Source organism: Glycomyces sp. YM15 (genome assembly GCF_016918015.1).
Classification (GTDB): Bacteria; Actinomycetota; Actinomycetes; order Mycobacteriales; family Micromonosporaceae; genus Glycomyces.
The window spans coordinates 1-90,515 of the sequence record NZ_JAERMK010000013.1; the positions used below are offsets into that span (position 1 = coordinate 1).

At 69.4% G+C, this 90,515-nt stretch carries 88 protein-coding genes and 2 pseudogenes; 23 read left to right on the top strand and 67 right to left on the bottom strand.

All coding sequences use genetic code 11. From position 1 onward, the window contains the following. A pseudogene (locus JHY01_RS15130) lies at positions 1 to 707 on the top strand (hypothetical protein); the annotation flags it as partial. A 431-nt stretch (positions 708 to 1,138) separates the two neighbouring features. Here the strand turns inward: JHY01_RS15130 and JHY01_RS15135 are convergent. Genes JHY01_RS15135 through JHY01_RS15150 form a run of 4 tightly spaced genes read right to left on the bottom strand, consistent with a single transcriptional unit; the run spans position 1,139 to position 5,408 of the window. Next, positions 1,139 to 2,056: a carbohydrate ABC transporter permease gene (locus JHY01_RS15135; protein WP_205326499.1), complete on the bottom strand. Its 918-nt coding sequence runs from the start codon at positions 2,054 to 2,056 to the stop codon at positions 1,139 to 1,141. A gap of 8 nt (positions 2,057 to 2,064) precedes the next feature. Continuing rightward, positions 2,065 to 2,988: a carbohydrate ABC transporter permease gene (locus tag JHY01_RS15140; protein ID WP_205326500.1), complete on the bottom strand. Its 924-nt coding sequence runs from the start codon at positions 2,986 to 2,988 to the stop codon at positions 2,065 to 2,067. Positions 2,989 to 3,018: 30 nt separating this feature from the next. Next, positions 3,019 to 4,425, bottom strand: coding sequence for an N-acetylglucosamine/diacetylchitobiose ABC transporter substrate-binding protein (gene ngcE, locus JHY01_RS15145; protein ID WP_205326501.1), 1,407 nt, complete (start codon positions 4,423 to 4,425; stop codon positions 3,019 to 3,021). Between the two features lie 53 nt (positions 4,426 to 4,478). Continuing rightward, positions 4,479 to 5,408 carry a MurR/RpiR family transcriptional regulator gene (locus JHY01_RS15150; protein ID WP_205326502.1) on the bottom strand — a complete coding sequence of 310 codons (930 nt, stop codon included), beginning with the start codon at positions 5,406 to 5,408 and terminating at the stop codon, positions 4,479 to 4,481. A 136-nt stretch (positions 5,409 to 5,544) separates the two neighbouring features. Between JHY01_RS15150 and JHY01_RS15155 the strand changes: the two genes are divergently transcribed. Continuing rightward, positions 5,545 to 6,498 (top strand): N-acetylglucosamine kinase, encoded by a 954-nt coding sequence (locus JHY01_RS15155; RefSeq protein WP_205326503.1) that lies wholly within the window; start codon positions 5,545 to 5,547, stop codon positions 6,496 to 6,498. A 213-nt stretch (positions 6,499 to 6,711) separates the two neighbouring features. Here JHY01_RS15155 and murQ read toward each other — a convergent pair whose 3' ends face one another. After that, positions 6,712 to 7,641 (bottom strand): N-acetylmuramic acid 6-phosphate etherase, encoded by a 930-nt coding sequence (gene murQ / locus JHY01_RS15160; RefSeq protein ID WP_307814460.1) that lies wholly within the window; start codon positions 7,639 to 7,641, stop codon positions 6,712 to 6,714. A gap of 102 nt (positions 7,642 to 7,743) precedes the next feature. On the opposite strand from murQ, the gene JHY01_RS15165 reads away from it, so the two are divergent. Continuing rightward, positions 7,744 to 8,625, top strand: coding sequence for a MurR/RpiR family transcriptional regulator (locus JHY01_RS15165; protein WP_205326505.1), 882 nt, complete (start codon positions 7,744 to 7,746; stop codon positions 8,623 to 8,625). Positions 8,626 to 8,632: 7 nt separating this feature from the next. Here the strand turns inward: JHY01_RS15165 and JHY01_RS15170 are convergent, their stop codons facing one another. The 27 genes from JHY01_RS15170 to JHY01_RS15300 all read right to left on the bottom strand — a co-directional run bounded on the left by JHY01_RS15170 (position 8,633) and on the right by JHY01_RS15300 (position 26,320). Further along, positions 8,633 to 9,049 carry a type II toxin-antitoxin system VapC family toxin gene (locus JHY01_RS15170; protein WP_205326506.1) on the bottom strand — a complete coding sequence of 139 codons (417 nt, stop codon included), beginning with the start codon at positions 9,047 to 9,049 and terminating at the stop codon, positions 8,633 to 8,635. Beyond that, positions 9,042 to 9,275 carry an AbrB/MazE/SpoVT family DNA-binding domain-containing protein gene (locus JHY01_RS15175; protein WP_205326507.1) on the bottom strand — a complete coding sequence of 78 codons (234 nt, stop codon included), beginning with the start codon at positions 9,273 to 9,275 and terminating at the stop codon, positions 9,042 to 9,044. Before JHY01_RS15175 ends, JHY01_RS15170 begins: the two co-directional genes overlap by 8 nt. A 148-nt stretch (positions 9,276 to 9,423) precedes the next feature. Next, on the bottom strand, positions 9,424 to 10,188 hold the full coding sequence (locus tag JHY01_RS15180; RefSeq protein WP_205326508.1) for a lysozyme: 765 nt from the start codon (positions 10,186 to 10,188) through the stop codon (positions 9,424 to 9,426). Between the two features lie 135 nt (positions 10,189 to 10,323). Further along, a complete protein-coding gene (locus JHY01_RS15185; RefSeq protein ID WP_205326509.1) occupies positions 10,324 to 12,141 on the bottom strand; it encodes a glycoside hydrolase family 3 protein in 1,818 nt (605 codons plus the stop codon). 143 nt (positions 12,142 to 12,284) lie between these two features. Then, entirely contained in the window at positions 12,285 to 12,680 is a 396-nt protein-coding gene (gene rplR / locus JHY01_RS15190) for a 50S ribosomal protein L18 (RefSeq protein WP_205326510.1), read from the bottom strand. Next, complete coding sequence (rplF, locus tag JHY01_RS15195) at positions 12,680 to 13,219, bottom strand: 50S ribosomal protein L6 (RefSeq protein WP_205326511.1); 540 nt, start codon at positions 13,217 to 13,219, stop codon at positions 12,680 to 12,682. Before rplF ends, rplR begins: the two co-directional genes overlap by 1 nt. A 15-nt stretch (positions 13,220 to 13,234) precedes the next feature. Beyond that, entirely contained in the window at positions 13,235 to 13,642 is a 408-nt protein-coding gene (gene rpsH, locus JHY01_RS15200; protein ID WP_205326512.1) for a 30S ribosomal protein S8, read from the bottom strand. Positions 13,643 to 13,815: 173 nt separating this feature from the next. After that, on the bottom strand, positions 13,816 to 14,001 hold the full coding sequence (locus JHY01_RS15205; RefSeq protein ID WP_030155111.1) for a type Z 30S ribosomal protein S14: 186 nt from the start codon (positions 13,999 to 14,001) through the stop codon (positions 13,816 to 13,818). Continuing rightward, positions 13,994 to 14,569 carry a 50S ribosomal protein L5 gene (gene rplE, locus JHY01_RS15210; protein WP_205326513.1) on the bottom strand — a complete coding sequence of 192 codons (576 nt, stop codon included), beginning with the start codon at positions 14,567 to 14,569 and terminating at the stop codon, positions 13,994 to 13,996. The genes JHY01_RS15205 and rplE overlap by 8 nt, the downstream gene beginning before the upstream one ends. Beyond that, the gene (rplX, locus tag JHY01_RS15215; protein ID WP_205326514.1) at positions 14,569 to 14,883 is read right to left on the bottom strand and encodes a 50S ribosomal protein L24; all 315 of its coding nucleotides are present in this window, start codon (positions 14,881 to 14,883) and stop codon (positions 14,569 to 14,571) included. Before rplX ends, rplE begins: the two co-directional genes overlap by 1 nt. A gap of 3 nt (positions 14,884 to 14,886) precedes the next feature. After that, positions 14,887 to 15,252: a 50S ribosomal protein L14 gene (gene rplN / locus JHY01_RS15220; RefSeq protein WP_091039823.1), complete on the bottom strand. Its 366-nt coding sequence runs from the start codon at positions 15,250 to 15,252 to the stop codon at positions 14,887 to 14,889. A 12-nt stretch (positions 15,253 to 15,264) separates the two neighbouring features. Next, on the bottom strand, positions 15,265 to 15,534 hold the full coding sequence (gene rpsQ / locus JHY01_RS15225; protein WP_205326515.1) for a 30S ribosomal protein S17: 270 nt from the start codon (positions 15,532 to 15,534) through the stop codon (positions 15,265 to 15,267). Beyond that, positions 15,531 to 15,764 carry a 50S ribosomal protein L29 gene (gene rpmC, locus JHY01_RS15230; protein ID WP_205326516.1) on the bottom strand — a complete coding sequence of 78 codons (234 nt, stop codon included), beginning with the start codon at positions 15,762 to 15,764 and terminating at the stop codon, positions 15,531 to 15,533. The genes rpsQ and rpmC overlap by 4 nt, the downstream gene beginning before the upstream one ends. Positions 15,765 to 15,766: 2 nt before the next feature. After that, positions 15,767 to 16,192, bottom strand: a complete 426-nt coding sequence (rplP, locus tag JHY01_RS15235; RefSeq protein WP_136528409.1) for a 50S ribosomal protein L16 — start codon at positions 16,190 to 16,192, stop codon at positions 15,767 to 15,769. 5 nt (positions 16,193 to 16,197) lie between these two features. Then, positions 16,198 to 17,004, bottom strand: a complete 807-nt coding sequence (gene rpsC, locus JHY01_RS15240) for a 30S ribosomal protein S3 (RefSeq protein ID WP_205326517.1) — start codon at positions 17,002 to 17,004, stop codon at positions 16,198 to 16,200. Continuing rightward, positions 17,004 to 17,468, bottom strand: coding sequence for a 50S ribosomal protein L22 (gene rplV / locus JHY01_RS15245; protein WP_205326518.1), 465 nt, complete (start codon positions 17,466 to 17,468; stop codon positions 17,004 to 17,006). Before rplV ends, rpsC begins: the two co-directional genes overlap by 1 nt. Positions 17,469 to 17,506: 38 nt before the next feature. Beyond that, the gene (gene rpsS, locus JHY01_RS15250) at positions 17,507 to 17,788 is read right to left on the bottom strand and encodes a 30S ribosomal protein S19 (protein WP_205326519.1); all 282 of its coding nucleotides are present in this window, start codon (positions 17,786 to 17,788) and stop codon (positions 17,507 to 17,509) included. 3 nt (positions 17,789 to 17,791) lie between these two features. Next, the gene (gene rplB / locus JHY01_RS15255) at positions 17,792 to 18,634 is read right to left on the bottom strand and encodes a 50S ribosomal protein L2 (RefSeq protein WP_205326520.1); all 843 of its coding nucleotides are present in this window, start codon (positions 18,632 to 18,634) and stop codon (positions 17,792 to 17,794) included. 12 nt (positions 18,635 to 18,646) lie between these two features. After that, positions 18,647 to 18,961: a 50S ribosomal protein L23 gene (gene rplW, locus JHY01_RS15260; RefSeq protein WP_205326521.1), complete on the bottom strand. Its 315-nt coding sequence runs from the start codon at positions 18,959 to 18,961 to the stop codon at positions 18,647 to 18,649. Beyond that, on the bottom strand, positions 18,958 to 19,608 hold the full coding sequence (rplD, locus tag JHY01_RS15265; RefSeq protein WP_205326522.1) for a 50S ribosomal protein L4: 651 nt from the start codon (positions 19,606 to 19,608) through the stop codon (positions 18,958 to 18,960). The genes rplW and rplD overlap by 4 nt, the downstream gene beginning before the upstream one ends. A 2-nt stretch (positions 19,609 to 19,610) precedes the next feature. Then, positions 19,611 to 20,258, bottom strand: a complete 648-nt coding sequence (gene rplC / locus JHY01_RS15270) for a 50S ribosomal protein L3 (protein ID WP_205326523.1) — start codon at positions 20,256 to 20,258, stop codon at positions 19,611 to 19,613. Positions 20,259 to 20,265: 7 nt separating this feature from the next. Beyond that, complete coding sequence (rpsJ, locus tag JHY01_RS15275) at positions 20,266 to 20,574, bottom strand: 30S ribosomal protein S10 (RefSeq protein WP_026922761.1); 309 nt, start codon at positions 20,572 to 20,574, stop codon at positions 20,266 to 20,268. 432 nt (positions 20,575 to 21,006) lie between these two features. Continuing rightward, positions 21,007 to 22,200, bottom strand: a complete 1,194-nt coding sequence (gene tuf / locus JHY01_RS15280; protein ID WP_205326524.1) for an elongation factor Tu — start codon at positions 22,198 to 22,200, stop codon at positions 21,007 to 21,009. Between the two features lie 128 nt (positions 22,201 to 22,328). After that, positions 22,329 to 24,434: an elongation factor G gene (fusA, locus tag JHY01_RS15285; RefSeq protein WP_307814461.1), complete on the bottom strand. Its 2,106-nt coding sequence runs from the start codon at positions 24,432 to 24,434 to the stop codon at positions 22,329 to 22,331. A 21-nt stretch (positions 24,435 to 24,455) separates the two neighbouring features. Then, on the bottom strand, positions 24,456 to 24,926 hold the full coding sequence (gene rpsG / locus JHY01_RS15290) for a 30S ribosomal protein S7 (protein WP_205326525.1): 471 nt from the start codon (positions 24,924 to 24,926) through the stop codon (positions 24,456 to 24,458). Between the two features lie 3 nt (positions 24,927 to 24,929). Further along, the gene (gene rpsL / locus JHY01_RS15295) at positions 24,930 to 25,301 is read right to left on the bottom strand and encodes a 30S ribosomal protein S12 (RefSeq protein WP_136528419.1); all 372 of its coding nucleotides are present in this window, start codon (positions 25,299 to 25,301) and stop codon (positions 24,930 to 24,932) included. Between the two features lie 656 nt (positions 25,302 to 25,957). After that, positions 25,958 to 26,320 carry a hypothetical protein gene (locus tag JHY01_RS15300; RefSeq protein WP_205326526.1) on the bottom strand — a complete coding sequence of 121 codons (363 nt, stop codon included), beginning with the start codon at positions 26,318 to 26,320 and terminating at the stop codon, positions 25,958 to 25,960. 104 nt (positions 26,321 to 26,424) lie between these two features. Here JHY01_RS15300 and JHY01_RS15305 point away from each other — a divergent pair, with 104 nt between their 5' ends. After that, positions 26,425 to 26,562, top strand: coding sequence for a hypothetical protein (locus JHY01_RS15305; protein WP_205326527.1), 138 nt, complete (start codon positions 26,425 to 26,427; stop codon positions 26,560 to 26,562). Positions 26,563 to 26,793: 231 nt separating this feature from the next. Here JHY01_RS15305 and JHY01_RS15310 read toward each other — a convergent pair whose 3' ends face one another. The 11 genes from JHY01_RS15310 to JHY01_RS15360 form a co-directional block, all read right to left on the bottom strand. Further along, the gene (locus tag JHY01_RS15310) at positions 26,794 to 30,684 is read right to left on the bottom strand and encodes a DNA-directed RNA polymerase subunit beta' (RefSeq protein ID WP_205326528.1); all 3,891 of its coding nucleotides are present in this window, start codon (positions 30,682 to 30,684) and stop codon (positions 26,794 to 26,796) included. 95 nt (positions 30,685 to 30,779) lie between these two features. Further along, the gene (locus JHY01_RS15315) at positions 30,780 to 34,211 is read right to left on the bottom strand and encodes a DNA-directed RNA polymerase subunit beta (protein ID WP_205326529.1); all 3,432 of its coding nucleotides are present in this window, start codon (positions 34,209 to 34,211) and stop codon (positions 30,780 to 30,782) included. 911 nt (positions 34,212 to 35,122) lie between these two features. Further along, positions 35,123 to 35,422 carry a hypothetical protein gene (locus JHY01_RS15320; protein ID WP_205326530.1) on the bottom strand — a complete coding sequence of 100 codons (300 nt, stop codon included), beginning with the start codon at positions 35,420 to 35,422 and terminating at the stop codon, positions 35,123 to 35,125. 176 nt (positions 35,423 to 35,598) lie between these two features. After that, positions 35,599 to 36,882: a hypothetical protein gene (locus JHY01_RS15325; RefSeq protein ID WP_205326531.1), complete on the bottom strand. Its 1,284-nt coding sequence runs from the start codon at positions 36,880 to 36,882 to the stop codon at positions 35,599 to 35,601. Positions 36,883 to 37,079: 197 nt separating this feature from the next. Beyond that, positions 37,080 to 37,457 carry a 50S ribosomal protein L7/L12 gene (gene rplL, locus JHY01_RS15330; RefSeq protein ID WP_205326532.1) on the bottom strand — a complete coding sequence of 126 codons (378 nt, stop codon included), beginning with the start codon at positions 37,455 to 37,457 and terminating at the stop codon, positions 37,080 to 37,082. A 36-nt stretch (positions 37,458 to 37,493) separates the two neighbouring features. After that, entirely contained in the window at positions 37,494 to 38,030 is a 537-nt protein-coding gene (gene rplJ / locus JHY01_RS15335) for a 50S ribosomal protein L10 (RefSeq protein WP_205326533.1), read from the bottom strand. A 276-nt stretch (positions 38,031 to 38,306) separates the two neighbouring features. After that, positions 38,307 to 39,002 (bottom strand): 50S ribosomal protein L1, encoded by a 696-nt coding sequence (rplA, locus tag JHY01_RS15340; protein ID WP_205326534.1) that lies wholly within the window; start codon positions 39,000 to 39,002, stop codon positions 38,307 to 38,309. A 106-nt stretch (positions 39,003 to 39,108) separates the two neighbouring features. Continuing rightward, positions 39,109 to 39,537, bottom strand: a complete 429-nt coding sequence (gene rplK / locus JHY01_RS15345) for a 50S ribosomal protein L11 (protein WP_136528430.1) — start codon at positions 39,535 to 39,537, stop codon at positions 39,109 to 39,111. Between the two features lie 181 nt (positions 39,538 to 39,718). Next, positions 39,719 to 40,447 carry a transcription termination/antitermination protein NusG gene (gene nusG, locus JHY01_RS15350; protein ID WP_307814462.1) on the bottom strand — a complete coding sequence of 243 codons (729 nt, stop codon included), beginning with the start codon at positions 40,445 to 40,447 and terminating at the stop codon, positions 39,719 to 39,721. Positions 40,448 to 40,717: 270 nt separating this feature from the next. Then, positions 40,718 to 40,999, bottom strand: coding sequence for a preprotein translocase subunit SecE (gene secE / locus JHY01_RS27395; RefSeq protein WP_205326536.1), 282 nt, complete (start codon positions 40,997 to 40,999; stop codon positions 40,718 to 40,720). 72 nt (positions 41,000 to 41,071) lie between these two features. Further along, positions 41,072 to 41,590, bottom strand: a complete 519-nt coding sequence (locus JHY01_RS15360; RefSeq protein ID WP_205326537.1) for a GbsR/MarR family transcriptional regulator — start codon at positions 41,588 to 41,590, stop codon at positions 41,072 to 41,074. 92 nt (positions 41,591 to 41,682) lie between these two features. Here JHY01_RS15360 and JHY01_RS15365 point away from each other — a divergent pair, with 92 nt between their 5' ends. From JHY01_RS15365 to JHY01_RS15395, 7 genes are all read left to right on the top strand, one after another. Continuing rightward, positions 41,683 to 42,609, top strand: coding sequence for an ABC transporter ATP-binding protein (locus JHY01_RS15365; RefSeq protein WP_205326538.1), 927 nt, complete (start codon positions 41,683 to 41,685; stop codon positions 42,607 to 42,609). Next, positions 42,606 to 44,240, top strand: coding sequence for an ABC transporter permease (locus JHY01_RS15370; protein WP_205326539.1), 1,635 nt, complete (start codon positions 42,606 to 42,608; stop codon positions 44,238 to 44,240). Before JHY01_RS15365 ends, JHY01_RS15370 begins: the two co-directional genes overlap by 4 nt. Positions 44,241 to 44,424: 184 nt before the next feature. After that, positions 44,425 to 47,514, top strand: a complete 3,090-nt coding sequence (locus tag JHY01_RS15375; RefSeq protein ID WP_205326540.1) for an ATP-dependent DNA helicase — start codon at positions 44,425 to 44,427, stop codon at positions 47,512 to 47,514. Then, positions 47,507 to 50,614 carry a UvrD-helicase domain-containing protein gene (locus tag JHY01_RS15380; protein ID WP_205326541.1) on the top strand — a complete coding sequence of 1,036 codons (3,108 nt, stop codon included), beginning with the start codon at positions 47,507 to 47,509 and terminating at the stop codon, positions 50,612 to 50,614. Before JHY01_RS15375 ends, JHY01_RS15380 begins: the two co-directional genes overlap by 8 nt. Before the next feature lie 149 nt (positions 50,615 to 50,763). Beyond that, entirely contained in the window at positions 50,764 to 51,243 is a 480-nt protein-coding gene (locus JHY01_RS15385) for a DUF4878 domain-containing protein (protein ID WP_205326542.1), read from the top strand. A 130-nt stretch (positions 51,244 to 51,373) separates the two neighbouring features. Then, the gene (locus JHY01_RS15390) at positions 51,374 to 51,571 is read left to right on the top strand and encodes a ribbon-helix-helix protein, CopG family (protein WP_205326543.1); all 198 of its coding nucleotides are present in this window, start codon (positions 51,374 to 51,376) and stop codon (positions 51,569 to 51,571) included. Beyond that, positions 51,568 to 51,954, top strand: a complete 387-nt coding sequence (locus JHY01_RS15395; RefSeq protein ID WP_205326544.1) for a type II toxin-antitoxin system death-on-curing family toxin — start codon at positions 51,568 to 51,570, stop codon at positions 51,952 to 51,954. Before JHY01_RS15390 ends, JHY01_RS15395 begins: the two co-directional genes overlap by 4 nt. 44 nt (positions 51,955 to 51,998) lie before the next feature. On the opposite strand, the gene JHY01_RS15400 is transcribed toward JHY01_RS15395, so the two are convergent. Both JHY01_RS15400 and ileS read right to left on the bottom strand, forming a co-directional pair. After that, the gene (locus tag JHY01_RS15400) at positions 51,999 to 52,697 is read right to left on the bottom strand and encodes a hypothetical protein (protein ID WP_205326545.1); all 699 of its coding nucleotides are present in this window, start codon (positions 52,695 to 52,697) and stop codon (positions 51,999 to 52,001) included. Between the two features lie 405 nt (positions 52,698 to 53,102). After that, positions 53,103 to 56,246 carry an isoleucine--tRNA ligase gene (gene ileS, locus JHY01_RS15405; protein ID WP_205326546.1) on the bottom strand — a complete coding sequence of 1,048 codons (3,144 nt, stop codon included), beginning with the start codon at positions 56,244 to 56,246 and terminating at the stop codon, positions 53,103 to 53,105. Positions 56,247 to 56,752: 506 nt separating this feature from the next. On the opposite strand from ileS, the gene JHY01_RS15410 reads away from it, so the two are divergent. Continuing rightward, complete coding sequence (locus JHY01_RS15410) at positions 56,753 to 58,879, top strand: anthranilate synthase component I (protein WP_205326547.1); 2,127 nt, start codon at positions 56,753 to 56,755, stop codon at positions 58,877 to 58,879. 86 nt (positions 58,880 to 58,965) lie between these two features. Here the strand turns inward: JHY01_RS15410 and JHY01_RS15415 are convergent, their stop codons facing one another. Beyond that, entirely contained in the window at positions 58,966 to 59,400 is a 435-nt protein-coding gene (locus JHY01_RS15415) for a hypothetical protein (RefSeq protein ID WP_205326548.1), read from the bottom strand. A 281-nt stretch (positions 59,401 to 59,681) separates the two neighbouring features. On the opposite strand from JHY01_RS15415, the gene JHY01_RS15420 reads away from it, so the two are divergent. After that, positions 59,682 to 60,254: a dihydrofolate reductase family protein gene (locus JHY01_RS15420; RefSeq protein ID WP_205326549.1), complete on the top strand. Its 573-nt coding sequence runs from the start codon at positions 59,682 to 59,684 to the stop codon at positions 60,252 to 60,254. 177 nt (positions 60,255 to 60,431) lie between these two features. Here JHY01_RS15420 and JHY01_RS15425 read toward each other — a convergent pair whose 3' ends face one another. Continuing rightward, entirely contained in the window at positions 60,432 to 60,998 is a 567-nt protein-coding gene (locus tag JHY01_RS15425) for a PepSY domain-containing protein (RefSeq protein ID WP_205326550.1), read from the bottom strand. 196 nt (positions 60,999 to 61,194) lie between these two features. On the opposite strand from JHY01_RS15425, the pseudogene JHY01_RS15430 reads away from it, so the two are divergent. From JHY01_RS15430 to JHY01_RS15445, 4 genes and pseudogenes are all read left to right on the top strand, one after another. Further along, positions 61,195 to 61,716, top strand: a pseudogene (locus JHY01_RS15430) (response regulator transcription factor); the annotation flags it as partial. Positions 61,717 to 61,759: 43 nt separating this feature from the next. Next, positions 61,760 to 63,274, top strand: coding sequence for a HAMP domain-containing sensor histidine kinase (locus JHY01_RS15435; RefSeq protein ID WP_240192850.1), 1,515 nt, complete (start codon positions 61,760 to 61,762; stop codon positions 63,272 to 63,274). A gap of 176 nt (positions 63,275 to 63,450) precedes the next feature. Continuing rightward, positions 63,451 to 64,380, top strand: a complete 930-nt coding sequence (locus JHY01_RS15440; protein ID WP_205326552.1) for a 2-hydroxyacid dehydrogenase — start codon at positions 63,451 to 63,453, stop codon at positions 64,378 to 64,380. 48 nt (positions 64,381 to 64,428) lie between these two features. Next, the gene (locus tag JHY01_RS15445) at positions 64,429 to 65,145 is read left to right on the top strand and encodes a spermidine synthase (protein WP_240192835.1); all 717 of its coding nucleotides are present in this window, start codon (positions 64,429 to 64,431) and stop codon (positions 65,143 to 65,145) included. Positions 65,146 to 65,151: 6 nt separating this feature from the next. Here the strand turns inward: JHY01_RS15445 and JHY01_RS15450 are convergent, their stop codons facing one another. The 12 genes from JHY01_RS15450 to uraD all read right to left on the bottom strand — a co-directional run bounded on the left by JHY01_RS15450 (position 65,152) and on the right by uraD (position 76,298). Next, a complete protein-coding gene (locus JHY01_RS15450) occupies positions 65,152 to 65,511 on the bottom strand; it encodes a tRNA-binding protein (RefSeq protein ID WP_205326554.1) in 360 nt (119 codons plus the stop codon). A gap of 15 nt (positions 65,512 to 65,526) precedes the next feature. After that, positions 65,527 to 66,570, bottom strand: a complete 1,044-nt coding sequence (gene alc / locus JHY01_RS15455) for an allantoicase (protein WP_205326555.1) — start codon at positions 66,568 to 66,570, stop codon at positions 65,527 to 65,529. After that, positions 66,567 to 67,916 carry an allantoinase AllB gene (gene allB, locus JHY01_RS15460; RefSeq protein WP_205326556.1) on the bottom strand — a complete coding sequence of 450 codons (1,350 nt, stop codon included), beginning with the start codon at positions 67,914 to 67,916 and terminating at the stop codon, positions 66,567 to 66,569. Before allB ends, alc begins: the two co-directional genes overlap by 4 nt. A gap of 123 nt (positions 67,917 to 68,039) precedes the next feature. Then, positions 68,040 to 68,432 carry a gamma-glutamylcyclotransferase gene (locus JHY01_RS15465; RefSeq protein WP_205326557.1) on the bottom strand — a complete coding sequence of 131 codons (393 nt, stop codon included), beginning with the start codon at positions 68,430 to 68,432 and terminating at the stop codon, positions 68,040 to 68,042. Between the two features lie 98 nt (positions 68,433 to 68,530). Next, positions 68,531 to 69,550 carry an XdhC family protein gene (locus JHY01_RS15470; RefSeq protein ID WP_205326558.1) on the bottom strand — a complete coding sequence of 340 codons (1,020 nt, stop codon included), beginning with the start codon at positions 69,548 to 69,550 and terminating at the stop codon, positions 68,531 to 68,533. Beyond that, positions 69,547 to 71,901, bottom strand: coding sequence for a molybdopterin cofactor-binding domain-containing protein (locus JHY01_RS15475; protein WP_205326559.1), 2,355 nt, complete (start codon positions 71,899 to 71,901; stop codon positions 69,547 to 69,549). The genes JHY01_RS15470 and JHY01_RS15475 overlap by 4 nt, the downstream gene beginning before the upstream one ends. Next, on the bottom strand, positions 71,894 to 73,255 hold the full coding sequence (locus JHY01_RS15480) for an 8-oxoguanine deaminase (RefSeq protein ID WP_205326560.1): 1,362 nt from the start codon (positions 73,253 to 73,255) through the stop codon (positions 71,894 to 71,896). Before JHY01_RS15480 ends, JHY01_RS15475 begins: the two co-directional genes overlap by 8 nt. Next, on the bottom strand, positions 73,252 to 73,749 hold the full coding sequence (locus tag JHY01_RS15485; protein WP_205326561.1) for a (2Fe-2S)-binding protein: 498 nt from the start codon (positions 73,747 to 73,749) through the stop codon (positions 73,252 to 73,254). The genes JHY01_RS15480 and JHY01_RS15485 overlap by 4 nt, the downstream gene beginning before the upstream one ends. After that, positions 73,746 to 74,621 carry a xanthine dehydrogenase family protein subunit M gene (locus JHY01_RS15490; protein ID WP_205326562.1) on the bottom strand — a complete coding sequence of 292 codons (876 nt, stop codon included), beginning with the start codon at positions 74,619 to 74,621 and terminating at the stop codon, positions 73,746 to 73,748. The genes JHY01_RS15485 and JHY01_RS15490 overlap by 4 nt, the downstream gene beginning before the upstream one ends. After that, positions 74,618 to 75,475: a factor-independent urate hydroxylase gene (gene pucL, locus JHY01_RS15495; protein WP_205326563.1), complete on the bottom strand. Its 858-nt coding sequence runs from the start codon at positions 75,473 to 75,475 to the stop codon at positions 74,618 to 74,620. Before pucL ends, JHY01_RS15490 begins: the two co-directional genes overlap by 4 nt. Positions 75,476 to 75,477: 2 nt before the next feature. Beyond that, on the bottom strand, positions 75,478 to 75,807 hold the full coding sequence (gene uraH, locus JHY01_RS15500) for a hydroxyisourate hydrolase (protein ID WP_205326564.1): 330 nt from the start codon (positions 75,805 to 75,807) through the stop codon (positions 75,478 to 75,480). Then, on the bottom strand, positions 75,804 to 76,298 hold the full coding sequence (gene uraD / locus JHY01_RS15505) for a 2-oxo-4-hydroxy-4-carboxy-5-ureidoimidazoline decarboxylase (protein ID WP_205326565.1): 495 nt from the start codon (positions 76,296 to 76,298) through the stop codon (positions 75,804 to 75,806). Before uraD ends, uraH begins: the two co-directional genes overlap by 4 nt. Positions 76,299 to 76,541: 243 nt before the next feature. Between uraD and JHY01_RS15510 the strand changes: the two genes are divergently transcribed. Both JHY01_RS15510 and JHY01_RS15515 read left to right on the top strand, forming a co-directional pair. Beyond that, a complete protein-coding gene (locus JHY01_RS15510) occupies positions 76,542 to 78,059 on the top strand; it encodes a PucR family transcriptional regulator (protein WP_205326566.1) in 1,518 nt (505 codons plus the stop codon). Between the two features lie 38 nt (positions 78,060 to 78,097). Next, entirely contained in the window at positions 78,098 to 78,706 is a 609-nt protein-coding gene (locus JHY01_RS15515) for an NTP transferase domain-containing protein (protein WP_205326567.1), read from the top strand. A 53-nt stretch (positions 78,707 to 78,759) separates the two neighbouring features. On the opposite strand, the gene ndk is transcribed toward JHY01_RS15515, so the two are convergent. Further along, entirely contained in the window at positions 78,760 to 79,209 is a 450-nt protein-coding gene (gene ndk, locus JHY01_RS15520; protein WP_205326568.1) for a nucleoside-diphosphate kinase, read from the bottom strand. Between the two features lie 85 nt (positions 79,210 to 79,294). Here ndk and JHY01_RS15525 point away from each other — a divergent pair, with 85 nt between their 5' ends. After that, entirely contained in the window at positions 79,295 to 80,896 is a 1,602-nt protein-coding gene (locus JHY01_RS15525) for a glyoxalase/bleomycin resistance/dioxygenase family protein (RefSeq protein WP_205326569.1), read from the top strand. A 41-nt stretch (positions 80,897 to 80,937) separates the two neighbouring features. Then, entirely contained in the window at positions 80,938 to 81,957 is a 1,020-nt protein-coding gene (locus tag JHY01_RS15530) for an SCO2521 family protein (RefSeq protein WP_205326570.1), read from the top strand. Positions 81,958 to 82,561: 604 nt separating this feature from the next. On the opposite strand, the gene JHY01_RS15535 is transcribed toward JHY01_RS15530, so the two are convergent. The 4 genes from JHY01_RS15535 to JHY01_RS15550 all read right to left on the bottom strand — a co-directional run bounded on the left by JHY01_RS15535 (position 82,562) and on the right by JHY01_RS15550 (position 87,446). Next, entirely contained in the window at positions 82,562 to 83,044 is a 483-nt protein-coding gene (locus JHY01_RS15535) for a hypothetical protein (RefSeq protein ID WP_205326571.1), read from the bottom strand. Positions 83,045 to 83,621: 577 nt separating this feature from the next. Continuing rightward, positions 83,622 to 84,617 (bottom strand): SCO2522 family protein, encoded by a 996-nt coding sequence (locus JHY01_RS15540; RefSeq protein WP_205326572.1) that lies wholly within the window; start codon positions 84,615 to 84,617, stop codon positions 83,622 to 83,624. 16 nt (positions 84,618 to 84,633) lie between these two features. Beyond that, positions 84,634 to 85,578 (bottom strand): SCO2523 family variant P-loop protein, encoded by a 945-nt coding sequence (locus JHY01_RS15545; protein WP_205326573.1) that lies wholly within the window; start codon positions 85,576 to 85,578, stop codon positions 84,634 to 84,636. Positions 85,579 to 85,580: 2 nt separating this feature from the next. Further along, positions 85,581 to 87,446: an SCO2524 family protein gene (locus JHY01_RS15550; RefSeq protein ID WP_205326574.1), complete on the bottom strand. Its 1,866-nt coding sequence runs from the start codon at positions 87,444 to 87,446 to the stop codon at positions 85,581 to 85,583. 206 nt (positions 87,447 to 87,652) lie between these two features. On the opposite strand from JHY01_RS15550, the gene JHY01_RS15555 reads away from it, so the two are divergent. Then, entirely contained in the window at positions 87,653 to 87,853 is a 201-nt protein-coding gene (locus tag JHY01_RS15555) for a hypothetical protein (RefSeq protein ID WP_205326575.1), read from the top strand. A 30-nt stretch (positions 87,854 to 87,883) separates the two neighbouring features. Further along, positions 87,884 to 88,132, top strand: a complete 249-nt coding sequence (locus JHY01_RS15560; RefSeq protein WP_205326576.1) for a hypothetical protein — start codon at positions 87,884 to 87,886, stop codon at positions 88,130 to 88,132. On the opposite strand, the gene JHY01_RS15565 is transcribed toward JHY01_RS15560, so the two are convergent. From JHY01_RS15565 to JHY01_RS15575, 3 genes are read right to left on the bottom strand one after another with little or no spacing between them, the layout of a single operon-like run. After that, positions 88,129 to 88,653: a GNAT family N-acetyltransferase gene (locus JHY01_RS15565; RefSeq protein ID WP_205326577.1), complete on the bottom strand. Its 525-nt coding sequence runs from the start codon at positions 88,651 to 88,653 to the stop codon at positions 88,129 to 88,131. The genes JHY01_RS15560 and JHY01_RS15565 overlap by 4 nt on opposite strands. Beyond that, the gene (locus JHY01_RS15570; protein WP_205326578.1) at positions 88,650 to 89,063 is read right to left on the bottom strand and encodes a DUF4233 domain-containing protein; all 414 of its coding nucleotides are present in this window, start codon (positions 89,061 to 89,063) and stop codon (positions 88,650 to 88,652) included. The genes JHY01_RS15565 and JHY01_RS15570 overlap by 4 nt, the downstream gene beginning before the upstream one ends. Then, on the bottom strand, positions 89,056 to 90,393 hold the full coding sequence (locus JHY01_RS15575) for a folylpolyglutamate synthase/dihydrofolate synthase family protein (protein ID WP_240192836.1): 1,338 nt from the start codon (positions 90,391 to 90,393) through the stop codon (positions 89,056 to 89,058). The genes JHY01_RS15570 and JHY01_RS15575 overlap by 8 nt, the downstream gene beginning before the upstream one ends. Positions 90,394 to 90,515 lie beyond the last annotated feature (122 nt).

A 90,515-nucleotide genomic window follows, 5' to 3' on the forward strand; every position in this document is an offset into this window, starting at 1 on the left:
GCCCCACGGTCGCGGAGAACCTGATCCTGCTGTGCCGGTTCCACCACGGCCGCATCCACACCCCGGGCTGGTCGGTGGAGAAGACCGGCCCCGGTCAGGCGATCATCACCCACCACGACGGCCACGACGGCCTCCAAGGCAGCCAAGGCCAGGGCGGCACCGCCGGTGGCTCGGCCGGGTGCGGGTGCGCTGATTGGCGCACCGATGCCGACATGGACGCCGAGCATGCAGGCTCGGACTGGGACGTGTTCCCCACCGGGCTCTACCGCACCGAATGGTCCGAGACCTTGAAACCCGACCTCGACGGCATCGCCGAGATGATCGACCGCGACCGGGCGATCAAAGCCATGCGAGCGGCGAAAGCGCGATGCCGAGCGACATTCGGCATACGCGAAGCCTCAAGCGCCGAAGCAGCAGCCGAGGCGCCCCCACCACCGACACCAGGAGGGGCGGGGTCGGCGACCGACGACTACGGCGACCCGCCGTTCTTACCCTGCCCCAGCAGGCGACTGCTGGGGGAAGCGCCGCACACACCACGCAGCGCCACCCGAACCCCAACAGGGGCCGGGCCCCTCAGCATGCCCACACCAGGAAACCCACCCCACCCCAGCCACACACCCCACCATCACCGCCGGACTGAACCCCGACCCGACCAGGCCAGAGAACCGGAGACGAACCCAAACCCGCCCCCACCTTGTTGTCGCTGACCGCCTGAACCCCGAGCCCGATCCGGCCGGGAAGCCGGAGGCAGACCCGGCCCCTCCCTCACCTCTTCATCGCTGCATGTCTGAGCCTCAGCTCGAATGGACCGAGAGGCCGGAGACGAACCCGGCCCCGCCCCACCTTGTTGTCGCTGACCGCACGTACCAATGCCCGGTCGCCCCCGGAGAGTCGCTACCGGCCCCGCCGCTCCCCCGGCTCCTCGTCGCCTGCTTGCCTGGAGCACCTGATCGTCGTCTCCAGAATGGGCACGCATTTGAACGGCTCCATGATCTCTGGCATCATCGCCATCGCTCTCGGAGCGGGGCTCTACACGTGGTGCTGGTGGGCGGACGCAAGCACCGGTAGCCCTCTCGCACTGCGACGCAACCCGCGTCACGCCCGCAGCGCCCGACCCGGGTGCCGGCACTGTCCCGGGCTATTTGATGGCGCCCGCGGTCAGGCCTGCCTGGATCTGGCGTTGGAAGAGGATGTAGGCGATGAAGATCGGGATCATGGCGAGCACGGTGCCGGCGAAGAGCGCGCCCGAATCGCCCTCATAGCCTTGGCGCAGGGCGAGATTCGCGAGGCCCTGCGAGATCATCGCGTCTTCGGGGTTGCGGCCGAGGAGGACCAGCGGGAGCAGGAACTGGTTCCACTGGCCGATGATGTTGAAGATCGTGATGGCGATCAGCCCGGGCTTGGCCATAGGCAGCATGACCTGGAAGAACAGCCGGTAGTGCCCCGCGCCGTCCACGACCGCGGCCTCGGCGACTCCCGTTGGGAGCGTTCGGAAGAACGCGGTCAGGAAGAAGACCGTGAACGGCAGCGAATAGGCGATGTAGACGATCACGAGGCCCGTGTAGGTGTTGAGCAGGGACACGTTCTGCAAGGTCTTGAACAGCGGGAACAGAGCCAGGAACACCGGGAACATCATCCCGGCGGCGAACCCGAAGTAGATGACGCGGTTGCCGGGGAACTCGTAGCGGGCCAGCACGTACGCGGCCATCGCCCCCAGCAGCATCGTGCCGGTGACGCTGAAGACCATCACCTGCACGGTGTTGAGGAAGTAGCCGCCGATGTTGCCGTTCGTCCAGGCGTTCACGTAGTTCGCCCAATGGGGCGCCTCGGGCAGGCCGAGCGGGTCCGAGGCGATCTCCCGCGTGGTCTTGAAGGAGGACATGACGATCCAGGCCACCGGGATGATGACCATGAGCGCCCAGAGCCACAGGAAGCCCTGCGAGAAGAAGTTGAGCGCGTTGCCTTCGGGTCGCGGAGTGCGGTCCGGGGTCCGTACGGGCGGTGTCGCTTCGGCCGCGCCTTCAGAGGTACTGCCGGGGGCGGTGTCGGTTGCCATGTCGCTCCTCAGAACTCGATCCGCTCGCGGCGGCCGAACCGCAGCGACACGACCGCCAAGGACAGGGCGGCGAAGAACAGGACCACGCCGAGCGCCGACGCGAACGCCTGCTCGCCGTGATTGAACGCGTACTTCCAGATGACGCCGCCGACCACTTCGCTCGCCGCGTCGGGCCCGCCGCGTTCGGGCGTCATCATGTAGATGAGCACGAACACGTCGAGCGCCACGATCGAGAGGTAGATCCACGCGGTCTGCACCGAGTCCCACAGCAGCGGCAGCGTGATCTTGAAGAACATCGGCACCCGCCCGGCGCCGTCGATGACCGCCGCCTCGTACAGGTCGCGCGGGATCGACGCCATCGCCGAGGAGAAGAACACCAGGTAGAACCCGACGGCACTCCACACGAGGACGGCGATGACCGCCGCCAGCACCAGGCGCTTGTCGGCCAGGAAGCCGTTGACGGGGGCCGGAAGCCCCACCGCGGTGAGCGCCCCGGTGATGAGCCCGCCGAAGTTCTCGGGCGCGTACACCTGCTTCCACAGGATCCCGATGATCGCCACCGAGAGCACCTGCGGGAAGAAGTACACGACCTTGTGGAACCGGGCCCCGCGCACACCCTCGATGCGGCCCCTGCGCACCCGCCCGCCGAGGTTGAGCATGAACGCGAAGAACAGGCCCAGCGCGATCGTCACGACCGGCAGCACCACCAGGATGATCCCGGTGTGCCGCAGGGCGGGCAGGACGAGCCGCTCGTCCTTGAAGAGGTTCACGTAGTTGTCGAACCCGATGTACTCGAAGGAGTTCGACGAGCCCGACCAGTCGGTCAGGGAGATCTGGAAGGCCTGGGCGAACGGCAGGATCACCAGCCAGGCGTACAGCCCCACCGGCAATGCCAGGAAGCTCAGGATGAACGGGTACCTGCCGTGCTTCACAGCCCAGGCCCTCCTCTCTGCTCGTCGCGCCTACTCGTCGTGGGTGAACTTCTCGATGGTGTCGTCAGCGGCCGTCTCGTCGGCGACCGTCTGCATCCGCGCGATGAACTCCTCGGGCGTCGTCTCGGCGTTGATGAGCTGGCCGAGCGCGGGGCGCACCTCCTCGTTCATCTTCGTGTACCAGTAGCGGAACTGCGGCTGGAACATGTCGTCCGGATTGGACACCAGGGCGTCGGTCATCTTCGCGGCCTCGTTGTCGAGCGCGACGCCCTTGACCACGGTGGTCGCCTGCACGGTGTCGCCGAAGATCTGCGAGCCCTCCTGGGAGAGCATGATCCGCAGGTACTCGTACGCACCCGCGAGGTTCGTCGCGTTCTTCGGCACCACGAACGGCTCGTCGCCGCCGGCGCTGATGAGGCCGGGCTGGACGCTGCCCTCGAGCGGCGGCACGCCCATCGGGGCGTACTCGAAGCCCTCTGGGGCGATGGCCTTCTGCTCGTTGGGGAGCCACGACCCGCACGGCAGGAACGCGGCCTCGTTGTTGTTGAAGGCCGTCTGCGACTGGATGTGGTCGATGCCCGCGCTGCCGTCGAGCAGGTAGCCCGCGGCGCCGAGGCCGTGCATCGCCTCGGCCGCCAGCGCCACCGACTCGTGGCCCCAGGCGCCGTCTTTGAGGTTGTCGATGTCCTTGAGGACCTGGACGCCGCCGTGGCGGCCCGCGAGCATGAGGAACATGTCGTAGAGGTACACGGGGTGCTGCCCGGCGTAGGTCCACGGGGCGACCCCGGCGGCCTGGATCTTCGGGCAGAGGGCGAGCATTTCGTCCCATGTGGTCGGCGGGGTCCAGCCCTTGTCGCGGAAGAGCTTGGCGTCGTACCAGATCGTCCACGCGTTGAACACGTAGTTGAGGGCGTAGACCTTGCCGTTGAAGGTGCCGGCATTGAGCACGCCCTCGCGGAGGGTGTCGAGCACGGTCACGTTCGGGTCGTCGTAGGAGGGGGCCTCGAGCAGCGGGGTGAGTTCGGCGAGTTCGCCGTCGCTGACGAGGGCGTCCATCGGGATCTGCTGGGCCCCGGAGTTGTCGAGGACGTCGGCGGGCTTGCCTTCGGCGAACCGCGGCTGCTGGGTCTCGGCGATCGCCTGCGTCGCGGTGTGCTCGATCTTCGCGTCGGGGAACGCGCGGTTGTAGATCGCCTGGTGGGCGACGGCGTACTCGTTGCCGAAGCCGCCGTCGAAGATGACGACGTCCAAGGGCGCCTTCGGGTCGACGCCGAAGGGGTTCTCGGCGTCCTCCCCCACGGTGACCTCTTGGTCGTCGCCGTCGCTGCCGCTGGTGGCGCAGGCTGCCAGCGAGGAGGCCGCGAGTCCGGCAGCGGTGGCGCCGAACAGATTGCGGCGGTTGAACATCGGGTGCTTGTCGGCTGAAGTGTTCCTCATGGTCGCTCCTTCAAGGGGTAGAGGTTGGGCATGACCGCTGTGGACGGCGAGGGTCAGCTCGATCCGTTCCGTTGGCGCGTCGGCCGGTGGCCGACCACGGCTCGGGCCCGGGACTCCAGGGCCTCGAGAGCTGCGGGGAAGCGCCGCTGCGCGACTGCGATGTGCACGAGGTCGGCGACGAGCAGGGCCGAATGCCGGGAGGCGAGCAGGTCGGCGCGGTGGCCGGTGCGGGTGGTGGCCGAGACCAGGCAGATGTCGGCGATCTCGGCGAGGGCCGAGTCGGCGTGGCCGGTGAGGGCGACGGTGAGGGCGCCGCGGCTGTCGGCCTCGGAGAGCATCTCGATGACCTCGGCGGTGGAGCCGGAGAGGGAGACGGCGAAGGCGATGTCGCCCTCGCCGAGGAGGGCGGCGCTGGCGAGCGCGTCGTGGACTTCGGTCCAGACCCATGCGGCGACGCCGGTGCGGTAGAAGCCCATCTGGAGTTCGCGGGCGACGGTGGCGCTGGTGCCGACGCCGTAGACGTCGACGCGGCGGGCGTCGCAGACGCGGGCGGCGACGCGTTCGACGGCGTCGAGGTCGAGGGTGTCGACGGTGTCGCGGAGCATCGCGGCGTCGATGGTGATGAGCTGCTTGAGGACCCGGTCGAGGGGGTCGGAGGGGGCGATCTCCTGTCCTATGTTGACGTCCCAGCCGGTCTCGAGTCGGGCGGACGCACGTCCCGTTTCGGTTGCGATTGCAACCCTGAGGGCTGCGTAACCGTCATATCCGAGATGACGGCAGAATCTAGTGATGGTTCCTGGGGAGGTACCGGAGAGCTCGGCGAGGTCCATGATCGTGGCCCGCGCGGCGGCTTCGGGGTCGGCGAGTACTTGGTCGGCCACTTTCGACATGGCTTCGGAGAGTTCGCTGGCGCCGTGGCGGATCCGTTCGAGGACTCCGGCCGCTGCTGGTGCGTTGGGCGCATCTGGGCTAGTTCGGTCCATTGGCATCCCCTTCGGGAGGTGGATGCAAGAAAAACTATTACCTATGCCACACTCGTGTCAAGTTCATGAGAATTATTTTTACTGGTTTGCACCGAAGGCGGATACTGCTGGTATCGCAAGGAGCGGGGACCCCAACATGCACGCAAGACTCGCCGTCGGCCTCGACGCCGGCGGGACCAGCAGCCGCGCCGTCCTCATAGACGAGAACGGTGCGGTGCTCGGCACCGGCGCGTCAGGACCGGCCAACCCGGTCGGCGGCGACCGGGAGATCGCGCTGTCCAACATGGCCCTCGCATTCCAGCGGGCCCTCGGCGGCATCGACCCGGCGGAGGTCGGCTCGGTCTGCGTCGGCACGGCCGGAGCGCTCTCCCTCACCGAGGAGGTGCGCGAGCTCTCCGCAGATCTCAAGCGGCGCTTCGCGACCGAATGCGACGTCCGGGTCGTCTCCGACGCGGTGATCGCATTCGCGGCCGGATCGTCCGCATCGGACGGCACGGTCGTCGTCTCGGGCACCGGCGCGGTGGCGTTCGCGATCCGCGACCGGGCCCCGGCCCTGCGTTCGGACGGCTACGGCTGGCTCTTCGGCGACGCCGGATCGGGCTTCTGGCTCGGGCGCGAGGCCGTGCGCGCCGCGCTGCGGCACATCGACGGGAACGGTCCGGGCGGGCGGCTCGTCGAGGCCATCATCGCCGCCATCGCGCCCGACAAGCGGCGCTCGGGCGCGCTGGTGGCCAAATGCATGGCGGACCCGCCGGTGCGGCTCTCGCGGTTCTCCGCGCTCGTGTGCGAGGCGGCGGACGGCGGTGACCCGGTGGCCGAGTCGATCGTCGCGCGCGCCGTCGGGCATCTCGCCGAATCGGTGTCGTACGTGGTCGACCGCGAGCTGCCGATCGTGATGGCGGGAAGCCTCCTCACCCGCCCGACCCCGATCGCGGCGCTGCTCCAGGAGCGGTTCCGCCTCGTGTACCCGAAGGCCGGCATCAGCAAGGCGACGGACCCGGCGATCGGGGCCGCCTGGATGGCCGCCAGCGCCTTCGTCACCGACCAGGAAGCCCGAGTCCGCCTCCACCGACAACTCGCCTGGCGTTAGCCCGCACAGCGCGCGTGGCGACGCGTGCGAGCCGTAATGCGGCGCAGCTCGCGGGATGCAGGACGGCGCGTGCGAGCCGCAATGGAGCGCGGCTCGCGCGATGCAGGCCGACGCAGCGCAGCTCGCGCGCGGCAGGCCGAACCCGTCGCACCCCGATGCCGGCATCGATCCGGGGCGGCGGCGAATCGCCGCCCGGACAGACCGCTCCTGCCCTCAAGCCACCCTCAGCGCCCTCGACAGACGGCCCTCGGCCGCTTCCAGTCTCGCTTTCGCCGCAGGGGCGTCAATGCCGAGCTCGAGCATGACGACCGCGGTCTTCACGTGCTCTCCCGACGCGGCCAGGGCCGCCTCTGCGGCTTCCGCGTCGGCGCCGGTGATCTCGCGGATCATCCGCACGGCCCGCGCCGCCAGCTTCGAGTTCGCGACCCGCATGTCCACCATGTAGTTCCGGTAGACCTTTCCCAAGCGCACCATCGTGATCGTCGAGATCATGTTGAGCACGAACTTCTGCGCCGTGCCCGACTTCAACCGCGTCGACCCGGCCACGACCTCCGGCCCGACCTCGACCTCGATGCGGTGCTCGGCCACAGCGGACAGGAGTGTGTCGGCGTTGCACGACAACCCCACCGTGAGCGCCCCGCGCCGCCGGGCCTCCTCGATCGCCGCGACCACGAACGGCGTGCGGCCGCTCGCGGCCAGGCCCACCACCGCGTCGGCGGGGCCGATGTCCTCGGCGGCCATGGCCGCGGCCCCGGCGGCCGCGTCGTCTTCGGTGCCCTCCACGGCGCCGCCTTCGGCGGCCTTCCCGCCCGCGAGGACCGCCTTCACCAGCTCGGGGTCGGTCGAGAACGTGGGCGGGCACTCGGCCGCGTCCATGATCGCCATCCGCCCGGCGGTCCCGGCGCCGACGTACCGCAGCCGCCCGCCCTTCGCGAGCCGTTCGGCCACGGCGTCGATCGCGGCGGCGACCTGCGGGAGCACCGCGGCGACGGCGGTCGGGACGCTCGCGTCGGCCTCGTTCATGGTGCGCGCCAAGTCAATCGTCGAGAGCCCCTCGATCCCGGCGTAGCGGGGGTCCGCCTGCTCGGTTGCCAGGGCGGCCAGCTGGGTGCGCGCCCGCAGGCGCTCGGTCGTCTCACTCACAGTTGCGAGCCTAGCGTAATGAAGTGAATTTTCATTCCACCGTATGGACATGAAGAATCCCGCCGTACCGTGCACTCCCGCCCGCAGGTGTACGGTGTCGTCATGCCTGCCAGCCGCACCGACACGCCCAACCTCCTGGTGCTCATCAAATCCGTCCTGCCCTCGCTCTCGAAGGCCGAGACCAAGGTCGCCCAGGAGATCATCCGCGAGCCCGAGGCCGCCTCGACCCGGACGATCACCGAACTCGCGCGCGCCGCGGGCACCTCCGAGGCCACCGTCGTGCGATTCTGCCGCTCGCTCGGCCTCGCCGGGCACCGTGAGCTTCGCATGCGCGCCGCGCAGGCCGTCATCGGCACCGGCGAAGGCCCGGACCGCGAGATCGCGGGCGGCGACATCCCGACGGGCGCCGACATGTCGCGCATCATCGCCACCGTCTCGTACGCCGACGTCGGCGCGATCACCGACACCGCGAACGCCCTCGACACGGCCGCGTGCGAAGCCGCCGTCGCGGCCCTCGCGGGCGCGGGCCGCATCGACGTCTTCGGCGTCGAGGCCTCGGGGATCGTGGCGTCTGACCTCGTCAAGAAGCTTCACCGCATCGGCTGCACCGCGTTCTCGTGGCCGGACGTGCACTCCGCGCTCGTCGCGACCGCGCTCGCGAGTCCGAAGGACGTCGCGGTCGCGATCTCCCACTCCGGGGCGACCACGGAGACCGTGGAGTTCCTCGAGTCGGCCCGCGACCGCGAAGCGATGACGATCGCCATCACCAACCACGCCCGCTCGCCTATCGCGACAGCGGCGGACCTCGTCTTGACTACGGCTGCAAGGGAAACGACGTTCCGATCAGGAGCGACGGTCAGCCGCATCGCCCAGCTCATGGTCGTCGACTGCCTGTTCGTGGGCGTAGCGGCCAAGCAGCGCAAGCGAACCGCCAAAGCCCTCGCCGCGACGGCGGCGGCGGTGTCAGGCCGCCAACGCGCCTGAGCCGAGCTCAGTCCGGGCCGATGACCTCGAGTTTCGGGAAATAGGTTCTGAACCTGGCGGTGTCCCGCGTGAGCAGCCGATACCCAGAGACCATCGCGTGCGCGCCGATATAGAAATCGGGCGATGGGGCGCGCTTCGTGCCGCCCCGCGTCCTGTACATCGCAAAGGCCTTGCCCGCCAAGAACGCCGCTTCATAGGGCAGAGCCTCGCGCAGTACCTCCCGCGCGGGCAGCAGCGCTTCGAGCGGCTCGACCGCATCGAAGCGCACCGACACTTCCGCGTAGATGATCGGATTGATGCAGAGCAGCCCCATCTCGAAGGCTCGGGCGAGTGCCTGCTCTGACCAATCGGCCCACTTCTGGTCGTCGCCGAAGAGGTCGAGCCAGATATTGCTGTCTACCAGAGTCCAGACGGGCTCATTCACCGCGAAGCATCTCCATGAGCTCGTCGGTGGTCTTGTCCATATTCGCAGTGCCCTTGCCGCGAAGGCCCCTCACGAACCGCTGTCCGCGGGTCTCTTCCTGTGGGACAGGGCGGAGCACGACCTGGCCGTCCTCCTCGACGAACTCGAACTCGTCTCCCGGGCGCCAGCCCTGCTTGGCGCGAATCTCGGCCGGCACGGTGACCTGGCCCTTGGTATTCATCAGCATAAGAGTCACCTCCTCAGGCTACGTAATACCAGGTGGTAGTAATACCACTCTAATCGCTGCGGCGTGTCGACCGCTCGTATTCCCGGCCGGTTTCATCGGCATGGCGAAGGCGGGGGCCTTGTGGGCCCCCGCCTTTCGGTGGTGCGGGTTACGTGTTGTTGGCGAGGGCCAGGAGGCGGTCCCTCGCGCCGTTGAAGTGGTCGCGGTCGACGTTGCCGGAGATGCCGGAGACCGATCCGGTGGCGGTGTACTGCCAGAACGTCCAGGTGGTGCTGCTCCAGCCCGCCGGGAGCGTCGGCGATGAGGCGCCCCAGTGCGCGATCCAGAGCGGGCTCTTCGAGGCCATGCCGGTCCACGAGCCGGTGCAGGAGTTCCACCACGAAGCGGTCGTGTAGATGACCACGTCGCGGCCGGTGCGCGCCTTGTACCGGTTGTAGAAGTCGGTGATCCAGGTGCGCATCTGCGTGGTGGTCAGGCCGTAGCAGGCCGCGCCCGATGGCGGGGCCTCGAGGTCGACCGCGCCGGGCAGGGTGAGGTTGTCGGCCGACCAGGCGCCGCCGTTGCCGGCGAAGTAGTCCGCCTGCGCGGTGCCGCTCGAGGAGTTCGGGCGGGCGAAGTGGTACGCGCCGCGGATGACGCCGGCCGCGTGGGCCGCCGGGTAGTTCGTGTTGAACCGGGGGTCCTTGTAGGTGGTGCCCTCGGTGGCCTTGATGTAGGCCCACTGGACGCCGGAGTTCCTGACGGAGGTCCAGTTGATCGTGCCCTGGTAGTTGGAGACGTCGATACCGGCGACGCGGGTCTGCGCCTGGGCCGGGCTCGCGACGGCGAGTCCGGCGGCGGTGAGGACGGTGGCCGCGAGGAGGACGATGGCGGCTCGGAGTCTGCGACGGGAAAGGGTGGGGGGAAGCTTCACTTTTACTCCCTGCTTGTGAGGAGATCAGTGGATTGGGGGGAGTGCACGGTTTTGCACCCGGAACCCAGTATGAAGATAAGCTCCACCGAGAGTCAAGCTTGTGAAAATAACTTTCCGCCACGGGCGAATGAACGGCTACGTGTAGTGCAGGCCGTGGCCGAAGGCGAACGCGATCTCGCCGTCCGCGTTCGGCACGTCCACCGGCAGCGCGCCGCCCGGATCGACCTCACCGGTGATGACCTTCGCCAGGGACGCAAGTGAAACGGCCGTGTATGAATAGGACGCCAGGCTCGCGTTGACCGCGCCGAGGCGCGCGGCGTCGTAGGGTGTGCCCACGGCGGCGGTCACGACCCGCGCACCGGCCTTCACCAGCTCGGCGACCAGGTTCGCCTGCGCGCCGCCGGCCGCGGCGTTGTACGTGGCGACGACGACGAGGTCGCGGCCGGCGGCGGCGGTCACGGCGGCCTTGATCCGGTCGGCGTCCGGTGCGTCGCCGGTGACGAGCGCTTCCGCTTGCAGCCCTTGGCCGTTCAGAGCGTCGGTCAGGCGGGCGACGGTGTTCTCGCCCCAGCCGGCCACCAGGACACCGCCCGAGGCGCCCGTAGCGCTGTCGGCCGTGAGCGGGAGCGTGCCGTCGTTGACGAGCAGCGTGATCGAGCGGTCGGCGATGTCGGCGGCGACCCCGCGGTGCTCGTCGGAACCGACCACGGCGATGCCGGCGGCGTCGGTCCGGGGTGCCTCGATGATGCCGCGGGCGGCCTTGAGCGCCAGCAGCCGCCGCACCGAGTCGTCGATGCGCTCCTCGGTGAGCTCCCCCAGCTCGACCGCGTGGAGCACCGCTTCGTAGGCGAGCGGGAAGTTCGGCGGCATGAGCAGCAGGTCGGCCCCGGCCTGCAACGCCATCACCGGCACCCGATCGTCGCCGTACTCGGTGCGGACCCCTTCCATCTCCAGGGAATCGGTGACGATCACGCCGTCGAACCCGAGTCGCTCGCGCAGCAGCCCGGTGAGGATCGGGGCCGAGAGCGTGGCGGGTTTCAACGAGTCGTCGAGGGCCGGGAACTGGAGGTGGCCCGACATGACCATGTCGGTCCCGGCCGCGATGGCGGCCGTGAACGGCGGGGCGTCGATCCGCTCCCACTCCTCGGCGGTGTGGGTGATGACCGGCAGGCCCACGTGGCTGTCGGTGCCGGTGTCGCCGTGGCCCGGGAAGTGCTTGGCGGACACGGCCACGCCCCCGGCCTGGTAGCCGCTCACCTGAGCGGTCGTGAACCGGGCGACGAGCTCGGGATCGGAGCTGAAGGACCGCACACCGATCACGGGATTCGCCGGATCGACGTTCACGTCGGCGTCGGGCGCGAAGTTCTGGTTGACGCCCATGGCCCGCAGCTCCACGGCCGCCGCTTCGGCCGCGCGGCGCGCGGCCTCGGCGTCCCGGGTCGCGCCCAGCGGCATCGCCCCCGGGAACTGCGTGACGGGCTCGCCGATGCGGACGACCGTGCCGTACTCCTGGTCGGCGGCGATGAGCAGCGGGATCTCGGAGGCCTCCTGGAGGCCGTTGGAGAGCGCCACGATCTGGTCAGGATCGGACAGGCCGTTGGCCCAGTCGAAGTAGATGATGCCACCGGGTTTGAAATCGGCCACGAACGCTGCGCCGTTGTCCGATCCGAGGCGCTCGCGGTTCGAGTCGACCGCGTCGGCCTGGTCGGTATCGGCCGTCTCGCCGTGCACGTACACCATGAACAACTGGCCGACCTTGTCCGCCAGAGACATCGACGCCAGCTGCGTCTCGACCCAGTCGGGAGTCGCCTCCGCGGGCTCGTCCGCCTGCGGCTCCTCCTCGCCGCGCCGCGCCGCGGCCTCGGCGATCACGGCGCCACCGCCGACGACCGCGAAGGCCCCGGCGACACTCGAGGTGAGGATGGTCTTGCGGGAGAGCTTCGGCGAACGCACCCGCCCATCCTGACCCAGCCCGGCGAATCCCGCAAACCCGACCCTCGGCGACACTGACGCGAATCACATCAAATCGGCCAGCGTACGGCGAAAGCCGGGGAGGAGCGGGTGCTCCTCCCCGGCTTCGAAACCGTTCCGAAGTCCTAGAACTTCAGGCCGTTCTCACGGGCGGCGTCGGCCAGGGCCGCGACGCGACCGTGGTACTTGACACCACCGCGGTCGAACACGACCGCTTCGATGCCGGCTTCCTTGGCGCGCTCGGCGACCAGCTTGCCGACTTCCTTGGCCTTGGCGGTCTTGTCGCCCTCGAACGCGCGCAGACCGGGTTCCACCGTCGACGCGGCGGCCAGCGTGTGGCCGGTGACGTCGTCGATGACCTGGGCCACGATGTGCTTCGAGGAACGGAAGACCGCGAGGCGCGGCTGGGCGGCCGTACCGGTGATCTTCTTGCGGCCACGGAAGTGGCGCCGGTTCTTGCCGATCCGGCGACGCTCGGAGACCGAGCCGGACGGGCGGCGGTTTTCGAGTTTGCTCGCCATTACTTGCCTGCCTTCCCGGCCTTGCGGCGGATGCGCTCGTCGACGTACTTGACGCCCTTGCCCTTGTAGGGCTCCGGCGGACGCAGTCGGCGGATGTTCGACGCGACCTGACCGACGAGCTGCTTGTCGATGCCCTCGACGTGCAGCAGGGTCGGCTTCTCGACCTTGAACGAGATGCCTTCCGGAGCGTCGACCTGGATGGTGTGGGAGAAGCCGAGGCTCATCTCCACGCCCTTGCCCTTGGCGACGGCCCGGTAACCGGTGCCGTTGATCTCGAGGGACTTCTTGTAGCCCTCCGAGACGCCGACGACCATGTTGTTGACGAGGCTGCGAGCCAGGCCGTGCAGGGCACGGGACTTGCGCTCGTCGTTGGGGCGGGTGACCGCGAAGGTCCCGTCCTCGTTCTTCTCGATGCCGATCGGCTCGGGCAGCTCAGTGCTGAGCTGGCCCTTGGGGCCCTTCACGGTCACCGTCGCGCCATCGATCTTGAGCTCGACGCCGGAGGGCACCGGAATCGGCTGCTTCCCAATGCGGGACATGCTTATACCCTCCTGCTACCAGACGTAGGCGATGACTTCGCCGCCAACGCCGCGCTTGCGAGCCTGACGGTCCGTCAGCAGGCCCTGGGACGTGGACACGATGGCCACACCCAGGCCGCCGAGGACGCGCGGCAGCTCAGTGGACTTGGCGTAGACCCGCAGGCCCGGCTTGGAGACGCGGCGCAGGCCCGCAAGGGACCGTTCGCGGCGCTCGCCGAACTTGAGGTCGATGACCAGGTTCTTGCCGACTTTGCCCTCTTCAGGGTCCACGACGCGCCACTCGGCGATGTAGCCCTCCTGCTTGAGGACCTCCGCGATGGAGGCCTTCATCTTGGAGTGCGGCATCGTGAGCTGGTCGTGGTACGCCTGGTTGGCGTTCCGCAGACGGGTCAGCATGTCTGCGATCGGGTCGGTCATTGTCATTAGCGTTGTTTACCTTTCTCACCCCGGTTCCCCGCCTTATGGAAACTGGCGGGGCCTGTGGCGATCGGAGCTAGTGGCCTTGGGGTCGCCCAAGAGGCCTGTTGTCCGGGCCTGCCGGGCTGCCAAGAAGCCTTGGAGTCCCCCGGGAGACCTGGTTGTCCAGGTCTCCTGGATTACCAAGAGGCCTTGTGGACGCCCGGGAGTTCACCCGCGTGGGCCATGTCGCGCACGCAGACGCGGCACAGGCCGAACTTGCGGTAGACGGCCTTCGGCCGGCCGCACTTCTGGCAGCGGGTGTAGGCGCGCACGGCGAACTTCGGCTTCCGCTTGGCCTTCGCGATGAGGGCTTTCTTAGCCATTGTCGTTCTCCTTGAACGGGAAGCCGAGCAGCTTCAGGAACGCCCGGCCTTCGTCGTCGGTCTTCGCGGTGGTCACCAGCGTGATGTCCATGCCGCGAACCCGGTCGATCTTGTCCTGGTCGATCTCGGGGAACACGCTCTGCTCGGTCAGACCGAAGGTGTAGTTCCCGTTGCCGTCGAACTGCTGGTCCGAGAGTCCGCGGAAGTCGCGGATGCGCGGCAGCGCGATCGCCAGGAGGCGGTCGAGGAACTCCCACATGCGGTCGCCGCGGAGGGTCACCTTCGCGCCGATCGCCTGGCCCTCGCGCAGCTTGAACTGCGCGATCGACTTCTTGGCCCGACGGACGAGAGGCTTCTGACCGGTGATGGTGGTCAGGTCCTCGAGCGCCCCGTTGATGAGCTTCGAGTCGCGAGCGGCCTCGCCGACACCCATGTTGACCACGATCTTCGTCAGACCGGGGATCTGGTGGATGTTGACGTACTTGAACTGCTCCTGCAGCGCGGGCCTGATCTCGGAGCGGTAGGTCTCCTTCAGGCGCGGCTGGATCTTCTCTGCAACGTCAGTCATTACAGGTCCTTACCCGTCCGCTTCGAAACACGGACCTTGCGGCCGTCGTCGCCGAACCGGTAGCCCACGCGAGTGGGCTGGTTGTCGGCGTCCAGGACCTGCACGTTCGAGATGTGGATCGCGGCCTCTTGCACCACGATGCCACCGGTCTTCGAACCTCGCGAGGTCTGTCCGGCCTTGGTGTGCTTGGTGATGCGGTTGACGCCCTCGACGAGCACGCGCTCGCGGTCGGGGTACGCCTCCAGCACCAGTCCCTCGGCACCCTTGTCCTTGCCTGCGATGACGCGGACTCGGTCGCCCTTCTTGATCTTCATCTCTTACAGCACCTCCGGTGCGAGGGAGATGATCTTCATGAACTGCTTGTCGCGCAGTTCGCGGGCGACCGGCCCGAAGATACGGGTCCCTCGCGGTTCGCCGTCCTTGACGAGGACGGCGGCGTTCTCGTCGAACTTGATGTACGTGCCGTCGGGACGGCGCGTCTCCTTGACCGTGCGAACGATGACGGCCTTGACGACGTCACCCTTCTTCACCCCGGCACCCGGGGTGGCGTCCTTCACGGAAGCAACGATCGTGTCGCCGATACCGGCGTAGCGTCGGCCGGAGCCGCCGAGGACACGGATGCACAGGATCTCCCGCGCACCGGTGTTGTCGGCGACCTTGAGCCGCGACTCTTGCTGAATCACGTCCCGATCCCCCTACTTCGCCTTCTCGAGGATCTCGACGATGCGCCAACGCTTGGTCTTCGACAGCGGACGGGTCTCCATGATGGAGACGCGGTCGCCGATGCCGGCCTCGTTGTTCTCGTCGTGAGCCTTGTACTTCTTGTTGGACCGAATGACCTTGCCGTACAGCGGGTGCTTCTTGCGGTCTTCGACCTCGACGACAGCGGTCTTGTCCATCTTGTCGCCGACCACGAAGCCCTCAAGGACCTTGCGCCGACCGCGAGTCTGAGTTTCCTCGCTCACTTCTCAACCTCCTCCGGCGCGGCGCTGAGGCCCAACCGGCGCTCGTTCATCACGGTGTAGATCCGCGCGATCTCCTTGCGGACCAGACCGAGCTCGTGGTTGTTCTCCAGCTGGCCCGTAGCGTTACGGACCCGCAGGTTGAACAGCTCTTCCTTCTTCTCCACGAGCTTCGCCTGGAGTTCCTTGTCGTTGAGCTCGCGCAGCTCACCGGTGTCGATACCAGTAGCCATTGCTACTCACCTGCCCCTTCACGAGAGACGATGCGGCACTTCATCGGCAGCTTGTGGATCGCCCGCTGGAGCGCCTCGTGGGCGATCTCCTCGGTCGGGTACGAGAGCTCGAACATGACGCGGCCGGGCTTGACGTTGGCCACCCAGAATTCGGGCGAACCCTTACCGGAACCCTGACGGGTCTCGGCGGGCTTCTTCGTGATCGCACGGTCCGGGAAGATCGTGATCCAGACCTTGCCGCCACGCTTGATGTGGCGGGTCATGGCGATACGAGCGGACTCGATCTGGCGGTTGGTCACATAGCTGTGCTCCAGCGCCTGGATGCCGTACTCGCCGAAGGAGACCTTCGTGCCGCGAGTGGCCTTGCCCTTGCGCTTCGGAGCGTGAGGCTTCCGGTAACCGCGCGGCGGTTTCCGTGGCATGAGCATGTCGCTTAGCCCTCCTGCTTCTCAGACTCGGCGGGCGCGGCGGCAGCGGCCTCCGCAGGCTGAGCGGCGCCACGGCCACCACGGCCGCGTCCGCCACGGGCTGCGCCGGCTCCGCCGCGGCCACCACGGCCGCCGCGGTCGGGACCGGAGTCACGACGACGCTGCACCTGCTCGGCCTGCTCCTTGAGCGTGGCCTCACCCTTGTAGATCCACACCTTCACGCCGATGCGGCCGAAGGTGGTGGCGGCCTCGAACAGGCCGTAATCGATGTTCGCGCGCAGCGTGTGCAGCGGGACCTGGCCCTCGCGGTACTGCTCGGAACGGCTCATCTCGGCGCCGCCGAGGCGGCCCGAGCACTGCACCTTGATGCCCTTCACGGTCGGGTTGCGCATGGCCGACTGAATGGCCTTGCGCATCGCGCGACGGAAGTTGACACGGCTGGACAGCTGCTCCGCGACGCCCTGGGCGACGAGCTGCGCATCGATGTCGGGGTTCTTGACCTCGATGATGTTCAGCTGGACCTGCTTGCCGGTCAGCTTCTCCAGGTTGCCGCGCAGACGATCGGCCTCGGCGCCCTTGCGGCCGATGACGATGCCCGGGCGGGCGGTGTGGATGTCGACGCGGACCCGCTCGCGGGTGCGCTCGATGTCGACCTTGCTGATGCCGGCGCGCTCGAGACCCTTGGTCATGAGCTGGCGGATCTTGACGTCTTCCCCGACGTAGTCGGCGTACTCCTTGTCGGCGTACCAACGCGAGGTCCAGTCGGCGCTGATGCCGAGGCGGTACCCGTGCGGGTGGATTTTCTGACCCATTAGGCGGTCTCCTCCTTCTCAGCGTTCTCGGACTTCACGTCAGCCTCGACCGGCTTCGGAGCGGCGGCCTTGGGCCGGCGAACCGAGGGAGCGGCGGACTGCTTGGCCTGGACCGACTCGACCACCACGGTGATGTGGCTGGTGCGCTTGTTGATCCGGTAGGCACGGCCGTGGGCGCGCGGACGGTACCGGCGCATGGTCGGGCCCTCGTCGACCTTGATCTCGGACACCAGAAGCGATTCCGGGTCGAGACCGAGGTTGTTCTCGGCGTTCGCCTGAGCCGACGCGATGACCTTGTACACGATCTCGGCCGCGCTGAAAGGCGCGAACTCGAGAGTCGTCAAGGCCTCGTCCACGGGCAGACCACGCACGAGGTCGACGACGCGGCGCGCCTTGCGAGGTGCTACGCGGACGTACCGCGCCACCGCGCGCGCCTTCGGAGCCTCCTGCTCCACTGTTGCCATCGTTTTAAATCCTTCGTTCGTTTCTCATAGCCCGTGGCCTAGCGGCGACGGCTCTTCCGGTCGTCCTTCTCGTGCCCGCGGAACGTGCGGGTGGGAGCGAACTCGCCGAGCTTGTGCCCGACCATGTTCTCCGTGACGTAGACCGGAACGTGCTTGCGGCCGTCGTGGACGCCGAAGGTCAACCCGATGAAGTCGGGAGTGATCGTCGAGCGGCGCGACCAGGTCTTGATGACGTTCTTGCTCTTGGTCTCGATCGCAGCGTCCACCTTCTTCTGCAGGTGGTCGTCGACGAACGGCCCTTTCTTGAGGCTGCGAGCCATGGACTACTTCCCCCGCTTCCGGTTGACGTTGCGACGACGGACGATGAGCCGGTCGTTCGGGTGGTTGCGCTTGCGGGTGCGGCCCTCGGGCTTGCCCTGCGGGTTCACCGGGTGGCGACCACCGGACGTACGGCCCTCGCCACCACCGTGCGGGTGGTCGACCGGGTTCATGACGACACCGCGGACGGTCGGGCGCCAGCCCTTCCAGCGCATGCGGCCGGCCTTGCCCCAGTTGATGTTGCCCTGCTCGGCGTTGCCGACTTCACCGACGGTGCCGCGGCAGGTGACCTGGACCAGGCGGATCTCACCGGAGGGCATGCGCAGGTGCGCGTACTTGCCTTCACGGGCGAGCAGCTGGATCGAGGCGCCCGCGGAGCGGCCCAGAGCGGCGCCGCCGCCGGGCTTGAGCTCCACCGCGTGGATCGTGGTACCGACCGGAATGTGACGCAGCTCCAGCGAGTTGCCGGGCTTGATGTCGGCCTCCGGGCCGTTCTCGACCACGTCACCCTGCTTGATCCCCTTGGGGGCCAGGATGTAGCGCTTCTCGCCGTCCGCGTAGTGCAGGAGGGCGATGTTCGCGGTGCGGTTGGGGTCGTACTCGATGTGCGCGACCTTCGCCGGCACGCCGTCCTTGTCGTGGCGACGGAAGTCGATCACGCGGTAACGGCGCTTGTGGCCGCCGCCGCGGTGACGGGTCGAGATCTTGCCCGAGTTGTTGCGCCCGCCGGTCTTGGTGATCGGACGGAGCAGCGACTTCTCGGGGGTCGAACGGGTGATCTCGGCGAAGTCGGAGACGCTGGAGCCACGACGCCCGGGCGTCGTCGGCTTGTACTTGCGAATAGCCATTTCTTCTAGCTCCTACGAGATCTGTCCGCCGAAGATCTCACCCAGGCGACCGGGGTCGCCTTCCACGGTGACGATCGCGTGCTTGACACTCTTGCGCTGTCCCCAGCCGGTACGGGTGCGCTTGCGCTTGCCCGAGCGGTTCAGGGTGTTGACGCTCTTGACGTCCACGTCGAAGATCTGCTTGATGGCGATCTTGATGTGGCTCTTGTTGGCGCGCGGGTCGACCTCGAAGGTGTACTTGCCCTCGCCGAGGAGGGTGTAGGTCTTCTCCGAGATGACCGGCTTGATGATGATGTCGCGCGGGTCGGCGACGGTCACTTCGCTCACGCCGCGACCTCCTGCTCAGTCCGGTCAGCGATGAACGCCTCGATGGCGGCCTCGCTGAACACGATGTCCTCGTTGTTGAGCACGTCGTAGGTGTTGACCTGGCCCCAGTCGAGCAGGTGCACCTCGGGCAGGTTCCGCAGGCTCAGGGCCGCGGTCTGCTCGTCGCGCGTGAGGACCACCAGGACCTTGGAGGACTCGGTGATCGCGGCCAGAGCGGCCTGCGCGGTCTTCGTCTTGGGCGATTCGCCCTCGACGAAGGCGTCGATGACGTGCACGTTCTCGCCGCGGACCCGGTCGGTGAGGGCACCCGCGAGAGCGGCGGCCTTCATCTTCTTGGGGGTCCGCTCGGCGAACGACCGCGGCTGGGGGCCGTGGACGACGCCGCCGCCGTTGAACTGCGGCGCGCGGATCGAGCCCTGGCGGGCGCGGCCGGTGCCCTTCTGGCGGTACGGCTTCTTGCCGCCGCCGCGGACTTCGCCACGGGTCTTGGTCTTGGCCGAACCCGTGCGGGCGGCGGCCAGCTGCGCCGTGACGACCTGGTGCATGAGCGGGATGTTCGGCTCGACGTCGAAGATCGACGCCGGGAGCTCGATGGTCTTCCCGGTCTCAGCGCCAGAGGCGTTCTTGACGTTGATTTCGAGGCTCATGGTTATGCCACCTGCTTGACTGCCGTGCGGACGAGCACCAGGCCGTTCTTCGGCCCGGGGACGGCGCCCACGATGAGCAGCAGACCGCGCTCGGCGTCGACCGCCTGGATGCGCAGGTTCTGCGTGGTGTGTCGGGAGTGACCCATCCGGCCGGCCATGCGCATGCCCTTGAAGACGCGGCCCGGGGTGGCGCAGCCACCGATCGAACCGGGGGCGCGGTGGACCTTGTGCGCACCGTGGCTGGCGGGGAGACCGCCGAAGCCGTGGCGCTTCATGACGCCGGCGAAGCCCTTGCCCTTGGTGGTGCCGGTGACGTCCACGAGCTGACCGGATTCGAAGATGGTGGCTTCGACGGTCTGGCCGAGGTCGTAGTCGGCGGCGTCCGAGGTGCGCAGTTCGACGAGGTGGCGACGCGGAGCGACACCGGCCTTCTCGAAGTGGCCCTGGAGCGGCTTGGTCACGTTCTTGAGTTTGATGTCGCCGAAGCCCAGCTGGACGGCTGCGTAGCCGTCGACGTCGGGCTTGCGAACCTGGGTGACCACGTTCGGGCCGGCCTGCACCACAGTGACCGGAACGGCGCGGCCGTTCTCGTCCCAAACCTGGGTCATGCCGAGCTTGGTGCCCAGGATTCCCTTGATCTGCCTGTCCATTGGTCCCCTACAGCTTGATCTCGATGTCGACGCCGGCCGGGAGGTCAAGGCGCATCAACGAGTCGACCGTCTTCGGGGTCGGGTCGAGAATGTCGATGAGGCGCTTGTGCGTGCGCATCTCGAAGTGCTCGCGCGAGTCCTTGTACTTGTGCGGCGACCGGATCACGCAGAAGCGGTTGATCTCAGTCGGCAGCGGCACCGGCCCGGAGATGGCAGCACCGGTTCGGGTGACCGTCTCCACGATCTTGCGGGCCGAGGAGTCCACGACCTCGTGGTCGTAGGCTTTCAGCCTGATGCGGATCTTCTGTCCCGCCATGATTCCTAACCTAACGTAAATTGGCTGTTCAGACCGCTCCACGCGGTCGGGCGTGTCGCGAGTTTGAGACTTGCTCGGGGCACAGTGGTCCCCCTTGCCGGTCTCTTTGGCTCGCCCGCCTGCCCGTCATGAAACGGTCCCTCTCAGCACGGTTAAGTGCCTACTCGGGCCCGCGGGCCGGGCGTGAGCACCGGAGTCCTTCGCAGTGCACAGCACTGGGGACGCCGGAGCGTACGCAACCTGAATATTATGCCTGCTCCCCCATTCGCCCAGCAAGCTGGGGTCGGGCAACAGTGGGACAGGTTACGCGTGTGCGGTTGGTCAGCGCCTCGAGCGCCGGATCGGAGGAGGCCCTCGGTCACGGTGCGCTCTATATGAGACGCAAGTAAACCGGGGTGACCCAACGGATGTGGGTCACCCCGGTGTGCGGTCTTACTTGAGGACCTTGGTGACGCGGCCGGAGCCGACCGTGCGGCCACCCTCGCGGATCGCGAAGAGCAGGCCCTCGTCCATGGCGATGGGCTGGATGAGCTCCACCTTCATGTCGGTGTTGTCACCCGGCATGACCATCTCGGTGCCCTCGGGGAGGGTCACGACGCCGGTCACGTCGGTGGTCCGGAAGTAGAACTGCGGACGGTAGTTGTTGAAGAACGGCGTGTGACGGCCGCCTTCGTCCTTCGAAAGGATGTAGACCGCGGCCTCGAAGTCGGTGTGCGGCGTGGTGGTCTTCGGCTTGACGACGACCATGCCGCGCTCGACCTCTTCGCGCTTGGTGCCGCGGAGCAGGAGGCCCACGTTCTCACCGGCGCGCGCGTCGTCGAGGGTCTTGCGGAACATCTCGATGGCGGTGACCTTGGTCTGGATCGCGCCCTCGCGGATGCCGACGATCTCGACTTCCTCGTTGGGGAGGAGCACACCGCGCTCCACACGACCGGTCACGACGGTGCCGCGGCCGGTGATGGTGAAGACGTCCTCGATCGGCATGAGGAACGGCAGGTCGGTCGCGCGCTCCGGCTCCGGGACCGAGTCGTCGACGGCCTGCATGAGCTCGGCCACGGCGTCGACCCACTTCTGCTCGCCCTCGAGGGCGCCCAGCGCGGAGACCTGCACGACAGGAGCGTCGTCGCCCGGGAAGCCCTGGTCGGACAGCAGCTCACGGACCTCCATCTCGACGAGCTCGAGGATTTCCTCGTCGTCGACCATGTCGGACTTGTTGAGCGCCACGACGACGTAAGGAACGCCGACCTGGCGGGCGAGCAGGACGTGCTCGCGGGTCTGCGGCATGGGGCCGTCAGCGGCGGACACGACCAGGATCGCGCCGTCCATCTGGGCGGCACCGGTGATCATGTTCTTGATGTAGTCGGCGTGGCCGGGGCAGTCGACGTGCGCGTAGTGACGCGACTCGGTCTGGTACTCGACGTGCGAGATCGAGATCGTGATACCGCGCTGGCGCTCCTCGGGAGCGTTGTCGATCTCGTCGAACGGCGTGTACGGGTTCAGGTCCGGGTACTTGTCGTGCAGGACCTTGGTGATCGCCGCGGTGAGCGTGGTCTTGCCGTGGTCGACGTGACCCAGCGTGCCGATGTTGACGTGCGGCTTGGTCCGCTCGAACTTTGCCTTTGCCACTTCGTCCTCCTGTGGACTGGTTAAATCTGGTTTGACTTATCTGACCTATTGCGTCGCTTTGGAACTCAGCGCCTCTGCTGGCAACAGGTGGTCAGCGCCGGGCGCCCAGGCTTGGGCGCCCGAAACGCTTACTCGCCTGTCGCCTTGGCGATGATCTCCTTGGCGACGTTCGCCGGGACTTCGGCGTAGGTGTCGAACTGCATCGAGTAGTTCGCACGCCCGGCCGTCTTCGACCGCAGGTCGCCGACGTAACCGAACATCTCCGACAGCGGAACGACGGCTTTGACCGTACGGTCGTTGCCGCGCTCGCCCATCTCCTGGACCATGCCGCGACGGGAGTTGATGTCGCCGATGACGTCGCCCATGTTGTCCTCGGGGCAGATGACCTCCACGGACATCATCGGCTCGAGGATCACGGGGCGCGCCCGCTTGGCGGCTTCCTTGAGCGCCATGCGACCGGCGATCTTGAACGCCATTTCCGAGGAGTCGACCTCGTGGTACTGACCGTCGATCAGTTCCATCTTGACGCCGACCAGCGGGTAGCCCGCCAGGACGCCGTCCTCGAGCGCGGACTCCGCGCCGGCCTTGACCGACGGGATGTACTCGCGCGGGATGCGGCCACCGGTGATCTTGTCGTCGAAGGCGAAGATCTCGTCCTCGTTCGACTTCATCTCCAGCGGTTCGAGGTTGACGAGCACGCGCGCGAACTGACCGGAACCACCGGTCTGCTTCTTGTGCAGGTACTCGACCTTCTCGATCCGCTGGGTGACCGTCTCGCGGTAGGCCACCTGCGGCTTGCCGATGTTGGCCTCGACGTTGAACTCCCGCTTCATGCGGTCGACCAGGATGTCGAGGTGCAGCTCGCCCATGCCCGAGATGATCGTCTGGCCGGAGTCCTCGTCGGTCTTGACCCGGAAGGTCGGGTCCTCTTCGGCGAGGCGCTGGATGGCGGTGGCCAGCTTGTCCTGGTCGGCCTTCGACTTGGGCTCGATGGCCACGTCGATGACCGGCTCGGGGAAGATCATCGACTCCAGGATCACCTGGTTGCTCGAGTCGCTGAGCGTGTCACCGGTGGTGGTGGCCTTGAGGCCCTGCACCGCGATGATGTCGCCGGCCTGCGCCTCCGAGCGCTCTTCGCGCTTGTTGGCGTGCATCTGGTAGATCTTGCCGACGCGCTCCTTGCGGCCCTTGGTCGAGTTGATGACCTGGGTGCCGGTGGTGACCGTGCCCGAGTAGATCCGGACGTAGGTCAGGCGGCCGAGGTGCTTGTCGGTCTGGATCTTGAAGGCCAGACCGGCGAAGGGCTCCTCGACGTCCGCGTGACGCTCGGCGGGGGTCTCGTTGTCGGTGAGGGTCCCCTGGATCGCCGGGATGTCGAGCGGGCTCGGCAGGTAGTCCACGACCGCGTCGAGCAGGGGCTGAACGCCCTTGTTCTTGAACGCGGTGCCGCAGAGCACCGGGTTGATCTGGTTGGCGATCGTGGCCTTGCGGATCGCGGCCTTGATCTCGGCGGTCGTGATCTCCTCGCCGGAGAGGAACTTCTCCGCGAACTCGTCCTCGACGTCCGAGAGGGTCTCCAGGAGCTTCTCGCGGTACTCCTCGGCCTGGTCGGCCAGGTCCGCGGGGATCTCCTCGACCGTGTACTCCTCGCCCAGACCGGTCTCGCCGCGCCACACCTTGGCGTGCATCTCGACCAGGTCGACGACGCCGATGAAGTCGGCCTCGTTCCCGATCGGGAGCTGGATCACCGCGGTGTTGGAGTTGAGGCGGTCCTGCATCATCTCGACGCAGCGGAAGAAGTTCGCACCGGTGCGGTCCAGCTTGTTGACGAAGCACATACGCGGAACGTCGTACTTGTTCGCCTGGCGCCAGACGTTCTCGGTCTGCGGCTCGACGCCCGCGACACCGTCGTAGACGGCGATGGCGGAGTCGAGGACGCGGAGCGAGCGCTCCACCTCGACGGTGAAGTCGACGTGGCCGGGCGTGTCGATGATCTGGATGATGTGGTCGTCCCACTCGCACTTGGTAGCGGCGGAGGTGATGGTGATACCACGCTCCTGCTCCTGCTCCATCCAGTCCATGGTCGCGGCGCCGTCGTGGACCTCACCGATCTTGTGCGACACGCCCGTGTAGTACAGGATGCGCTCGGTGGTGGTCGTCTTGCCGGCGTCGATGTGGGCCATGATGCCGATGTTGCGGAGCTTGGCGAGCGCCGCGTTAGCTTTGTTAGCCACGATCTCTCAGTCTCTCTGCGACTACCAGCGGTAGTGCGCGAATGCCTTGTTGGAATCGGCCATCTTGTGCGTGTCCTCGCGCTTCTTGACCGCTGCGCCGAGGCCGTTCGAAGCGTCCAGGATCTCGTTCGTGAGACGCTCGACCATGCTCTTCTCGCGGCGGTCGCGGGCGTAGCCGACGAGCCAGCGCAGGCCCAGGGTCGTGGCGCGCTGCGGGCGCACGTCGACCGGGACCTGGTAGGTGGCGCCACCGACGCGGCGGGAGCGGACCTCGAGGGTCGGCTTCACGTTGTCGAGCGCGCGCTTGAGGATGACCACGGGGTCCGAGTCCGCCTTCTTGCGGCAGTTCTCGAGGGCTTCGTAGACGATGCGCTCGGCGAGGCGGCGCTTGCCGTCCTTGAGGACCTTGTTGATGAGCTGGGTGACGAGCACCGAGTTGTAGACCGGGTCGGCGGTAAGCGGCCGGCGCGGCGCGGGACCTTTACGCGGCATGGCTTACTTCTCCTTCTTCGCGCCGTAGCGGCTGCGGGCCTGCTTGCGGTCGCGGACACCCTGGGTGTCGAGCGCGCCGCGGATGATCTTGTAGCGGACACCGGGGAGGTCGCGGACACGACCGCCGCGGACCAGCACGATGGAGTGCTCCTGGAGGTTGTGGCCGACACCCGGAATGTAGGCGGTGACCTCGGTGCCGTTCATGAGGCGCACACGGGCGACCTTGCGCATGGCCGAGTTCGGCTTCTTGGGCGTGGTGGTGTACACACGCGTGCACACGCCGCGAGCCTGCGGGCTGCCCTTCAGCGCGGGCGTCTTGGTTTTGCTGGTCTTGACCTTGCGGCCGTTGCGGACCAGCTGCTGGATGGTTGGCACTGAGGCGAACCCCTCTCAACAGTCGACGGTTGCGTATTCCTGACAATGCGACGTCACCTGTTCACCCGCGCGCTCGAACCTTGGCCGTATAACGGCCCAGCTCAACGGCGTGGGTTCCCGTCCCCCGCGTTCGGGCGTGTCGCGTCTCTCCGGACCCTAACCGGCAACAGCGGCAGACCAAGGTCGACCATCGTGCAGGTTCAGACGCGTTCGCGAACGAATCCGATAGGACCGGCGAGAAAGCCGAGTTCACGAAGCCCCCAGTGCGAAGGATGCGTGCCGGTGACGCCAGCCGACGGGATCAGATCCCGCCATCTTGCAGGCACGCAACCTGGCCTGGCTCTCACGGGGACCGAGCTGCCGGAGTCGACAGGGCCACCATGCCGCTCAAAGCGGTGTCCAGGCGCAAGGGAGAAGCCTACCTAGCCTAACGAACAAGGTCAAAGCCGTTTTCGACCCGCAAGGCATCCGTGTTCAGTGTCACGGAGCTTGGGGCGAGTTCCAGTGCTCGGTTCGGCGAACCTCGCCGCGCTCTGGGGTTGACCTGTTCGTTCGGTGCGGTAGACACACCGTGGCCTATATTAGCTCGCGATGCGGGACGGATCCGCGCGGGATGCCCCTTGGGAGGCGCTGTTCACCAGCAGTTCCCCGAGTCGTCAGAGCGAAACCGCGACGCCGCCGCCGTAGCTCGCATCGCCGGCCGCGCGGGCGAGCGCGATCACCCAGACGAGCAGGGCCGCCACGATCACCGCGGCGGCGATCCCGATGGCGGTCCAGGAGAGCCGCCGGATCACCGGCAGCCGCGAGGCGCCGAGCAGGAACCCTTCGGAGGCACGGATATCGGCCTCGGCCTGGCGCGCGAGCAACAAGGCGATGAGTGCCGGAATCGCACCGCCCACAAAGGGCGACAAGGCGACCCCGACGCTCGCGAGCAGCCGCGCCGCCACGACTTTGGTGGACTCCACCGGCTCCGGATCATCCGGATGCCGGACCCCGAGAACCCGCTGCACCTCAACCACCCGCCCATCCTATTGCGGTTGACCCGCCTCGACCGGCGGGGGAACATCACCGCACGGCGAACCGCCCATGCGAAGCGGAACTCGGCGAGCACTGCCGAGCCGCGGTGGAGGAGTGGTGCGCCTCCGAGGACGCTGCTCTCTGGGATTCGATCAGCGGCGACGGCATCGAAGACGAGCCCGAATGGGCCGCCCGGCTTCCCGCACCGGACGACGAAAGCGGCGGCGCTTCGCGCCGCCGCTGAGAAGATGTCATGGGTGCCAATCCGCCGCCAGACGACATGGGGCTCGCCTGCGACTTCTCCGCCTCCATACGACCAGGTCGCGCGCCCGTCAGGAGCCCAGGTCAGTTCGAATACACCAGGAGCCGCTTGCTTGCCTTCGCAAGACGCCGGTGGGGGGGGGGGGGGGGGGGGGCCCCGCCCCCCCCCCCCACCGGTTTCTTCATGCCGTCGGGAATCGGCAGGTTGTTGCTTCTAGAAGGAACCCAGGTCGTAGGAGTCCTCGAGGCTGACCGCCGGGCCGCCGCCGTAGGCGAAGGCCGAAGCGGTCGTGTCCTCGTAGCCGCCGAGGGAGTAGACCGCGGCCTTGGCTTCCTCGGTGGGCTCGACCGACACGTTGCGGTACTTGGCGATGCCGGTACCGGCCGGGATCAGCTTGCCCAGGATCACGTTCTCCTTCAGGCCGACCAGCGAGTCGGACTTGCCGGAGATCGCGGCCTCGGTGAGCACGCGGGTGGTCTCCTGGAACGAGGCCGCGGACAGCCACGACTCCGTCGCCAGCGAGGCCTTGGTGATGCCCATGAGCTGCGGGCGGCCGGAGGCCGGCTCGCCGCCGTCGGCCAGCACCTTGCGGTTCTGCTCCTCGAACTCCAGGCGATCGACCAGGGAGCCCGGCAGGAACTCCAGGGTGCCCGAGTCGATGATCGTGACGCGCTTGAGCATCTGGCGCACGATGATCTCGATGTGCTTGTCGTGGATCATCACGCCCTGCGAGCGGTACACGTCCTGGACCTGCTCCACCAGGTGGCGCTGGACCTTCCGCGGACCGAGCACGCGCAGCAGCTCGTGCGGGTCGATGGTGCCCTCGACGAGCTTCTCGCCGACCTCGACGTGCTCGCCGTCGCCGAAGCGCAGGCGCAGACGGCGCGGCACCTTCTCGACCACGATCTCCTCGGAACCGTCGTCCGGGGTGATGATGATCTTCCGGCTCTTCTCGGCGTCCTCGATGCGCACGGTGCCGCTCGCCTCCGCGATCGGCGCCTTGCCCTTCGGGACACGCGCTTCGAAGACCTCCTGCACACGGGGCAGACCCTGCGTGATGTCCTGCGAGGTCGCCGCGCCACCGGTGTGGAAGGTACGCATCGTCAGCTGCGTGCCCGGCTCACCGATCGACTGGGCCGCGATGATGCCCACGGCCTCGCCCAGGTCCACCTTCTCGCCCGTCGGCATCGACCGGCCGTAGCAGGCCGCGCAGACGCCCTGGCGGGACTCGCAGGTGAGCACCGAGCGGATCTTCACGTCCTTGACGCCCGCCGCGACCAGGGCGGCGATGTGGTCCGAGTTCAGCGGCGTGTTCCGCTCGAGGACGACCTTGCCGTCGACTTCGACGTCGTCCGCGAGGTTGCGCGCGTCGATCGAGGAGTCGACCAGGTCGGACTCGACGAGGCGCCCGTCGATCTCGACCGAGACCTGGAACTCCAGGCCGCGGTCGGTGCCGCAGTCGTCCTCGCGGATGATGACGTCCTGCGAGACGTCCACCAGACGACGGGTCAGGTAACCCGAGTCGGCGGTACGCAGCGCGGTGTCGGCCAGGCCCTTGCGGGAACCGTGGGTGGAGATGAAGTACTCCAGCACCGTCAGGCCCTCGCGCAGCGAGGACTTGATCGGACGCGGGATGATCTCGCCCTTCGGGTTCGCCACCAGGCCGCGCATGCCCGCGATCTGGCGCAGCTGCAGCATGTTGCCTCGCGCGCCCGAGTTGATCATCTGCCACAGCGGGTTCTCCGGCTGCAGCGTCTGGTTCAGGTCCTCCAGCACCTCGGCCGTGGCCTTGGTCCAGATCTCCGTCAGCTCGCCGCGGCGCTCCTCGGCGGTCATGAGACCGCGCACGTACTGCTTGTCGATCTTGGCGGAGTCCGCTTCGTACTTCTCGAGGATCTCGGCCTTGTGCGCCGGCTCCACGACGTCCTCGATGCCGATGGTCACACCGGACCAGCCGGCCCACTTGAAGCCCGCGGACTTCAAAGCGTCCAGGCAGGCGCCCAGCTGCACCTTCGAGTAGTGCTCGGACAGGTCGTGGATGATCTCCGAGAGCTGGCCCTTGCGGACCTCGTAGTTCACGTACTCGAAGTCCGGCGGCAGGCACTCGTTGAAGAACACGCGGCCCAGCGTCGTCTCGACCAGCAGCGGCTCGCCCGGGGTCCAGCCCTCGGGGGCCGTCCACGGCTCCGCACCGGGACCGTTGTTGATGGTCTCGATGCCGTCCAGGCGGATCCGGATGGGCGCCTGGAGGTCCAGTTCGCCGCGGTCCTTCGCCATCTGCGCTTCGCCCTCGTCGGCGAACGCCCGGCCCTCGCCGACGCGGCCTTCGGAACGGTGCGTCAGGTAGTACAGGCCGATGATCTGGTCCTGCGTGGGCAGGGCCACCGGCTTGCCGTCGGAGGGCTTGAGGATGTTGTTCGACGCCAGCATCAGGATGCGGGCCTCGGCCTGGGCCTCGGCGCTCAGCGGGACGTGCACGGCCATCTGGTCGCCGTCGAAGTCGGCGTTGAAGGCGGTGCAGACCAGCGGGTGCAGCTGGATGGCCTTGCCCTCGACCAGCTGCGGCTCGAACGCCTGGATGCCGAGGCGGTGCAGCGTGGGCGCGCGGTTGAGCAGGACCGGGTGCTCGGAGATGACCTCTTCGAGCACGTCCCACACGACCGGACGCGCGCGCTCGACCATGCGCTTGGCCGACTTGATGTTCTGCGCGTGATTCAGGTCCACCAGGCGCTTCATCACGAACGGCTTGAACAGCTCCAGCGCCATCTGCTTCGGCAGACCGCACTGGTGCAGCTTCAGGCGCGGGCCGACCACGATGACCGAACGGCCCGAGTAGTCGACGCGCTTGCCGAGCAGGTTCTGGCGGAACCGGCCCTGCTTGCCCTTGAGCATGTCGGACAGCGACTTGAGCGGACGGTTGCCGGGGCCCGTCACCGGGCGGCCGCGGCGGCCGTTGTCGAACAGCGCGTCCACCGACTCCTGCAGCATCCGCTTCTCGTTCGCCACGATGATCTCGGGCGCACCGAGGTCCATCAGGCGCTTCAGGCGGTTGTTGCGGTTGATGACGCGGCGGTACAGGTCGTTCAGGTCCGAGGTCGCGAAGCGGCCGCCGTCGAGCTGCACCATCGGGCGCAGCTCCGGCGGGATCACCGGCACGCAGTCGAGGACCATGCCCAGCGGCGAGTTGCCGGTGGCCTGGAACGCGGCCACGACCTTCAGGCGCTTGAGCGCACGGAGCTTCTTCTGGCCCTTGCCGGTCGCGATCGTCTCGCGCAGGCTGACCGCCTCGGCGTCCAGGTCCAGGTTCTCCAGCAGGTTCTTGATGGACTCCGCGCCCATGCCGCCGGTGAAGTACTCGCCGAAGCGCTGCTGCAGCTCCCGGTAGAGCATCTCGTCACCGATGAGCTGACGCACCTCGAGCTTGCGGAACGTGTCCATGACCTCGTCGAGACGGTCGATCTCACGCTGCGCCTTGTCGCGGATCTGGCGCATCTCGCGCTCGCCGCCGTCCTTGACCTTGCGGCGGACGTCGGCGCGGGCGCCTTCGGCCTCCAGCTCGGCCAGGTCGCCCTCGAGCTTCGAGGCGCGCTCCTCGATCGCGGCGTCGCGCTGCTGCTCCAGGTGGCGCTTCTCGGCGACGATCTCGTTCTCCAGGGTCGGGACGTCCCGCTGGCGGGCCTCGTCGTCGACCGCGGTGATCACGTACGCCGCGAAGTAGATGACCTTCTCCAGGTCCTTCGGCGCCAGGTCCAGCAGGTAGCCCAAGCGCGAGGGAACACCCTTGAAGTACCAGATGTGGGTCACGGGAGCGGCGAGCTCGATGTGGCCCATGCGCTCACGGCGGACCTTCGAACGGGTCACCTCGACGCCGCAGCGCTCACAGATGATGCCCTTGAAGCGGATCCGCTTGTACTTGCCGCAGTAGCACTCCCAGTCCCGGGTCGGACCGAAGATCTTCTCGCAGAAAAGACCGTCCTTCTCAGGCTTCAGAGTGCGGTAGTTGATGGTCTCGGGCTTCTTCACCTCGCCGTGCGACCACTGCCGAATGTCCTCGGCGGTGGCGAGGCCGATCTTCAACTTGTCGAAGAAGTTGACGTCGAGCACTGAACTCTTCCCCTTGATGGTTCTTAAGGATTGGATGAGACGTTGGCGGGAGCGGGCGGCTCTTGCAGATCGGTGCCACCCGCTCTCACTCGACGTCAGGCGCTCTCGAAGTCCACGCTCGAGGGCTCTTCGTGGGACAGGTCGATCCCCAGCTCCTCGGCCGCGCGGAAGACCTCGTCGTCGCTCTCCGTCATCTGGATGGCCTGCCCGTCGGCGGACAGCACCTCCACGTTGAGGCAGAGCGACTGGAGCTCCTTGAGCAGCACCTTGAACGATTCCGGAATGCCCGGCTCGGGCACATTCTCGCCCTTGACGATGGCCTCGTAGACCTTCACGCGGCCCACCACGTCGTCGGACTTGATCGTCAGCAGCTCCTGCAGCGCGTAGGCGGCGCCGTAGGCCTGCATGGCCCAGCACTCCATCTCACCGAAGCGCTGGCCGCCGAACTGGGCCTTACCGCCGAGCGGCTGCTGGGTGATCATCGAGTACGGACCGGTCGAGCGCGCGTGGATCTTGTCGTCGACCATGTGGTTCAGCTTCAAGATGTACATGTAGCCGACCGAGATCGGGTCCGGGAACGGCTCGCCGGAGCGGCCGTCGAACAGCTGCGCCTTGCCCGTCGGGGCGACCATGCGCTGGCCGTCGCGGTTGGGGAGCGTGCTCGCCAGGACGCCCGTGACCTCCTCGGGGTGCGCACCGTCGAACACGGGCGTGCCCACCTTGGAGTTCGCCGGGGCCTCGTCGGCGCCGATGGCCTTGAGGGCCTGCTGCCAGGCCTCGTCGAAGCCCTCCAGCTTCCAGCCGGTCTTGGCAGCCCACCCGAGGTGGACCTCCAGTACCTGGCCGATGTTCATACGGCCCGGCACACCCAGCGGGTTGAGCAGGATGTCGACCGGCGTGCCGTCCGGCAGGAACGGCATGTCCTCCTGCGGCACCACCTTGGAGATGACGCCCTTGTTGCCGTGGCGGCCGGCGAGCTTGTCGCCGACGCCGATCTTGCGCTTCTGGGCGATGTAGACCCGGACCATCTCGTTGACGCCCGGGGACAGCTCGTCGCCGTCCTCGCGCGAGAAGGTGCGGACGCCGATGACCGTGCCGGCCTCGCCGTGCGGGACCTTCAGCGACGTGTCGCGGACCTCGCGGGCCTTCTCACCGAAGATCGCGCGCAGCAGCCGCTCCTCCGGGGTCAGCTCGGTCTCGCCCTTGGGCGTGACCTTGCCGACGAGGATGTCGCCGTCCTCGACCTCGGCACCGATGCGGATGATGCCGCGGTCGTCGAGGTCGGAGAGCATCTCCTCGCCGACGTTCGGGATGTCGCGGGTGATCTCCTCCGGACCCAGCTTGGTGTCGCGGGCGTCGACCTCGTGCTCGTCGATGTGGATCGAGGTGAGCACGTCCTCTTCGACCAGGCGCGAGGAGAGCACGATGGCGTCCTCGAAGTTCTGGCCCTCCCAGGTGGTGAACGCGACGAGCAGGTTCTTGCCCAGCGCCATCTCGCCCTTGTCCGTGGACGGACCGTCGGCGATCGGCTGGCCGGCCTCGACACGCTGGCCCTCGGTGACGAGGGGCACCTGGTTGATGCACGAGCCCGCGTTCGAACGGCGGAACTTGTGCAGCAGATAGGTGCGGCGCATGCCGTTGTCCTGCGCGATGGTGATGTAGTCGGCGCTGGAGTCCTCGACGAGGCCGTCGGCCTCGGCGACGACCACGTCGCCGGCGTCGACCGCGGCGCGGTACTCCATGCCGGTGCCCACCAGCGGCGAGTCCGTCTTGATGAGCGGCACGGCCTGGCGCTGCATGTTCGCGCCCATGAGGGCGCGGTTCGCGTCGTCGTGCTCGAGGAACGGCACCAGCGCGGTGGCGACCGAGGTCATCTGGCGCGGCGAGACGTCCATGAAGTCGATCTCGTCGGCGGTCAGGAGCTCGGCCTCGCCGCCGCGGCCGCGGGCGAGGACCTGCGCGTCGATGAACGAGCCGTCCTCGTTCAGCAGCTGGTTCGCCTGGGCGATGGTGAAGCGGTCCTCTTCATCGGCCGTCAGGTACTGGATGTCGTCGGTGACCTTGCCGTCGACGACCTTCCGGTACGGCGTCTCGATGAAGCCGAACGGGTTGACGCGCGCGAAGGTCGACATCGCGCCGATGAGGCCGATGTTCGGGCCTTCGGGCGTCTCGATCGGGCACATGCGGCCGTAGTGCGACGGGTGCACGTCGCGCACGTCCATGGCGGCGCGGTCTCGCGAGAGACCGCCCGGGCCGAGCGCCGAGAGGCGGCGGCGGTGGGTCAGACCCGTGATCGGGTTGACCTGGTCCATGAACTGCGACAGCTGCGAGGTGCCGAAGAACTCCTTGATCGCGGCCACCACGGGGCGGATGTTGATCAGGGTCTGCGGCGTGATCGCCTCGACGTCCTGGGTCGTCATGCGCTCGCGCACGACGCGCTCCATGCGGGAGAGGCCCACCCGGATCTGGTTCTGGATGAGCTCGCCGACGGTGCGCAGGCGGCGGTTGCCGAAGTGGTCGATGTCGTCGGGGCCGTAACCCGGCTCGGCCGAGTGCAGGCGCAGCATGAACTCGATCGTCGCGGCCAGGTCGTCCTCGGTGAGCACGCCCGTGGAGATCGGCGAGTCGAGGCCGAACTTCTTGTTGACCTTGTAGCGGCCGACCTTCGCGAGGTCGTAGCGCTTCTTGTTGAAGAACAGGTTCTCCAGCAGCGACTGCGCGTTGTCCTTCGTCGGCGGCTCGCCCGGACGGAGCTTGCGGTAGATGTCGAGCAGCGCCTCGTCCTGCGAGTTGATGGTGTCCTTTTCCAAGGTCGTCATCATGAGCTCGGACCAGCCGAAGCGCTCGCGGATGCGGTCGTTGTCCCAGCCGATCGCCTTCAGCAGCACGGTGACGGCCTGGCGGCGCTTGCGGTCCACGCGCACGCCGACGGTCTCGCGCTTGTCGATGTCGAACTCGAGCCAGGCGCCGCGGCCGGGAATGACCTTGGCGCTGGTGAGGTCGCGGTCGGAGGTCTTGTCGGGCTGCTTGTCGAAGTACACGCCGGGCGAACGGACGAGCTGCGAGACGACCACGCGCTCGGTGCCGTTGATGATGAAGGTGCCCTTGGGGGTCATCATGGGGAAGTCGCCCATGAAGACCGTCTGGCTCTTGATCTCGCCGGTGGTGTGGTTGATGAACTCCGCCGTGACGAACAGCGGGGCGCAGTAGGTGAGGTCCTTCTCGCGGCACTCCTCGATGGGGGCCTTGACCTCGTCGAAGCGAGGGTTGGAGAAGGACAGGCTCATGGTGCCCGAGAAGTCCTCGATCGGGCTGATCTCCTCGAGGATCTCGTCGAGGCCGCTCACCGCTTCCTCGCCCACGCGGGCGCGGTAGGCCTCGTTGCCGACGAGCCAGTCGAACGAGTCGGTCTGGAGCGCCAGAAGGTTCGGGACTTCGAGTTTCTCTTCGATCCTGCCGAACGAGATACGGCGAGGTGCGTGCTTGCTCTTGCTGGAGCTGGTCTTGCCAGTGCGGGAAGCTGCCAAGATTCGTCCTTCCGAGGACCTGATTGTTACGACGGCCGGCGCATGCCGCAGTCACCGCACCGATGCGGGATAGACGGGGACAGCCGGAGACGGGCATCAAATCGAGCCGGAGCAGCCGTAAGTCGGCGTCCATCGTCGGTCGATTGCCTGGAATCCCCACCGTCCACCGACCCTCACCGCGTCAAGAAGGCGTGAAGGAGGCAGCGCAAATTAATAGCTTAATGTACGCTCCGGCAAGTGTCAACTTCCCCACCGGGTAGTGGGGTAAGGGGTGACGACAATCTCTCCCGCTGCCGAAGTTCCTTCCGTACATCGCTCCGAGTACCGGTTCGCACGCTCCCCGGGACCGTCCTGCCTTTCGAGCCGCCCCGCGGCGGCCCCGCTGCGCTTCGTCCGCGGTGCCGGGACGGCCCGGTGGGGGCGGACGTTGCGCGCGCCACGCAGTGGCGCTTGAGGAACTAGTTTGCAGGATCAAGTCACAGTTCGTCAAGTCAGGCGTCTAATTCGCCCGGATGCGCCCGTTCGGCCCCAGCGCCTGAACCGGCGCTCGCGGCGGGCGCGGCGGGCGCTCGGCGAGCGGGTGAAGCCCAGCACAGCGAGGGCGCGGACGGCTGCCGGGGGCCGGGCGCGAGGGCGATGGACGGCCGTTGCAAAGGGACGCACAAGCTCTCGAGCCCGGGCGTGTCGCGCGACAGCGGCGCGCGGTCGGGTGGCGGCGGATTCGACGTGCCGGGGGGCGAACCGCTGCGGAGCGGTCGCCGCGGCCCGGTTCGGTGCGGGCGCGGGACGCCTCTGCGTCGCCTGCCGCCGGTGTCGGAGCGCTCGCGCGTTCCGGCGCCCGGCCGCAATGCGGCGTCCCGGCCGCACACCTCGGCGGAGGGCCCGCGAACAGGCCGACCGCCTCGCCTTGTTCAACGAGCGGGCGCCGCGAAGGTGACGCGGTCTCGGCTGCGGGCTCGTGCCCAGCCTTCGATGGCGCCTTGGGCGTGCTCGATGGCCGCGCGCAGGTCGTCCCTGGAGGCGTACGGCTCCTCGTCCATGGAGAGGAACCGATCGAGCTGGACCTGATGGTGGGCGGCCTCGCGGCAGCCGGTGCTCTCGGCGCAGTCGCGGCGCCCGACGGCCATGCCGATCCCGTAGGCCTCCCGGCGCCTCGATGCCGTCCGGCGCTCGGGCACGCTGCCGGGCTCGACCACGAGGCCGTCCTCCACTGCGATGATCGGCGGCGACCGCCGCCGCCGTGGAGGGGAAGAGGACCGGGAGTCGCCCGAGGGTTTTCGGTGCCGCGTATCGGCATTGCGTCGCGCGGCGAGGATACGAGGGCGGCCCGGGTCGCGCCCCATCTGCGCAACCCGGGCCTTTTCTTCCCCGATGGAGAGGTGGCTTGTTATTCGATGAGCTCCTGCGCCTTGGAGATGGCGTTCCTCATCTCTTCCTGCCAGGCGTACACGTCTTCCTCGATGGCGGTGTAGGCCTTGATGTGCGCTTCGTCGTAGGCCTTCTCGGAGGCGTCGGCGTAGCCGACCTCCTCGCCGCACTCGGAGAAGTCGACGGCCGTCTGGATCTCGAAGGCCTTCCACTCCTCATACGAGTCGCCGGCGGTCTCGGGGATCGGCGGGAGCTCCGTGTCGGAGTCGCCGCCCATCATCATCTCCCGCTCGTCCTCGCTGGCGTTCTGGTAGTAGAGGGAACCGAAGAACTCCCAGATGGGCATGCTGTTGTACTCGGTGAACTCCCAGCCCTCGTATCCGCGGCCGGCGATGCAGTCGATGAACTCCAGCTGCAGGTCCGACATCGCGGCGGCGTAGTCGGCCTCGATGTCCTCCCACATGCTCTCCTCGGTGTCCCCGTAAGCCGGGTTGCGCGGGCGGTACTCCCAGTACGTGTAGGTCTCGGACCCGCCGTCTTCGCTCTCCCAGCTCTCCTCGACCATCTTGGGCTCGCCGTAGAGCGCCTCGATCATCTCGAGCTGGCAGCCGCCCGGTTTGGGCTCCTCCCAGCTCTCCTCTTCCTCGACGATGATCTCGCCCTCGTCTTCGGCGGCATCTTCATCGAGCTCGGCGAGCTCCTCCTCGGTGAGCTCCTCATCGGAGAATTCCTCCTCGGCCTCCATGGAGCCGACGTAGTCCTCGCGTGAGCCCCAGCTGTACTCGGCGTACGCCTCGCCCTGATAGGCGACGTACCAGTCGTACTGCTCCTCAGGGGTGAGCGCGTCCCAGTCGGAGGAGTCGGGCTCCTCCCAGTCGCCCTCCTCCTCTTCCCACTTCTCCTCTTGAGCGGTGTAGTAGTCCTCGCTCGCGGGGTCCTCGTAGCCTTCTTCGGAGTTCGCCCACTGGCCGAATCCCCATTCCTTCGCCTCTTCGGCGGGAAGGAGGAATTCCTCGTGGGCGTAGCCGTAGGTGAGGGAGTCCTGTTCCGGCTCTTCGTACGTCTGCATGGCCCACGGTTCGTGGACCGTGTGGCCCTGCTCCTCCAGGCAGTTCTGGACGATGCGGAACTCGGCCGCCATGAGCTCGCTCTCGACGCGGCGGCTCTCGTTGAGCATCTCGATGAGGCGTTGCTCATCGGACTTCGCCTCCTCGCCGCCGCCGATGCCGAGCATTCCGCAGCCGGCGGTCAACGCGAGCACTGTCGCCCCGCCGAGCCCGGCCGCCCATCTCCTTGCGGACATCGTCCATCTCCTTGAGTACGTGGGTGTGTCTACACGCAAGACGTGGCGATGATCCGGTTTCGTTGCGCCCGGGCGGAACTCTTTCTCAGATTTCTTGCGGGACATAGAAGACCGGGTCCGCGCCGCCTTACGGCGGTGCGGACCCGGTCCACGTACAAGGGCTGGGAGGCCCCTTCTTCAAATCACGGAAGTCGCGATTACTTCAGGGTGACGGTGGCGCCGGCGCCCTCGAGGGCCTCCTTGGCCTTCTCCGCGTCTTCCTTCTTCGCGCCTTCAACGACAGCCTTGGGGGCGCTCTCGACGAGCTCCTTGGCTTCCTTGAGGCCGAGGCCGGTCAGGCCGCGAACTTCCTTGATGACCTTGATCTTCGACTCGCCGGCAGACTCGAGAACGACGTCGAACGTGTCCTTCTCGACAGCGGCTTCGGCGGCCGGGCCGGCAGCGGCGGCAACGGCGACCGGAGCGGCGGCGGTGACGTCGAACTCTTCCTCGAACGCCTTGACGAACTCGGAGACCTCGAGGAGGGTCATCTCCTTGAACGCGTCGAGCAGTTCCGCGGTGGAAAGCTTAGCCATGGTGTGTCCTTTCTTTAAAGTCTCGGGCTAGTGGGGTTACTCCCCACTGGCCGCCTTCTTGTCCTGCAGCGCCGCACCGAGCCGGGCCACCTGCGAGGCAGGGGCGGCGAGCACGGAGGCGGTCTTCTGCGCGGTGGCTTTCAGCGCGCCGGCGAGCTTGGCCAGGAGCACTTCGCGCGACTCGAGGTCGGCGAGCTTGGTGATCTCATCGACGGTGAGGGGCTTGCCCTCCATGTAACCGCCCTTGATCACCAGGGCTTCGTGCGACTTGGCGAATGCTCGCAGGCTCTTCGCGGCCTCCACCGGGTCGCCTTCGATGAAGGTGATCGCGGTGGGTCCGACGAACAGCTCGTCCAGTCCGGTGACACCGGCCTGGTTGGCAGCGCGCTTGGCAAGGGTGTTCTTGGCGACGCGGTAGTGCGTCCCCTCGCCGAGGGAACGCCGCAGCTCGCGGAGTTCTGCAACAGTGAGACCGCGGTACTCGGTGAGCACCGTGGCGTTCGCGTTGGAGAAGTCCTGGGCGAGTTCGGCGATGGCGGTCTGCTTACCCGCCGGGTATTCCCGTTCAGCCATAATTCCCTCCTTTCTCGGCTGATCAATCCTCAACCGTCGCGGAGGCGACAAAAAAGGCGCCCCGCGGGACGCCTCATCACTGGGACCTGAGGCCAACTGGGTTGGCCCACACCATGGTCGCTTCGAGTAGTCGCCCTACGTCGGTTCCGGGTGGTTTACAACCGCACGAGGCGGTAACCGAACGGTCTTTGGGTTGTGGACTCTAAATTAGCACGGGGTGTGAACGTGGCCCCAGCGCAGGAGCCTGCACTGGGGCCACGTCACACCTTGCGGCGCTTACTTGATCTTGACCGCCTGCGGGTCGACCGGGATGCCCGGGCCCATGGTGGTGGAGATCGTCGCCTTCTTGAGGTACACGCCCTTGGAGCTGGCGGGCTTCAGGCGCTGCACCTCTTCGAGGGCGGCGCTGTAGTTCTCGGCGAGCTGCTCAGCGGTGAAGCTGGTCTTGCCGATCGGCAGGTGCAGGTTCGCGTGCTTGTCGACGCGGAACGAGATCTTGCCGGCCTTGATCTCCGAGACGGCCTTGGCGACGTCGGGAGTGACGGTGCCGGTCTTCGGGTTCGGCATGAGACCGCGCGGGCCCAGGATGCGCGCGATCCGGCCGATCTTGGCCATCTGGTCGGGCGTGGCGACGGCGGCGTCGAAGTCGAGCCAGCCTTCGGAGATCCGCTTGACGAGCTCGTCGGAGCCGACTTCGTCGGCACCGGCGGCGACGGCGGCCTCGGCCTTGTCGCCCTCGGCGAAGACGATGACGCGGACGGTCTTGCCCGTGCCGTGGGGCAGGGAGACGGTGCCGCGGACGAGCTGGTCGGCCTGACGCGGGTCGACGCCGAGTCGAAGGGACACTTCAACGGTGGCGTCGAACTTGGTCGGCGAGGTCTCCTTCGCGAGCCCGGTCGCCTCGGCGGGCGCGTAGAGCTGCGTGCGGTCGACCTTCTTGGCGAGGTCGGTGTACTTCTTGCTGCGCTTCATGTTCCATCCTTCGGATGTCGTGGTGAGGGCGGGCGCGCGCCCTTCCACTGGGTTGGTCTGGGTGACGCCGAGCTGGTCGGCGGCCTGACGTGCCTACTCGACGGTGCTATTCGACCGTGATGCCCATGGAGCGGGCGGTGCCCGCGACGATGAGCGACGCGGCGTCGAGGTCGTTGGCGTTGAGGTCGGGGAGCTTCTTCTCCGCGATCTCGCGCACCTGGGCCTGGGTCACCTTGCCGACCTTGACGCGGTGGGGCTCGCCGGAGCCCTTCGCGACACCGGCGGCCTTGAGCAGGAGCTTCGCGGCCGGCGGGGTCTTGAGGACGAACGTGAACGAACGGTCCTCGTACACCGTGATCTCAGCGGGGAGGACTTCGCCGCGCTGGGATTCGGTGGCCGCGTTGTAGGCCTTGCAGAACTCCATGATGTTGACGCCGTGCTGGCCGAGGGCGGGACCCACCGGCGGGGCCGGGGTGGCCTGGCCACCCGCGAGCTCCAGCTTGAACGTCACAACGGCCTTCTTGTTGGGAGCCATCGTGTCCTTCTCTTGATCCTGGGCTAACTTACGGCTCGCAAGCTTCGCCGTGGTTGGCTTTGCGGGGATCGACTTCCCCGCCTTCCATGCGCGCGCACGCCAGCGGCCTGCGCGCAACTCATCCAGGGTACTCGCCCAGGTGGCGGGCACTCTGAAGGAGGTATGTGACCTGTAGCTCGTGCTACAGCTTCGAGACCTGGTTGAAGTTGAGCTCGACCGGGGTCTCGCGGCCGAAGATCGAGACGAGCACCTTGAGCTTCTGCTGCTCGGCGTTGATCTCGGCGATGGTGGCCGGCATGGAGGCGAAGGCGCCGTCCACGACGGTGACGGACTCGCCCTCGGTGAAGTCGACCTTGATGTCGACGTCGCCGCCGCCGGTCTCCGCCTGGGCCTCGTCCTTGGGCTTCTGCTCCGGCGGGAGCAGCCACTGGATGACCTCGTCGAGCGGGAGCGGGCTGGGCCGGTCGGTGCGGTCGACGACGCCGACGAAGCCGGTCACGCCGGGCGTGTTGCGCACGACCGAGTAGGACTCGGGGGTCATCTCCATGCGGACGAGCACATAGCTGGGGAAGACCTTGGCCTCCACCTTCGAGCGCTTGCCGTTCTTGATCTCCACCTCGGTGTGGGTGGGGACCTCGATCTGGTAGATGAAGTCCTCCATGTCGAAGGACTGGATCCGGTTCTCCAGGTTGGAGCGCACCCGGTTCTCGAAGCCGGCGTACGAGTGCAGCACGTACCACTCGCCGGGCGCGAAGCGCAGTTTGGCGCGCAGCGCCTCCGCCGGGTCGACCTCGGGCTCGCCGGTCGCGGCGTCCTCGTCGATCTCCGGCTCCGCGTCGACGTCCGCAGCCTGCGCCGCGGCAGCCTGCGCCGCGACCTCGTTCTTCAGGGCCTCGTCGAACTCAGACACGCTCAACTCTCATTCCGGCTCGACCTCGCAACGGCGAGGTACTGCGACTGAACATTCTCTACGACGGTGCTCTCTTGACCGGCCCGGTTCTCGACCGGATGCTCGGATATGGCGATCCCCGCCTGTGAAGTCGCGCGCCGGCGGAACCGGCGCGCGTCATACCACTAGGGTAGCCGCTCCGGAGGGCGGCGCATCTCAGGCACCGGCGAACCGGCGCAGGTCACGCATTCCGCCCGCCGCGGCGAAGGCCGGGACGGACGGGCGGGGGTCCTAGGATCCGGCGCCGAAGGCCCGGCGGACGAGGTCGCCGAAGAGCAGGTCGAGGCCGCCGATGTAGGCCATCACGATGCCGACGAAGACCATCACCACGATCGAGTAGGTGATGAGCTGGCGGCGGGTCGGGTAGACGACCTTGCGCAGCTGCTCGACGACCTCTTTGAGGAAGCGGCCGAGGCGCTTCACGGGGTTGCGGGAAACGGTCTTCTCGCCTTGCTTGCGCGTGGGACGACCCTTGTCAGCGGTCGCATCGGAGCGGCTCGTGTCGTCGGCCACGTCGGCTTCCTCCAGGGTTCGTCTGATCGGGGCGGTCAGGCTAGCAGCATACCGGAGCCGTATAACACGTCACTATCGCGGCGGGGCGCTTCGGCGGCGCTCCACGTAGGCGGCGCACAGCTCTTCGCGGCGGGTGTGCCACTTCGCGCGCATCGCGGCCATCTCGGTCTTGGTGAACTCCATGAACGCGGCGGTCTGCACGAGTCGGTCGCGGCCCGGGCCCTCGGGCAGCGTCTCGATGCCGGCGATGGCGGTGTCCAGGTAGCGGTCGATGATCGGGGTGCGGTCGAGCATGATCGATCCCCAGATGTCCTCGTCGAAGAGCCGGTAGACGTCGGCGCGGGTCGAGGCGCGGCGGCCCTTGATGAGGAGTCCGGCGGTGGTCAGCTCGCGGACGGCGCCGGAGACCGCGGCGAGGCTGATGCCGAGGCCCTCGGCCACCTCGGCGGCGGTGTAGGTGTCGGCGTCGTCGACCAGGATGTAGGAGAACACCCGCGCCGACATGCGCTGGAGTCCGCTGTCGTTCAGGATCGCCGCGAACTGCTCCACATACTCCAGCAGGGCCTTACGCTCTGCGGTGTGCTCTTCCATCATTCCCCTTCGACGCCCGCGGACGGTTCTTGATGATATCTTGACACGTCAGAAGTTTCATGAATTCATGAAATCTATGATAACTTGAGCGCATGAACGCAGTGATCCGCACTGAAGGACTGGTCAAGCGCTTCGGCCACGTGACCGCCCTCGACCGTCTCGACCTCGAAGTGACCCGAGGTGAGACGCACGGCTTCCTCGGCCCGAACGGCGCCGGGAAGTCCACCGCCATCCGCGTCCTGCTCGGAATGCTCCGTTCCGACGAGGGCCGCGCCGAACTCTTCGGCGGCGACCCCTGGAAGGACGCCGCGACGCTCCACAAGCGCCTCGCCTACGTCCCCGGCGACGTCGCCCTCTGGCCCGGCCTCACCGGCGGCGAGACCATCGACCTCCTCGGCCGCCTCCGCGGCGGCATCGACAAGCGCAAGCGCGACGAACTCCTCGAGCGCTTCGACCTCGACCCGCGCAAGAAGGGCCGCTCCTACTCCAAGGGCAACCGGCAGAAGGTCGCGCTCGTCGCCGCGTTCGCCGCCGACGTCGACCTGCTCCTGCTCGACGAGCCCACCTCCGGTCTCGACCCGCTCATGGGAGCGGTCTTCAACGAATGCGTCAAGGAGGCCTCGGCCGCCGGCCGCACCGTGCTGCTCTCCAGCCACATCATGAGCGAGGTCGAGGCGCTGTGCGAGCGGGTGAGCATCATCCGCAAGGGCGTCATCGTCGAGACCGGCACGCTCGCCGAGATGCGGCACTTCTCGCGCTCGCGCTTGCGCGCCACCCTGAAGAACCCCGTGCGCGGCCTCGAGGACAACGAGGGCGTCCACGATCTCAAGACCGACGGGCTCGACATCGAGTGCAGCGTCGACACCGGCGCGCTCGACGACGTGCTCGCGCAGCTCGCCGTCGCCGGCGTCGCCGCGCTCACCTGCGAGCCGCCGTCGCTCGAGGAGATCTTCCTGCGCTTCTACGGCGACGAGCTCGCCGCCTCGGGCGTGCCGAACGGGGAAGGCGCCGAGTCATGACCACCGCGGTCGCCGAACGCGACGACCTGAGCACCCTCGCCGGCACCGGCAAGCTGCTTCGGTTCTACCTGCGCCGCACCCGGATCTTCCTCATCGCCTGGCTCGGCGGCCTGGCCGGTTTCAGCTGGCTGATGTCCGTGTCGCTGCCCGAGCTCTACCCGGACGCCCAGTCCCGCATCGAGGCCGCGGTCCTGCTCGACTCGCCCGCGATGCGGTTCATGACCGGGCCCGTCGAGTACATCGACGTGTACGGGGACTCGGTCGGCGCGATGTTCGCCCACCAGATGCTCATGTGGTCGCTCGCGGTCACCGGCGTCATGTTCATCCTGCTCGTCACCAGGCTCACGCGCGCCGACGAGGAGACCTCCCGCTCGGAGGTCGTCCGCTCGCAACCCATCGGCCGCCGCGCCGACCTGGCCGCGGCCCTGTGGCTGTCCCTCATCGCGGCCGCCGTGCTCGGCGCACTCGTCACGCTGACGGTGACCGGCATCGAGGGCACGGAGCTCGGCCAGGCGGTCCTGTACGGCCTGACGTTCACCGCCACCGGCATCACGTTCGCCGCGATCACCGCCGTGTGCGCCCAGATCGGCAGCTACGGCTCGACGTCGAACGGCCTCGCGTTCGCGGTCCTCGGCTTCTCGTTCCTCATGGCCGGCGCCGGGTACGCGCAGGAGAGCGGCCTCGCCTGGATCTCGCCCATCGGCTGGCCGGAACTGACCTTCGTCTACACGCCGGAGCAGCGCTGGTGGCCGCTCGGTGTCGCCGTCGGAGTGTCGGCGGCCCTGGTCTGGCTCGCGTTCGCGCTGGTCGCCAAGCGCGACTTCGGAGCGGGCATGCTGCCGGCCCGGCCGGGCCGCGCGACCGCCAAGCCCGGACTGCGCTCGGCGACGGCCCTGACGTTCCGGATCACCAAGGGCATGCTGTGGACCGCGGTCATCAGCATGCTGCTGCTCGGCCTCACCTACGGCTCGGTCCTCGGCAGCGCCGACGAGTTCCTGGAGGGCATGTCGGAGACCCAGCGCGAGGTCCTCACCCGCGGCAGCTCCGCGCCCGCCGAGGACTCCTTCGCCGTCACCGTGACCCAGATCCAGGGCTTCTTCGCGCTGATCTTCGCGCTCCTGGTGATCGGCCGCGCCCGCAAGGAGGAGACCGGCGGCAGGGGCGAGCTGCTCGCCGCCTCGCCGGTCGCCCGCTCGGGCTGGCCCGGTTCGTACTACGCGGCGGCCATGGTCAACGGGACCGTCGGCACCCTGCTCGGCGGCCTGGGGCTGGCACTGGTGGGCGCGAGCTCACTCGGCTGGGACGCGTTCGGGAAGCTCGTGCTCGCGCAGGTGAACTACCTGCCCGCCGTGTGGGTCGTGATCGCGGCCGCGTTCGCGCTGCTCGGCTGGGTGCCGAGGTTCGGGGCGCTGCGCTGGCTGCTGTGGCTGTACGTGTTCATCGTCGGCTACTTCGGCTCGCTCCTCGACATGCCCGAGTGGGTCGGGAAGATCTCGCCGTTCGAGCACGTCGCCGAGTACCCGCTGGAGGACGTGGACTGGGTCGCGTTCGCGGTCCTCACCGTGGTCGCAGCCGTGATCGCGATGCTCGGATTCACCGGGATCCGGCGCCGGGACCTCCAGTTCAGTTAAAGGGCACAGCAGTTGGCGAGCACTGCGACCGACCCGCAACGACCGTCACACCAAGGAAACCGGGCGCCGCCGGTCCGACACCCCGGACCGGCGGCGCCGTTTCGCGCGTGGCGCGCGGCGCGTTCCGGCGCTCGCGACAATGCGTTGTCGTACCCGTGTGGTTCGCTGTGCTTCCATGGGCACCGTGTCCGAACTCAGGTATGAGCTCACCGACCCGCCCGTTGCAGGGGCCGCGTTCGATCTCGACCCAATGCAGCGGGCGGTGGTCGAGCACGCCTCCGGGCCGCTGCTGGTGCGCGGCGGGCCCGGCACCGGCAAGACCGAGGCGCTGCTGCGAGCGGTCGCCGCGAAAGTCGAGGCCGGGGTCGACCCGGCCTCGATCCTCGTGTTCGGCCTGCGCCGCCAGGACACCGCGCATCTGCGCTCGCGGCTGAACGAGGCGACGGCGGGCCGCTCGGCCGCAGAGGTCGGCGTCTTCACGTTCCCGGCGTTCGCGTTCGCGCTGCTGCGGGCCTCCGCGGTCGCGGCGGGCCGCGACGAGCCGCGTCTGCTCACCGGCCCGGAGGCCGACGCGCTCATCCGGTCCATGCTCGAGGGCGAGGACTTCGCCTGGCCGCCGGGCTTCGACGAGGCCGTTCGCACGTACGCGTTCGCGCAGCAGCTGCGCGACCTCGTGCTCCGCTGCGGCGAGCGGGGCCTCTCGGCGCCCGAGCTGACCCGGCTCGGGCGCGAGCACGACCGTCCCGAGTGGATCGCCGCCGCGCGGTTCTACGATCGGTACGTCACCACCCTCGCGCTCCAGTCGATGTCGAGCGCCCTGTACGACTCGGCCGAGATCGTGCGCGCCGCCGCGGCCGCACTCCGCCGCGATCCGACGCTGTACCCAAGGCCCGCTTGGGTGTTCGTGGACGACCTGCAGGACGCCACGCCCGCGCACCTGCGGCTGCTCGAACTCCTCGCCGGGGACGGCGCGAACCTGGTCGCCGCCGGCACGCCCGACGCGGCCGTGTTCGGATTCCAGGGCGGCGACCCGGAGTCGGTGCGGGACTTCCCGTTCCGCTTCACGCACCGGGACGGCACCGAGGCGGCCACCGTGCAGCTCGACGACACGCACGACGTCGCGCTCGCACCCCTCGCCGCGACCACCGCCCTGTCGCGGCGGCTGCGCGGCCACGACCGGGACCGGCGGCGCGGCACCGCGTCGGAGCAGCAGGGCCGCGTGGACGTCGTCCACCTGCCGTCGCCGACCCGCGAGGCCGTGTACATCGCCGACGTCGCGCGCCGCGCGCACCTCCTCGACCGGGTTCCCTACGGGGACATGGCCGTCGTCGTCAAATCCGCCGGAGCGATCCCGCACCTGCGCCGGGCCATGCAGCACGCGGGCGTGCCGACGCGCCAGGCCGCCGACGACGTGCCGCTCCCCGCGCACCCCACAGTGCGGAACCTTCTGCACCTCGTCCTCGTCGGACGCGGGCGCGAACGCCTCGACGAGTCGAACGCGGCCGGGCTGCTGCACTCCGCATTCGGCGGCGCGGACCCGTTCGAGGAACGCCGTCTGCGCCAGGAGCTGCGGCGGCTCGCCGTCGCCGCCGACAACTTCTCCCCCGGCGCCGACCTCCTCGTCGAGACCCTGCGCGACCCCGAACGGACCGCGGCGCTGCCCGACGAGGACTGGGCCGAACCCGCCCGCCGGCTCGGGGCCCTGTTCGCGGCCGCCCGTGAAGGCACCGGCCTCAGCGGCACCCTCTGGGCGGTGTGGGAGGCCTCCTCGATGAGCGAGCGGCTGCGGCGGCGCGCGCTCTCCGGGGACCGGCGAGCCCAGCGCGCCGACGCCGAACTCGACGCCGTGATCGCCCTGTTCGACCTCGCCGCCGACTACGAGCGCAAGCAGCCCGGCGCGGGCGTCGAAGTCTTCTGCGAACACGTGCTCCACCAGCAGCTCCCCGGCGACTTCCTGTCCGCGCGCGCGGAACTGGGCGACGCGGTGACCCTCACGACCGCGCACGCCGCGCACGGGCGCCGCTGGGAGTTCGTGGTCGTCGCGAACGCGCAGGAAGGCGCATGGCCGAACCTGCGGCCCCGGGGGTCCCTTCTCGGCGCCGAAGCGCTCGTCGACGTCATCGACGGCCGCGCCGACGTCGACCAGGTCGCGCAGCTGCTCGACGAGGAGCGGCGGCTGTTCTACAACGCGTGCACCCGCGCCCGCACCCGCCTGCTCGTCACCGCGGTCGACTCCGAAGAGGCGCAACCGAGCCGGTTCAGCGCCGAACTCGGTGTCGAACCGGTCAACGCGCCGCGCCGCGGACGGCCCCTGAGCCTCGCGGCCCTCACCGCCCGCCTGCGCGAAGCCGTCGTCGACTCCGGCCACGCCGAACGTGACGCCGCCGCGGCCGCCCTCCGGCGCCTCGCCGAATCCGGCGTGCCCGGCGCCGACCCCGCGAAATGGTGGGGCCTGGCGGCGGTCTCCGACGAACGCGCGCTCGCCCTGGCCGGGGAGTCCATCCGCATCTCACCGTCCCAAGTCGAGAAGACCCAGCAGTGCGGGCTGCGATGGGTCCTCGAATCCCACGGCGGCGACTCCGGCGACCTCCTCCCCCGCCACCTCGGCACCCTCCTCCACGCCGCCGCCGAAGCCGTCACCGTCGACCCCGCCGCAGACCCGAGGACCGTGATGGAACAGGTCGTGGGCGAGCACTTCGACCGGCTCCCCTTCGAAGCGCCCTGGCACGCCGAACAGCAGCGCCAGCGCGTCTCCGGCGCCGTCGAACGCTTCGCGAGATGGCTCAGCGCCAACCGGAGGGAACTCGTCGGCGCCGAACGGTCCTTCCGGATCAGACTCGAGATCGGGCCCCCCGGCGTCGAAGTCGTCATGTCCGGCCAGATCGACCGGCTCGAACGCGACGCCGACGGCCGCCTCTACGTCGTCGACCTCAAGACCGGCAAGAGCGCCGTCACCAAGACCGAGGCGCAGACCAACCCGCAGCTCGGGATCTACCAGCTCGCGATCGCCGAAGGCGCGTTCGAGGAAGGCGCCGAACCCGGCGGGGCCGAACTCGTGTACCCGAACGCGAAGGGCGCCACCGCCGCCTCTCGCCAGCAGGGCCCGCTCGGCGAACACGAGAACCCCGACTGGGCGCGGGAGCTCGCCGGAGACACCGCCGTGCGCATGGCAGGCGCCGTGTTCGAGGCCCGCAACACCAGCAAATGCGAGACCTGCTCCGTGAAACGGTGCTGCCCGATCGCCGACGAGGGACGACAGGTGACCGATGAGTGAGCGCGACGCGAACCGATACACCGCCGTGGGCCTCGCCAACCGGCTCGGCACCCCCACCCCGACCCCCGAACAGGCCCTCGTCATCGAAGCCGGGCCCGACCCGATGCTCGTCGTCGCCGGCGCCGGATCGGGCAAGACCACCACCATGGCCGACCGCGTCGTCTGGCTCATCGCCAACCGCGTCGCCCGGCCCGAGCACATCCTCGGCCTCACCTTCACCCGCAAAGCCGCCGCCGAACTCGCCGCCCGCGTCCGCGAGAAACTGCGGCGCCTCACCGAATCCCTCCCCGAACTCGCCGACCTCCACGGCGAACCCACCGTCTCCACCTACAACGCGTACGCCGGCGGCCTCGTCGCCGAGCACGGCCTGCGCATCGGCATCGAACCGGGCACCCGCGTCATCACCGACACCGGCCGCTGGCAGATCGCGCGAGACCTGGTGTGCGCCTGGGACGGCCCCATGAGCGAATTCGACGTGGGCGTCGACAAGGTCACCGAACAGGTCCTCCAACTCGCCGGGCAGCTCGCCGAACACCTCCGTGACGGCGACGACCTGCGCCGGTTCGACCGCGATCTGGAGGAGACGCTCGCCGAACGCCAGGGCAGCCGTTCGAACGACCAGTTCCGGGCGCTCCTGTCCTTGCGGCGCAAGCGGGAGCAGCTGCTGCCGCTCGTCGAGTCCTGGGACCGGCGCAAGCGCGAACTCGGCGTCATGGACTTCGCCGACCAGCTCTCGCTGGCCGCGCAGCTCGTCGCGGGCGCGCCCGAGATCATCAAGACCGAACGAGAACGCTGGCGCGTCGTCCTCCTCGACGAATACCAGGACACCTCCTACTCCCAGGTCGCACTGCTCCGCGACCTCTTCGGCGGCGGGCATCCCGTGACGGCCGTCGGCGACCCGAACCAGTCGATCTACTCCTGGCGCGGCGCCTCCGCCGGGACGCTCCTGCGCTTCCCCACCGACTTCCCCACGCCCGCAGGGGGTGCCGCAAAGCGCGTGGAGCTGACGAAGTCGTGGCGCAACCGAGCCGAGATCCTCGCCGTCGCCAATCGAGTCTCCGAACCGCTCCGCGCAGACGGCCTCCAACCCCTCGAAGCCGGCGTCGACGGCCCCGGCCTCGTCCGCGCCGCCATGCACCTCACCGTCAGCGACGAAGCCGACTGGCTCGCCGCGAACCTCGCCGTCATCTGCGACTCGATCGACCAGCGACGCCACGCCGAACACGGCGACGCGGCCGAACCCGTCGAAGCCGCCGTCCTCGTCCGCAAGAGGCGCCAGATCCCCGCCCTCCACCGGGCGTTGACGGCCGCCGGACTCCCCGTCCAGGTCGTCGGCTCCCTCGGGCTCCTCTTCCACCCCGAAGTGGCCGAAGCGGTCGCGATGCTCCGAGCCGCCGCCGACCCCACCGACGGGCCCTCGCTCATGCGGCTCCTCGCCGGGAACCGCTGGCGCATCGGGCCGCGCGACATCGCCGCCCTCTGGGCCCGCGCGCGCGAACTCGCCCCCGACACGCGCGGCTTCGAACCGGACGCCGGGCGGGAGGCCGAGGCGTCCCTGGCCGATGCGCTGGCCGATCCGGGCCCGGCCGAGCGCTACTCGGCCTTGGGGTATCTGCGGTTCGCGCAGCTGCACGAGGAGCTGGCCTGGATTCGCGGGCGGCTCGGGCAGAGCCTGCCTGACGTGGTGGGCGATGTGATCGCGTATTCGGGTCTCGACGTCGAGGTGATGCTGCACCACGGGGACCTGTCGAACCTGGACGAGTTCATCGATGTGGCGGCCGCGTACGAGAACGACACGAGCGGGGCCAGTATCCCCGGGTTCCTGTCCTATCTGGAGACCGCCGCGGAGCGGGAGCGGGGCCTGACGGTGGAGGGCGCCTCCCCCGCGGGCGGCGTGGTGCAGCTTCTCACGGTGCACGCCGCGAAGGGCCTGGAGTGGGACGTGGTGGCGGTGCCGGGGCTGTGCGAGGGCATTCTGCCGGGCAAGGTGAAGGGCGACCAGACGTGGGTGAGCGACGCGGCGCGGCTGCCGTACCCGCTGCGCGGGGATGCCGGGAACCTGCCGGTCCTGTACCTCGACGACGCGACCGTTCCCTCCGAAGTCAAAGGGGCCGTTGAGGACTTCAAACGCGACGACGAGGAGGCGCGGCTCGAGGAGGAGCGGCGGCTCGCGTACGTGGCGCTGACCCGCGCGCGGCAGGCGCTGCTGGCGAGCGGGTACTGGTGGGAGGCGGAGCGGCGGCAGCTGCGGGGGCCCGCTCCGTACCTGGAGGAGGCGGTGGCGGCGGGCGCGGAGGCGACCGTGTGGGCTGATCCGGGCCCGTCGAATCCGCTCGAAGACGACGCCCGCACGGTCGAGTGGCCGAGCAAGGCGCCCTTGGGTTCCCGGCAGGAGAGGTTCGCGGAGGCGGCCGAGCTGGTGCTGGCCGCACCGGACAGCACTGGATCGGATGGCTCCGCTGAGGGCCCGTTGGCGCGGACCTGGCGTACGGAGGCGGAGCTGCTGCTCGCCGAGCGGGCGGCGCTCGAATCGGGTGTGGTGCGGCTGCCCCGCCCGAAGCGGCTGTCGACGTCGCAGCTCATGGCGATGCGCGCCGACGAGGAGCGGTTCGCGGCGGAGCGACGCCGCCCGATGCCGGTCCCGCCGCGCCCGGCGACGCAGCGCGGCACCGAGTTCCACGCCTGGGTGGAGGAGTTCTTCGGCGGCGGCACGCTCTTCGACCCGGCGGACCTGCCGGGCGCGGCCGACCCGGTGGGCCCGGATGCGGACCTGGACCGGCTCAAGGAGTCCTTCCGCAATTCGACCTGGTCGAAGCGGCGCATCGCGGCCCAGGAGGTGCCCTTCGTCATCGACTACGAGGGCACGATCGTCCGCGGTCGCATCGACGCGGTGTTCTTCGGCGAAGAAGACGGCGGCTACGACATCGTCGACTGGAAGACCGGCCGCCCGCCGCGGGGCGACGACGCGGTCCACGCCGCGCTCCAGTTGAAGGTCTACCGGAAGGCCTGGGCGCGCCTCAAGGACATCGACGAGTCGGCGATCCGGACCGCGTTCCACTACATCGGTTCCGACCACACCTGGTGGCCCGACCTGGATTAGCGTGACCGCCCTGCGCCGTTCGCGGCGACGTCGCCGCCGGTTTGCAGGGGGTCCCTAACATGGACGCTGATCCCGGGGCCGGGCCCATACCGGCCTTCGGCCCCACCACCCACGGGGCTGCAAGGGATTTCCTCATCTGATTGGAACCCATGAACACTGTGATGACGCCCCGCCGTGCCCGCCGTGCCACCGCCCTCGTCGGGGGCACGTTCGCCGCGGTCTTCGCCCTCGCCGCCTGCAGCGCCGGCAACGACACGCCCGACGGCGCGGTCGAGAACTTCCTCGACAACGGCGTCGAAGACGTCTTCAACGCCGTCTCCGAAGGGGACTTCGACGGCGCGGCCGACGCCGCCGACGAGTACTTCTGCGCAGAAGACGTGGCCGGCATCAAGGGCATGAGCGCCATGTTCGAGGGCATGAGCGCCGAGGAGATCGAAGAGGCCATGGCCGCGGGCGGCGAGGACCTCGCGCTGCCCGAGGACTGGTCCTACGAGATCGGCGAGGTCACCGAGGAGGGCGACACCGCCACCGTCGAGGTCACCATGACCGAGGACGGCGAGGACACCGAGGAGACCTTCGACCTCGTCAAGGAAGCCGAAGCCTGGAAGATCTGCGGCTTCATGTCGTAGTCCGACACCAGCACCGAACGGGGCCTGGCGAGCAATGCTCGCCGGGCCCCGCCTTCCGTGCGTCAAGGTCACGCCCACGAACAAGGACAACCTCGTGATACCGCGTGGTATCACGAGGTATCATTACCGAATGGCCATGACTTTGCGACTCTCAGAAGAAGACGACCGGCTGCTCACCGAGCGAGCCGCGAAGGAACGTCGATCCAAGCATGACCTCGTCACGGAAGCGGTCCACGTGTTCCTGACCGAACGCCAGCGCCGCTTCGACGAGCTGCTCGCCCGCACGCTCGAGGAAGACCGCGAGCTGCTGGACCGGCTCGCCAAGTGATCGACTACCTCAACCTCGACGATCTGGAGAAGATCGCCATCGCGGTGACGGGGCACAAGCCTCCGCCGGTGCGGGACTGGGGCCTGCTGGAGTCGGCCCTGGCCCGCCCCCAGGCGTGCGTGTTCGGGGTAGAGGCGTACCCGTCTCTGCACGAGAAGGTCGCCGCGCTGCTTCACTCCCTGGTTCGCAACAACGCACTGGTCGACGGCAACAAGCGATTGGGCTACGTTGCAGCCAAGCAGATGTACGGCTTGAACGGGTACCACCTCAAACCGCCGTCGCCGGAAGCGGGCGACGGGTTCATTCGGGCGGTCGCGCAAGGGGATCGAGAGGTCGCGGAAATAGCGAACACCCTCGTGAAGTGGACGACGCCGATCCATTGAGCGTTGCCGGAACGATTTCGGCCTGGACGCCCAGCGGCGTCCGGTCAGTTCGAGGTGAAGACCGCTTCTTCGTGATCCCACGATGGGCTGAGCTGCAATACGATGTCGTTCGGGTCCTCTACACCGAACCCGGAGTCCCAGGTAACCGAGCGGCCGGGTTGCAGACTCGTATACGGCGGCCCTTCCAGCCCTTGCTCAGAGTCGAACACTTCGCTCGCCTCACTCTGCCCGCTCTGTGCGGAGTTGGTGAAGAACGTCAAGTCGAGCGCCTGATCGCCGTCATTGACAACCGTGATCGAGAAGCGCACATAGCTCGGAGACTCCTCGAATGCCGCAGTGCCACTCGGACTGAACTCGACAGGCGGGGCGACGGTGACCGATATGCCGTCGTCATAGGTGACGGTGTCGCCGAATGCACCGGTGGCGGGTGCATCATCTGGCGGAGCCGGTTCTTCAGCAGTCGATTCCGGTTCGGTCGTCTCCTGTTCGGTCGTTTCCGGTTCGGTTGTCTCCGGTTCGGGCGTCGCTTCGTCAGTCGACTCTTCGGGAGGAGTAGGCGAGTGAGTGGGCTCTTTGAAGAGCGTCGGCGAATCGGTGGTCTCCTGCGGTGTCGGTGAGACAGCGGGTGCAGAGGTCTTGTCATTGACGCCGGCATCATCGCTGTCTTGAAGACACCCGGCCGCTCCGGCCAAAGCGCAAGCGAGGATTCCGGCGAGCATGGCCAGCTTCTTCTCGTTCCGCATGGTGTGCCCCCGAAAGGATTCCGAGACCCGGAGTGTGCAAAGCGCCGCGAAAGCGTCGTATCGGCAAGATCTTGGGCGTCCGGTTTCGGCTTGTCGGTCAAGCACTCGATAGGGAACGCCTCTCCCCGTTGAGATGGGTGGAACTCGGCCAATCGCGTCGATGACGCACGGTTGTCCGCACTCGGCAGATCGCCGCCACTCGTTGGTCTCGCGATGAATATGACCTGGCCACCCAGGCTATCGATACTCCGACCTTCGCGGGTCGGCTTGGCTGAACTCCGAATGCGGGCCGTCCTGATCCAGATCGGGCTCGGAGCGCAACGAAAAGTCAAAGGGCGACATCTGGGATGCGCAGCGGCAAAGGGGCCCGACGACCTTCGGTCGCCGGGCCCGCCTTTCCTCGTCTCAGACCTTGCTGACGGCGGCCTTCACGGTCACGTCTCCGGCTTCACCGCTGGTGGCGGTGTCGGGGAGGTCGGCGAAGGTCAGGTCCAGGGCCAAAGTCTCGGCTCGGACGAAGGCGCGGTGGGTCTCCACCGCGGCTTTGACCTCGTCGGAGGCGTCGAGGACGACCGAGACGCGGTCGCTGACGTTCAAGTCGGCGTCCTTGCGTGCCTGCTGGATCACCCGGACGACGTCGCGGGCGAGGCCCTCGGCGGCGAGCTCGGGGGTGACCTCGGTGTCGAGCACGATGACGCCCGCGTCGTTCGGCAGGGCCTCGGTGTGCTCGGCGTCCACGGCCACCATGGTCAGCTCGTACTCGCCGTCCTCCAGGACCACGCCGCCCGCGGTGACCGTGCCGTCTTCGACGGTCCAGTCCCCGGCCTTGACGGCCTTGATGACCCGCTGCACGTCCTTGCCGAGGCGGGGCCCGAGCACGCGCGGGACCAGCTTCAGGTCGGCCTTCGAGTAGGCGCTCACGTCGGAGTCGAACTCGACGGCCTTGACGTTCAACTCGTCCTTGAGCAGGTCCGCGAACGGCGCGAGCCGCTCGGCGTGTCCGGTCGCCACGGTGAGCTTCGCCAGTGGCAGGCGCACGCGGAGCTTGCGGGCCTTGCGCATGAACAGGCCGACCGAGGCGATCTCGCGCACCGCGTCCATCGCTTCGACCAGGGCGTGGTCGGCGGGGAGGTCGTCGGCGTCGGGCCAGTCGGCCAGGTGCACCGAGCGGCCGCCGGTGAGGCCGCGCCAGATGTCCTCGGCGACGAGCGGCAGCAGCGGCGCTGCCACCTCGCACGCGGTCTTCAACGCCGTTGCGAGCGTGGCGAACCCGTCCTCGTCGCCTTCCCAGAACCGGTCGCGCGAGCGGCGAACGTACCAGTTGGTGAGGCTCTCGAGGTAGGAGCGGAACGCGGCGGTCGCGCGCACCAGGTCGTAGGCGTCCATCGCCTCGGTGATGGTCTCGACGAGTTCGCGGGTCTTCGCCAGCAGGTACTTGTCGAGGCGGTGCTCGCTCGCCAGCGCGGTCTGCCGGGCCTGCTCAGGGGAGGCCTCGTAGCCGGCGGCCCCGGCGTAGAGCGTGTAGAAGTACCACACGTTCCACAGTGGCAGGACGATCTGGCGCACCGCGTCGCGGAAGCCGTTCTCGGTGACCGGCATGTCGCCGCCGCGCAGGACCGGGGAGGACACGAGGAACCAGCGGACCGCGTCGGACCCGTAGGCCTCGAAGGACTCCCGGACGTCCGGGTAGTTCTTGAGCGACTTGGACATCTTCTGCCCGTCGGCGCCCAGGAGGGTGCCGTGGACGACGGCGGTGCGGAACGCGGGGCGGTCGAAGAGGGCCGTGGCGAGGACGTGCAGCAGGTAGAACCAGCCGCGGGTCTGCGCCGTGTACTCGACGATGAAGTCGCCCGGGTAGTGGTGCTCGAACCACTCGGCGTTCTCGAAGGGGTAGTGGACCTGCGCGAACGGCATGGAGCCGGATTCGAACCAGCAGTCGAGCACTTCGGGGACGCGGCGCATCACGGACTTCCCGGTGGGGTCGTCCGGGTTGGGCCGCACCAGGTTGTCGATGCCGGGCCGGTGCAGGTCCGTGACGGGCACGCCGAAGTCGCGTTCGAGGTCGGCGAGGGAGCCGTAGACGTCGACGCGCGGATACTCCGGGTCGTCGCTGACCCACACGGGGATGGGCGAGCCCCAGAAGCGGTTGCGGCTGATGTTCCAGTCGCGGGCGTTGGCGAGCCACCGGCCGAACTGCCCGTCCTTGATGTGCCCGGGGGTCCAGTCGATCTCCTGGTTGAGTTCGACCATGCGGTCGCGGAAGCGGGTGACGGCGACGAACCACGCCGACAGGGCGCGTTGGATCAGCGGGGAGCCGCAGCGCCAGCAGTGCGGGTAGTTGTGGTTGTAGGTGTCGTGCCGCAGGAGCGACTGGGTCTCCTTGAGGTCCTTGATGATGAGCTTGTTGGCCTCGAAGACGTGGACGCCCGCGTACGGGGGCACCTCGTCGGTGAACTTGCCGGCGCTGTCGACGGGCACGACCGGTTCGATGCCGGCCGCGTCGGTGACGAGCTTGTCCTCTTCACCGAAGGCGGGGGCGATGTGGACGATGCCGGTGCCGTCCTCGGTGGTGACGTAGTCGGCGGTGAGCACCTGGTGGGCGTTCTCGCGGCCGGCGAAGAAGTCGAACGGCGGGTTGTAGTGCAGGCCTGCGAGGTCGGCGCCTTTGTAGCGGCCGACGACTTCGGCTTCGTCGCCGAGTTCGCGGGCGTACGCGGCCATTCGCGCCTCGGCGAGCAGGTAGCGGGAGCCTTCGGCTTCGATGACGACGTAGTCGACGCTCGGGTGGACGGCGGCGGCGAGGTTCGACGGGAGCGTCCACGGCGTGGTGGTCCACACCAGGAGCTTCGCGCCTTTGAGCGGGCCTTCGGTGGTGATGTCGAGTCCGACGGTGACCGCCGGGTCCTGGCGGTCCTTGTAGGTGTCGTCCATCTTCGTCTCGGTGGCGGCGAGCGGCGTCTCGCAGCGCCAGCAGTACCAGAGCACGCGGTAGCCCTCGTAGACCAGGCCCTTGTCGTAGAGGGTCTTGAAGGCCCACATGACGCTCTCCATGTAGGTGAGGTCGAGGGTCTTGTAGTCGTTCTCGAAGTCGACCCAGCGGGCCTGGCGGGTGACGTAGTCGTGCCATTCGCCGGTGAACTGGAGGACCGAGGCCTTCGCGGCGGCGTTGAATCGGTCGATGCCGTACGCCTCGATGTCGGCCTTCGATTTGAGGCCGAGCTCCTTCTCGGTGGTGACCTCGGCGGGCATGCCGTGGGTGTCCCAGCCGAAGCGGCGTTCGACGCGCCTGCCGCGCATGGTCTGGTAGCGCGGGACGATGTCCTTGACGTAGCCGGTGAGGAGGTGCCCGTAGTGGGGCAGGCCGTTGGCGAAGGGGGGGCCGTCGTAGAAGACGAACTCGTTCGCGCCGTTCTCGCCTGCCGGGCGGGCTTCGATGGAGGCGGCGAAGGTGTCGTCCTTGGCCCAGAAGTCGAGCACACGGCGCTCGACCTCCGGGAGGTTCGGGCTCGCGGGTACGCCCCGTGCGGGGTCGTCGAGTGGATAGGCCATAGGACCGGTGTCTCCTCACACACACCTTGCGGACGTTCGGTGTGCGAGGACGAGTCCCGGCTTTGTTAGGGCCTGACCCGCGGTACCACCTCGCTTGGCGCACAGGGTGCGCCCGCTTGATTCGGCGGCGGTGACGGGCCGCGCCCGTCCGGTTCTACTGCGGTCCCGCACGGCTGCGACTGCTCCGCCGCGAATGGGGCCGGTTCTTCCGGAAGCTCGCCGGTGATGGCCGGGTCGACGCTGTTGTCCGCAAGTGTAGCGCTGCGCCGGGGGCGGTTCGCGAGCGATTGAGGGCGCGTCCTCGCAGCGCACCGGCGGCGGTCCCACTCATTGGGCATGTAGTATTCGGCCTGTGAGAATCCACGCACGCAACTGGTGGTGGCGTCGCTGAGGCGGCGTCCCTGCTTTTGCGTGCAAGAAGCAAGCGACCGTCTCGAAGGCGGTCGCTTCGTCGTATCCGGGGTCGGCCGCCTCGAGTCGGGACCTGAGACCCATTGAGAGGGCCGATGACCAAATTCCTTACACCCGCCGGCGTGACCGTGGAGCGCCACGTCAGTGAGCTCGACGACCCGGATCTGACGCCGATCGTCGCGCAGGTGGAGACGCGCCGCGGCGGGGTGCTCTCGAGCGGCATGGAGTATCCGGGCCGCTATTCGCGCTACCACCTCGCGTATGTCGACCCGTCGCTCGAGGTCGTGGCGCGCGGCCGGAAGGTGACGGTGCGGCAGTTGAACGCCCGCGGGTTCCTGCTCGTGGACGTCCTCGCCGATGCGCTGGAGGCGTCCGGGGTCGGGGAGGTGACGCGGGGCGACCGCGAGGTGCACGTCCAGGTGCCGACACCGACCGAGCGCGTCCCCGAGGAGCTGCGCTCGAAGCTGCCGACGGCGTTCTCGGCGCTGCGGGTGATCCTCGAGGCGCTCAAGTGCGACGACCCGTACCTGGGCCTGTGGGGCGCGTTCGGGTACGACCTGGCCTACCAGTTCGAGCCGATCCCGTTCGCGAAGGACCGGCCCGCCGACGCCCGCGACCTGGTGCTGCACTTGGCGGACGAGATCTACGTGGTCGACCGCAAGCGCGAGACCGCGCAGGTGCGCCGCTACGACTTCTCGTTCGGCGGGCGATCGACGACGGGCCTGGCGCGCGAGACCGAGTCGCTGGACTACGTGCGGGCCGCATCGGTTCCGGACGGGCCGGTGCCGGGCGTGTACGCCGACACGGTGCGCCGTGCGCGGCAGGAGTTCAAGGCCGGCAACCTGTTCGAGGTCGTGCCGGGGCACGAGATGTACGCCGCGTGCGATTCGCCGACGCTGTTCTATGAGCGGCTGCGCACCGCCAACCCGGCGCCGTACGAGTTCCTGTTCAACCTCGGCGACCGCGAATACCTGGTGGGCGCGTCGCCGGAGATGTTCGTGCGGGTCACGGGCGACCGGGTGGAGACCTGCCCGATCTCGGGGACGATCGCGCGCGGGGACGACCCGATGCACGACGCGTCGCAGATCGCCGAACTCATCGGCTCCTCGAAGGAGGAGTCGGAGCTGACGATGTGCACCGACGTGGACCGCAACGACAAGGCCCGCGTGTGCGTGCCCGGTTCGGTGAAGGTGCTGGGCCGCAGGCAGATCGAGATGTACTCGCGGCTGATCCACACCGTCGACCACATCGAGGGCCGGCTGCGGCCGGAGATGGACGCGCTGGACGCGTTCCTGACCCACATGTGGGCGGTGACGGTGACCGGCGCACCGAAGACCTGGGCGATGCGGTTCATCGAGGAGCAGGAGACGACGCCGCGGCGCTGGTACGGCGGCGCGGTGGGCTTCGTCGGTTTCGACGGTTCGATGAACACCGGCCTGACGCTGCGGACGGCGCAGATCCGCGACGGCGTCGCGTGCGTGCGCGCGGGCGCGACGCTCCTGTACGACTCCGATCCGGACGCCGAGGAGGCCGAGACCCACCTGAAGGCCCGGGCGCTGCTGGAGACCGCGGCGGGCGGGATCGGCGCGGCGGCAGCGGTCCCTGAACCGATCGAGGTCGCGGGCGGGCCCGCGGGGGTCGGCCGCAAGGTGCTGCTGGTGGACCACGAGGACTCGTTCGTGAACACCCTCGGCGACTACTTCCGCCAGCACGGCTGCGAGGTGACGACGCTGCGATTCGGGTTCGACGCGGCGAGGACGCTCCACGAGCTTGCCCCTGACCTGGTCGTGCTCTCGCCCGGCCCGGGACGGCCGCAGGACTTCGGCACGGCCGGGCTGCTCGACGAGCTCGAGCGGCAGGGCCTGCCCGTGTTCGGGGTGTGCCTGGGGCTGCAGGCGATGGTCGAGCACGCGGGCGGTTCGCTGTCGCTGCTGGACGAGCCGAGCCACGGCAAGCCCGGAAACGTGAAGGTGGCCGGCGGCGGCCTGTTCGACGGGCTGCCCGCCGAAGTGACCGCGGCGCGCTACCACTCGCTGTACGCCACGCCCGACCAGGTGCAGGGCGATTTCACGCCGACCGCGGCGATCGACGAGGTCGTCATGGCGATCGAGGCGCCCGGGAAACGCTGGTTCGCGGTGCAGTTCCACCCCGAGTCGATCCTGACCTCGGCCGGCGCGCACGGGCACCGGATCATCGGGAACGTGCTGCGGCTGACCGCTTGAGCGTCCCGTTCTGACACGGCAAGGGCCGGGAGGCGCGGTGGCGCTTCCCGGCCCTTGCGTTGCGGGCATTAGGGTTTCGGGCGCTATCAGGTGTACTCCCAGTCCTGGACGCAGGACCAGGCGCTGTAGCCCCAGCCGCCGTTCCAGTAGACCTCCATCCAGTAGTCGCTGGTGAGGCCGCAGGCGCGGTACTCGCCGCCGGAGCCGCGCTCGCAGGAGACGGGGACCCAGGCGCCGGCCGGGATGACATCGAGGATCGACGAGCCGACCTCGGCGAGGCGGCGGTGGTTGACGCGTTCGGTGAAGCGCGCCCTGCAGGTCCGCTGCTCTAGGGCGGAGGCCGGGACGGTCGTGCTCTCGATCCGCGATTTCACGGGCGTCGGCACGTCGACGGGCGCGGGCGGAGCCGCGGCGGCCGAGGACGCGGCGGTGAACGACAGCGCGAGCGCGGCCGCAATGACGCCGATGGCAGTGAAGAACCTCTTCATTACCAGGATCACCCCTTTGGCGAACTTGATCATGATTACGCCTTATGGCGTGGTATCAACATAATTACGAAGAAGCGCGCATTCTTGCACAAAACGGGTAATGTCGGGAAACCGACAGAGCTGATGGGGGCCGACGGCCCCGCGCGATGGCAGGTCGCGCCCGATCGGCGCTTCTCGTTCCGGCCGTTGCCGGTCCGTGAGCTGCGGCGATCGAATCCGTTGGGGTTCAGGCACTTCCGGTACTTTGCGGGTCGGCCGGCGCGGGTCGCGGGGTTCGTCGCCGGGATGTCGGTGGCCCGTGATTGGCTGGCGGGATGGCGAAAACCGTGTACAACACAGCGACCAGCATCGACGGCTATCTCGCGGACCCCGAGAACTCGCTCGAGTGGCTCTTCACCGTGCCCGGAGGCGATCCGGAGCAGTCCGAGGAGTCGGAGACCCCGCTCGACGAGTTCGGCGAGTTCCTCGCCGGGGTCGGGGCGATCTGCATGGGCTCCACGACGTATGAGTGGATCCTCGAGTACGAGCACCTGCTCGACAACCCGGACAAGTGGGAGTACGAGGCGCCTTCCTGGGTGTTCACGAGCCGGAACCTCCCGGCGGTGCCCGGGAAGGACATCCGCTTCGCGTCCGGTGACGTCGCGGCGGTTCACGCCGAAATGGTCGAGGTCGCGGGCGACAAGGACCGGTGGATCGTCGGCGGTGGCGACCTCGTCGGCCAGTTCTTCGACGCCGGGCTCCTCGACGAGATCCGCGTTTCGCTCGCGCCGGTCTTCCTCGGCGACGGCGCACCGCTCCTGCCGCGCCGCATCCTCTCCCACCACCTCGAACTGACCGAGGCCAAGAGCGTCGGCCAGTTCGCCTGCCTCACTTATCGAGTGAAGTAGCGCGTGCACCGCCCGGCCCGTTCGGGCCGGGCGGGTTCCGGCGGTTAGCCGCGCCCGTTCGGTTGAGGCGCGGTCGGGGTGTCGGATGGGTGTCGGGTCACTGCTCACCGGGCACCGCAGGACACCGGCACCGGGATTGACAACCCGACCCACCGCCCTGACCGAACGACCATGCGGTTAGTCGTTGTCCATGTCGTCCCGGTCCTCGGCGTCATCGTCGGTGTCGTCGTTGTCATCGGCGTCGTCCATGCCGTCGTCGTCATCGCTCGCGTCGTCGGGGACCACCTCGGTGACCGTGCCGTCGAAGGCGTCGACCGCGACGTCCCATTCGGCGCCGTCGGCGTCCGTCACCTCGACCACCCAGACCGGGGCGTCGACGGTGCCTTCGAGATCGACGTCGTAGACCTCGCCCGGGACCTCCGCGAGCGCGGCCTCGACGGCCGCGTCCTCGCCGATGGCCTCGTCCGGGAGCACGAAGTCGTCGTCATCAGTGCCGTCGCGGTCATCCGCGTCGTCACGGTCGTAGCGGTCGTCCGTGTCGTCCGCCGCCTGCTCGGCGGCGCGGTCCTCCCTGTCGTCGAGACCGTCGGCGGCGAAGGCGACGGCGGTGCCGCCGCCGAGGAGCAGGACGCCCGCGGCGCCTGCGATGACGAGGGTGCGCTGGCGGCCGCGGAATCGACGGCGCTGCGCGGCCTCGGGCTGGTCGGGGGCGGGTGCCTGCTGGGTGTCGGTCGGAGCGTTCATGTCCGGTCCTCTCGGTGCCGTGCGGATGTGATGTCGCAACGGTGCGCCGCCGAACCTGAAGCCAAGCTGAAGTCACCTGAAGCCGACTTCAGGAATGCGGCGGGAGGAGCGGCGGTGATGCGGCCGACTCCGGCTGGATCCGGGGTCTTGCCCGGCAGCGGCCGAGTTCGCGTGTCCGCGAATGACTTCAGGTTGGCTGCCCTCCATGAACGGCTACCAGGTCTGCGCGGCCCTGCGCCGGGAGGGCATCGCCACGCCCATCCTCATGCTCACCGCCAAAGACGGCGAATACGACGAGGCCGAAGGCCTCGACACCGGCGCCGACGACTACTTGACCAAACCGTTTTCCTTCGTGGTCCTCCAAGCGCGTCTCCGCGCGATGATGCGCCGCGGCCGGTCCGCGGCCGCACCCACCGTGTGGCGTTTCGGCGACCTCACCGTCGACCCCGCCACCCGCGCCTGCCGCCGCGGCGGCGAGCGGGTCGAGCTCACGTCCAAGGAATTCTCGGTCCTGGAGTACCTGGCCAGCCGCGCCGGGGAGGTCGTCTCCAAGACGGAGATCCTCCATCACGTGTGGGACTTCGCCTATGACGGGGACGTCAACATCGTGGAGGTCTACATCTCCAACCTGCGCCGAAAGATCGACGCCCCGTACCGACGCGCCTCGATCGCGACCGTCCGCTGCGCGGGCTACCGCCTGGCGGCCGACGGTGGCTAGGGTGCGGGGAGACAAGGCGCAGCAGGCCGAGATCCGGCGGGCCATGAAGAAGGCGGAAGGCAGGAAGCCGTTCTGGCGGCCCGAATCCGTGCGGGCGCGCGCCACTGTGGGCGCAACGCTCGTGGTCGCGGTGGCGCTGGTCGCCGCCGGGCTCCTGGTCGTGACCCTGTTGCGCGACAACCTCTACGGCCGCGCCGAACTCACCGCTGAGGTCAATGCGCGGTCCGTCGCCGGTCAACTCGCCTCGGGCGCGTCGCCCGCGGCGATCGAACTGCCGGATGACGACAAGCTCGTGCAGATCGTGGACGCCAGCGGGACCGTCGTCGCCGCCAGCGACGACCTCGAAGGCACCGGTGCCGTGGGCGGTTTCGCCCCCGCGCCCGATCCGGTGGTTGAAGAAGCCGAAGCCGAGGTCGAGACCGATGACGACAGCGACGAGGACGACGATCGGGACGACGACGCCGACGAGGACGACACCGAGACGCCCCCGGGCGGCGACGCGACCGGCAGCGGCGCGGTCGGGTCGCAGATCGCTTACGAGACGGTGACGATCCCCGGCGAGGAGGCGTCCTACCGGTTCGCGGCGCTCTCGGCCACGGCCCCGGACGGCGGCGAGTACACCGTCTACTCGGGTGCTTCCCTTGCCACGCAGGAGGAGGCCGTCGCGAGCGTCGGCACCGCGATGGTGTGGGCGCTGGCGCCGCTGCTGCTCGTGGTCGCCGTGGTGACCTGGCTGGTGGTGCGGCGCGCACTCCGGCCGGTGCGGGCGATCCAGAAGGAACTCATCGAGATCACCGGCGGCGACCTGAGCCGGCGCGTGCCGGTGCCGGCGAGCCGCGACGAGATCCACAGCCTCGCCAGGACCACGAACATGACCCTCGCGGCGCTCGACGCGGCCGTCGCGCAGCAGCGCCGGTTCGTCGCCGACGCCTCCCCCGAGCTGCGCAGCCCGCTCGCGATCCTGCGAACGCAATTGGAGATCGCCCGCGAGCACCCGGAACTGCTCGACCTGGACGCGACGCTCGGCGACGTGACGCGGCTGCAGGACCTCGCCGCCGACCTACTGCTGCTCGCGCGACTCGACGCCGGAGAGCGGCCGCCGCATGTGGAGGTGCCGTTCACCGAGCTGGTGCGAGAGGAGACGGCCCGCCGGGCCGCCACCGACCGGGTGCCGGTGCGGCTCGACGTCGAGGAGGACCTGACGGTGTGGGGTGTGCGCGGGCACCTGGCCCGGGCCGTCGGGAACCTGCTCGCGAACGCGCAGCGGCACGCCGCGGGTGCGGTCTCGGTCCGGCTGGCGGCCGAGGACGAGGACTGGCTGCGGTTGGACGTCGCCGACGACGGCAACGGCGTCCCACAGGGCCAGCGGCGGCGGATCTTCGACCGGTTCGTGCGGCTCGACGAGTCCCGCAGCCGCGACGAGGGCGGCGCGGGCCTGGGGCTGGCGATCGTGCAGGACGTGGCGCTCGAGCACCACGGGATGGTCTACGTGCTCGACGCTCCCGAAGGTGGCGCGCTGTTCCGTCTGGCGTTGCGCCGCAACGAAAGGGGGTGGTGATCAAGAGCGGCGTCCAAGGGATCGAGCGGCCTTTCGCAGGCAGCGGTCGCGACGACCGTACCGGTGCCGCAGAGTGCCGCAGAGTGCCGCGGCGTCGAACGGCCCGTCGGTGTGACCGGTCCTCGCCGTCCTGTCGGCCCCGCCGCACCGCGGGCGGCGGTCCCTACGATGGCCGCATGAAAGCATGGATCCCCCACGAGGCCGGGCTCGACCGGCTCGGCCCGGTCCCCAGCGGCGTCGTCGTCGAGGTGTACGACGGCGGCGACTACCCGTCCGACCCGAGCGATGTCGAGTTCCTGGTGCCTCCGGCCGCGCCCAAGTCCACCCTTCCCGGGATGTCGTACGAGGCACCGCCGGTGCTGCAGGACATGCCGAACCTCAAAGTGCTGCAGCTGCTCAGCGCGGGCGTCGAGCAGTGGGTGCCGCTCGTTCCCGACGGTGTGCTGCTCTGCAACAACCGCGGCGCGCACACCGAGGTGACCGCCGAATGGGTGATGGCCGCGGCCCTCGCCTCGGTGCGGCGCTTCGACGTGTTCGCCCGCAACCAGGTCGAGGGCAAATGGGAACTCGCCTGGGGCACGACCCTGTCCGGGAAGACCGCGGTGATCATCGGCGCCGGTTCCATCGGCGCCGCCGTGGCGCGCCGGTTCGAGGCCTCGGGCATGGAGGTCACGATGGTCGCGCGGACCGCGCGGCCCGGCGTCGGGACGCTCGCGGACCTGCCCGGGCTGCTGCCCGAAGCCGATGTCGTGGTGGTCATGGTGCCGCTGACCCCCGAGACCGAGGGCCTGGTGGACGCGGCGTTCCTGGCGCGCATGCGCGACGGCGCGCTGCTGGTGAACGCCGCCCGCGGCAAGATCGTCGACACCGCCGCGCTGACCGCCGAGGTCGCTTCGGGGCGGCTGCGCTGCGCCCTCGACGTGACCGAGCCCGAGCCGCTCCCGGCCGACCACGAGCTGTGGCGCCTCGACGGCGCGATCGTGACCCCGCACGTGGGCGGTGCGGTCCTCGGCTTCATCGAACGGGTCTACCCGCGGGTGGGCGCGCAGATCCGGCGCTTCGCCGCCGGTGAACCGCTCCAGAACCTGGTCGCGGACGGCTATTAGCGGTGCGGGCGCCGCAGCCTGGGCCTTTGATGGTTCGATGGTGGGGTGATGACGCGATTCGAGGAACTGGGCTGGCGTGATTCGCCGATGGGCGAGATCAGTCTGCGACGGCGGTACGACCCTGAGGTGCGAGCCGAGGTCTACGAGGTCAAGCTCGACGAGGACTTCCTCATGTCGAGCCTGTTCACCGTGGCCGAGCGGGAACTCTCGCACCTCGGGCTCGCCCGCGTCGAGGGCGCCGGCGACCTCGAGGTGATCGTCGGCGGCCTCGGCTTGGGCTACACGGCCCTCGCGGCCCTCGAAGACGAGCGGGTACGCGACCTGACGGTGATCGAGTACTCGGAAGCGGTCATCGACTGGCACGAGCGCGACCTCCTGCCCGACACGGTCGGACTCGCGGCCAACGAACGCGTGCACCTGGTGTGCGCGGACTTCTTCGCCGCCGCCATGAGCGCCGAGGGCTTCGACGCCGAACGGGCCGGCCGGACCTTCGATGCGATCCTGCTCGACATCGACCACTCCCCCAGCCGGGTCCTGCACTCTCCGCACGCCGAGTTCTACACGCCGGCGGGTCTTCGCGCGATGGCCGCGCACCTGAAGCCCGCGGGCGTGTTCGCGATCTGGTCCGACGACCCGCCCTCCCCTGAGTTCATGACCGTCCTCATGGAGGTCTTCACCGGCGTCCAGGCCAAGCGGGTCTGGTTCGACAATCCCTACACCGGCGGCCGGTCCTCGAATACCGTCTACACCGCGATCCGGGGCTAAGGGCGCTCAGGCGATCCGCGCGCCGAGCGGGACGTCCGCGTCGGGGGCCAGCAGCACCACTTCGTCCGTGCCCTCGACGGGGACGCCGAGCACCAGCACCTCCGATTTGAAGCCCGCGATGCGGCGCGGCGGAAAGTTCGTCACCGCGACGACCATGCGCCCCACCAGTTCCTCGGCGCTGTAACGGGCGGTGATCTGGGCGCTCGACTGCTTGACGCCCAGGTCGCCGAAATCGATCCACAGCTTGTACGCGGGGACGCGGGCCTTCGCGTTCACCTCGGTCTTGACGACGCGACCGGCGCGGATCTCGGTACGGAAGAAGTCTTCGGCGGAGCTGGTCTCAGGGGTCTCGGTGAGTTCGGTCATCGCCGCAGGATAGCGCTAGGGGTTGTCGAACCGCCGCCGCATTTCCGCCAGCGCCTCGTCGGTGAGGCGGCCGTAGAGCCGCAGCCGGGCCATGCCGCCGTCGGGGAAGATGTTGAGCCGCACCGAGGTTGCGGGCCTGTCGTGGTCGAGGACGAAGCGGTGCGGGGTGTCGGGTCGGAGGGGTGTGCGCGGTAGGAGTTCGAACGCGGTGTCGCCGTCGTGCGCTTCGATGGCGGCCTGGCCGGGGGCGTTGTGCTTGAGGTGGGTCGTGTCGAGTTCGGCGATGCGGATGACGCCGCGTCCGGCGAGGCGCACGTCGAGCCATTCGTGGCCGGGTTCGCGGCGGCGGGCGGTCTCCCAGCCGTCGGCCTGGTTTGCGGGCAGGCCGGGCATGATCGCGCCGACGGGGTTGGAGTAGAAGGCGTTCGAGGCGCCGGTGACCGCTGCGCCGTTGGCGAGTGCGGCGAGGTCGAGCGGCAGGTCGGCGAAGCCGGCCGGGTCGGGTACGGGGGTGCCGTGGACGCGGAGGCGGGCGATGCCGCCGTCGGGGTGCATGTTGAGGCGGACGTGGGTGCAGCGGTGCCGGTCGTTGACGGTGTATTCGTTCACGCTGTCGCCCTTGGCCTCTGATATGGGGACGAGTGGGCGCCAGTCGGCGCCGAGGAGTTCGGTGAGGGCCGGGTGGGCGTCGAGGCGGCAGGCGTCGACGGAGATGTGGGGCGGGTAGTTGCCGGTGAAGTGGGCGGTGTCGACGGCGATGCCGTGGATGATGCCGGGGACGCCGAGTCGGATGATCGCCCAGTCGTGGCCGGGTTCGCGGCGGCGGCGGGTCTCCCAGCCGTCGTAGATTTGTCCTTTGTGGCCGAAGGTGCCGGCTTGGTGGAGGACGGGGTAGGGCCGGATGAGGCTTTCCTTCTCGGCGAAGGATTCGTCGTTGGCGGCGAGGACGGCGCCGCCGAGGGCGCGGGCGGCGAGGTCGGGGAGGGTCCGCCAGTCGTCGGGGGTCGAGGCGGCGTCGCCGGGGCGGGGTTCGGGGAGTCGGGCGTGCTCGTCGGTCATCGGGGGCTCCTTCGCAGTTGGCGGCCGCGAGGTGCGGCGTCGGTGTCGATGCGGTCGCCGCGCAGCCAGGTCGAGACGACCTTGCCCGTGAGCGTCTGGCGGTCGTACGGGGTGACGGGGTGGCGGTGGAGGAGGTTCTCGGCGTGGACGGTCCATTCGCGGTCGGGGTCGAAGGCGACGAGGTCGGCGTCGGCGCCCGCGGCGATGCGGCCTTTGCGGTGGAGGCCGACGAGGTCGGCGGGGCCGGTGCTCATCCAGCGGGCAATGTCGTTCAGGGTCCGGCCGCGGCGGCGGGCTTCGGTCCATGTCACCGGGAGTCCGAGCTGGATCGAGGCGATGCCGCCCCAGGCGGTGGCGAAGTCGGCGGTCTTCAGGTCGGGCGGGCTGGGTGAGTGGTCGGAGACGACGATGTCGATCCGGCCGTCGATGAGCCCGGTCCAGAGTGCGTCGCGGTTGGCTTCGCCGCGGAGGGGTGGGCAGCATTTGTAGGCGGTGGCGCCGTCGGGGATGCGTTCGGCGGCGAAGGTGAGGTAGTGCGGGCAGGTCTCGGCGGTGATCTGGACGCCGTCGAGCCGCGCGTTGTGGATCTCGCCGAGGGCTTCGGCGGCGGCGAGGTGGAGGAGGTGGACGCGGGCGCCGGTGGTCTTGGCGGCGGCGATGACCTCGCGGATGGCGCTGGTCTCGGCTTCGGCGGGTCGGGTCGCGAGGAAGGTCGCGAAGTCGGGGGCGCTGTCGTGGTCGTGCAGGTGGGCGGGGTCTTCGGCGTGGACGATGAGGAGGCCGTCGAGCGCGGCGACGGTGGCGCAGGCGCGGTGCAGGCCGGCGTTGTCGAGGGGCGGGAACTCGTCCACTCCCGAGGGGGCCGTGAAGCATTTGAAGCCGAACACGCCCGCGTCGTGGAGGTCTTCGAGGTCGGCGTCGTTGTCGGGGACGGCGCCGCCCCAGAAGCCGGTGTCGACCCAGGTCTTGCCTTGGGCTGCGGCGCGTTTGGCGGCGAGGGCGGCGGTGTCGACGGTGGGCGGGAGGCTGTTGAGGGGCATGTCGACGATGGTGGTGACGCCGCCTGCGGCGGCGGCGCGGGTGGCGGTGGCGAAGCCTTCCCAGTGGGTGCGGCCGGGTTCGTTGACGTGGACGTGGGTGTCGACGAGGCCGGGGAGGAGGGCGAGGTCGCGGAGGTCTTCGGTGCGGCGGGCGGGGAGAGGTTCGTCGTAGTCGCCTATGCGGGCGATGCGTTCGCCGGTGATGGCGACGGCTGCGGGTCGCATCCCGTCGGGGAGGACGGTGCGGCGCGAGCGGAGCACCAGGTCGTAGATGACGGGAGCGGAATTGTCGTAGGGGACGGTCATCATGTGACTCCAGGTGCTCGCTCGATTACGACGAAGGATCGGAGGTGCGGCGGGCGGCGGGCCTCGGTGGAGGTGTCGCGGCCGGATGGTCCGGTTTCACGGAGCGGAGGCGATGCTGACGGTTCACGGTGCCCCGGTGGTCGCGGCGCGGTAGGCGCGCCAGGAGCCGTGGGCGGTGATGTCGGTGAGCTCGGGCAGGTCGGCGCAGTCGTCGCGCAGGCGCATGCCGAGGGCTTCGGTGCCGTCGGCCATGCCGACGACGCCGAGTTCGAGGTCGGCCGGTTCGGCCGGCAGGAGGGAGGTGCGCAGGACGGCGAGGTCGATGTCGTAGAGCTCGCCTTCGATGGCCGCGCCTCGGCCTTCGGGCGCGAGTTGGAGCGCCGGGTGGTCGTCGCCGACGGAGTGCAGCCGGTAGATCGGCAGCGTGGTGGCGGGTCCGACGAAGGGCGCGCCGCCGATGAGGTGGTGGAGGTTGCCGCCTTTCATGCCGCCTCCGTTGAGGAACATGTGGACCATCGGTGGCTCCTTCGGTGCTCGGTTTCGGTGTCGATCGGGTCGCGCCGGCGGCCTTGGCGTCGGCTGCGGCCGGGTGCTGCGGTGCATGCCATCGCGGGTCAGTGGTGGATCGGGCCCTGCGCCTCGGTGAGGAACCCCGCGCGGGCGTCGTTCCTGACCGCGACGATCTCGGCGACGATCGACAGGGCGGTCTCTTCCGCGGTGCGGCCGTTGAGGTCGAGCCCGATCGGCGAGCGGAGGCGGGCGAGCGCTGCTTCGCCGAGCCCGGCTTCGCGGAGCCGTTCGAGGCGGTCGCGGTGCGTGGCGCGGGAGCCGATGGCGCCGATGTACCCGGCCTCGGAGACGAGGGCGCGTTCGAGCAGCGGCAGGTCGAACTTCGCGTCGTGGGTGAGGACGACGACGGCCGTGGTCGCGTCGATCTCCGCCTCGTCGAAGTGGCGGTGCGGCCAGTCCACGATGATCTCGTCGGCGTCCGGGAAGCGGATCTCGGTGGCGAACACCGGTCTCGCATCGCACACGGTGACCCTGAAACCGAGGGACTTGGCGATCCGCACGATCGGCGCGCCGAAGTCGACGGCGCCGTAGACGTAGAGCTCGGGGGGCGGCTCGTAGGCCTCGACCGCGAACCGGTCGACGCGGCCCGACGCGGCCGGCAGGTCGATCGCGCCGAGCTCGAGGCGGCCCGCGAACCCGTTGGCGCTGATGGCGACCGCCGCACCGAGGTCGGGTCCCTCCACGGCGCGCACGAGCGAGACCGGTTCGCCCGCGAGCACCGCGTCGAGCGCGGCGCCGATGGCGGGGTCGTCCGGTTCGACCCGGACGACGAGCACGTCCATCGAGCCCTCGCAGGTGATGCCCAGGTAGAACCGCTCCTCCTCGGTGGAGCCGAACGAGTCGACCGCCGCCGCGCCCGTTTCGAGGACCTCCTGGCAGCGCCCGTACACGGCGGCCTCGACGCAGCCGCCCGAGACGCCGCCCACGGCCGTGCCGTCGCCGTCGACGGCGAGCGCGGTGCCCAGCGGGCGCGGCGAGGAGCCCTCGGTGCCGACGACCGATGCGAGCGCGAAGGGTCTCCCCGCGTCCATCCAGGCGCGGAGTGTCGCGGCGATGTCCCTCATGGCTGCCTCCCGAGGTGAGCGGTCAGGTGTTCGGGCCTGACCGGGATCTGTGTGAGTGCGAGGCCGGTCGCGTCGCGGATCGCGGCGACGATCGCGGGCGTCGAGGAGAGCGTGGGCGGTTCGCCCGCGCCGCGGAGTCCGTAGGGCGATTCGGGGTCGGCGTTCTCGACGATGCGCAGGCGCATCGGGGGCATGTCGAGGATGGTGGGGATGAGGTAGTCGGTGAAGGAGGCGTTCCTGACGCGCCCTTGCTCGGTGATCATCTCCTCCATGACGGCGAGGCCGAGTCCTTGGGCGGAACCGCCGTGGATCTGGCCTTCGAGGGCGACCGGGTTCATGATCTTGCCGACGTCCTGCACGCAGGTCAGGTCGACGACTTTGACGAGGCCGAGTTCGATGTCGACGTCGACGGTGGCGCGGTGGACGCAGAGGGCGAGCTGGACGTGCGATTCGCCTTGGCCGGTGACGGGGTCCATGGGTTTGGTGGCGCGGTGGCGGAACACGCGGGTCGCCTCGACCGGGCCGTCGGCGAGGTCGTGGTCCTGCAGCAGTTCCCGCACGGCTTCGCAGGCGGCTTTGACGGCGCCGCCGGTCATGTAGGACTGGCGGGAGGCCGAGGAGGATCCGGCGGAGCCGGCCTTCGTGTCGTTGGGGAGCAGTTCGACCCGGTCGACGTCGAGCTCGGTGCGGACGATCTGGGTCTGCAGGCTCCAGTGGCCTTGGCCGACTTCGGCGGCGGCGGTGTGGACGAACGCGACGGTCTGCCCGTCGACCAGTTCGAGGCGGACGCCGGCGGTCGAGTAGTCGTCGAAGCCTTCGGAGTAGCAGACGTTCTTGAGTCCGACCCCGTAGCCGACGCCGCGGCGGACGCCTTCGCCGTGGGTGGTGTTGCCGGTGCCGCCGGGCAGGTCGACGATGTCGCGTCCGGCGGGCACGGCCGGTACCGGGAGGTCCTTGAAGCGGCCGAGCATGTCCGCGAGCGGCGAGAACGGCTTCCCGTTGTCCGCCCGGTCGGGGTCGTAGGCGTCGACGACCTGGCCGGTGATGAGTTTGGAGCCCTGGGCGACCGCGTTGCGGCGCCGGAACTCCACGGGCGAGAGGCCGAGCGCTTCAGCGAGCGCGTCCATTTGGGACTCGTAGGCGAAGCAGGTCTGGACGCCGCCGAAGCCGCGCATGGCCCCGCACGGCGGGTTGTTGGTGCGCGCGCCCCACGCGTCGACGCTGACATGCTCGACCTCGTAGGGGCCCACCGCGAGTGAGGCGGCGTTGCCGACGACGGCCTCGGTGGTGGAGGCGTACGCGCCGCCGTCGAGGACGATGCGGGCCTTCACGTACAGGAGCTTCCCGTCGGCGTCGGCCGCGTGCTCGTACCGCATCCGCGCCGGGTGGCGGTGCACGTGGCCCCAGAACGATTCGGCCCGGTCGTACATCATCTTCACCGGCCGCCCGGTCGCGAGCGCGAGCATCGCCATGTGGACCTGCACGGACAGGTCCTCGCGGGCCCCGAAGGCTCCGCCGATCCCGGCGATCGCCATGTGGATGCGGTCGGGTTCCAGGCCGAGGCAGGGGGCGATCTGCTCCAGATCGGAGTGCACCCACTGGGTCGCGACGTGCAGTTCGACGCCGCCGTCGGCCGTGGGCACGGCCGCGCCGGACTCGGGGCCGAGTGGCGCCTGGTCCTGCATGCCGACCACGTATTCGCGTGCGACCACCGCCGCCGGGACCTGCGATTCGGGGTCGCCGAGGCGCACGGGCTGGTACCGGAAGAAGTCTCCCGCCTCGACGGCTTCTTCAGGGTCGCAACGGGGTTCGAGCAGTTCGTAGTCGACCTCGATGCGCTCGGCCGCGCGGCGGGCGAGGTCGAGGGTCGCGGCGGCGACGATCGCGACCGGCTCGCCCTCGTAGTTGACCTCGCCCAGGGAGAGCACCGGCTGGTCGTCCTCGATGAGTCCGTAATGGAGCTTCCCGGGGACGTCGGCAGCGGTCAGGACCGCCTCGACGCCCGGGATCGCCCGCGCGGCGGCCGTGTCGATCGAGCGGAGACGGGCGCGGGGGTGGGGGCTGCGCAGGGTGTGGCCCCACAGCATCCCGGGGAAGCTGAGGTCGGAGGCGTAGTCGAAGGCGCCGTTGACTTTCGCTTCGGCCTCGGGGCGGGCGGGGCTGGACCCGACGCCGCCGGTTCGAGGGGTCGGGGTTCCGACCCCGCCGGCTGCCCTTGTCGGCGGGGTCGGAGACTTCGGGGCCGCGATGGGCGCGGCGAAGGGCTCGCTCGACGGGGGTGCGATCGGGCCGGGCGCGCCTGCGGTGATCGCGGCGCGGCCGTTCGGTTCGTGCCGTGCGGGTTCAGGCATCTCGGGCCTCCCTGAGGTTCGCGCTGGCGGTGGCGAGGTCGCGGGCCACGGCGGCGGTGTCGGCGGTGCGCAGTTCGCCGTGTTCGACGATCGGGTTCCCGGCGACGGTGAGGAGCCGCAGCGGCGCGGGCGGTCCGAGGACGAGGGCGGCGACGGGGTCGGCGATGCCGGCGTGGCCGAGGCCGGTGAGGTCCCACAGGGCGATGTCGGCCTGCTTGCCGGTCTCGAGCGAGCCGATCTCCGCGTCGCGTCCGAGGACCCGGGCACCGCCGATGGTGCCGAGGCGCAGGGCGGTGCGGGCGTCCATGGCGTGCGGGCCGTGCAGTTGCCTCGCGGTGTAGAGGGCTTGGCGCAGTTCCTCGCCGAGGTGCCCGGCCTCCTGGCTGGCGGCGCCGTCGACGCCGAGGCCGACGGGGATGCCGGCGTCGAGCATCCCGGGGACGTCGGCGAGGCCGGTGCCCAGGCGGGCGTTCGAGGAGGGGCAGTGGGCGACGCCGGTGCGGGCCGCGCCGAGGCGGCGCCGGCCGCTCGCGTCGAGGTGGACGGCGTGGGCGAGCCAAACGTCGTCGGCGATCCAGCCGACCTTGTCCATGTACTCGACGGGGTCGCAGCCGTGGACCTCCCGACAGAACTCGGCTTCGTCGAGGGTCTCGCACAGGTGGGTGTGGAGGCGGACGCGCTTGTCGCGGGCGAGCGCGGCGGATTCGCGGAGGAGCTCGGTGGAGACCGAGAACGGCGAGCAGGGGGCGACACTGACGCGGAGCATGGAGCCGGGGGCGGGGTCGTGGTGGCGGTCGATGGCGTCGGCGGTGGCGGTGAGCGCCGCGTCGATGTCCTCGACGAGGTGGTCGGGCGGGAGGCCGCCGTCGCTGACGCCGCGGTCCATCGAGCCGCGCGCGAGGTGCAGGCGGAGGCCGATCGTCGCGGCGGCGGCGATCTGGACGTCGACGAGGTCGGCGGCGTGGCCGTTCGGGTAGACGTAGTGGTGGTCGGCGGCGGTGGTGCATCCGGAGAGCGCGAGCCAGGCGAGCCCGGCGGTGTTGGCGGCGGCGACGTGCGCGGGGCCGATGCGCGCCCACACCGGGTAGAGGTCGACGAGCCATTCGAAGAGGGTGTGGTCGGTCGCGTATCCCCTGGTCGCCCACTGGTAGAGGTGATGGTGGGTGTTCACGAGGCCCGGGGCGGCGAGGCAACCCGTGCCGTCGATGATCCGTGCGCCGTCGATGCGGGGGGCGGGGCCTTCGCCGACGGCGGTGATGACGCCGTGCTCGAAGGCGACGTGGCCGCGGCGGTGCTCGGTCCCGGCGGCGTCCACTGCCGCGATCGCGGCGTTCTCGATCACGACGGCGGTCATGGCGTCGCCTCCGTCGCATCGGCGGCGCGGACCGGGGGCGCGCCCGCCATCGCCTCGGCCGCGGCGTGCACCGCGTCGATGATCTTCTCGTAGCCGGTGCACCGGCACAGGTTCCCCGCCAGCGCCTCCCGGATCACGGCGTCGCTCGGGTCGTCCTCGCGGTCCAGCAGGTCGGCGACCGAGACGAGCAGGCCGGGGGTGCAGAACCCGCATTGCACGGCCCCGCACGCGATGAACGCGTCCCGGACCGGCCTCGGCACCGCACCGACCACCGTCTTCACTTCGCGCCCTTCGCATTGGGCGGTCGCGACCAGGCACGAGCACACCGGGTCGCCGTCGAGCAGCACGGTGCAGGACCCGCATTCGCCCTGTTCGCAGGCGTTCTTGGTGCCGTACAGGCCGAGCCGGTCGCGCAGGGTGGAGAGGAGGCTCTCTCCGGGCCGGTCGATGTCGGCCGCTGCGGTCTCGCCGTCGATGCGCATCTCGACTCTCATCGGGTGGTCTCCGTTCCGTGGGCGGCGGTCCAGACCCGCCGCAGTGCCCGCGCGGCGCACACCGCCAGTGCGTGGCGCCGGTACGCGGCGGTGCCGCGCACGTCGTCGATGGGTCGCGCCGCGGCCGCGACGCGGCGGCCGAACTCGTCGGCCAAAGCGTCGTTGAACAGGCCGGGCCGGGTCCAGGGCAGTTCGATCAGGGCGGCTTCGGGGGCGGTGAGCGGTGTGGGTCCGGCGGAGCCGATGCCGGTGCCGAGGCGGCGCGTGTCGAGGTCGAGTGCGACCGCGAGTGAGCAGACGGCGATGACCATGGCGTTGCGGGTGCCGACTTTCAGGAACTGCTGCGGCCCGGCGGCTTTGGGGACGATGACCGAGGTGATGAGTTCGCCGGGTGCGAGGACGCTGCGTTTGGGGCCGGTGAAGAACTCGGCGACGGGGACGGTGCGGGTGCCGCCGGTCGAGGCGATCTCGATGTCGGCGCCGGTGGCGAGGAGCGGTGGGTGGCCGTCGCCGGCCGGGGAGGCGGTGGCGAGGTTGCCGCCGAGGGTGCCGCGGTTGCGGATCTGCGGCGAGCCGACGGTGCGTGCGGCGGCGGCGAGGCCGGGGAGGACGGTGGCGAGTTCGGCGCAGATCCTGGTGTAGGGGACGCCGGAGCCGAGGCGGATCGCGTCGCCTTCGTCGGACCAGGCGCGCAGTGCCTCGATCCGGGTGAGGTCGAGCATCGCGGCGGGGCGGGTGCGGCGGTAGTTGACGGCGACCATGAGGTCGGTGCCGCCCGCGACCGGTACGGCCTCGGGGTGCGCGGCGAGGAGCCGCAGCGCCTCGTCGAGGTCGGCGGGGCGGTGGAAGGGGGGTGCTGCGGGTGCGGTCATGCCGGCTCCCTTCGGACCGTGCCCTCGATGAGCCCGTAAGGCAGGTCCCCGGCCTGGAAGACCACTCCGGGGTTGTCGAGGCCGAACCGTTCGAGGTCGAACAGGTAGTGGTGCCGGTTCGGCAGCGACAGCCGGACCTCGGTGATCTCGGGGACCGCTTTCAGTATGCGCTCGCCTACGGCGTGGAGGGTCTGTTGCAGCGAGAGCGAGTACGTGTCCGCGAACGCGGTGAGGAGCGCCCCGCGCGCCTTGGTGAACGCATGGTCGTAGCCGGCGCTGTCGAAGGTCGCGTCGTCGGGGTCTTCGGCCTGGTAGTCCCAGGTCGCGGTGACGGCGGTGGCGAGGATGCGGTCGTCGGTCTCGGGCAGGGTGGTGTACTCGTCGGCGAGGAAGCCGGTGAACTCGGAGTCGGTGGTGTTGAGCAGCAGCAGGTCCCGCACCCCGGAGGCGGTGCGCGCGGCCCGGCCGTCGTAGACGGTCTCGGTGGTGCGCCGTTCGCCGCCGTCGCCGCGGGTGAAGGAGTGGTCGCCGATGCGCGTCCACGCGTGCTCCTCGATCCGGACGCGCGCGGTGGTGATGGACGGGGTGGCGTCGACGAAGTGGCGGGCGAGCCGTTCGGCGAAGGTCTCGATCGCGCCGATGCCGTCCCTCGCGAACGCGTACACGGTGTTCTTCTGCGTGTCCGTGGGCAGGACGCCGGTGTTGTCGCCGGTGTAGTGGGTGGCGTCGAGGTCGCCCGAGAGCGCGGTGTGCACGGTGAGGTCGCGCAGTTCGTGGCGGGCGGATTCGCGTCCGACGCGGACGAGCCGGACACCGGATTTGCCGTAGCTGTTGGGGCCCATGGTGAATCGCATGGCTAGCTCCCCCGGTACGTGGAGTAGGCGAAGGGGCTCAGCAGCAGCGGCACGTGGCTGTGGCCCGGGGCGGCGGTGAAGCTGATGTCGACCTCCGGGTAGAACGTGGCGGTCCCGCGGGCCGCGAACCAGGCGCCGGTGTCGAACCGGAGCCGGTGCGGGCCGGGCGTGGTGGTCCAGCCCGCGACGCGCCCGTCGGCGTCCGTGGGGGCCGAGGCGACCGGGGTGAGCGCATCGGCTTCCTGTTTGAGGAGGGTGACGAGGACGCCTTCGGCGGGGCGGCCCGCCGCGGCGTCGAGGACGTGGGAGGAGACGGTGCACGGATCGCTCACGGCCGCACCGCCTTCTCGAGTCGCAGCGCCACGATCTTGCGCAGTTCCGCGACCGCTTCCCGGTGCTCGTCCGCGTCGGTGTTCCCAAGGCGGCGCTTGGCTTCGGCGAGGATCTCCTCGCCCGTGAGGCCGGTCGCGCAGATGAGGAAGACCCGGCCGAAGCGCCGCTCGTACGCGGCGTTCACCTCGGCGAGCTCGGCCCGCACCGCTTCGTCGGCGGTCAGCGCGCGTGACTGCTCGCCGCGCGACCACCGGTCCTCGCCGGCGGGTCTGGGTTTGCCGATGGGCGCGTGGGCGGCGTGCGCGACGGCGATTTCGGCCTCGTCGAGCTCGTCGAAGCCCGCGAGCGCGGCGGCCCGCAGTGCGGCGACCGTGCCGTACGGGCGGCCCGACACGAGCTTCTCGGCCCATGCGCGGGAGGCGCAGCAGGCCGTGAGCGCTTCGACCGCTTCCCATGCGTCAGCGGTGTTGAACGCTCCGAGAGTCCACATCGGCGCCTCCTGTCCATGCCTCAAAGACGGTTCGTTCCCCTCACCGTCGCACGACGAAGCCGTGTGCGGTAAGTGAAGCCGAAACCCGAGGCCGGGGGCTTCGTCCTGCGCTATGAAAGCTTGGTTTCCCCGCCGTTAAATGCTGGAGGATCGTCCAAAGACCGCAGTCGGGCGGCGCTATGGTGGACAGGCCTACCGCGTCCCGACGCGCCTGTGAAGGCCTGGACCCCTGGGGGCCACACCATGCGACTCCGTTCACTGCTGCAGATGCCCGACCTGGGTCTGACCCTGGTCTCGGGCCGCCGCCATCTCGACCGCGAGATCCGGTGGGTGGTGCCGACCGACATGCACGACCCGCGCCGGTACCTGACGGGCGGCGAGCTGGTGCTCACCGGGCTGATGTGGCGCCGGGCCGAGACCGACTCGGACACATACGTGCGCAACCTGATCGCGGCCGGGGTGACGGCGCTCGGCGCGGGCGACCACCCCGAGTTCCATTCGGTGCCGGTGGATCTGGTGGACGCGTGCGCGCGCCACGACCTGCCGCTGTTCGCCGTCGACGCGGCGGTGGCGTTCGCGGAGATCACCGAGCGGATCGTGCAGCGGCTCTCGGTGGGCCGTTCGGGGGACCTCGCGTCACTGCTGGACCGGCACCGGCGGCTGATCGCGGCCGACGGGATCGGGCAGATCCTCGAACTGATCCGGGCCGAACTGGGCATGGAATGCCTGGTGCTGTCGCCGACGGGACGCGCGCTGCGCGGCGGGCTCGAACTCGGCGAGACCGAGCGGGCGGCCGTGGTCGCCAGGGCGCACGCGGCGGAGCGGCTGCCGCAGAAGGTGACCCTGGACCGGCACCGCGCCTACTCGGTGTTCGGCATCGGCTCCACACTCCACACCGGACGGTTCCTGGTCATCGACGACGACCACACGCGGTGGCCGCCGGAGCGGCGGCTCGTCGCCGAGCAGCTCGCGGCCCTGCTCATGCTCGAACTCGACGACCCCGCGGTGCGGCCCGCACCGCACGTCGAACTCGTCACCGCCCTGCGGGAGGGCCGCGTCGACGAGCACCTCATGCGCTCGGCGGGCCTGCCGTCCGGAGGGAGCGTCACCGTCATCGCGGCCGTCGGCGAGCCCGCCGCGCTGCGGGAGGTCGTGGTCGCCGAGGCCGTCGCGGCGCAGGAAGGACTGGAGGCGCCCGTCGCCGCCTGGGCCAGCCACGGCGACGAGACGATCGCTGTCCTCGCGGGCCCGGCCGGCACCGCCGAGGAGCGGCCGCGGCTCCTGGAGTGGGCCCGGCACTGCGCGAAGGTCATGTCAGGGCTCGGCGCGAACGGTGCCGTGAGCGTCGGCCTCGCCGACCCCGTGCGCTCCCCCGCCGGCCTGTGCGGCGCGCTCGAGCAGGCCCGGCACACGGCCGCGCTCGCGCAGCCGCGACCCGGCGGCGTCGACGTCGCCGAACCCGACCACCTCGTCTCGCACCGGATGCTCCTGGCGGCCGTCCCCGCCGACGTCAGCCGGGCCTTCCGCACCCGCGTGCTCGACCCGCTCCTCGAATACGACGCCCGCCACCGCTCCGACCTGCTGCCGACCCTGCGGCGCTTCCTCGAATGCGACGGCTCCTGGCGCCAATGCGCCGCGAGCCTCCACCTGCACGTCAACACCGTCCGGTACCGGATGCGCCGCGTCGAAGAGCTCACCGGCCGCGACCTGCGCAACCCCCTCGACCGGATGGACCTCGCCCTCGCGGTGAGCCTGGAGTGAACATGGTCCCGAAGGGGGACCATGGAAGGGGGGAACACATGAAGAACACCGCGGGGCTAGTGCTCGCCGCGGGCGCCGGAAGGCGCTTCGGCGGACCGAAGGCCCTGGCCGAGTTCGACGGCCGCAGCCTGCTCGACCGGGCCGTCGCGACCCTGCACGCGGGCGGGTGCCGCCAGGTGCTCGCCGTGCTCGGCGCCGGCGCGGAGCAGGCGCTCGCCGCCGCCACCGAGGCGTTCACGCCCGTGCTGAACCGGCGGTGGGGGCAGGGGCTCTCGACGTCGCTCAAGGCCGGGCTCGCGGCCGTCCCGGAACGGTACGACGGGGTCGTCGTGACGCTCGTCGATCAGCCGCGCATCCTGCCCGAAGCGGTCCGGCGCGTCATCGCCGCCGCCGAAGAGGGCGCGGGCATCGCCGTCGCCGTCTACGCGGGGCGGCGCGGCCACCCGATGTACTTCGCGCGCGAGCATCTCGACGCGATCGCCGCCGGGGCCGTGGGCGACCGGGGCGCGCGGGACTTCCTGGCCGCGAACCCCGCACTCGTGCGGGAGGTCGCATGCCCGGGCGACCCGATCGACGTCGACACGCAGGCGGACCTGGAGGCGCTCACACGCCCCACCTCGCCACCGAAACTGGTGGGCCGCAGCTGATCCCGCACCCAAGACCCCGCGCCGCTGCCAACGTCGTCAGCGGTGCGGTCACCCTAGGAGGCGAACCAGAGGTCGATCTCGCGCTTCGCCGACTCCTCCGAGTCGGAGGCGTGGATGAGGTTCTGCTGGTTCGACACGGACAGGTCGCCGCGGATCGTCCCCGGCTCGGCCTTGCGCCCGTCCGTGGCGCCGGCGAGCCTGCGCACCACCGGGATCGCCTCGTCCCCCGAGACCACCAGGCTCACCAGCGGCCCGGAGGTCATGAACGTCTTCAGCCCCTCGTAGTACTCGCGGCCCACGTGCTCGGCGTAGTGCGCGTCCGAGAGCGCCCCGTCCATCGTCCGCAGCCGCAGCTGCTCGACGCGCAGCCCCTTGCGCTCCAAGCGGGACAGGACCTCGCCGATGAGCCCGCGCCGGACGGCGTCGGGTTTGATCAGGACGAGCGTGCGCTGTTCGGCCACGGGAGGACTCCTCGAAAGTGTCGGTCGGATTCTGGCTGCCATCGTAAGGGATGTTGTGTCCGTTGCCTCACCCACGTACGATTCACGTTGCAACCCGGTTCTCCCAGTTGTGAATGAGGTGTCCCCCATGGCACGTGGCAGCCAACCGCCGAGGCCGGCCCCCCGGCCATCGAAGGCACCCAGCAGGGGCGGCGCGAAAGGCGGGGCCGCCCGCGGAGGCGCGAAAGGCGGCGCCAAGGCCGGCGCGAAAGGCGGCGCCCCGAAGAAGGCCGCCCAGGGCGCCCGCAAGGCCGCGCCCGGCAAGGCCATGCCCCGCACCGGAGGACGCCAGCCGGCGGGCCGGGGCGCGACGGCCGAGCAGCTGCGCCAGCAGCGGCTCATGCTCGACCAGCAGCGCCGCTCGCGCGAAGCGCGCTGGTGGGCGATCAACCAGCACGCCATGAAGGACCTCCACTCCCGGCAGCACCACTCGGCCGGGAGCGAGGCGATCGGCACGACCCTCAACGGCGACAGGCGGATGCGGTGGCGCACCTCCCACGCGGTCGGCGCGATCACTTTACTGATCCTCTCCTGCTTCCTCGCTTCCATGGCGATCGGCGCCCAGAGCATCGGCATCGCCATCACCGCGTTCGCCTGCTTCGCCGGGTGCATCGCGTTCGTGACCGTCGAGCATTCGGCGCGCCGCTTCCCGCAGCCCGTCCCGGCCCCGCCGCTCATCGGGCAGCACCGGCTCGAGGACCTCATCGTCGAGGACGACCCGCCGCGCCCCGCCGCAGCGAAGGAACCAGCGTCGAACTCGCTCGACGACCTGTTCGAACCCGCCCCGCGACCTGAGACGACGCCCGCGGCGGCCCCGCCGAAGGGCGCGGAGGCCAAGGCCGCGGAGTCGGCGCGAACGCCGGAGCCGCCGGCCGTCGTGATCGTGGAACCCGTTGCGGCCGAACCGGACCCGAGCGTCGCAGCCGCTGCGCCGCCCGGGCGGACGCTCATCGCCGAGCCGATCGACGCCGAACTCATCGACGACGAGGACGACGAGCCCGCGCCGCCGGCACCGGTCGCCGAATCCGCGCCGCCGCCGAACGACGCACCGGCCGGGAGCCCCCTGCCGGGCGCGCCGCCGCGAAGCACCCCGGCCGCAGGGGCGTTCACCCTCCCCAGCGACCAGATCGGCGGCGACGCCACCGGCGCCGCCGCCGTGCCGCCCCCCGCCGACCCTGCCTCGCCGCGGGGCCCGATCGCCGAGGCCGTCACGAAGCTCAAGAGCCCGTCGCCGCCGAGGCAGCGCACCTCCGGCGAAGGCAACACCGCCGCCCACGACCTCGCCGAACTGCTCCTCTCCGAGCAGCGGCTCGGCGGCACCGACGTCACGGACGTGGCCGCGACCCTGATCGTCGCCGACCTCCAGCGATCGGTCGAGTTCTACACGGACGCCTTGGGACTCCAAGTCGCCGACCGCACCGAAGAGGCCGCCATCCTCGACGCCGGATTCGGCAAGATCCTCCTGTGGGAACGGCCCGACGCGCCGCCCGGCGAGACCGGCGTCATGCACCTGACCTTCGAGGTCGGCGACATCGACGCCACGTTCGCCGAGATGAACCAGGCCGGCGTCGAGTTCCTGCACCTGCCGCGCACCGCACTGCTCGGCCAGAACTACGAGATGCGGGCCGCCGCCTTCCGCGACCCCGACGGCCACGGCCTGGCCATCACCGAGCACCGGGAGCGCGACTAGGAAACCGCCGCTCTCTGAACCAGTGAACGGAGCGAACGCCCATGCTCATCGTCGGCGAGATCCACACCGCGCTGCTGCCGCACTCGCGCCCCCTCACGCCCGAGGAGGCCCGCGCCGCCCTGTCACTGGCCGTCGGCGAGTCCGTCGTCCAATGGGCGAGGCCCGTCCCGCACACCGCCTCGCCGACCCTCCTGCACGGCATCGACTGCCGACTCCCCTTGGGCCCCAAGCCCGACAGCCACCACGCCGACGAGGACGACCGCAACGGGTCGCTGCGCGCCGTCGGCTCCGTCGCGTCGCGGGCGGTCCTCACCGGCGGGCAGCTCCTCCAGGGATCGGCCTGGGCCTCAGTGTCCCTGTCGCAGCACCCGCGCCGGATGCCGTGGTCGTACTACCTCGCGAAACCCGGCACGCTCGAGACCATCGGGAAGTTCGACGCCCACCGCCTCGCCGAGGGCTACCTCGTCGCCGAGCAGCGAGCCGACCGCGCGAAACTGCTCGACACCGCCGCCGTCGCCCGCCACTCCATCCACGACGTGCTCGCCCGCCCCATGTTCGACCAGCGCCCGCCCATCAAGACCGGCTCCACCCGGCTGCGCTGGGCCGCGGTCACCGACCCCGACAGAGGCGCCATGGTCGCTTTCCGCCTGGCGGGCAACAACCGGCGGCGTCTGCGCATGGTCACCGGCCCGGTCGAGGCCGAGGAGGTGGCGGCCGCCGCCGAAGACCTCGCCGTCCACGACTGGCTGCTCACCGCCGTCGCCGCGAGGATCGCGCTCGCCAAGATCGGCGAGGACTCAAGGCACACGCTGCGCACGCTGCGGCCCGTCGTCGACCACCTCCTGCACCTGTGGGCGGCCGGTGCGCGCACCTCCCCCGACCTCGCGTTTCTTTGGGACGCATTGGAACGTCGTCCCGGTCTCACCCGGCAGTGGACCACGATGACCGAGCGCGTGCGCTCCCAGATCGACTACGGCGCAGCGGACCTCGCCGCGCAGATCCTCGACCTGATGGAGCAGCGGCAGCGCCAGGGCGGTGGCTCAGGCGGCGCCTACCGCTGAGAGAGCCCTTGGTCCCGATCTGGTGCATCGGGTCGGTCGAGCGAGTCTCATCCGAGGCTCGCTCGTCTTGCTAGGTATGACGAGCGCGAACGGGCCGCTTACCTCGGCGCTGGCCTACCTCCCACACGACTTCCCGCCCTGACAGAGGGTCTACCGGTGCGGAGTGGGTTGCGCTCAAACCTGGCAGCGACGAAAAGGCGCGTGGCGGGGTGAGGCAGGCTGCCGGAGCTCGGGTCAGATGGGCGGGCAGGGCGGGCGGTGACACGCCCGAGCGCGGGGAGCGGCAGCCCAGTCTGCTTGTAGCCCAGTCAGTTCGGATCGGAACATGAGGAGGTTCTCCACCTGTGGGTGATGACAGTCGGGGGCTGCATGAGGGACAATTGAGGTACGTACAGGGACAGGAAACTGGTACAGGTGTCGGGGTAGGTGTAAGCAGACTACGACAAGCCTCTGGCCGATCCGACAAACCGACTTGTTTCGAGGCGACGACCCCGCAAGCCAGGGTGCTCCTCCACTGGAGGCGTCCGATCTCACCCCCGTGCCATCGCCCGCAGCTGTCCGCGCCCCCGATGGGCCGTGACTGGGTGGACGATCCTAGTTGGGATCACCCCAACCAGAAGGCAGCGCCCCACACGGGGGCACCTGCGATTCGAGCACGACCCGCCAGCGTGAGGGGCGAAGCCAGACCGAGCATTACAGGACTCGGCCCGGGCAGCACCAGCACGTCCATGGCGAGCACCACCCCGTCCCGGCAGCGCCGCGCCCGCAAGCCCGCGCGACTGCAGGACGGATCCCGAGGAACGGCAAGCGATCCTCGGGAGGCGAACCCGCCACCGGCATCCACCCGGAAGACCACCGGGAGGCCGCACCACTGCCTCAGGGACGGCAGGCAATAGCGCCCGTCCCCGGCAGGAACGGCGCGCGGCCAGGTGAAAGCTGAAGGGCCGGAACCAAGCCGAAGCAAGGTCAGCAGGGCCAGCGAGGGAAGCAAGTAGAGCAGCGGGAAGGAGGCGACCAGGCGCATGAGGACCACGACCATGCACATGAGCACGAGCACGAGCACGACCATGCTCACGAGCACGATCATGTCCGGGCCGATCCCGTCGACCGGCGACTCCCTCGTCGCCGACCACCCGATCGCTGCGACGTCGGGCCGGACTCGGCGAGTTCGGCCGATGGCAACGATCGGCCCGTGTCCCGAATCCCGCCTCAATGACGGCAACACATCCGAATCTCGCCACCTCGCAGTCGCTGATCGCTTTGACCGCGACCGACAGCCAGCCCTCAAGGCGGCATCGCACCCCAGACCTCATCCTCGCCGTTCGGTCGCTGATCGCTTTGACCGCGACCGGCAACCAGCCCGCACGGCGGCATCGCACCCCGGATCCCCTCCCCCGCCGTCTTGTCGCTGACTGCTTTGACCGCGACCGGCAACCAACCCTCACGACAGATCGCACCCCGGATTCACTCCCGCTGCCATCGCCCGCGCAGGCCGCCGTCCCGGCTGCAAGAACCATGTCTGAGCGAGCACCCCGACCCGGTCGGCGACCAGGGTCGAGCGGCATGCGAAGAAGGCGCAGTCAGATCGCTGGGATACGCACCGAGCGAGCCTCACGCGCGACTCGCCTGTCCACCCCAATTCACCGAATCAGGACCAACACGCTTTAAAGCGGGCCCTGGAAGATGTAGCTGAGCCGATCGACGAGCTCATCGGGGAGGACCAGGCCCTCCCGCTCGGCCGACTTGCGGATGATCTCGATCGCGCTCGCCTCGGGCCGCACCGAACCGCAGATGACCCGCACCGCGTGCTCGACCTCCAGGTAGTTCACCGAGAGGATCGAGACCGTGCGGTAGGCGGGGAACGGGAACGCCTTCGGCTCCAGCTGCAGGATCGGCGGCATCGCCGCCCAGGTCTCGGGGAAGCGCGCCCGCGAGGGCCGGTCGGGGTCGTGGCCGTGCTCGTCGGGCACGATCTCGGCGACGGCCTCGGGCACGCCGATGCGGCGGCCCTGGTTGCGCAGCACGCCGAGCCGCAGCAGCTGCCAGACCGCGGCGAGCATCGGGCAGGACCAGCGCCGCCCCTGCTCGGTGTCGCTCCACAGCTCGACGTCGAGGAACACCGAGTGGTCCCGTTTGGCGTTCTGGCTCGGCGGCTTCCACTGGTCGGGCACGCCCATCGCGATGCCCTTCGGCTTCGGACTGGGCACGCCGTTGCACAGCCAGCCGGAGCGGGCCACCGCCGGGCGGGAGCCGTTCGCGCCGGGCGGCGGCTCGAACACGATCCGGTCGGCCACGAGCCCCGCGAGCGGCAGCGTCCCCATGTCGGCGCACGCGGATTCGCGCGCCAGGTAGTCGATGCGCAGCCCGGCGTCGGCCGCGGCCTCGGTGATGACGCCGATGAGCTCCTCGGGCGGCGGCATGTCCTGCTGGCTGTAGTCGTCGACGAGATAGCAGGTGCTCACGCGCGGGCGGCGCCCGCCGAGGCGCTTGGAGAGGGCCTCGGTGGTGCCGTGGACCCAGGCCGCCGCGGAGGCCATCTCGGCCTTCAGGGTGTCGGGCCGGGCGAGGTCGTCGGCGTAGAGGTGGCCGACCTCGATCGAGAGGTGCGACATGCCGAAGCGTTCGGTCCGCTGCTTCGCGCTGGTCTCTTCGTACGTCATGTGGACCTCACTCACCTCAATCGATGCCGCGGGCGATGGCCTCGAGGCCGGGCACGAACAGCTCCTCGGCGGAGCGCACCGCCAGCTCGGAGAAGGCCCTGACGGTCTCCTGGTTGGCGATGTCGAGCGTGACCGTGTCGGCGTCGGTGATGATCTGCTCGCGCCACTGCAGGACCGGGTCGAGCGGGACCGACCCGAGCAGGTTCATGCGGCCCAGCTTGAGGCGCGCGGCCATCTGGTGGAGGTCGGCGTCGATCTTGCGCAGCCAGCGCACCTGCGTGGGTTTGAGGCCGGAGAGGTCGGCGCCGTCGGGGTCGACGACGGCGGTGCGCACGTAGCGGATCGAGGCGAGGAGCTTGCGCTGGTAGTCCTCGCCGAGGGCCTTGCTGGTCTCGACGAGGCCCCGTTCGCCGTAGACGAGGGAGTGGGCGGCGAGCACGTGCTGCTTGGTCCAGCGGTGGTAGACGATCCAGCGCCAGGGGAGGTTGGCGAGTTCGGGGCGGGCGGTGGCGGCCATGACCATCTCGGTGGCGTGGGAGCGGCCGGCGGAGAGGTCGACGATGACGAGGTCGAATTCGCGCGAGAGCTCCTGGAGGAGGTTGACACATCGGTCCACTGTGGTCTCATCGCCGGGGAACTCGGAGCCGTCGGCGTCACCGGGGCAGAGCACGAGCTCGCCCGCGCCGTCGGGTCTGGCCTGGAGTTCCTCGCGGTCGCTCACGGCCCATACGGAGTGGCGTTCGGGCTCGGAGGCGAGGTCTTGGAGGTATTCGTGGATGCCGTTGCCGTAGGTGCCGTGCTCGAGGTCGTCGATGGCGAAGATCGCGCCCGCGGTGGGCGATCCGAAGTCGAAGTCCACATAGCACACGTTGGCGCCTTGGAGGGCGCGGCGGTACGCCAGGTTGGACGAGGAGACCGAGCGTCCCGTGCCGCCCTTGTCGGAGGTCGCGAACAGCAGCATCGTCACACTCCGGTCTCGGCGTCGCGCCCGGCCGCGATGAGCCGGTCGAGGTCGATGAGGGCCTTGACGCCGAGCGCGAACGCGGTGCCGGGGCGCTCGTCGACGACGTCCTTGGCGTGGCGGATCGTCAGGCCGACGGAGCGGATCTCCTGCGCGAGCGCGGGACCGGCGTGGCCGGAGCCGCGCAGCAGCTCCTGGTCGTAGACGTGCTCGGCCTCGACGAGCAGTTCGTGCGCCAGGTCCTCCAGGCCCCTCGAGCGGGCGGGTTCGGAGGTCGCGAACTGGGCGGCGATCACCATGGCCTCGACCACGCGGATCGTGAAGTGCCAGGAGGGGTCCTCGAACCAGTTGACGAGCTCGCCGTACACCTGCTTCGGCTGATCCCACAGGCGCGAGGCCGCGCCTTCGCGGATGCGCCTGCGCGCCAGGTGGTCCCATACGAGGTCGGCGACTTCGAGCAGTTCCGCGCGCGCCTCGATCGTCACGAGCAGGCTCGCGGCGTGGTAGAGGCGCTTGAGCAGCAGGGGCGCGAAGTCGACCATGTTCCAGACCATGGCCGGGCCGTCGAGCTTCTCGATGCCGGCGAGTTCGGCCTTCACGCCGGGGAAGTGGGTCTCGATGGCGCGGTCCCCGGCGAGGGCGCGGCGGGTGATGCGGCCCCGGTTGGCGAGTTCGATGAGCACGTCGCCGAGGCGGATGAGGTCGTCGTCGCCGCCGCGCGAGGCGCCGAAGTTGTCGGTGGCGACCGCGCAGACCAGGAGCGAGTAGTAGTCGTACTCGAGGCCGTCGGTGGTGCGCCAGGGGACGTCCTCGAGCGGCCACTTCGAGCCGCCGCCGAAGGAGGCGACCATGGCCCAGTAGCGGCGGGTCACGTCCATGCGCAGCTGCAGCGACTGGGCGAGGCGCTGTTCTTCCTCCGTAAGGAGGTTGCGGCGCATCACCCTGGGCGAGAAGAGGGTCTGGATCGCCTCGAGGGCGACCACGGTGAAGTACAGGTACGGCGCGTCGTCGGCGCGGCCGGCGCGCTGCGTCGAGGTGTCGGAGACGTCCGGGATGTCCGGGGCCTTCTCGACCACGGACCAGGACCAGCCGATCTCGAAGAGCTTCGTGGGGGCCTCGACGCCCGCGGTGCCGCCCGAGCCCACGGTGATGGTGCGCAGGGTGGCGATGATGTCGTCGGCGGCTTCGCGGAAGCGGCGCACGATCTTGCGGTCGGCCTGGCCGTCGACGTTGATGAGGGCGATGAGCTGGCGGCCGAAGTCGTCATCGGCATCGAATGTGGACACCGCGAAGGAGCGCAGGAGTCCCGTGATCGCGCCGAGGAGGCGCCGGTGGATGGCCTTCTGCACCTCGACCAGCTCGAGGATGAGGTCGCCGCGGCCCATGCGGTCGACGGTGGGCCGGAAGTCGGCCAGGAACGACAGGGAGGCGAGGCACAGCGGGATCGCGAGCGCGAATCCCTCCGTGACGTCGATGGCGCGCTGCTCCGGGTTGGCCTTCTGACTGCGGTCCTTGCGGTGCATGTTGGAGCCGCCGGAGTAGACGGGCACACCCTCGTCGTCGACGTGCTTCTCCATGTAGTTCTTGACGAGCCGCATGATCCGGATCGGGATCTCGACCGCGTCGCCGAGCCCGGAGAACGCCTCGAGGACGGCGTCGCTCGTGGCGTCGGGGTCGGCGTAGTTGAGCTCGGGGAGCTCCTGCGCGGGGAAGAGCAGGCACAGCAGCTGCTGGGCGTCGCCCACGGCGTCGGACCGGTTGCGCCCGCCCCAGTGCCAGACCTTCCGGTCGCCGCCGCCCTCGGGGAGTCGCCAGCTGTAGGCCACCTGGGCCCGCCAGATGTCGAGGAGCTGTTGCCGAGGCTGCATCTTCACAGGGGATCACCGCCGAGCGCTCACAGGGCCGAATCGGACAGGTCCACTATCGCATGCCCATGTGACGCAAACATCCTCGCAGAACGTGCTTTGTCGGTTACCCGACAGATCAAGGGCGTCCGTTCCGGGGCCTTCGAGCGTCCTATGGGTAGGGTCGGCAAACCGGGCGTACCGGTACCCTTCAGGCGCAAGGAGTCGCGATGGTCGAACTGGTCCTGGCAGGAGTGATCGTCGGCGCCATCGGTGCCGCCGCCGTCGTGACGGGCATCCTCGACCACCGCCGCAGGCGCCGCCGCGAAGCCGAAACGGAGGGCGCCCCTTCGGGCGAACCGATACCCGGCGGCTGGACCGCGCCCGGCGACCGCGCGGACCCCGCCGCTGGCACCGCGGCAGTACGCTGAATCCTCGAATCTCTACCGCAGGGAGTCCTGATGGACGGTGCCGTCTTCCTCGTCATCCTCGTCGTCATAGCCGTGGTGGTCACCATCGCGTCCGTGGCCTCCCGCTCCTCGTCGCACGGTCGGCGCCATCACCACAGCGGCCACGACGGCAGCGCGAACAGCAACGGCGTGGGCTGGGGCGGTTCGAGTTCCGGCGGCTCCGGCGACTGCGGCCCGAGCTACAGCGGCGACTCGGGCGGCGGTTTCAGCGGCGGCGACTCCGGCGGCTCGAGCTGCTAGTCGGCCTGCAGTCCGTAGACGCTGCAGGGGACCTCGTGGCCCGGGACGATCGTCTCACGCTCCAGGCTCATGCCGAGCTTCTCGGCCACGCGGATCGAAGCGGCGTTCTCGCTGTGGATGCACGAGACGACGCGGTCGAGCCCGAGCTCGCCGAACGCGAAGCCCATCACGGCCCGCGCCGCCTCGGGCGCGTAGCCGCGGCCCCAGCGGTCGCGCCCGATCCGCCACCCGACCTCGGTCGCGGGCAGGATCTCCGGCAGGAACGACGGGGTCGCGAGGATGCCGAGGCCGACGAGGTCGCCGGTATCGTTCTCGCGCACCGCGAAAGTGCCCCAGCCGTGCACGTCCCAGTGCGCCGCCGCCTTCGCGACCAGCGCCTCCGTCTGCTCGCGATCGCGCGGCTCGCCGCTCCCGATGTAGCGCATGACCTCCGGATCGGCGTTGATCTCGGCGAGCGCTTCGGCGTCACCGCTCGCCAAGGGACGCAGCAGGAGCCGCTCCGTTCGCAGTTCGAGCGTCATCGCTTCGGCGGCTTTCCGAGCGCGACCTTCACATACCAGCAGTAGGCCCATACGAGGCCGAACACGATCCCGGCCACGCCCAAGGCCCAATGCAAGGGCCAGCAGGCTATCAAGGCGAGCTGCACCAAGGCACCCGCTTTCCAGACCCAGGGGCGCTTCATCATGCCCGCCAAGACGATGCACGCGACGGTGAGGACCAGCACCGCGGTGATCGCGAGCGTCGCGTCGTCCAGGATCATCCGCAACGGCACGATCGCCAGCAGCAGCGCCAGCGCCTCGAAGCTCAACGCCATCGCCCCGAGGCTGCGGGCGGCGCGGTCAGGGTCGCGCAGACCCGAGCGGCCCTCCTCGGGCTCGGTCCAGGGCTCTTCGGCCTCTTCGGGAGTCACATGCCCGTCGTTGTCAGCCACGGCGGCCCACCAGGAGCTGGCGCGCGTCGGCGACGGTGAACACCGAGCCGGTGACGAGGACGCCGCCGCCCGATTCGTAGATGTCGTCGGCTTCCTCGGCGAGTTCGATCCCGCGCGCGATCGCGTCCGACAGGTGCGGGAGGACCGTGACGCGCTCCTCGCCGAAGACCTCCTTCGCGATCTTCGCGAGCGTCGCCGCGGGCATCGCCCGGTCCGAAGAGGACTTCGTCACCACGATCTCGTCGAGCAGCGGCTCGAGGAGTTCGAGCATGTGGTCGGTCTCCTTGTCCGCCAGCATCCCGACCACGCCGACGAGCTTGCGGAAGTTGAACTCCTCCTCCACGGCCTTCACCATGGCCTCCATGCCCGCCGGGTTGTGCGCGGCGTCGAGGATCACCGTCGGCGCGGTCCGCACCACCTCGAGGCGGCCGGGCGAGCTGAACTCGGCGAACGCCTCGCCGACCACCTCGGCGTCGAGGGCCTTCGGCTCACCCGCGCCCAGCAGGACCTCGACGGCGGCCAGCGCCAGCGCGGCGTTGTGGGCCTGGTACTCACCGTGGAGCGGCAGGAACAGGTCCTGGTAGCGGGCGGCGCGGGTCTCGATGGTGATGAGCTGCCCGCCGACGGCCACTTCGCGGGCCGTGACCTCGAAGCCGCGGCCCTCGGGCACGAGCTTCGCACCGACGGCGTTGGCGCGGCGCAACAGCGGCTCCATCGCAGAGCGCTCCTGCGTCGAGGTGACGAGCGTCGAGCCCTCGTGGACGATCCCGGCCTTCATCGTCGCGATCTCGGCGAGGGTCTCGCCGAGCCATTTCGTGTGGTCGATCCCGATCGGGGTGATGACCGCGACCTCGGCGTTCAGCACGTTCGTCGAGTCGGTCTCGCCGCCGAGGCCCACTTCGATCACGCCGACGTCGATCGGCGTGTCCGCGAACGCGCCCATGGCGAGCGCCACCGTCATCTCGAAGTAGGTGAGCGGCTCGGAGGCCTCGCGGTCGACGAGTTCGGCCAGCGGCGCGATCTCGTAGTACTGGGCGGCGAGCTTGTCAGGGCTGATGGGCTCGCCGTCGATCGAGATGCGCTCGTTCACCGAGTTGAGGTGCGGCGAGGTGAACATGCCGGTGCGCAGGCCGTGCCCGCGCAGGAGCCGCTCGATCATCCGCGAGGTCGAGGTCTTGCCGTTGGTGCCGGTGACGTGCACCGAGCGGAAGGCCCGCTGCGGGTCGCCCATCATGTCGAGCAGCTGCTTGATGCGGTCGAGCGTGAAGTCCCAGCGGGAGAACCCGCGGGCCTCCAGAAGCGCTTCGACTTGCGCCAGTTCGGCGTTCAACCTTATCCCCCTCTTGGCGAAGCTTGCGAGCCATAAATTGGCGCTGTGTCGAGGGAGGCGGGCCCCCCCGCCGGGGGGCGCCACCGCCATAAGCCCCTCCGTAGAGCGGCGCCGGGGTTCGC

What these genes read in the sequence shown, in the direction of transcription:
- JHY01_RS15475 (WP_205326559.1), bottom strand. Translation starts at nt 71,901, where the DNA reads ATGCCTGAACCCGCACGGCACGAACCGAACGGCCGCGCCGCGATCACC.
- rplR (WP_205326510.1), bottom strand. Translation starts at nt 12,680, where the DNA reads ATGGCGAGCAAACTCGAAAACCGCCGCCCGTCCGGCTCGGTCTCCGAG.
- rplL (WP_205326532.1), bottom strand. Translation starts at nt 37,457, where the DNA reads ATGGCTAAGCTTTCCACCGCGGAACTGCTCGACGCGTTCAAGGAGATG.
- JHY01_RS15480 (WP_205326560.1), bottom strand. Translation starts at nt 73,255, where the DNA reads ATGACCGCCGTCGTGATCGAGAACGCCGCGATCGCGGCAGTGGACGCC.
- allB (WP_205326556.1), bottom strand. Translation starts at nt 67,916, where the DNA reads ATGACCGTCCCCTACGACAATTCCGCTCCCGTCATCTACGACCTGGTG.
- rpsJ (WP_026922761.1), bottom strand. Translation starts at nt 20,574, where the DNA reads ATGGCGGGACAGAAGATCCGCATCAGGCTGAAAGCCTACGACCACGAG.
- JHY01_RS15410 (WP_205326547.1), top strand. Translation starts at nt 56,753, where the DNA reads ATGACCAAATTCCTTACACCCGCCGGCGTGACCGTGGAGCGCCACGTC.
- JHY01_RS15485 (WP_205326561.1), bottom strand. Translation starts at nt 73,749, where the DNA reads ATGAGAGTCGAGATGCGCATCGACGGCGAGACCGCAGCGGCCGACATC.
- JHY01_RS15510 (WP_205326566.1), top strand. Translation starts at nt 76,542, where the DNA reads ATGCGACTCCGTTCACTGCTGCAGATGCCCGACCTGGGTCTGACCCTG.
- JHY01_RS15565 (WP_205326577.1), bottom strand. Translation starts at nt 88,653, where the DNA reads ATGACGCTCGAACTGCGAACGGAGCGGCTCCTGCTGCGTCCCTTGGCG.
- JHY01_RS15165 (WP_205326505.1), top strand. Translation starts at nt 7,744, where the DNA reads ATGCCTGCCAGCCGCACCGACACGCCCAACCTCCTGGTGCTCATCAAA.
- JHY01_RS15440 (WP_205326552.1), top strand. Translation starts at nt 63,451, where the DNA reads ATGAAAGCATGGATCCCCCACGAGGCCGGGCTCGACCGGCTCGGCCCG.
- JHY01_RS15545 (WP_205326573.1), bottom strand. Translation starts at nt 85,578, where the DNA reads ATGCTGCTGTTCGCGACCTCCGACAAGGGCGGCACGGGACGCTCGGTC.
- rplB (WP_205326520.1), bottom strand. Translation starts at nt 18,634, where the DNA reads ATGGCTATTCGCAAGTACAAGCCGACGACGCCCGGGCGTCGTGGCTCC.
- JHY01_RS15490 (WP_205326562.1), bottom strand. Translation starts at nt 74,621, where the DNA reads ATGACCGCACCCGCAGCACCCCCCTTCCACCGCCCCGCCGACCTCGAC.
- JHY01_RS15155 (WP_205326503.1), top strand. Translation starts at nt 5,545, where the DNA reads ATGCACGCAAGACTCGCCGTCGGCCTCGACGCCGGCGGGACCAGCAGC.
- JHY01_RS15135 (WP_205326499.1), bottom strand. Translation starts at nt 2,056, where the DNA reads ATGGCAACCGACACCGCCCCCGGCAGTACCTCTGAAGGCGCGGCCGAA.
- rplP (WP_136528409.1), bottom strand. Translation starts at nt 16,192, where the DNA reads ATGCTCATGCCACGGAAACCGCCGCGCGGTTACCGGAAGCCTCACGCT.
- JHY01_RS15465 (WP_205326557.1), bottom strand. Translation starts at nt 68,432, where the DNA reads ATGGTCCACATGTTCCTCAACGGAGGCGGCATGAAAGGCGGCAACCTC.
- rplK (WP_136528430.1), bottom strand. Translation starts at nt 39,537, where the DNA reads ATGGCTCCCAACAAGAAGGCCGTTGTGACGTTCAAGCTGGAGCTCGCG.
- JHY01_RS15380 (WP_205326541.1), top strand. Translation starts at nt 47,507, where the DNA reads ATGAGTGAGCGCGACGCGAACCGATACACCGCCGTGGGCCTCGCCAAC.
- pucL (WP_205326563.1), bottom strand. Translation starts at nt 75,475, where the DNA reads ATGCGATTCACCATGGGCCCCAACAGCTACGGCAAATCCGGTGTCCGG.
- JHY01_RS15435 (WP_240192850.1), top strand. Translation starts at nt 61,760, where the DNA reads ATGAAGAAGGCGGAAGGCAGGAAGCCGTTCTGGCGGCCCGAATCCGTG.
- JHY01_RS15365 (WP_205326538.1), top strand. Translation starts at nt 41,683, where the DNA reads ATGAACGCAGTGATCCGCACTGAAGGACTGGTCAAGCGCTTCGGCCAC.
- JHY01_RS15400 (WP_205326545.1), bottom strand. Translation starts at nt 52,697, where the DNA reads ATGCGGAACGAGAAGAAGCTGGCCATGCTCGCCGGAATCCTCGCTTGC.
- rplF (WP_205326511.1), bottom strand. Translation starts at nt 13,219, where the DNA reads ATGTCCCGCATTGGGAAGCAGCCGATTCCGGTGCCCTCCGGCGTCGAG.
- rplA (WP_205326534.1), bottom strand. Translation starts at nt 39,002, where the DNA reads ATGAAGCGCAGCAAGAAGTACACCGACCTCGCCAAGAAGGTCGACCGC.
- JHY01_RS15530 (WP_205326570.1), top strand. Translation starts at nt 80,938, where the DNA reads ATGCTCATCGTCGGCGAGATCCACACCGCGCTGCTGCCGCACTCGCGC.
- JHY01_RS15360 (WP_205326537.1), bottom strand. Translation starts at nt 41,590, where the DNA reads ATGGAAGAGCACACCGCAGAGCGTAAGGCCCTGCTGGAGTATGTGGAG.
- JHY01_RS15150 (WP_205326502.1), bottom strand. Translation starts at nt 5,408, where the DNA reads ATGGACCGAACTAGCCCAGATGCGCCCAACGCACCAGCAGCGGCCGGA.
- rplE (WP_205326513.1), bottom strand. Translation starts at nt 14,569, where the DNA reads ATGACTGACGTTGCAGAGAAGATCCAGCCGCGCCTGAAGGAGACCTAC.
- rplJ (WP_205326533.1), bottom strand. Translation starts at nt 38,030, where the DNA reads ATGGCTGAACGGGAATACCCGGCGGGTAAGCAGACCGCCATCGCCGAA.
- rpsH (WP_205326512.1), bottom strand. Translation starts at nt 13,642, where the DNA reads ATGACAATGACCGACCCGATCGCAGACATGCTGACCCGTCTGCGGAAC.
- JHY01_RS15425 (WP_205326550.1), bottom strand. Translation starts at nt 60,998, where the DNA reads ATGAACGCTCCGACCGACACCCAGCAGGCACCCGCCCCCGACCAGCCC.
- JHY01_RS15555 (WP_205326575.1), top strand. Translation starts at nt 87,653, where the DNA reads ATGGTCGAACTGGTCCTGGCAGGAGTGATCGTCGGCGCCATCGGTGCC.
- JHY01_RS15560 (WP_205326576.1), top strand. Translation starts at nt 87,884, where the DNA reads ATGGACGGTGCCGTCTTCCTCGTCATCCTCGTCGTCATAGCCGTGGTG.
- rpsC (WP_205326517.1), bottom strand. Translation starts at nt 17,004, where the DNA reads ATGGGTCAGAAAATCCACCCGCACGGGTACCGCCTCGGCATCAGCGCC.
- JHY01_RS15515 (WP_205326567.1), top strand. Translation starts at nt 78,098, where the DNA reads ATGAAGAACACCGCGGGGCTAGTGCTCGCCGCGGGCGCCGGAAGGCGC.
- uraD (WP_205326565.1), bottom strand. Translation starts at nt 76,298, where the DNA reads ATGTGGACTCTCGGAGCGTTCAACACCGCTGACGCATGGGAAGCGGTC.
- JHY01_RS15390 (WP_205326543.1), top strand. Translation starts at nt 51,374, where the DNA reads ATGGCCATGACTTTGCGACTCTCAGAAGAAGACGACCGGCTGCTCACC.
- JHY01_RS15445 (WP_240192835.1), top strand. Translation starts at nt 64,429, where the DNA reads ATGACGCGATTCGAGGAACTGGGCTGGCGTGATTCGCCGATGGGCGAG.
- ngcE (WP_205326501.1), bottom strand. Translation starts at nt 4,425, where the DNA reads ATGAGGAACACTTCAGCCGACAAGCACCCGATGTTCAACCGCCGCAAT.
- rplV (WP_205326518.1), bottom strand. Translation starts at nt 17,468, where the DNA reads ATGGCAACAGTGGAGCAGGAGGCTCCGAAGGCGCGCGCGGTGGCGCGG.
- JHY01_RS15385 (WP_205326542.1), top strand. Translation starts at nt 50,764, where the DNA reads ATGAACACTGTGATGACGCCCCGCCGTGCCCGCCGTGCCACCGCCCTC.
- rpsS (WP_205326519.1), bottom strand. Translation starts at nt 17,788, where the DNA reads ATGGCTCGCAGCCTCAAGAAAGGGCCGTTCGTCGACGACCACCTGCAG.
- JHY01_RS15420 (WP_205326549.1), top strand. Translation starts at nt 59,682, where the DNA reads ATGGCGAAAACCGTGTACAACACAGCGACCAGCATCGACGGCTATCTC.
- JHY01_RS15415 (WP_205326548.1), bottom strand. Translation starts at nt 59,400, where the DNA reads ATGATCAAGTTCGCCAAAGGGGTGATCCTGGTAATGAAGAGGTTCTTC.
- JHY01_RS15540 (WP_205326572.1), bottom strand. Translation starts at nt 84,617, where the DNA reads ATGACGTACGAAGAGACCAGCGCGAAGCAGCGGACCGAACGCTTCGGC.
- ndk (WP_205326568.1), bottom strand. Translation starts at nt 79,209, where the DNA reads ATGGCAGCCAGAATCCGACCGACACTTTCGAGGAGTCCTCCCGTGGCC.
- rplX (WP_205326514.1), bottom strand. Translation starts at nt 14,883, where the DNA reads ATGAAGATCAAGAAGGGCGACCGAGTCCGCGTCATCGCAGGCAAGGAC.
- ileS (WP_205326546.1), bottom strand. Translation starts at nt 56,246, where the DNA reads ATGGCCTATCCACTCGACGACCCCGCACGGGGCGTACCCGCGAGCCCG.
- rpsG (WP_205326525.1), bottom strand. Translation starts at nt 24,926, where the DNA reads ATGCCGCGTAAAGGTCCCGCGCCGCGCCGGCCGCTTACCGCCGACCCG.
- JHY01_RS15325 (WP_205326531.1), bottom strand. Translation starts at nt 36,882, where the DNA reads ATGTCCGCAAGGAGATGGGCGGCCGGGCTCGGCGGGGCGACAGTGCTC.
- JHY01_RS15205 (WP_030155111.1), bottom strand. Translation starts at nt 14,001, where the DNA reads ATGGCTAAGAAAGCCCTCATCGCGAAGGCCAAGCGGAAGCCGAAGTTC.
- JHY01_RS15535 (WP_205326571.1), bottom strand. Translation starts at nt 83,044, where the DNA reads ATGATCGTGCTCGTGAGCATGGTCGTGCTCGTGCTCGTGCTCATGTGC.
- JHY01_RS15175 (WP_205326507.1), bottom strand. Translation starts at nt 9,275, where the DNA reads ATGCTGATGAATACCAAGGGCCAGGTCACCGTGCCGGCCGAGATTCGC.
- JHY01_RS15470 (WP_205326558.1), bottom strand. Translation starts at nt 69,550, where the DNA reads ATGAGGGACATCGCCGCGACACTCCGCGCCTGGATGGACGCGGGGAGA.
- JHY01_RS15550 (WP_205326574.1), bottom strand. Translation starts at nt 87,446, where the DNA reads ATGCAGCCTCGGCAACAGCTCCTCGACATCTGGCGGGCCCAGGTGGCC.
- JHY01_RS15525 (WP_205326569.1), top strand. Translation starts at nt 79,295, where the DNA reads ATGGCACGTGGCAGCCAACCGCCGAGGCCGGCCCCCCGGCCATCGAAG.
- rpmC (WP_205326516.1), bottom strand. Translation starts at nt 15,764, where the DNA reads ATGGCTACTGGTATCGACACCGGTGAGCTGCGCGAGCTCAACGACAAG.
- JHY01_RS15450 (WP_205326554.1), bottom strand. Translation starts at nt 65,511, where the DNA reads ATGACCGAACTCACCGAGACCCCTGAGACCAGCTCCGCCGAAGACTTC.
- JHY01_RS15370 (WP_205326539.1), top strand. Translation starts at nt 42,606, where the DNA reads ATGACCACCGCGGTCGCCGAACGCGACGACCTGAGCACCCTCGCCGGC.
- rplC (WP_205326523.1), bottom strand. Translation starts at nt 20,258, where the DNA reads ATGGACAGGCAGATCAAGGGAATCCTGGGCACCAAGCTCGGCATGACC.
- alc (WP_205326555.1), bottom strand. Translation starts at nt 66,570, where the DNA reads ATGACCGACGAGCACGCCCGACTCCCCGAACCCCGCCCCGGCGACGCC.
- rplD (WP_205326522.1), bottom strand. Translation starts at nt 19,608, where the DNA reads ATGAGCCTCGAAATCAACGTCAAGAACGCCTCTGGCGCTGAGACCGGG.